This is a genomic window from Microbacterium sp. Z12_35 (assembly GCF_058310475.1).
Genome location: NZ_JBZEGJ010000001.1, coordinates 333,083 through 447,491, shown reverse-complemented (window position 1 = coordinate 447,491; position 114,409 = coordinate 333,083). Strand labels below are relative to the sequence as shown.

100 protein-coding genes, 1 tRNA gene, 1 pseudogene and 2 riboswitches (2 of these 104 cut by a window edge) are annotated in these 114,409 nt (G+C 70.4%); of the genes and pseudogenes, 46 read left to right on the top strand and 56 right to left on the bottom strand.

Features of this window, described 5'->3' with window-relative positions:
- Positions 1-493, bottom strand: the 5' portion of a protein-coding gene (ku, locus tag AC4FS1_RS02225; protein WP_491152268.1) for a non-homologous end joining protein Ku. Its footprint begins 455 nt before the window's first position; the window shows 493 of its 948 coding nt (coding positions 1-493); the start codon lies at positions 491-493; the stop codon falls past the left edge of the window.
- A gap of 68 nt (positions 494-561) precedes the next feature.
- On the opposite strand from ku, the gene AC4FS1_RS02220 reads away from it, so the two are divergent.
- Entirely contained in the window at positions 562-3,096 is a 2,535-nt protein-coding gene (locus tag AC4FS1_RS02220; protein WP_491152266.1) for an ATP-dependent DNA ligase, read from the top strand.
- A gap of 3 nt (positions 3,097-3,099) precedes the next feature.
- Here the strand turns inward: AC4FS1_RS02220 and AC4FS1_RS02215 are convergent, their stop codons facing one another.
- The 4 genes from AC4FS1_RS02215 to murI all read right to left on the bottom strand — a co-directional run bounded on the left by AC4FS1_RS02215 (position 3,100) and on the right by murI (position 6,325).
- A complete protein-coding gene (locus tag AC4FS1_RS02215) occupies positions 3,100-4,014 on the bottom strand; it encodes a cation diffusion facilitator family transporter (protein ID WP_491152264.1) in 915 nt (304 codons plus the stop codon).
- 77 nt (positions 4,015-4,091) lie between these two features.
- Positions 4,092-4,691, bottom strand: a complete 600-nt coding sequence (gene rdgB, locus AC4FS1_RS02210; protein ID WP_491152263.1) for an RdgB/HAM1 family non-canonical purine NTP pyrophosphatase — start codon at positions 4,689-4,691, stop codon at positions 4,092-4,094.
- 3 nt (positions 4,692-4,694) lie between these two features.
- Positions 4,695-5,429: a ribonuclease PH gene (gene rph / locus AC4FS1_RS02205; RefSeq protein WP_491152261.1), complete on the bottom strand. Its 735-nt coding sequence runs from the start codon at positions 5,427-5,429 to the stop codon at positions 4,695-4,697.
- A gap of 77 nt (positions 5,430-5,506) precedes the next feature.
- Entirely contained in the window at positions 5,507-6,325 is an 819-nt protein-coding gene (murI, locus tag AC4FS1_RS02200) for a glutamate racemase (RefSeq protein WP_491152259.1), read from the bottom strand.
- A 57-nt stretch (positions 6,326-6,382) separates the two neighbouring features.
- Between murI and AC4FS1_RS02195 the strand changes: the two genes are divergently transcribed.
- The gene (locus AC4FS1_RS02195; protein WP_491152257.1) at positions 6,383-7,720 is read left to right on the top strand and encodes a nicotinate phosphoribosyltransferase; all 1,338 of its coding nucleotides are present in this window, start codon (positions 6,383-6,385) and stop codon (positions 7,718-7,720) included.
- Here AC4FS1_RS02195 and AC4FS1_RS02190 read toward each other — a convergent pair.
- Genes AC4FS1_RS02190 through AC4FS1_RS02180 form a run of 3 tightly spaced genes read right to left on the bottom strand, consistent with a single transcriptional unit; the run spans position 7,717 to position 10,892 of the window.
- On the bottom strand, positions 7,717-7,983 hold the full coding sequence (locus AC4FS1_RS02190) for a DUF3039 domain-containing protein (protein WP_491152255.1): 267 nt from the start codon (positions 7,981-7,983) through the stop codon (positions 7,717-7,719). The two genes, AC4FS1_RS02195 and AC4FS1_RS02190, sit on opposite strands and share 4 nt — an antisense overlap.
- Before the next feature lie 39 nt (positions 7,984-8,022).
- Positions 8,023-9,582 carry a hypothetical protein gene (locus AC4FS1_RS02185; RefSeq protein WP_491152254.1) on the bottom strand — a complete coding sequence of 520 codons (1,560 nt, stop codon included), beginning with the start codon at positions 9,580-9,582 and terminating at the stop codon, positions 8,023-8,025.
- Complete coding sequence (locus tag AC4FS1_RS02180; RefSeq protein ID WP_491152252.1) at positions 9,558-10,892, bottom strand: ABC transporter ATP-binding protein; 1,335 nt, start codon at positions 10,890-10,892, stop codon at positions 9,558-9,560. Before AC4FS1_RS02180 ends, AC4FS1_RS02185 begins: the two co-directional genes overlap by 25 nt.
- Between AC4FS1_RS02180 and AC4FS1_RS02175 the strand changes: the two genes are divergently transcribed.
- The 4 genes from AC4FS1_RS02175 (at position 10,885) to AC4FS1_RS02160 (ending at position 14,481) form a co-directional block, all read left to right on the top strand.
- Complete coding sequence (locus tag AC4FS1_RS02175; protein ID WP_491152250.1) at positions 10,885-11,256, top strand: hypothetical protein; 372 nt, start codon at positions 10,885-10,887, stop codon at positions 11,254-11,256. The genes AC4FS1_RS02180 and AC4FS1_RS02175 overlap by 8 nt on opposite strands.
- Positions 11,257-11,395: 139 nt before the next feature.
- Positions 11,396-12,088, top strand: a complete 693-nt coding sequence (locus tag AC4FS1_RS02170; protein WP_491152249.1) for a phosphocholine cytidylyltransferase family protein — start codon at positions 11,396-11,398, stop codon at positions 12,086-12,088.
- A gap of 43 nt (positions 12,089-12,131) precedes the next feature.
- Positions 12,132-13,145, top strand: a complete 1,014-nt coding sequence (locus AC4FS1_RS02165; protein WP_491152247.1) for a hypothetical protein — start codon at positions 12,132-12,134, stop codon at positions 13,143-13,145.
- 10 nt (positions 13,146-13,155) lie between these two features.
- Positions 13,156-14,481 carry a maltokinase N-terminal cap-like domain-containing protein gene (locus tag AC4FS1_RS02160; RefSeq protein WP_491152245.1) on the top strand — a complete coding sequence of 442 codons (1,326 nt, stop codon included), beginning with the start codon at positions 13,156-13,158 and terminating at the stop codon, positions 14,479-14,481.
- On the opposite strand, the gene AC4FS1_RS02155 is transcribed toward AC4FS1_RS02160, so the two are convergent.
- Positions 14,482-15,753 carry a CDP-glycerol glycerophosphotransferase family protein gene (locus AC4FS1_RS02155; RefSeq protein ID WP_491152243.1) on the bottom strand — a complete coding sequence of 424 codons (1,272 nt, stop codon included), beginning with the start codon at positions 15,751-15,753 and terminating at the stop codon, positions 14,482-14,484.
- A gap of 41 nt (positions 15,754-15,794) precedes the next feature.
- On the opposite strand from AC4FS1_RS02155, the gene AC4FS1_RS02150 reads away from it, so the two are divergent.
- The gene (locus tag AC4FS1_RS02150) at positions 15,795-16,889 is read left to right on the top strand and encodes a glycosyltransferase family 2 protein (RefSeq protein WP_491152242.1); all 1,095 of its coding nucleotides are present in this window, start codon (positions 15,795-15,797) and stop codon (positions 16,887-16,889) included.
- A 27-nt stretch (positions 16,890-16,916) separates the two neighbouring features.
- On the opposite strand, the gene AC4FS1_RS02145 is transcribed toward AC4FS1_RS02150, so the two are convergent.
- The 3 genes from AC4FS1_RS02145 to AC4FS1_RS02135 are packed head-to-tail and all read right to left on the bottom strand — an operon-like array spanning position 16,917 to position 21,260.
- Positions 16,917-18,380, bottom strand: a complete 1,464-nt coding sequence (locus AC4FS1_RS02145; protein WP_491152240.1) for a CDP-glycerol glycerophosphotransferase family protein — start codon at positions 18,378-18,380, stop codon at positions 16,917-16,919.
- Complete coding sequence (locus tag AC4FS1_RS02140) at positions 18,377-19,621, bottom strand: CDP-glycerol glycerophosphotransferase family protein (protein ID WP_491152239.1); 1,245 nt, start codon at positions 19,619-19,621, stop codon at positions 18,377-18,379. Before AC4FS1_RS02140 ends, AC4FS1_RS02145 begins: the two co-directional genes overlap by 4 nt.
- Positions 19,622-19,661: 40 nt before the next feature.
- Entirely contained in the window at positions 19,662-21,260 is a 1,599-nt protein-coding gene (locus AC4FS1_RS02135) for a S1C family serine protease (protein ID WP_491152237.1), read from the bottom strand.
- A 98-nt stretch (positions 21,261-21,358) separates the two neighbouring features.
- Here AC4FS1_RS02135 and AC4FS1_RS02130 point away from each other — a divergent pair, with 98 nt between their 5' ends.
- Complete coding sequence (locus AC4FS1_RS02130) at positions 21,359-22,561, top strand: aminotransferase class I/II-fold pyridoxal phosphate-dependent enzyme (protein ID WP_491152236.1); 1,203 nt, start codon at positions 21,359-21,361, stop codon at positions 22,559-22,561.
- Positions 22,562-22,576: 15 nt separating this feature from the next.
- Here the strand turns inward: AC4FS1_RS02130 and AC4FS1_RS02125 are convergent, their stop codons facing one another.
- Positions 22,577-23,383, bottom strand: a complete 807-nt coding sequence (locus AC4FS1_RS02125) for a carbon-nitrogen hydrolase family protein (protein ID WP_491152234.1) — start codon at positions 23,381-23,383, stop codon at positions 22,577-22,579.
- Positions 23,380-23,895 (bottom strand): DUF6328 family protein, encoded by a 516-nt coding sequence (locus AC4FS1_RS02120; protein ID WP_491152232.1) that lies wholly within the window; start codon positions 23,893-23,895, stop codon positions 23,380-23,382. Before AC4FS1_RS02120 ends, AC4FS1_RS02125 begins: the two co-directional genes overlap by 4 nt.
- Before the next feature lie 91 nt (positions 23,896-23,986).
- Here AC4FS1_RS02120 and AC4FS1_RS02115 point away from each other — a divergent pair.
- Positions 23,987-24,060 (top strand) — tRNA-Met (locus AC4FS1_RS02115).
- 150 nt (positions 24,061-24,210) lie between these two features.
- The gene (locus AC4FS1_RS02110; protein ID WP_491152230.1) at positions 24,211-25,773 is read left to right on the top strand and encodes an MDR family MFS transporter; all 1,563 of its coding nucleotides are present in this window, start codon (positions 24,211-24,213) and stop codon (positions 25,771-25,773) included.
- 27 nt (positions 25,774-25,800) lie between these two features.
- Here the strand turns inward: AC4FS1_RS02110 and AC4FS1_RS02105 are convergent, their stop codons facing one another.
- Positions 25,801-26,187 (bottom strand): MarR family winged helix-turn-helix transcriptional regulator, encoded by a 387-nt coding sequence (locus AC4FS1_RS02105; protein ID WP_491152228.1) that lies wholly within the window; start codon positions 26,185-26,187, stop codon positions 25,801-25,803.
- Positions 26,188-26,342: 155 nt separating this feature from the next.
- Here AC4FS1_RS02105 and idi point away from each other — a divergent pair, with 155 nt between their 5' ends.
- From idi to AC4FS1_RS02070, 7 genes are read left to right on the top strand one after another with little or no spacing between them, the layout of a single operon-like run.
- Positions 26,343-26,897, top strand: a complete 555-nt coding sequence (gene idi / locus AC4FS1_RS02100; RefSeq protein ID WP_491152227.1) for an isopentenyl-diphosphate Delta-isomerase — start codon at positions 26,343-26,345, stop codon at positions 26,895-26,897.
- Complete coding sequence (locus AC4FS1_RS02095) at positions 26,894-27,961, top strand: polyprenyl synthetase family protein (protein WP_491152226.1); 1,068 nt, start codon at positions 26,894-26,896, stop codon at positions 27,959-27,961. The genes idi and AC4FS1_RS02095 overlap by 4 nt, the downstream gene beginning before the upstream one ends.
- Complete coding sequence (locus AC4FS1_RS02090) at positions 27,958-28,830, top strand: phytoene/squalene synthase family protein (RefSeq protein ID WP_491152225.1); 873 nt, start codon at positions 27,958-27,960, stop codon at positions 28,828-28,830. Before AC4FS1_RS02095 ends, AC4FS1_RS02090 begins: the two co-directional genes overlap by 4 nt.
- Complete coding sequence (gene crtI, locus AC4FS1_RS02085; RefSeq protein WP_491152223.1) at positions 28,827-30,377, top strand: phytoene desaturase family protein; 1,551 nt, start codon at positions 28,827-28,829, stop codon at positions 30,375-30,377. Before AC4FS1_RS02090 ends, crtI begins: the two co-directional genes overlap by 4 nt.
- 1 nt (position 30,378) lies before the next feature.
- Positions 30,379-30,705 (top strand): lycopene cyclase domain-containing protein, encoded by a 327-nt coding sequence (locus AC4FS1_RS02080; RefSeq protein WP_491152221.1) that lies wholly within the window; start codon positions 30,379-30,381, stop codon positions 30,703-30,705.
- The gene (locus tag AC4FS1_RS02075) at positions 30,702-31,010 is read left to right on the top strand and encodes a lycopene cyclase domain-containing protein (RefSeq protein ID WP_491152219.1); all 309 of its coding nucleotides are present in this window, start codon (positions 30,702-30,704) and stop codon (positions 31,008-31,010) included. Before AC4FS1_RS02080 ends, AC4FS1_RS02075 begins: the two co-directional genes overlap by 4 nt.
- The gene (locus tag AC4FS1_RS02070) at positions 31,007-31,900 is read left to right on the top strand and encodes a prenyltransferase (RefSeq protein WP_491152217.1); all 894 of its coding nucleotides are present in this window, start codon (positions 31,007-31,009) and stop codon (positions 31,898-31,900) included. The genes AC4FS1_RS02075 and AC4FS1_RS02070 overlap by 4 nt, the downstream gene beginning before the upstream one ends.
- 94 nt (positions 31,901-31,994) lie before the next feature.
- Here AC4FS1_RS02070 and AC4FS1_RS02065 read toward each other — a convergent pair whose 3' ends face one another.
- Positions 31,995-34,907, bottom strand: a complete 2,913-nt coding sequence (locus AC4FS1_RS02065; RefSeq protein ID WP_491152215.1) for a UPF0182 family membrane protein — start codon at positions 34,905-34,907, stop codon at positions 31,995-31,997.
- Between the two features lie 83 nt (positions 34,908-34,990).
- Positions 34,991-36,112, bottom strand: coding sequence for a YlbL family protein (locus AC4FS1_RS02060; RefSeq protein ID WP_491152213.1), 1,122 nt, complete (start codon positions 36,110-36,112; stop codon positions 34,991-34,993).
- Between the two features lie 126 nt (positions 36,113-36,238).
- Between AC4FS1_RS02060 and AC4FS1_RS02055 the strand changes: the two genes are divergently transcribed.
- The gene (locus AC4FS1_RS02055; protein ID WP_491152211.1) at positions 36,239-37,639 is read left to right on the top strand and encodes a zinc-dependent metalloprotease; all 1,401 of its coding nucleotides are present in this window, start codon (positions 36,239-36,241) and stop codon (positions 37,637-37,639) included.
- 756 nt (positions 37,640-38,395) lie between these two features.
- Here AC4FS1_RS02055 and AC4FS1_RS02050 read toward each other — a convergent pair.
- The gene (locus tag AC4FS1_RS02050) at positions 38,396-40,156 is read right to left on the bottom strand and encodes an ATP-dependent helicase (protein WP_491152209.1); all 1,761 of its coding nucleotides are present in this window, start codon (positions 40,154-40,156) and stop codon (positions 38,396-38,398) included.
- Positions 40,153-41,058: an NAD(+) diphosphatase gene (gene nudC / locus AC4FS1_RS02045; RefSeq protein WP_491152207.1), complete on the bottom strand. Its 906-nt coding sequence runs from the start codon at positions 41,056-41,058 to the stop codon at positions 40,153-40,155. The genes AC4FS1_RS02050 and nudC overlap by 4 nt, the downstream gene beginning before the upstream one ends.
- 63 nt (positions 41,059-41,121) lie before the next feature.
- Here nudC and AC4FS1_RS02040 point away from each other — a divergent pair, with 63 nt between their 5' ends.
- Positions 41,122-42,429: a phosphotransferase gene (locus tag AC4FS1_RS02040; protein WP_491152205.1), complete on the top strand. Its 1,308-nt coding sequence runs from the start codon at positions 41,122-41,124 to the stop codon at positions 42,427-42,429.
- On the opposite strand, the gene AC4FS1_RS02035 is transcribed toward AC4FS1_RS02040, so the two are convergent.
- Positions 42,413-45,685, bottom strand: coding sequence for an ATP-dependent helicase (locus AC4FS1_RS02035; RefSeq protein ID WP_491155627.1), 3,273 nt, complete (start codon positions 45,683-45,685; stop codon positions 42,413-42,415). The genes AC4FS1_RS02040 and AC4FS1_RS02035 overlap by 17 nt on opposite strands.
- A 5-nt stretch (positions 45,686-45,690) precedes the next feature.
- A complete protein-coding gene (locus AC4FS1_RS02030) occupies positions 45,691-48,819 on the bottom strand; it encodes an ATP-dependent helicase (protein WP_491152203.1) in 3,129 nt (1,042 codons plus the stop codon).
- 128 nt (positions 48,820-48,947) lie between these two features.
- Here AC4FS1_RS02030 and AC4FS1_RS02025 point away from each other — a divergent pair, with 128 nt between their 5' ends.
- Both AC4FS1_RS02025 and AC4FS1_RS02020 read left to right on the top strand, forming a co-directional pair.
- Entirely contained in the window at positions 48,948-49,172 is a 225-nt protein-coding gene (locus AC4FS1_RS02025; protein WP_491152201.1) for a DUF3107 domain-containing protein, read from the top strand.
- Positions 49,173-49,176: 4 nt separating this feature from the next.
- Complete coding sequence (locus tag AC4FS1_RS02020; protein WP_491152199.1) at positions 49,177-49,467, top strand: hypothetical protein; 291 nt, start codon at positions 49,177-49,179, stop codon at positions 49,465-49,467.
- 121 nt (positions 49,468-49,588) lie between these two features.
- On the opposite strand, the gene AC4FS1_RS02015 is transcribed toward AC4FS1_RS02020, so the two are convergent.
- Entirely contained in the window at positions 49,589-50,305 is a 717-nt protein-coding gene (locus tag AC4FS1_RS02015) for a ferritin-like fold-containing protein (protein WP_491152197.1), read from the bottom strand.
- 150 nt (positions 50,306-50,455) lie between these two features.
- Here AC4FS1_RS02015 and AC4FS1_RS02010 point away from each other — a divergent pair, with 150 nt between their 5' ends.
- Positions 50,456-51,895, top strand: a complete 1,440-nt coding sequence (locus AC4FS1_RS02010) for a DEAD/DEAH box helicase (protein WP_491152195.1) — start codon at positions 50,456-50,458, stop codon at positions 51,893-51,895.
- 700 nt (positions 51,896-52,595) lie between these two features.
- Here AC4FS1_RS02010 and AC4FS1_RS02005 read toward each other — a convergent pair.
- Positions 52,596-53,456: a PHP domain-containing protein gene (locus AC4FS1_RS02005; protein ID WP_491152193.1), complete on the bottom strand. Its 861-nt coding sequence runs from the start codon at positions 53,454-53,456 to the stop codon at positions 52,596-52,598.
- Between the two features lie 105 nt (positions 53,457-53,561).
- Here AC4FS1_RS02005 and AC4FS1_RS02000 point away from each other — a divergent pair, with 105 nt between their 5' ends.
- Both AC4FS1_RS02000 and AC4FS1_RS01995 read left to right on the top strand, forming a co-directional pair.
- On the top strand, positions 53,562-54,593 hold the full coding sequence (locus AC4FS1_RS02000; RefSeq protein WP_491152191.1) for an endonuclease/exonuclease/phosphatase family protein: 1,032 nt from the start codon (positions 53,562-53,564) through the stop codon (positions 54,591-54,593).
- A 31-nt stretch (positions 54,594-54,624) separates the two neighbouring features.
- On the top strand, positions 54,625-56,055 hold the full coding sequence (locus AC4FS1_RS01995; RefSeq protein ID WP_491152190.1) for an aminopeptidase P family protein: 1,431 nt from the start codon (positions 54,625-54,627) through the stop codon (positions 56,053-56,055).
- A gap of 5 nt (positions 56,056-56,060) precedes the next feature.
- Here AC4FS1_RS01995 and AC4FS1_RS01990 read toward each other — a convergent pair whose 3' ends face one another.
- From AC4FS1_RS01990 to AC4FS1_RS01975, 4 genes are all read right to left on the bottom strand, one after another.
- Entirely contained in the window at positions 56,061-57,023 is a 963-nt protein-coding gene (locus AC4FS1_RS01990) for an ABC transporter permease (protein ID WP_491152188.1), read from the bottom strand.
- A complete protein-coding gene (locus AC4FS1_RS01985) occupies positions 57,020-59,542 on the bottom strand; it encodes an ATP-binding cassette domain-containing protein (protein WP_491152187.1) in 2,523 nt (840 codons plus the stop codon). Before AC4FS1_RS01985 ends, AC4FS1_RS01990 begins: the two co-directional genes overlap by 4 nt.
- A 45-nt stretch (positions 59,543-59,587) precedes the next feature.
- Positions 59,588-60,724 carry a substrate-binding domain-containing protein gene (locus tag AC4FS1_RS01980; RefSeq protein ID WP_491152186.1) on the bottom strand — a complete coding sequence of 379 codons (1,137 nt, stop codon included), beginning with the start codon at positions 60,722-60,724 and terminating at the stop codon, positions 59,588-59,590.
- Positions 60,725-60,903: 179 nt separating this feature from the next.
- The gene (locus AC4FS1_RS01975; RefSeq protein WP_491152185.1) at positions 60,904-62,316 is read right to left on the bottom strand and encodes an amidohydrolase family protein; all 1,413 of its coding nucleotides are present in this window, start codon (positions 62,314-62,316) and stop codon (positions 60,904-60,906) included.
- A gap of 225 nt (positions 62,317-62,541) precedes the next feature.
- On the opposite strand from AC4FS1_RS01975, the gene AC4FS1_RS01970 reads away from it, so the two are divergent.
- Positions 62,542-63,567 carry a LacI family DNA-binding transcriptional regulator gene (locus AC4FS1_RS01970; protein WP_491152183.1) on the top strand — a complete coding sequence of 342 codons (1,026 nt, stop codon included), beginning with the start codon at positions 62,542-62,544 and terminating at the stop codon, positions 63,565-63,567.
- A 39-nt stretch (positions 63,568-63,606) separates the two neighbouring features.
- Here AC4FS1_RS01970 and AC4FS1_RS01965 read toward each other — a convergent pair whose 3' ends face one another.
- Entirely contained in the window at positions 63,607-64,281 is a 675-nt protein-coding gene (locus AC4FS1_RS01965) for an alpha/beta hydrolase family protein (RefSeq protein ID WP_491152181.1), read from the bottom strand.
- Entirely contained in the window at positions 64,278-64,949 is a 672-nt protein-coding gene (locus tag AC4FS1_RS01960; protein ID WP_491152179.1) for a YflT domain-containing protein, read from the bottom strand. Before AC4FS1_RS01960 ends, AC4FS1_RS01965 begins: the two co-directional genes overlap by 4 nt.
- Before the next feature lie 67 nt (positions 64,950-65,016).
- On the opposite strand from AC4FS1_RS01960, the gene AC4FS1_RS01955 reads away from it, so the two are divergent.
- From AC4FS1_RS01955 to AC4FS1_RS01945, 3 genes are read left to right on the top strand one after another with little or no spacing between them, the layout of a single operon-like run.
- On the top strand, positions 65,017-66,330 hold the full coding sequence (locus AC4FS1_RS01955) for a magnesium transporter MgtE N-terminal domain-containing protein (protein WP_491152177.1): 1,314 nt from the start codon (positions 65,017-65,019) through the stop codon (positions 66,328-66,330).
- On the top strand, positions 66,330-66,857 hold the full coding sequence (locus AC4FS1_RS01950; RefSeq protein WP_491152175.1) for a DUF1003 domain-containing protein: 528 nt from the start codon (positions 66,330-66,332) through the stop codon (positions 66,855-66,857). Before AC4FS1_RS01955 ends, AC4FS1_RS01950 begins: the two co-directional genes overlap by 1 nt.
- Positions 66,854-68,026 (top strand): Mrp/NBP35 family ATP-binding protein, encoded by a 1,173-nt coding sequence (locus AC4FS1_RS01945; RefSeq protein ID WP_491152173.1) that lies wholly within the window; start codon positions 66,854-66,856, stop codon positions 68,024-68,026. The genes AC4FS1_RS01950 and AC4FS1_RS01945 overlap by 4 nt, the downstream gene beginning before the upstream one ends.
- A 16-nt stretch (positions 68,027-68,042) precedes the next feature.
- Here the strand turns inward: AC4FS1_RS01945 and AC4FS1_RS01940 are convergent, their stop codons facing one another.
- The gene (locus AC4FS1_RS01940; RefSeq protein ID WP_491152171.1) at positions 68,043-68,423 is read right to left on the bottom strand and encodes a twin-arginine translocase TatA/TatE family subunit; all 381 of its coding nucleotides are present in this window, start codon (positions 68,421-68,423) and stop codon (positions 68,043-68,045) included.
- Between the two features lie 71 nt (positions 68,424-68,494).
- On the opposite strand from AC4FS1_RS01940, the gene AC4FS1_RS01935 reads away from it, so the two are divergent.
- Positions 68,495-69,133: an O-methyltransferase gene (locus AC4FS1_RS01935; protein ID WP_491152169.1), complete on the top strand. Its 639-nt coding sequence runs from the start codon at positions 68,495-68,497 to the stop codon at positions 69,131-69,133.
- A gap of 65 nt (positions 69,134-69,198) precedes the next feature.
- Here AC4FS1_RS01935 and AC4FS1_RS01930 read toward each other — a convergent pair whose 3' ends face one another.
- The 3 genes from AC4FS1_RS01930 to dapE form a co-directional block, all read right to left on the bottom strand.
- A complete protein-coding gene (locus AC4FS1_RS01930) occupies positions 69,199-69,369 on the bottom strand; it encodes a DUF3117 domain-containing protein (protein WP_135067559.1) in 171 nt (56 codons plus the stop codon).
- 134 nt (positions 69,370-69,503) lie between these two features.
- The gene (locus tag AC4FS1_RS01925; RefSeq protein WP_491152167.1) at positions 69,504-70,712 is read right to left on the bottom strand and encodes a hypothetical protein; all 1,209 of its coding nucleotides are present in this window, start codon (positions 70,710-70,712) and stop codon (positions 69,504-69,506) included.
- The gene (dapE, locus tag AC4FS1_RS01920) at positions 70,694-71,770 is read right to left on the bottom strand and encodes a succinyl-diaminopimelate desuccinylase (RefSeq protein WP_491152165.1); all 1,077 of its coding nucleotides are present in this window, start codon (positions 71,768-71,770) and stop codon (positions 70,694-70,696) included. The genes AC4FS1_RS01925 and dapE overlap by 19 nt, the downstream gene beginning before the upstream one ends.
- Before the next feature lie 57 nt (positions 71,771-71,827).
- On the opposite strand from dapE, the gene dapD reads away from it, so the two are divergent.
- On the top strand, positions 71,828-72,775 hold the full coding sequence (gene dapD, locus AC4FS1_RS01915) for a 2,3,4,5-tetrahydropyridine-2,6-dicarboxylate N-succinyltransferase (RefSeq protein ID WP_491152163.1): 948 nt from the start codon (positions 71,828-71,830) through the stop codon (positions 72,773-72,775).
- A gap of 3 nt (positions 72,776-72,778) precedes the next feature.
- On the opposite strand, the gene AC4FS1_RS01910 is transcribed toward dapD, so the two are convergent.
- From AC4FS1_RS01910 to AC4FS1_RS01870, 9 genes and pseudogenes are all read right to left on the bottom strand, one after another.
- A complete protein-coding gene (locus AC4FS1_RS01910; RefSeq protein WP_491152162.1) occupies positions 72,779-74,383 on the bottom strand; it encodes an L-lactate permease in 1,605 nt (534 codons plus the stop codon).
- A 102-nt stretch (positions 74,384-74,485) separates the two neighbouring features.
- A complete protein-coding gene (locus AC4FS1_RS01905) occupies positions 74,486-75,781 on the bottom strand; it encodes a citrate synthase (RefSeq protein WP_491152160.1) in 1,296 nt (431 codons plus the stop codon).
- 189 nt (positions 75,782-75,970) lie between these two features.
- On the bottom strand, positions 75,971-77,077 hold the full coding sequence (gene dapC, locus AC4FS1_RS01900) for a succinyldiaminopimelate transaminase (protein WP_491152158.1): 1,107 nt from the start codon (positions 77,075-77,077) through the stop codon (positions 75,971-75,973).
- A 10-nt stretch (positions 77,078-77,087) separates the two neighbouring features.
- Positions 77,088-77,408: a ferredoxin gene (fdxA, locus tag AC4FS1_RS01895; protein WP_297787423.1), complete on the bottom strand. Its 321-nt coding sequence runs from the start codon at positions 77,406-77,408 to the stop codon at positions 77,088-77,090.
- Between the two features lie 9 nt (positions 77,409-77,417).
- Complete coding sequence (locus AC4FS1_RS01890; protein WP_491152156.1) at positions 77,418-77,834, bottom strand: histidinol dehydrogenase; 417 nt, start codon at positions 77,832-77,834, stop codon at positions 77,418-77,420.
- Between the two features lie 22 nt (positions 77,835-77,856).
- Positions 77,857-78,171: an AzlD domain-containing protein gene (locus tag AC4FS1_RS01885; RefSeq protein WP_491152154.1), complete on the bottom strand. Its 315-nt coding sequence runs from the start codon at positions 78,169-78,171 to the stop codon at positions 77,857-77,859.
- A gap of 53 nt (positions 78,172-78,224) precedes the next feature.
- A pseudogene (locus AC4FS1_RS01880) lies at positions 78,225-78,873 on the bottom strand (AzlC family ABC transporter permease); the annotation flags it as partial.
- 85 nt (positions 78,874-78,958) lie between these two features.
- On the bottom strand, positions 78,959-80,869 hold the full coding sequence (gene typA / locus AC4FS1_RS01875; RefSeq protein WP_491152152.1) for a translational GTPase TypA: 1,911 nt from the start codon (positions 80,867-80,869) through the stop codon (positions 78,959-78,961).
- Between the two features lie 89 nt (positions 80,870-80,958).
- Positions 80,959-82,725, bottom strand: a complete 1,767-nt coding sequence (locus AC4FS1_RS01870; protein WP_491152150.1) for a dipeptide ABC transporter ATP-binding protein — start codon at positions 82,723-82,725, stop codon at positions 80,959-80,961.
- 34 nt (positions 82,726-82,759) lie between these two features.
- Here AC4FS1_RS01870 and AC4FS1_RS01865 point away from each other — a divergent pair, with 34 nt between their 5' ends.
- Positions 82,760-83,368, top strand: coding sequence for a PH domain-containing protein (locus AC4FS1_RS01865; protein ID WP_491152148.1), 609 nt, complete (start codon positions 82,760-82,762; stop codon positions 83,366-83,368).
- Positions 83,369-83,378: 10 nt separating this feature from the next.
- Here AC4FS1_RS01865 and AC4FS1_RS01860 read toward each other — a convergent pair whose 3' ends face one another.
- The 3 genes from AC4FS1_RS01860 to AC4FS1_RS01850 all read right to left on the bottom strand — a co-directional run bounded on the left by AC4FS1_RS01860 (position 83,379) and on the right by AC4FS1_RS01850 (position 88,092).
- Positions 83,379-84,572 carry an ABC transporter permease gene (locus tag AC4FS1_RS01860; RefSeq protein WP_491152147.1) on the bottom strand — a complete coding sequence of 398 codons (1,194 nt, stop codon included), beginning with the start codon at positions 84,570-84,572 and terminating at the stop codon, positions 83,379-83,381.
- Positions 84,572-86,089: an ABC transporter permease gene (locus tag AC4FS1_RS01855; RefSeq protein WP_491152145.1), complete on the bottom strand. Its 1,518-nt coding sequence runs from the start codon at positions 86,087-86,089 to the stop codon at positions 84,572-84,574. The genes AC4FS1_RS01860 and AC4FS1_RS01855 overlap by 1 nt, the downstream gene beginning before the upstream one ends.
- Before the next feature lie 176 nt (positions 86,090-86,265).
- Positions 86,266-88,092, bottom strand: coding sequence for an ABC transporter family substrate-binding protein (locus AC4FS1_RS01850; protein ID WP_491152144.1), 1,827 nt, complete (start codon positions 88,090-88,092; stop codon positions 86,266-86,268).
- Between the two features lie 170 nt (positions 88,093-88,262).
- On the opposite strand from AC4FS1_RS01850, the gene AC4FS1_RS01845 reads away from it, so the two are divergent.
- Both AC4FS1_RS01845 and AC4FS1_RS01840 read left to right on the top strand, forming a co-directional pair.
- Positions 88,263-89,075: a CPBP family intramembrane glutamic endopeptidase gene (locus tag AC4FS1_RS01845; RefSeq protein WP_491152142.1), complete on the top strand. Its 813-nt coding sequence runs from the start codon at positions 88,263-88,265 to the stop codon at positions 89,073-89,075.
- A 185-nt stretch (positions 89,076-89,260) separates the two neighbouring features.
- Positions 89,261-90,235: a hypothetical protein gene (locus AC4FS1_RS01840; RefSeq protein ID WP_491152141.1), complete on the top strand. Its 975-nt coding sequence runs from the start codon at positions 89,261-89,263 to the stop codon at positions 90,233-90,235.
- Positions 90,236-90,331: 96 nt separating this feature from the next.
- On the opposite strand, the gene gcvP is transcribed toward AC4FS1_RS01840, so the two are convergent.
- From gcvP to AC4FS1_RS01820, 4 genes are all read right to left on the bottom strand, one after another.
- Positions 90,332-93,214 (bottom strand): aminomethyl-transferring glycine dehydrogenase, encoded by a 2,883-nt coding sequence (gcvP, locus tag AC4FS1_RS01835; RefSeq protein ID WP_491152139.1) that lies wholly within the window; start codon positions 93,212-93,214, stop codon positions 90,332-90,334.
- Positions 93,211-93,597: a glycine cleavage system protein GcvH gene (gene gcvH / locus AC4FS1_RS01830; protein ID WP_491152138.1), complete on the bottom strand. Its 387-nt coding sequence runs from the start codon at positions 93,595-93,597 to the stop codon at positions 93,211-93,213. Before gcvH ends, gcvP begins: the two co-directional genes overlap by 4 nt.
- Positions 93,594-94,718: a glycine cleavage system aminomethyltransferase GcvT gene (gene gcvT, locus AC4FS1_RS01825; protein ID WP_491152136.1), complete on the bottom strand. Its 1,125-nt coding sequence runs from the start codon at positions 94,716-94,718 to the stop codon at positions 93,594-93,596. Before gcvT ends, gcvH begins: the two co-directional genes overlap by 4 nt.
- A gap of 46 nt (positions 94,719-94,764) precedes the next feature.
- A riboswitch (glycine riboswitch) is annotated at positions 94,765-94,876 on the bottom strand.
- Positions 94,877-94,971: riboswitch (glycine riboswitch) on the bottom strand. It abuts the riboswitch before it with no gap.
- A gap of 72 nt (positions 94,972-95,043) precedes the next feature.
- Positions 95,044-96,216 (bottom strand): MarP family serine protease, encoded by a 1,173-nt coding sequence (locus tag AC4FS1_RS01820; protein WP_491152134.1) that lies wholly within the window; start codon positions 96,214-96,216, stop codon positions 95,044-95,046.
- A gap of 179 nt (positions 96,217-96,395) precedes the next feature.
- On the opposite strand from AC4FS1_RS01820, the gene AC4FS1_RS01815 reads away from it, so the two are divergent.
- Genes AC4FS1_RS01815 through AC4FS1_RS01790 form a run of 6 tightly spaced genes read left to right on the top strand, consistent with a single transcriptional unit; the run spans position 96,396 to position 102,144 of the window.
- Positions 96,396-97,124: an NUDIX hydrolase gene (locus tag AC4FS1_RS01815; RefSeq protein ID WP_491152132.1), complete on the top strand. Its 729-nt coding sequence runs from the start codon at positions 96,396-96,398 to the stop codon at positions 97,122-97,124.
- An 11-nt stretch (positions 97,125-97,135) separates the two neighbouring features.
- A complete protein-coding gene (gene nadA, locus AC4FS1_RS01810) occupies positions 97,136-98,497 on the top strand; it encodes a quinolinate synthase NadA (protein WP_491152131.1) in 1,362 nt (453 codons plus the stop codon).
- The gene (locus AC4FS1_RS01805; RefSeq protein WP_491152129.1) at positions 98,494-99,216 is read left to right on the top strand and encodes an FAD-binding protein; all 723 of its coding nucleotides are present in this window, start codon (positions 98,494-98,496) and stop codon (positions 99,214-99,216) included. The genes nadA and AC4FS1_RS01805 overlap by 4 nt, the downstream gene beginning before the upstream one ends.
- The gene (gene nadC / locus AC4FS1_RS01800) at positions 99,210-100,067 is read left to right on the top strand and encodes a carboxylating nicotinate-nucleotide diphosphorylase (protein ID WP_491152127.1); all 858 of its coding nucleotides are present in this window, start codon (positions 99,210-99,212) and stop codon (positions 100,065-100,067) included. The genes AC4FS1_RS01805 and nadC overlap by 7 nt, the downstream gene beginning before the upstream one ends.
- A 2-nt stretch (positions 100,068-100,069) precedes the next feature.
- Positions 100,070-101,209: a cysteine desulfurase family protein gene (locus tag AC4FS1_RS01795; protein WP_491155626.1), complete on the top strand. Its 1,140-nt coding sequence runs from the start codon at positions 100,070-100,072 to the stop codon at positions 101,207-101,209.
- Positions 101,206-102,144 (top strand): glycosyltransferase family 2 protein, encoded by a 939-nt coding sequence (locus tag AC4FS1_RS01790; RefSeq protein ID WP_491152125.1) that lies wholly within the window; start codon positions 101,206-101,208, stop codon positions 102,142-102,144. Before AC4FS1_RS01795 ends, AC4FS1_RS01790 begins: the two co-directional genes overlap by 4 nt.
- A gap of 15 nt (positions 102,145-102,159) precedes the next feature.
- Here AC4FS1_RS01790 and AC4FS1_RS01785 read toward each other — a convergent pair whose 3' ends face one another.
- The gene (locus AC4FS1_RS01785; RefSeq protein WP_491155624.1) at positions 102,160-104,055 is read right to left on the bottom strand and encodes an ABC transporter ATP-binding protein; all 1,896 of its coding nucleotides are present in this window, start codon (positions 104,053-104,055) and stop codon (positions 102,160-102,162) included.
- A 185-nt stretch (positions 104,056-104,240) separates the two neighbouring features.
- On the opposite strand from AC4FS1_RS01785, the gene AC4FS1_RS01780 reads away from it, so the two are divergent.
- The 3 genes from AC4FS1_RS01780 to AC4FS1_RS01770 all read left to right on the top strand — a co-directional run bounded on the left by AC4FS1_RS01780 (position 104,241) and on the right by AC4FS1_RS01770 (position 108,093).
- On the top strand, positions 104,241-105,749 hold the full coding sequence (locus AC4FS1_RS01780) for a DHA2 family efflux MFS transporter permease subunit (RefSeq protein ID WP_491152123.1): 1,509 nt from the start codon (positions 104,241-104,243) through the stop codon (positions 105,747-105,749).
- Between the two features lie 99 nt (positions 105,750-105,848).
- The gene (locus tag AC4FS1_RS01775) at positions 105,849-106,397 is read left to right on the top strand and encodes a type 1 glutamine amidotransferase domain-containing protein (RefSeq protein WP_491152122.1); all 549 of its coding nucleotides are present in this window, start codon (positions 105,849-105,851) and stop codon (positions 106,395-106,397) included.
- A 46-nt stretch (positions 106,398-106,443) separates the two neighbouring features.
- Positions 106,444-108,093 (top strand): FAD-dependent oxidoreductase, encoded by a 1,650-nt coding sequence (locus AC4FS1_RS01770; protein WP_491152120.1) that lies wholly within the window; start codon positions 106,444-106,446, stop codon positions 108,091-108,093.
- Between the two features lie 6 nt (positions 108,094-108,099).
- On the opposite strand, the gene AC4FS1_RS01765 is transcribed toward AC4FS1_RS01770, so the two are convergent.
- On the bottom strand, positions 108,100-108,936 hold the full coding sequence (locus AC4FS1_RS01765) for a DNA-formamidopyrimidine glycosylase family protein (RefSeq protein ID WP_491152119.1): 837 nt from the start codon (positions 108,934-108,936) through the stop codon (positions 108,100-108,102).
- 151 nt (positions 108,937-109,087) lie between these two features.
- On the opposite strand from AC4FS1_RS01765, the gene AC4FS1_RS01760 reads away from it, so the two are divergent.
- Positions 109,088-109,588: a GNAT family N-acetyltransferase gene (locus tag AC4FS1_RS01760; RefSeq protein ID WP_491152117.1), complete on the top strand. Its 501-nt coding sequence runs from the start codon at positions 109,088-109,090 to the stop codon at positions 109,586-109,588.
- A gap of 19 nt (positions 109,589-109,607) precedes the next feature.
- Here the strand turns inward: AC4FS1_RS01760 and AC4FS1_RS01755 are convergent, their stop codons facing one another.
- Together AC4FS1_RS01755 and AC4FS1_RS01750 are read right to left on the bottom strand one after the other, a co-directional pair.
- Positions 109,608-110,351, bottom strand: coding sequence for a formylglycine-generating enzyme family protein (locus AC4FS1_RS01755; RefSeq protein WP_491152115.1), 744 nt, complete (start codon positions 110,349-110,351; stop codon positions 109,608-109,610).
- A gap of 103 nt (positions 110,352-110,454) precedes the next feature.
- Entirely contained in the window at positions 110,455-110,736 is a 282-nt protein-coding gene (locus tag AC4FS1_RS01750; protein WP_491152114.1) for a GlsB/YeaQ/YmgE family stress response membrane protein, read from the bottom strand.
- Between the two features lie 237 nt (positions 110,737-110,973).
- Here AC4FS1_RS01750 and AC4FS1_RS01745 point away from each other — a divergent pair, with 237 nt between their 5' ends.
- Positions 110,974-111,150 (top strand): hypothetical protein, encoded by a 177-nt coding sequence (locus tag AC4FS1_RS01745; RefSeq protein ID WP_491152113.1) that lies wholly within the window; start codon positions 110,974-110,976, stop codon positions 111,148-111,150.
- 83 nt (positions 111,151-111,233) lie between these two features.
- Positions 111,234-112,328, top strand: a complete 1,095-nt coding sequence (locus tag AC4FS1_RS01740) for a fatty acid desaturase family protein (protein ID WP_491152111.1) — start codon at positions 111,234-111,236, stop codon at positions 112,326-112,328.
- 42 nt (positions 112,329-112,370) lie between these two features.
- On the opposite strand, the gene AC4FS1_RS01735 is transcribed toward AC4FS1_RS01740, so the two are convergent.
- The 3 genes from AC4FS1_RS01735 to AC4FS1_RS01725 all read right to left on the bottom strand — a co-directional run bounded on the left by AC4FS1_RS01735 (position 112,371) and on the right by AC4FS1_RS01725 (position 113,738).
- Complete coding sequence (locus AC4FS1_RS01735; protein ID WP_491152110.1) at positions 112,371-112,766, bottom strand: VOC family protein; 396 nt, start codon at positions 112,764-112,766, stop codon at positions 112,371-112,373.
- A gap of 53 nt (positions 112,767-112,819) precedes the next feature.
- Positions 112,820-113,473, bottom strand: a complete 654-nt coding sequence (locus AC4FS1_RS01730) for a hypothetical protein (protein ID WP_491152109.1) — start codon at positions 113,471-113,473, stop codon at positions 112,820-112,822.
- Positions 113,474-113,591: 118 nt separating this feature from the next.
- Positions 113,592-113,738 carry a hypothetical protein gene (locus AC4FS1_RS01725; RefSeq protein ID WP_491152107.1) on the bottom strand — a complete coding sequence of 49 codons (147 nt, stop codon included), beginning with the start codon at positions 113,736-113,738 and terminating at the stop codon, positions 113,592-113,594.
- Positions 113,739-113,889: 151 nt separating this feature from the next.
- On the opposite strand from AC4FS1_RS01725, the gene AC4FS1_RS01720 reads away from it, so the two are divergent.
- Positions 113,890-114,409 carry the beginning of an APC family permease gene (locus AC4FS1_RS01720; protein WP_491152106.1) on the top strand. It continues 839 nt past the right edge of the window, so the window shows 520 of its 1,359 coding nt (coding positions 1-520); it begins with the start codon at positions 113,890-113,892; its stop codon lies beyond the right edge, outside the window.

Below are 114,409 nucleotides of genomic sequence, written 5' to 3'. Positions count from 1 at the left end.
CCCACAGGAGGGTCTGCAGCACGAGCACGTCGCCGCGGACGCGCAGCGCCGCCAGGCGGGTCTTCTGACGCAGCGAGAACCGGACGATCGCGGTCCGGTCGGTCTCCTCCAGCGTCCGCCGCAGCAGCACGTAGGCCTTCGGCGAAGCGGAGTCGGGCTCGAGGTAGTACGCGCGGTCGAGCGTGAGCAGGTCGACCTGATCGCTCGGGACGAACTCGACCACATCGATCTCGCGGCTGCGCTCGGAGGGCAGGGACGCGAGGTCCTCCTTCGTCAGCACGACCGTCCGGTCACCGTCGTCGTAGGCCCGGTCGATGTCGGAATAGGGCACGACCTCGCCGTCCACCTCGCAGATGCGCTGATAACGGATGCGGCCGCCGTCCGTGCTGTGCACCTGATGCAGCGGCACGTCGTGGTCCTCGGTCGCGGAGTACACCTTGACCGGCACGTTCACGAGACCGAAGGTCAGCGCGCCTTTCCAGATCGCCCTCATCACACCAGTACACACCTGTCACAGCAATCCCCGAAACCCCTTGCGATCCGCGCCGCTACGGTGAACATATGGCCGCGGGAGAGCAGACGGTGCGCATCGACGGCCGTCGGCTGCGCATCACGAACCTCGACAAGGTGCTCTACCCCGAAACCGGCACGACCAAGGGCGAGGTCATCGCCTACTACACGCGCGTGGCGCCGGTTCTCCTGCCCCACGTCGCCGGACGCCCGGTCACACGCAAACGATGGCCCGACGGTGTCGGCACACCGGACGACCCCGGGATGTCGTTCTTCGCCAAAGACCTGGAGGCCGGCGCCCCGTCGTGGGTGCAGCGCCGTCCCATCCCGCACTCCTCCGGCCCGAAGGACTATCCCCTGGTCGCCGACGTGCCGACCCTCGTCTACCTCGCGCAGGTGGCGAGCCTGGAGTTGCACGTTCCGCAGTGGCGATTCGCACCCGACGGTGACCGCGGCAACCCCGACCGTCTCGTCCTGGACCTCGACCCCGGCCCCGGCGTCGGGCTCGCCGAGTGCGCCGAGGTGGCCCGGCAGGCGCGGTCGATCCTCACGGACATGGGGATGGACCCTTACCCCGTCACCAGCGGCAGCAAGGGCATCCACCTGTACGCCGCGCTGCCTGGCGAGCAGTCCAGTGACGCGATCACCGCCTTCGCCAAGGAGCTCGCCCGGGCGATCGAGGCCGACTCCCCCGACCTGGTGGTGAGCCAGATGGCGAAGGCGGCCCGGCCGGGCAAGGTCTTCATCGACTGGAGCCAGAACAACGGATCCAAGACGACGATCGCCCCGTACTCACTGCGGGGGCGGGATCATCCGACGATCGCCGCCCCTCGCACGTGGGAGGAACTCGACGATCCCGGTCTTCGGCACCTCCTCTTCGACGAAGTGCTCGAGCGCGTCGCTGCCGACGGTGACCCGATGGCGGCGCTCGGATTCAGTGCCGGGGCGCGGGCCGCCGACGACGGCCCGCTGAGCATCTACATCGCGAAACGGACGGCGGGGGCGACACCCGAGCCGGTGCCGGCGAATGCGATCGGCGCGACCGCATCCGAAGGGCTGCCGCGCTTCGTCATCCAGGAGCACCACGCGACCCGGCTCCACTGGGATCTCCGGCTCGAGCGCGACGGCGTGCTCGCGAGCTGGGCGGTGCCCAAGGGGATCCCCGCCACGACCGGGCGCAACAACCTCGCTGTGCAGACCGAGGATCACCCGATGGAGTACGCGACGTTCTCCGGCACGATTCCGGCGGGCCAGTACGGCGCCGGGTCGATGACGATCTGGGACGAAGGGCGTTACGAGCTGGAGAAGTGGCGCGACGACGAGGTGATCTTCACCCTCGAGGGCCGCCCGGGCGGTCCGCTCGGGCGGGTGCGGCTCGCCCTCATCCGCACCGACGGCAGCGGAGAGAAGTCGACGTGGCTGCTGCATCGCATGAAGACGGATGCGGCGGGGCATCCGCAGCACGACGGCGCCCCCGTCGTCGCCACCGAGGCCGACTCCCCGGCCTCCCATGCCCCGGCTTCTCGCGCCGGGGCCTCCCGGGCGCCGGCAGCCGACGGCCGCGCACAAGACCAGGCCGGCGACGACGCCGCCGCCATCCCGCCGCCGTCCGAGCTGCGCCCGATGCTCGCCACGTCCGCCAGCCCGGGGATGGCGCGGGAGGCGGCACGGCGGTGGGGCTCCGGCAGCGGGCCATGGGTGGAGGGGAAGTGGGACGGCATCCGCGCCATCGGGGTCTGGGACGGCTCGCGCCTGCATCTCAGGGCGCGAAGCGGGAACGACATCACGGCGAAGTATCCGGAGCTCACGACCGTCGATCTGGGTTTCGGGTCGCAGCCCGCCGTCGTGGACGGGGAGATCGTGGCGCTGGACGCCACGGGGCGACCGAGCTTCCCCCTGTTGCAGACGCGGATGAACCTCGCCAAGCCCCGGGAGATCGCCCGCGAGAGCCCGCGCACCCCGGTGAAGCTCTTCCTCTTCGACATCCTCTCGCGCGGCGGCCGCGACCTCGCCGGCCTGCCGCTCGCCGAGCGCCGTGCCGCGCTGGAGGAGTTCGCCGCGTCCGCCTCGGAGCCCGTGGTGCTGCCGCCGGTGTTCGACGACGTGGATGCGGCGCTGGCGGGAAGTCGCGCGCTCGGGCTGGAGGGGATCGTCGTCAAAGACCCGGGGTCGACCTACCGCCGCGGCGCCCGCTCGGAGCAATGGCTGAAGGTGAAGCTCACCCGCACCCAGGAGGTCGTGATCGGCGGCATCCGCCCCGGCAAGGGCGGGCGCAACGGCACGATCGGTTCACTCCTCCTCGGCATCCCCGACGGCACCGGCCTGCGGTACGCAGGCCGGGTGGGATCGGGCTTCAGCGAAGCGACCATCGCGAAGCTGGAGGCGGAGTTGCGCCCCCGGCGCACCGACGAGAACCCCTTCGTCGAGGTGCCGCGTCCCGACGCGCGCGACGCCCTGTGGGTCCGCCCCGACCTCGTCGGCGAGGTGGAGTTCGCAGAGTTCACCCCCGGCGGCATCCTGCGGCACGCGCGGTGGCGGGGACTCCGCCCGGACAAGGCGCCCGGTGAGGTCGTCCGCGAATCCTGATCGTCAGGCGTGACGGGCGTCGTCGTGCTCGATGTGACCGGCCGGCTCGAGCTGGAACGTCGAATGCTCGACGTCGAAGTGCTGCGAGAGGCATCCCTGCAGCGCGGCGAGAACGCTCCCGGACCGCCCGTCGCTCAGCGCGGCATCCTCGACGACGACGTGCGCGCTGAACACCGGCGCTCCCCGCGTGAGCTGCCACACATGCAGGTCATGCACGTCCACGACACCCGGGGTCCCGAGGATGTGGTCGCGGATCTCCTGCACGTGCATGCCCTTCGGCGCGCCTTCGCCCAGCACGGAGACGACCTCCCGCAGCAGGCCGATCGCCCGTGGCACGATCATCGCGGCGATGAGGAGGGAGGCCACCGCATCCGCCGGCGCCCACCCCGTGGTCACGATCACGATCGCCGCGACGATGACGGCGGCCGAGCCCAGCAGGTCGCCGAGCACTTCGAGGTACGCGCCCCGCACGTTGATGCTGCGCCGCTGGGCGCTCCCCAGGAGCCACATCGCGATCGCGTTGGCGACCAGGCCGATCACGGCGACGCCGAGCATGAGGCCGCCGGCGATCTCGGTGTCGGCGGGGTTCATCAGCCTCATAACCGCCTCGACCGCGACCCACACCGACAGGGCGAGCAGGATGACGCCGTTCGCGAGGGCACCGAACACCTCGGCGCGTTGGTACCCGAAGGTGCGTCGGTCATTCGCCGGCCGCGCAGCGACCGCACTGGCGACCAGGGCGATCACGAGCGCTGCAGCGTCGGTGAACATGTGGGCCGCGTCCGCGAGCAACGCGAGCGACCCGGACAGTGCGGCGCCGACGATCTGCACGAGCATGACGACCGTCGTGATCGCGAGCGAGATCGCCAGCAGGCGGCGATTGCTCGCGCCACGGACCCCGGGCGCATGATCGTGCATATCCCCAGGCTACGACCGACCCCGGGTCGGGGGGTGCCGTGTCGTCATGTCGGGAACGAGAACGATTCTCCCTCGCGTCACATCCGCCCCAGCAGCGGGACGAGGGCCGCGAACGCGCGTGCACGGTGCGACTCGGCGTTCTTCTCGGCAGCCGTCCACTCCCCGACCGTCCGCTCTGCGCCGGGCTCCTGGCCGTCCGGGATGAAGATCGGGTCGTATCCGAATCCCCCCTCGCCGGATGCTGCGGCAGCGAGCCGCCCGTCCCACCGGCCTTCGACGACATCCTCACCGCCGCCGGGCGTGACCAGCGCGATGGTGGAGACGAACTGCGCCGTGCGGTGCGGATCGGCCACATCGGAGAGCTGGTCGAGCAGCAGCGCGAGATTGGCCGCAGCATCCTTGGCGTGTCCCGCCCAGTACGCGGAGAAGACACCCGGGGAGCCGCCGAGGACATCCACACACAGCCCCGAGTCGTCCGCGAGCGCGGGGAGACCGGTGTGCGCGGCGGCAGCGCGGGCTTTGATCAGCGCGTTCTCGGCGAACGTCACGCCGTCCTCGACCGGCTCCGGACCGTCGTAGCCGACGACCTCGAGGTCGGGACGCACGGCAGCGACGATCGCGCGGAACTCGTCCACCTTGTGGGCGTTGTGGGTCGCGAGGACGATCTGCCGCCCCATGGGTCAGCCCGCCAGCGCCGCGGCCTGAGTGTCGCGCAATTCGCCGCACCCGGCGACGCCGAGTTCGAGCAGCCGGTCGAGCTCGCTCTTGTCGAAGGGCGCGCCCTCGGCGGTGCCCTGCACCTCGACGAACAGGCCCCGGCCCGTGACGACCACGTTCATGTCGGTCTCGGCGCGCACGTCTTCGACGTAGGCGAGGTCCAGCATCGGTGTGCCGTCGATGATCCCGACCGAGACGGCCGAGACCGAGTCGATGAGAACCTCGGAGCGCTGGGCGATGAACTTCCGCTCCTTACCCCAGGCGATCGCATCGGCCAGAGCCACGTAGGCGCCCGTGATCGCGGCCGTCCGCGTCCCGCCGTCGGCCTGGAGCACGTCGCAGTCGAGGACGAGGGTGTTCTCCCCGAGCGCCTTCGTATCCACGACGGCGCGCAGCGCGCGGCCGATGAGCCGCGAGATCTCGTGGGTGCGGCCGCCGACGCGCCCCTTGATGCTTTCCCGGTCATTGCGGCTGTTGGTCGCCCGCGGCAGCATCGCGTACTCGGCGGTGACCCAGCCCTTGCCCTTGCCGGCCAGCCACCGGGGCACGCCGTTCGTGAACGACGCCGTGCACAGCACGCGCGTTTCGCCGAAACTGATGAGAGCCGAGCCTTCGGCATGGCTCGACCATCCTCGCTCGATGGTGACGCGTCGCAGCTGGTCGACGGCGCGGCCGTCAGCGCGGGTGATGTCGGTCATGGGATGCCTTTCCTTCGGGTGAGGTCTCGGTCTGCAGATCTCCCGGGGGACGTCTGCAGGGTGAGGGAAGAGGCCGCTCAGCGCGGCAGGTCGATAGCTCCGGTCTGGACGAGCTGCACCTCGCGCACCTCGCGGCCCATGAGCCGGTGGGCGAGCGACAGGAACTCGTCGACGGAGTCGCCGGTGGCTTCGTACACGTGCGAGGCGACCGCGTCCGGGCCGGCGAGCAGATCGCGGCTCACGAGCTGGCGGTAGACGTCCTTGGCCGTCTCGGTGTCGCTGGAGACCAGGCTCACATCCGGGCCCATCACGTAGCTGATGGCCCCCTCGAGGAACGGATAGTGCGTGCACCCGAGCACGAGCGTGTCCACGCCCGCGTGGCGGAGGGGCGAGAGGTACTCCTCGGCGACGGCGAGGACCTCGGGCGAGTCGGTGACACCGGCCTCGACGAACTCCACGAACCGCGGGGAGGCCTGTGCGAACACGGTGAGACGTTCGTTGACCTCGAGCATGTCCTGGTACGCGCCGGACGAGATCGTCCCCTCGGTGCCGATGACGCCGATCCGGCCGTTGCGGGTCGTCGACATCGCCGTGCGGACGGCGGGACCGATCACCTCCACCACCGGGACGTCGTACCGCTCGCGGGCGTCACGGAGCATTGCCGCCGACGCGGTGTTGCAGGCGATCACCAGCATCTTGACGCCCTGATCGACGAGCGAGTCGAGCACTTCGAGCGAGTACCGCCGCACGTCCGCGATCGGCTTCGGCCCGTACGGCGAGTGGGCTGTGTCGCCGACGTAGAGGATCGACTCCCGCGGCAGTTGCGCCGACACGGCCCGGGCGACGGTGAGACCGCCCACGCCCGAGTCGAAGATTCCGATCGGCGCCTCATCCACGACATCCCACCCTACCCGCGCCTGCCGGCACACCCGATCCGTGGATAGGGTGACGGGATGAGCGCGAGCACCGCCTTGAAGACCGACCGGTATGAGCTCACGATGCTGGATGCGGCGCTGCGCGACGGCACCGCGGAGCGTCGATGCGTGTTCGAGGTGTTCGCTCGGCGCCTGCCCGGTGCCCGCCGCTTCGGTGTCGTGGCCGGGACCGGGAGGTTGCTCGGCCTGCTCCGGGACTTCCGTTTCGGCGACGAGGAGCTCCGCTTCCTCCGCGACGAGAAGGTGGTGGATGCGGCGACGCTGGAGTACCTCGCCGACTACCGCTTCGGCGGGTCCATCACCGGCTACCGGGAGGGTGACCTGTACTTCCCCGGATCGCCGCTCCTCACCGTGGAGGGCACGTTCGCCGAGGCCGTCCTCCTCGAGACGCTCGTTCTGTCGGTGCTGAATCACGACTCCGCGATCGCGACGGCCGCCGCCCGGATGAGCGTGGCCGCCGGAGACCGTCCGCTGGCGGAGATGGGGTCGCGGCGCGCGGGCGAAGATTCGGCGATCGCGGCGGCGCGCGCCGCCTACATCGCAGGCTTCAGTGCGACCAGCAACCTCGCTGCCGGCCAGCGCTGGGGCGTTCCGACCATGGGAACCGCCGCCCACGCCTGGACGCTGCTGCACGACACCGAGGAGGCGGCCTTCCGTTCCCAGGTCGACGCCCTAGGCCCGGAAACGACCCTGCTCGTGGACACCTACGACATCCGCAGCGGGGTCGAGACCGCGGTGCGCGTGGCCGGCACGGGTCTCGGCGGGGTACGGATCGACTCCGGCGATCTGCCGACGGTCGCCGCCGACGTGCGCGCACTTCTGGACGAGCTCGGCGCGAGAGATACGCGCATCACGGTCACGAGCGACCTGGACGAATTCGCGATCGCCGCCCTGGCCGCCTCCCCTGTCGACTCCTACGGCGTCGGTACCTCCCTGGTGACCGGGTCGGGAAGCCCCACCGCCGGCATGGTCTTCAAGCTGGTGGCCCGCCAGGGAGGCGACGGGTCGTGGCTGGGCGTGGCGAAGGCATCCACCGACAAGGCGTCGCGAGGCGGGCGGAAGGCGGCCTTCCGGACGCTGCAGGAGGGCGTCGCCACGAGCGAGCTCGTGGTCGTCTCCGACGGCTTCGAGGATCTGGATGCGGCCGCGGCCCACCCCGACGCGCGTGCGTTGCAGGTGCCGCTCGTCGTCGACGGCCGCATCGATGAGGCGGCCGAGGGGCACGACGGCGTCGCCGCAGCCCGGGCCCATCATGCGCGGGTGCGGGAGGAGTTGCCGGTGCGCGCCCTGGCGCTCAGCCGGTCGGACCCCGCTCTGCCGACGGTGTTCGTCGACGCGGACGCTGCAGTCCGCTAGCCCTGCAGGGACTCGTAGATCTCTTTGCACGTGGGGCAGACGGGGAACTTCTCGGGGTCGCGGCCCGGCGTCCACTTCTTCCCGCAGAGCGCCCGAACGGGCTTGCCGGTGATCGCCGACTCGAGGATCTTGTCCTTCTTCACGTAGTGCGAGAAGCGTTCATGATCGCCCGGCTCGACGTTCTCCTCGCGGATGAGCTCTTCGAGCTCGCGGTCGAGGGTCGCGATTCCGCCCGGATCGGGCTGGTCCAGTGGCGTGCTCATGATGTGCCAGTGTAGCCGGGGGCGGGCTCCCCCGGCCCGTCACGACGCTTCCGCGAACTCCATGATGCGGTCGCCACGCCGCTCGAACACGGCGGCGCCGATGGCGACGCCGGCCGTCAGGACGATCACCCCCACGGCCACGCCTCCCCACAGCGCCGCGATCGCGTAGCTCACGTCACGGGTCAGGGCCAGCCATGCCCACCACAGGGCCGGTGCACTGAGAACGATCGCGCCCAGCAGCACCAGCGCCTGCGAGGTCGCGGCGCCCGAGCCGGTGCGCTGCGGCTGTTGGAACGGGCTGTCACCCGGGTGCGAGACCGCATACGGCGCCGCCGCCGAGGCGATGCTCGACAGGCCCAGCCCGGAGAGGAAAAGCGAGGCGCTCACCCCTGCGAGCGCGGGGAGGATCGCCCATCGACCATGCACCGCCGTCGCCACCGACACCGCGATGGCGAGCACCGGGAGGCCGATGAGAAGCATCGGGACGAGCCGTCCCACCCGGTCGGCAACGCCCCGCACGCCGCTGGCGATGTGCATCCAGATGGCCGTGGAGTCGTACGCGACATCGTTGTGCGGCAGCCACCCGAAGAACAGCGCCAGTACCGGCACCGGCACGAGCGCCGCGATCCCCAGCGGCACGCCGGCAACGAGCAGCGGGACGACGGTGAGAAGCGCCGCGATGGGCACGACCAGGTAGTTCACGAGGTAGCGCCGGTCGCGGAGCCAGTAGACGAGGCTCCGTGCGGCCACCGCTCCGCCCGGGGTTCCCGGAGCCACCGCGAACCATCCGAGGCCCCCACGCTCACGCACAGCGGCGGGCCGCTCGATAGTCGTCAGCATCCGCGTCACCAGCGCGAACCAGGCCGCCGCGAGGGCGACCGGGGTGGCGACGGCCACGGCCAGGGCGATGGCCAGGTCGCCCCCTGCCAGAGAGGGGAGCCCCCAGGCCGCCCCGAACGGTGTGACCGCGAGGATCCCGGCGGCCTCCCGCAACTGCACCGGAACGGCGCCGCGCCACTCGAGCGAGGCGAGGAAGACACCGACCGGAACGACGACGACGAGGACCCCCACGAGGAACAACCCGGTGAGTTCGCGCGACCGCCGCTCCCGCACGACCAGCGCGGCGACCGCCTCGCTCACACGCGCGAGGAGGGTGCACGTGAGGACGCTGAGCACCACCGAGGCGGCTCCCAGCCCGGGTGACGCGCCGTGTGCCCGCCACATGACCGCGGCACACACGGCGAGGACGAGGACGACGGCGATCGGCACACTAAGAAGTCCGGTGACCGCCAGCGCTCCCGCCAGGCGCGCCGGCGGGAGCCCGAGGACCGCGAATCGTCGGGGATCGAGCGGATCGACCGCGCCGAGGACGAGCGGGGCGACCGCGAACCCGAGCGTGATGGCCGAGCCACCCAGCACGGTCACGACGTGGGCCGCGGCATCGGAGGCGTCGCGAAGGCTGAGGATGGCGGTGCCGGCCGCCGAAGTCGCCGCGGCCAGGAGAACGAATCCGGTCGTCATCCGCAGCACGTGGCGGCGGTCACCGTGCACCGCGCCCAGGAGCGACGCGAGTCTCAGTCGGAGAAGGCGTGCAACCACTCCAGGCCCTCCACGTCGCCATGGCCACCGGCGAGCTCCAGGAATCGCTCCTGCAGCGTGCCGGCGCCCCGCACCTCTTCGACGGTGCCCTCGGCCAGCACCTGTCCGGCCACCAGCACCGCCACGCGCGTGCAGACCCGCTCGACGAGCTCCATACCGTGGCTGGAGAGGATCACCGTGCCGCCGTGCGCGACATAGGTCGTGAGGATGTCGAGGATCACGGCGCTGGACACCGGATCGAGGGATTCGAACGGTTCGTCGAGAACGAGGAGCCGCGGCGAGTGGATCATCGCCCCGGCGAGCATGACCTTCTTCGTCATGCCGGTGGAGTAGTCCGAGACGGAGCGCCCGAGTGCGTCGACCAGATCGAAGGCGCGCGCGAGGTCGATGATGCGGCGCTCCACGACCGCTGAGGGCAGGCCGCGAAGCACTCCGTAGTAATACAGCAACTGGCGGCCGGTGAGCCGATCGAAGGTGCGGAGCCTGTCGGGGAGGACGCCCATGGCCCGCTTGGCCTGCGTCGACCGCGTCCGAGAGTCGACGCCGTTGATGGCGATGGTCCCCTCGTCGGGGCGGAGAAGACCCGCGATCATCGACAGCGTCGTGGTCTTGCCTGCCCCGTTGGGGCCGACGATTCCGTAGAAGGATCCCACCGGGACGGTGAAGCCGACCGAGTCGACCGCCAGCGTCCCACCGAACGTCTTCGTCACGCCGCGCACCGCGAGAGCGGGCACCGCTTCGTCGACAGCGTCGTCCGCCGCGGCATCGTCCAGGATCGCCGTGATCGCATCCTCCGCGGGATGCTCCGGCGATGCTTCGTGCTCGGGCGGCCCCACCGGCTCCGGCGCGGGGTACGGCGCAGCCGGGGCGACATCCGGGCTCGCCTCGACCGGAAGCACCGGCTCCTCGGTCGGAACCGCCTCGGAGAGGACCGCCGGCTCGGGCTGCTCGGTCGGGACCGCTTGGGAGAGGACCTCCGGCTCAGGCTCAGGCTCAGGCTCAGGCTCGGGCTCGAGCTCGAGTTCAGGCTCGGGCTCGGGCTCCGGCTCCGGCTCTGTCGCGCTGTCGGGAACCGCGATCGGCGGCAGCGGCGGCAGCGGCGGCACCGGGGGCAGCGGTGGCCGCGGTGGGATCACGAGTCCGTCGGGCAGCGGCGGCGGCGGACCAGGGATCGGCACTGCGCTCTGCGGAGCGGCGGCGCCGGCCCCGCTCGTCGGGGTGGCATCCGCCATCGTCGGTGCGCCCGGGGTTTCCGCCCGCGTGGGGGCAGCGTGAGAAGCGGCGGGTGGGTTCGGCGCGGGCTTGTTCACCGCGGACTTCCTCGCCGGCTTACTGACCGTCGCCGCGGTCGGAGCGGCAGCTCGGGCGGCGGCGGGTCGTTTCGCCGCGGGCTTCTTCGTCGCCGGCTTCTTCGTCGCCGGCTTGTTCGCCGCCGGCTTCTTCGCCGCCGGCTTGTTCGCCGGCGTGGGCTTGGCACCCGACACGGTCGTCGAGCGTGCGGGAGAATTCGTCCGCGAAGGCGTCCGGGGCTGGGGCGGCGCGGCCGTCGGAGCCGCCTCCGGGTCGATGTGCCTCTGGACGTCCGGGGGTGAGTCGTCAGGCAGCGGCAGCGAGGCTGTCATCGGTCCAAACTATCAAGCCCCACCGACTCAGCGGCCTGTTGTTCCCCTGTGAGACCGGCAGCCGATGCATCACGAATCGGCAACGGGTGGCCGATATTGTGCACCCTTCCAGGCTGGATCGCTACCATGAGGGGCGCACGAAGGAGTGGCGTTCCGGTGAACCGGAAGTGAACCAACCCCCAGGAGCAACAGTGTCCCCTCAGATCGTCATCCTCGCCGCCGGCCTCGGCTCGCGCCTGGGTCGTAGCCTTCCCAAGCCCCTCACCGAGCTGGGTGACGGTCGCACCATCATGCAGCAGCAGCACGACAACGTCCACGCGGCCTTCGGTCAGGGCGCGCGGATCCTCACCGTCGTCGGCTACCGCGCCGAGACCATCGTCGACGCCTTTCCCAAGGCGGACTACGTGTACAACGAGCGCTACGACCAGACCAACACGTCCAAGAGCCTCCTGCGTGCGCTGGCACAGACGGGTAAGCGCGGCGTCCTGTGGATGAACGGCGACGTCGTGTTCGACCCGCGCATCCTCGGCCGCGCACTGCCCCTCATCGAACGCGACCAGTCCTTCGTCACGGTCAACACCGCGAAGGTCAGCGACGAAGAGGTGAAGTACACCGTCGGCGCGGACGGCGTCATCAAGGAGCTGTCCAAGACCGTCGTCGGTGGCATCGGCGAGGCCGTGGGAATCAACTTCATCTCCGCCCGTGACAAGAAGGCGCTCCAGCGCCAGCTCGCCCGCGTGGGTGACCAGGACTACTTCGAGCGCGGACTCGAGCTCGCCATCGCCGAAGACGGGCTGCGTCTGGAGCCGATGGACATCTCCGACCTGTACGCGGTCGAGGTCGACTTCGCCGAAGACCTCGAGCGCGCGAACCTCTTCGTCTGAACCGTTCGGCACGCGCGCAGACGTTCCGCGTAGGATCGCCTCGATGAGCGACAAGGTCCACCGCATCCATTCGCTCCCCGAAGACGCGCCCTGGTCGGGCGGGCTGCCGCCAGTCGGCTCCGAGGAGCATCCACGATCCATCCGCGCGCTCGATCGCGTGTTGGCGATCCAGCGCCCCGCGGTGCTCGCCCACTTGCGCAGCATCCGGTTGCGCCACCCGGATGCCTCGCCCGCTGAGCTCGTACGGATTCTCGAGCGTCGCTACCTCGCCACCGTCACTGCGGGGGGCGCGGCGGTCGGCGCCACCGCCGTGGTCCCGGGCGTCGGGACGGGCATCACGCTCGCGCTCAGCGGCGTCGAGACCGTGGGATTCGTGGAGGCGACCGCCCTGTTCGCCCAGTCGATCGCCGAGGTCCACGGCATCGCCGTGGACGATCCCGACCGTGCGCGCGCGCTCGTTCTGACCCTCATGCTGGGCAAGGAGGGCGTAGACCTCGTCGCCCAGCTGGCAGGACAAGCCGCCGGTCGGGGGCCGACCCGCGCCGGCTACTGGGGTGAGATGGTCACCAAGACCCTCCCTCGCGCCTCCGTCGGGCCTGTCGTAGACCGCCTGAAGCGCGCCTTCATCCATCAGTTCGCGGTGCGCGGCAGCGCGTCCTGGATCGGCAAGGCCCTCCCCTTCGGAATCGGCGCCGCCGTCGGCGGGGCCGGCAACAACATCCTCGGCCGTCGCGTCCTGGTCGGCTCACGGCGCGCGTTCGGCGTCGCACCGGTGCTTCTTCCCGCCGAGCTCGAGCCGCGGCCCGGCACTCTTCGCATGGAGCACGCCGCGGTCGTCGGCGCGCAGCGCGTCGGTGGCGCGATCGCCGGTGCCGCCGGAACGGCGGCGCGCGGCATCGCCACGGCCGGACGGTCCGTCGGCGGCGCCACCCGGCGCGCCGGCGGGGCCGCACGTCGTGGCCGGACGGGACGACCGGACGCGCACGACACGGCCGGCGATGGCGGCGCGCCGGCCACGGACGCGACGCCTGCTGCCGACACCGTCCCCGAGCGGTAGCGTCGGGAGCATGGACAGCACGCTGGCGTGTCTGCGCGAGTGGATGCCCCGCCAGCGGTGGTACGCCAACAAGGGAGCGGTGCCGCGACTGCGGCTCATCGCCGAATGGGACCTCGGCGGTCGCCCGGACGCTCGTGTCCAGGTGCTCCTCGTCGCCGACACGAGCGGCGACACCCCGGCGCTGTACCAGATCCCCGTCGTGTGGCGATCGGCACCGGCGACCGGTGAGATCGGGCGTCCCCACGGGTCGGTCATGGTCGATGGTGCAGCCGACCCGGCCTTCCAGGACATCTTGTTCGCCTGGGTCACGCGCGGCGGTCGGGTCGGCGGGGTGGATGGCCCGCTCTACGGCGAACCGGCCTCCCGCCACGGTCACTGGCCGCACACCCTCCCCGCCACGGTGCTGGAGGGCGAGCAGTCGAACACGTCCATCATCTTCCGCGGCACCGCGTCGGCGCATCCGGTGATCTGCAAGATCTTCCGCCAGGTGCACGCGGGCCTCAATCCCGACATCGAGTTGCAGTCCGCGCTGTCCGAAGCCGGCGCTCGGTCGGTGCCGCCTCTGGTGGGGACGGTGTCCGGCGTCTGGCGGCAGCCGGGTGACGAGGGACATGTCGTGGCCGGGTCCCTGGCGCTCGCGCAGGAGTTCTTCCCGGGAGTCGAAGACGCATGGCGGGTGGCGCTAGGCGCCGCGGCGGGTGGTGTGGACTTCCAGCAGCAGGCGGCACGGCTCGGCGCCGCCGTGGCCGACACGCATACCGCGCTCGCACGCCTGTTCCCCACGCGCGATGCCACCGACGGCGACCGCGCTCGGACAGCGGAGGGCTGGCAGACCCGCCTGACGGCGGCCGTCGACGCGGTGCCCGCGCTGCGTTCGGTCGTCCCCGCGATCGACGCCGCGTTCGACCGAGCCCTCGGGGCGGACTGGCCGCGGCTGCAGCGCATCCACGGCGACCTTCACCTCGGCCAGGTCCTCGACGTGCCGCGGCGCGGGTGGGTTCTGCTCGACTTCGAGGGTGAGCCGATGCGGCCGATGGCCGAGCGGCATGCACCGGACTTCACTGTTCGTGACGTGGCGGGGATGCTGCGCTCTTTCGCCTACGTCGCGGAATCGGTCGACTCCGCTGCCGTCGACCCGCGCGCGTGGGCGGAGGCGGCACGCGAGGGTTTCCTTCGCGGGTACGCGGCCACCCCGGGCGCGGTCGTTGCCGACGGCGACCTCCTGCGTGCGTTCGAATTGGACAAAGCGCTCTACGAGACGGTGTACGAGGCTCGCAACCGCCCGGACTGGGTGCGGATCCCCCTCGCGGCGGTCGAACGCCTCGCCGGGGTCTGATCAGTCGTCGACGTCGGCTTCGGCACCGTCGCCGACGTCGTCCTCGGCCCCCGGCCGGGTGTGCCACTGCTCCCACCGCTCCATGAGTTCCTCGATGGCTGCAGAAAAGCGCGCTGTCGCCGCTCCCGGCGACGTGTCTCCGAAGTAGTACCGCACCCAGTGCTGCAGGCGCGCCACCGACTCCGGGTCGGCCAGCACCCGCTCGGACTCGGCGACGACCGCCCCCGCGTCGGAGGCATCCAGCCATTCGCACGCCGACAGGTAACCGTGCGTGTCGACGGCGGCCTCCGGGTCGGCCGGGCGCGTGATCATCAGCGGCTTGTCGGCGGCGAGGCGATCGTAGACCATCGCGGAGATGTCCACGATGGCGAGATCAGCGGCGGCGAGCTGCCAGCCGAGCTCGGCGCCGTCGTCGTAGACGTGCTGCGCTCCGGGATCGGCGTCGTTGGCCGCGGCGATGGCGGCGATGATCCGCCGGTTGGCCGCGCCGTACTCGGGATCCACAACGCCCGAACGGGGGTGCGGGCGGTACACCACGCGGTGCTGCCCGGTGGCCAGGAGCGCTGCGACGAGCGCTTCCCCGTGGGTACGGACCGACCCGTAGTGCGCGGACGGGCGATCCCCCTCCCACGTGGGGGCGTAGAGCACGACCGTGCGGTCATCGGGCGTGTACGGCAGCACTCCCGAGTAGTGATCGGCCTGAGGACGGCCGATGGCGAAGGTGCGGGCATCGAGGTCGTAGTCCCACAGGACGCGTGAAAGGCGGTTCCGCGCCGCTTCGCCCGCCACGAAGGCATAGTCGTAGGCCTTGAACTGGTTGGTGGCCATGTACATCTTGTCGGACTCACCGTGGTTGATGAACACGTGCCAGCGGTGGCCGTACCGGAACATCTGGAAGTTGCGGGTGTTCTGGTTGACGTACAGGACGACGCGAATGTCCTGGTCCGCAACGAAGTCCTCCAGGTCGCGGACGGAGGGCACATAGGCCACCGGCAGCGCGTCTTCGGCCAGAAGTGCCCGCGCACCGAACGCGGAGCGCGCCAGCACCACGACAGGCCAGCGCTCGGCCAGCTGCGCGAGGGGCTTGTACCACTGGCGCATCTGGTACATGTTCACGCCGCCATCCGCGAAGTACACCGCGATGCGGTAGTGGTGAGGCGGATGCGGGGCCTCGCCCTGCAGCGCCCGCCGCACGGCCGCCGCCGCGGCCCGGTTGGCCAGGCCTTTGCGGAACAGACCCCACGCGAGCTGGACGTCGCTGAGCAGTCGCATCCTTCCAGCGTACCCAGACAGCGCCGTGACAGAATCGACGGATGCATGTCGCCGCACCCGGACGCAGGGACGCGCCGGTTCCCGCGGAGGAGGCCGGCGTGACCTTCGTCATGCCCGTGCTCAATGAGGAGCGGTACCTGCGCCGGGCGGTGGAGACGGTGCTCGCCCAGGACGTCCCCGGTCCGGTCGAGCTCGTCCTGGCCCTCGGACCCTCGTCCGACCGCACCGACGACATCGCCCGGGCGCTCGCCCAGGAGGACCCGCGGATCCTGCTCGTGGACAACCCGGCGGCCGACATCCCCGTCGGGCTGAACCGCGCCATCCGCGCCGGGCGGTACCCGACCGTCGTGCGCGTGGACGCGCACTCCGAGATCGCCCCCGACTACACCCGGCGAGCCCTTGCCACCCTCGCGCGGGTGCGGGCCGCGAACGTCGGGGGCGTCATGCACGCCGAAGGGCGGACGCCCTTTCAGCGCGCGGTCGCACGCGCCTACAACTCCCCCATCGGCCTCGGCGGCGGTGCGTACCACGGCGGGACGAAAGAGGGCCCCGCCGAGTCGGCGTACCTCGGCGTCATGCGCCGCTCCGTGCTCGAAGAAGTGGGTCTGTTCGACGAGTCCATCCGCCGCGGCGAGGACTGGGAGCTCAACCTGCGGATCCGCCGCGCCGGGTACCGCGTGTGGTTCGACCCCGAGCTTTCGGTGATCTACTGGCCCCGCGAGAGCTGGGTTCGTCTCGCACGGCAGTTCCGCGCCACCGGGGCATGGCGCGGCGAGCTCGTGCGGCGCTACGGCCGCCGCAACTCGCTGCGGTTCTTCGCTCCCCCGGCCCTCGTCGCCGCCGTCGGGCTGAGCGCCACCGTGGGGATGCTGCAGGCCACGCGGGTCACCACCGGGGCGTGCTCGCGGATCGCGTCGGTCGTGCACGTGCCGGTGGCCGCCTACGCCGCGCTGATCGCGGGCGTCGCCGCTGGTCGCGGCGGCGGAAAGGGATGGCGCGACAAGGTCTGGACTCTCGCCGTCCTCCCCACCATGCATCTGTCATGGGGGGCCGGCTTCATCTCGGGGCTGCTCACGGGCGCCCGCGACACCGTGGACACCTCCCGGCTCGACGGGCGCAACACCCCCCTGCCCTGACCGCCGGGCGACAGAGTCTCGCGTTCCCTACTCGGGGCCGGAGACGAAGCCCTGGTCGAGGATGCGCGCGACGACCCGTTCGGCGGCAGCGCCGTCGTCTCGGGCGTTGAAGGTCCGTCGCCAGCGGTCGTACCGGTCGGCGTAGGGAGTCTGGTCGTCGTTCCGCAGCGCCGCGATGAGCTCGTCCTGCGTGCGGACGATCGGACCGGGTGCGGCGTCGGCGAGGTCGAAGTAGAAACCGCGCAGCTCGCCCCGGTAGTGGTCCATGTCGGGCACGAGGAAGTACATCGGCTTGCCCGTGACGCTGAAGTCGAACATCACCGAGGAGTAGTCGGTGATGAGAGCGTCCACGGCCGTCAGCAGACGCGACGTGTCGGGGAATCCGGTGACGTCGATGACCCGCGGTCCCTCGGCGTCCTTCCCGGGGAGCAGGGTGCGGGAGTGCCCACGGACGAGCACGACCGCACCGAGCTCGGAGGCGAGCGTGGCCGGGTCGAGGAAATCCACGATCTCGTCGCGGTCGTCCCGCCACGTCGGGGCGTAGAGCAGCACGCGAGCGTCGGCGGCGATGCCGAGATCGCGCCGGGTCGCCGATCCGTCGTCGGTGACGAGCACGTCGTTCCGCGGGTATCCCTCCACCCAGATGGGGCGGCGGAAGAAGGCGTACGCCTTCCGGAGGATCCGTCCGGCGTACGGGTTCTGCGCCAGCAGCACGTTCCAGCGCCGAGACTCCTTCACCACGGCCGCCGCCCGCCGCGGGTCGAAGCCGGGGCGGTGCAGCGCCAGTCGCTTGAGCGGAGTGCCGTGCCACGTCTGGAGCACGACCTGCCCCGGCCGGCGCGCGAACCGGCGTCGCATCCAATCGTTGATCACCAGCAGACGGGATGCTCCGCGAGCACGCCACCACTGCGGGCTTCCCTCGACCACGGGGATCGCGCCGTCGGGGACCTGGACGGAGAGGTCGACGACGCTCCAGTACCGCGTCACCCCGGGCGCGCGGCGGGCGAGCTCCCGGTCGATCGCGAGGGGATTGCAGCTCGCGTTGCGACCGTAGAAGCTCTCGAAGAACACCGCGTTCTCGAGTTGTTCGCGGGCCGCGGCGTACCGCCGCTCGAGGGCCGCCTGCCCCTCTCCGGAGTCGTACGCGGGGTTGACGGGTGGCCCGATGCGCGCCCGCGTACCGTCCCACGACGCGCGCAGCGTCCCGAGCAACGTGATCGGGACGTGATCCTGCGGCAGACCCGCATCCGTCGCCTCCCCCGGCTCGATCGTCAGCGCGTATTCGCCCCCGGGGAGCGGCAACGGGGGGCCGCCCCAGCGCGAGGCACGCAGCTCGATCACCGCGCGCCACGTCCCGCCGTCTTCGCTCAGGCGCCCCTCGGCGCGCGCGCGCCGACCGACGAGGGTCACCGCGTCCGGCCGTTCGCCGCTGCCGGACACTTCCAGCGTCGCGACGCCATCGTCGCGCACGAGGAAACGGGCGTGGGTCATGAGACTCTCTCTCTCGCGCCGACGGCGGCGCGGATGGCTTCGTAGACGCGCTCGGCATTACGGCCGTCGCGGAAGGCGTGAATGCGTTCGCTCAGAGCGAACGAGCGGTCCAACCGCTCACTCGGATCCTGCAGCACGGCCTCCAGCTGCCCGCACAGGACACTCCAGGAATCCGCCCAGTCCGGGCCCGCGACATCCGCGTACCGCCCGTAAAGCCCCCGTCGGGCGCGGTACGCGTCCAGATCCGGGGCGAGATACACGACGGGGAGGGGCACGAGCGCAGCGTCGAAGGCCAGCGAGGAGTAGTCGGTCACGAGGACGTCCATGCCCGGCAGGAGCGGGGTGACGTCGCGCACGACATCGCTCCCCAGCGCCCGGACGCGATCGGTATCGAACGGCGGACGGTACTCCCCCGCGCCGAGTGGATGCGAGCGGACGAGCAGCACCGCCTGGAATCGCTCCAGCACGTCGATGATGGTCCGCCACTCCGCGGGCGTCGGAACCGCCGGGTCGGGCTCGCCGTCGCGCCACGTGGGCGCATAGAGCACGACGCGGGTGCCCGCACCGATCGGGCCGACCGCGTCACGGAGGGCGACGGCTGCGGCGGCGCGCCGCTGGCCGGCCGTCCCGCGGGAGAGCACGTCCACCCGGGGTTCTCCCGTGACCGGTACGCACGCGCTGGGCAGCCCGAACGCCGATTCGAGCCGGCCGCGCACCAGGTGCGAGGCCGCCGGCAGGATCCGGATGCGGCTCGTCGCGGCCGCATACATGCGTCGGAGGACCCCGCGCACGAGGCGGGAATTCGGCAGGATGCGGCTCCGGAGCGTCTCCGGGGAGTCCAGACCGATGCGCTTGAGCGGGATACCGTGCCAGAGCTGCACGACGAGGGCGCCGGAGACGCCGTACCGGTTGACGTCGCCGAATCCGTGCGTGACGACGACGACGCGCGCCCGCGCGGTGCGCCAGAACCCGCGGAAGCCCGTCTTGCGGACGTGCGGGATCCCCCGCCGGTCGGCCTCCCGCGCTTCGTCGTCGGTCGCGACCAGCCAGACGGCACGCTCCCCGGCGGAAGCGGCCTGCTCCCACAGCGCCAGAGCGCCGTCGGCGATGCCCACGGCGCATCCGAACACCCACTCGTCGCGCGTGCGCGGAATGAGGGCGGTAGCGAGGCGGCCCAGCGCGTAGATCGGGATGCTCAGGAGCTTCCGCGCATTTCCCGCACCGAACGAGAAGGACGCCACCCCGCGAGCCTATCGCGGGGTGGCGTCCGTGCCGGGAGCGCTACGAACCGAGCTCCCCGAGGGTGACATCGGCGGTGCGCGACTCACCATCGCGGACATACGTCAGGGTCGCGTCCGACCCGGCGGCCAGGGCACGAACCTGGGCCGTGAGATCCGTCGAGTTGGTGATCGGCTTGCCATCGAACTCGATGACGACATCACCTTCGCGAAGCCCCGCCTGCTCGGCTGCGCCTCCGGGGACCACCTCGGCGATGTACGCGCCGGCGATCTCGGCGTCCTCGACCGCGGAGGCGGCCTGGACCTGGGCACCGAGGAGACCGTGGGTCGCCGCGCCGTCCTCGATGATCTCGTCCGCCACGCGCTTGGCGACGTCCGAGGGGATCGCGAAACCGACCCCGATGTTACCGGCCTGTCCGCTCGACGAGCCGCCCGCCGAGGCGATGGCGACGTTGATGCCGATCAGTCGTCCCTGAGAGTCGACGAGCGCCCCGCCGGAGTTGCCCGGGTTGATGGCGGCGTCCGTCTGGATGACGGAGATGCTGATGCTCTCCGTCGACCCCGGCTGCTGCTCTCCCTGACCGAAGTCGAAGAAGAACGGCCCCTCCTGGCCCGGTGTCTCCGCATCGCCCCCGTCTTCGCCGTCGTCCGGTGCGGCCGCAGAGGCCACCTGGATCGAGCGGTTGAGGGCGCTGATGATTCCGGTGGTGACGGTGTTCGACAGTCCCAGCGGCGCACCGATCGCGACCGCCTCGTCACCGACGTTCAGGTCGTTCGAGTCGGCGAATTCGATCGGCGTGAGCCCCGACGCATCCTGGAGCTGAATCACCGCGAGGTCGTAGATGGGGTCGGTGCCGATGATCTCGGCGTCGTAGACACGCCCGTCCGAGGTCGTGGCGGTGATCTGCGCGTCAGCGCTCTGGCCGTCCAGCGTCACGACGTGGGTGTTGGTCACGACGTAGCCGTCCTCGCTGAGCACGACGCCTGACCCGGTTCCGCCCCCCTCGCCGGTGCTCGCGCTGATGGTGACGACGCTGGGCACCACCTTGGCGGCGATCGCGGCGGTCTGGTTCACGTCGTCGGTGTCGTTGATGGTGATCGTTCCCGGACCTGCGACCAGCGCAGAGTCCTCGCCGCCCCACAGAGCGAGTCCGGCGTAGCTGCCACCGAGCCCTGCGGCACCGCCGACGAGGGCGGCAGCGACGATCAGACCGACGACTTTGCCGGCACCGGACTTCTTGCGGGACTCCGCCTCATTCTGGGCCGCCGGCACTGCGGCGGGCTGCGCCGCCGGGGCGGGGGCGGAACCATACGCGTACCCGCCGGGCTGACCCGCGTACGCGGGTCGCGCGGGGCCGGCGTACTGTCCGGGTCCGAAGCGGGTGGGGGGTTGTTCGCCGGCCGTACCCCACCCTGCGCCCGTCGACGCGGCGCGCGTCGGGACGGGACCGGGATGCGGTGGCACGGGTGTCGAGCCGGGAGGCGTCGTGGACGTCTCGGTTGCGAGGCTCTGTTCCGGGGTCTCCGGGGTGTGCGGCGCCTCTGTGGCACTGCTGTTGGTCTGTGCGGGCGTGGGAGAGCCGTCCTGCGGCGAGGATGCCGGGACGTTCTCTGAGGGCCGCTCGCCCTGGTTGTCGCTCATGGTTGCTCCTTCTGCCAAGCAATATCCAGCGTGACGTCGGTTGCTGTGCGTTTTCTATGGTCCGACCGGGATCCGTCTATGCGACTAGCGTGAGGGGGATGCGAGACATTCCCGGAGCTTGGCGGCGTGCCGCCGAGGGTGCCGGTCTGAGGGCACCGGACGGCTCGACCGTACCGACCATCTTCGCCGAGATGAGCGCTCTTGCGGCCAGAACCGGTGCCATCAACCTCGGCCAGGGCTTCCCGGATGAGGATGGACCGGGCGTGGTGCTGGAGACGGCCCGGGAAGCGATCGCTCAGGGCGTAAACCAATATCCGCCCGGGCGCGGCACAGCCGACCTCCGGCGGGCGATCGCCGAGCATCAGGAGCGCTTCTACGGCCTGCGGCTCGATGCCGAACGCGATGTCCTGGTCACCGCCGGTGCGACGGAGGCGCTCTCCGCCACGCTCCTGGCTCTCCTTGACGGCCCGGACGACGAGGTGGTGGTGTTCGAGCCCTATTACGACTCGTACGCCGCCTGCGTGGCGTTGGCCGGGGCGCGGCTCGTGCCTGTACCGCTGCGCTGGCCGGACTTCCAGCCCGACCTCGACGAACTCGCGGCTGCCGTCACCGACCGCACCCGCGTCATCCTGGTGAACGACCCGCACAATCCCACCGGTTCGGTGTTCTCCCGGGAGGTTCTGGAGCGCATCGTCCACCTGGCCGAACGCCATGACGCGGTGATCGTCACGGATGAGGTGTACGAGCACCTCGTGTTCGACGCTCCGCACGTGCCGATCGCGACGCTTCCGGGTGCCTGGGAACGAACGATTTCGATCTCCTCGGCCGGCAAGACGTTCTCCGTCACGGGATGGAAGATCGGCTGGGTCACCGGCCCGGCGGAGCTCGTGTCGGCCGTGCTCGCGGTCAAGCAGTTCCTCACCTATGTCAACGGCAGCCCTTTCCAGCCCGCCGTGGCCACCGGTCTGCGTCTCCCGGACGCCTTCTTCACCGGGATCGCCGCCACGCTGCGGGGGAAGCGCGACCTGCTGGGCGCCGGTTTGCGCGCCGCAGGCTTCGCGGTATCGGTGCCCAGCGGCTCCTACTTCACGGTGGCGGATGCCGCGCCCGTCGGTGCCGCCGACGCCGACGAGTTCTGCCGCACCCTTCCCGAGCGAGCGGGCGTCGTGGGGATCCCCCTCACGGCCTTTGCGACATCCGCTCACCGGGACCGCTACCGCACCCTGGTGAGGTTCGCCGCGTGCAAGCGGACCGACGTCCTCGAGGACGCCGCCTCCCGGCTGGCGAGTCTCCGAGCCTGAGCAGACGCGGCTGCGTCAGGCCGGCTCGACCCGGAACCGGCGGAGCTTCAGCGCCGGGTTGACCCGCCGCACGCGCTCCACCGCCTCGCGGTCCAGATGCGCGACCGCCACATCGGTGCTGGTCCCGACCCCTGCGGCGACGACTCCCTGCGGGTCGACGATGAGGGAGTTCCCGACGCCGAGGGGCGGCGGATGGTCGGCTGCCGCCACGAAGAGCGTGTTCTCGATGGCACGTGCCTGAAGCAGCGTCCGCCAGTGGTGCTCCTTCAGGGGCCCCCGCACCCACTCGGCCGCCACGAGCACCACCTCGACGTCGGCATCGGCCAGGACGCGGGCGACCTCGGGAAATCGCAGGTCGTAACAGGTCATCAGCCCGAACCGCATCCCGTCGACCGTGAAGGTCTGCGGCGGAGCGATCTCTCCCGGCTGCACCCAGTCCGACTCGCGCTGGCCGAACGCGTCGTACAGGTGCAGCTTGCGGTAGGTGGCGAGGAGGCCCGTCCGGTCGACCGCGACGACGGCGTTCCGCACGCGGGCGTCGTCGTCCGCACGCTCGAGCAGACCCGCGGCGATCGTGACATCGTGCTCATCGGCCAGACCGATCAGCGCCGAGACGAAGGGACCGTGAACCGTCTGGGCGTTCGCGGAGAGCGACGCGTCGAACGGGTCGAGGAAGTAGCTGGAGTACTCCGGGAAGAGCACCACGCGCGCTCCGCGCGACGCTGCCCGCGCGACCAGGGAGCCGATGACGTCCAGGTTCGCCGCCACGGAAGCCGTGGGCGCGAACTGCGCGACAGCGACCCCGACCGAATCCACGCTCATCCGTCCTCATCTCCCTCGAGCCGGAGGCGGATCGTCACCGGCACCACCACCCACAGTACGAGGATCAGGGCGGCCAGGGCGGCGGACGCGGCGACCGCCGCACACCAGCCGACCACGACATCGAACACGAACGCGACCACTCCCGCCAGCAGAAGCGACACGGTGATCAACGCGAGCAGCAGTGCCCGGTGGCCATACCGGACGACCGAGGCCTTGGCGTGCTGGCGGAACAGGAAGCGATGCAGCGCCACCGGGGCGAGGGCCACGATCGCACTGAGCGCCGACAGCACCACCAGCGCGAGATAGAACACGCGCTGCCCGCGGTCGAGGTCGGCGAAGGCCGGCTGGAAGGCCAGGGCGAGGAGGAATCCGGTCAGGATCTGCGTGCCGGTCTGCAGGACCCGCAGCTCCTGCAGCACGTCGTTCCAGTTGCGATCAGCCCGCTCGGCGGGCGTCTCGTCGCGACCTTGAGAGGTGTCATCCTTCGCTTCGGCCCCGTTGTCCCTGCTCATGTCCGAATCCTTCCGACACCGCGCTCGAACGGCAACCACGACGTCCGCCCGGTGAGGCACTCCGACGGACCGTGCTAGGCTGGTGATGTGCCGCGGGGTGGAGCAGTTCGGTAGCTCGCTGGGCTCATAACCCAGAGGTCGCAGGTTCAAATCCTGTCCCCGCAACAATAAAAGGCCCCGGATCTGATCCGGGGCCTTTCTCTCTGCCTGACCGGGCTCGGCTGCGCACCTGCCGCCCGCCGAGGGCCCCTGCACGTCCCTGCAGTGATGCGCCAGGGGTTACCGCGCGGCGGGACGTCGTGTAGTCACGTCGGTGTGAGCACCTCCCCAGCGACCGATGATGCGCCCGACGTCGGCATGTCCCGCCGCCGCGTCGGTGTGATCTTCGGCGCGCTGCTGGCCGCGATGTTCCTCTCCGCTCTCGATCAGTCGATCGTCGGCACGGCATTGCCCACGATCGTCGGCGATCTGGGTGCGGCCGAAGGCGAGGGCTGGGTCGTCACGGCGTATCTGCTCGCGATCGCGATCGTGATGCCCATCTACGGCAAGACGGGCGATCTGTTCGGTCGCCGCGTGCCGTTTCTGCTGGCGATCTCGCTGTTCCTGGTGGGCTCCACCGGCTCGGCCCTGGCGGGTTCCTTCGCGGAGCTCATCGTCTGGCGCTCCGTGCAGGGCCTGGGCGCCGGCGGGCTCGTCATCCTGTCGCAGGCGACCATCGCCGACATCGTCTCGCCGCGCGACCGCGGTAAGTTCATGGGTCCGATGGGCGCGGTGTTCGGCATCGCCACCGTCGCCGGGCCGCTGCTGGGCGGCTGGTTCACGGATGGCCCCGGGTGGCGGTGGTGCTTCTGGACCAATGTCCCCGTCGCGATCATCGCCCTGGCGATCGCGTGGTTCGCCCTGAAGCTCCCCTCGCGTCGGCCGGCGCGACGCTTCGACGTGCGGGGCGCCCTGCTCCTGGCGACCACGACCGCGGGCATCGTCTTCCTCACCAGCTGGAACTCGCTCACCGGCGGAGCGGGCTACGACTGGCGCGACCCCTGGCTTCTGGCCCTGACCGCGGTGACCCTGGCCGCGCTCGGCAGCTTCCTCTGGATCGAGTCCCGCGCGGCCGACCCGATCGTCCCGCTGCAGCTGTTCCGCAGCCGCACCTTCACGGTGGCCGCGCTCATCGCCCTCGTGCTGGGCATGGCGATGTTCGCTGCGCTGTCGTTCCTGCCGACCTTCCTGCAGATGTCGGAGGGCGTCGGAGCGACGGCATCCGGCCTGCTCATGCTGCCGATGACGGCGGGACTGATGATCAGCTCGCTGGTCTCGGGCCGGCTCATCACCCGCACCGGACGGTACAAGGTGTATCCGATCGCCGGGATGGCGCTCGCCACCGCCGGCCTGGCCTGGCTCACCCAGATCACGGGGGGAATGTCGACGGTGCTGTTCGGCGCCATGATCTTCGTTCTGGGGCTCGGGCTCGGCCTGGTGCTCCAGACGATCGTGATCGCCGCCCAGAACGCCGTCTCCCCCGACCAGGTGGGCGTGGCGACGTCGACGAACAACTTCCTCCGCGAGATCGGCGCCGCCGCGGGAACCAGCATCTTCTCCGCCGCCTTCACCACACGGCTCACGACCACGCTGAGCGAGGCGACCCGCAACGTCCCGCCATCCGACATCCCCTCCGGTTTCGGCGCCTCGTCGCTCACCCCGGCCGCCGTCGAGACGCTGCCGGCAGATCTGCGCGATGCCGTGGTCACGGCGTACGCCGACGCGCTGGCGCCCTCGTTCTGGCTTCTCGTGCCGCTCGGGGTGGTGGGCTTCGTCGTCGCCTTCTTCATGAAGGAGATCCGGTTGTCGGACAAGCCCGCCCTCCGCTCGCGCGCCTGATCGCCGCGCTCACGGATTCTCGGTGGACTAACGGGGGTCGACTGCCTCGGCGATCTCCCCCAGGAAGCGGGCGATGACGGCGAGCTCCTCGTCGCTGTAGTCCGCCGCGACCGCGCGCATCGACTCCAGGTGGGCGCCGAAATGCTGGAAGAACTCGCGTCTCGTGCGCTCGGTCAACACCACGATGCGCGCGCGACGGTCACGGGGGTGGGGCCGCCGCTCGAGATGACCCGTCGCGGTGAGCCGGTCCAGGAGCTTGGTCGTGGATGCCGTGGAGATCCGCAGGTGCCGGGCGACCTCGTGAGGGCTCACCGTCTCCCCCCGCTGCTCACGGACGATGAGCATGCGTAGCGCCGCGAGGTCGGTCGCGTTCATGTCCATGTCGCCCTTCATGCCACTGTGCATGCGGTCCATGGCGTCACTGAAGGCACGCACGGCGAACAGCGTCGCCGTGATCGTCTCGCGTCTTGTACCAGGTGCCTGCGCAGGTTGCGACAAGATGGACACTCCCTCCCTCCGCTTGTATAGTCGTGGCCACTCGCTAGCTAAACTAGCAAAATGGAGGCGCGATGATCGAAACCGAGTATGTCGTTCTTTTGGACGACGACGGCCAGGAGATCGGAACAGCCCCGAAGAGCAGTGTGCACGGTACCGACACCGCTTTGCATCTCGCGTTCTCGTGCCACGTCGTCAACGACGCCGGGCAGGTGCTGGTCACCCGGCGCGCGCTGGGGAAAGCCACGTGGCCCGGCGTGTGGAGCAACTCCTTCTGCGGGCACCCTCGTCCGGCCGAACCCGTGATCTCGGCCGTTCGCCGTCGCGCCTCGCACGAGCTCGGGCTGACGCTGACGGAGATCGACCTCGCCCTGCCGCTCTTCCGGTATCGCGCGATCGACGCCACCGGGATCGTGGAGCACGAGATCTGCCCCGTGTACACCGCGCGGACCTCGGAAGAGCCGGAGCTCAACCCACTCGAAGTCGCGGACGCGGAATGGGTGGACCCGACCGATCTCGCCACCGCCCTCGATGCCACCCCGTGGGCCTTCAGCCCGTGGCTCGTCCTGCAAGCCGAGCAGCTGCGCCTTTTCGGCGCACCTCGGCAACAGCGACGCCGCGCCTCATGATCACGCTGCGCGCCGCGCCGGCCACCCGCGAGGCGATCGACGACGCCATCGATATCGCGCTGCAGCGTCTGGAGGGGCGGATGGCGCAGCTCGACGGTTCCGCCGGTGCCTTGGCCACCGCCATCCGGCGCGCATCGGCCGGCGGCAAGCGCTTCCGTCCCACGCTCGTCGTGTCCGCTTACGAAACCCTCGGCGCGGCGGGCGACGAGCGCGCGGTGTACCAGCTGGCGGCGGCGTTCGAGCTGCTGCACACGGCGTTCGTGGTGCACGATGACGTGATCGACCACGACACGCATCGGCGGGGTGTCCTCAACATCGGCGGCGAGTTCCGCGCACGGGCGCAGGCCCGGGGGGCGGATGCCGCGGGCGCGTCGCTGCTCGGGGATGCCGCGGCCATCCTGGCCGGCGATCTGCTGCTGCACGAGGCCATCCGGCTCGTGGCACTGGCCGACGTCCCTTCCGGGGTCCGCGCCGAGCTGATGGCGCTCGTCGACGAAGCCGTCGTCGTCTCGGCGTCGGGGGAGCTCGCCGACGTCGAGAACGCCGTGATCGCTGACGCGGGGGTGGCATCCGAGGCGATTCTCCTCGCCACGGCGAACAAGACGGCGGTGTACTCCTTCTCGGCACCTCTGAAGGCCGGAGCAGTCCTCGCCGGCGCACCGTCGGCCAGCCGCGCGGTGCTCGGCCGATTCGGATTCCAGCTGGGGCTGGCATTCCAGCTGGTGGACGATCTCATCGGCGCGTTCGGTACCGCCACCGTCGCCGGCAAGTCCGAGGGTGGCGACCTCCGGGAGGCCAAGCGCACTCCGCTCATCGCCCTGGCCCGCGAAAGCGAACGCTGGCCGGAGGTGAGCGACGCACTGGCCCGTGCACACACGGGTCCCGTCGCCGTCCGCGCCGCCCAGACCGCCCTCGCCGCATCCGGTGCGCGGCAGCGCGTGGAGTTGCTCGTCGGCGAGACGCTCGATGACGCGCGCCGCACCGCGAGGGACCCCGCTCTGCCCGGCGACTGCCGCGCGATGCTCCTCGACCTGGTCGAGGGCGTGCGGGAGCGCGTGCCGTGAGCCACTCCCCCACAGGGCTGGCGCTGTACGACCGCACGGCGGAGGATGCGGCGGCCGCAGTCATCGCCCGCTACTCGACCTCGTTCGCTCTCGCATGCCGCCTGCTCGGCCCGCGCGTGCGGCCGCACGTGCGGAACGTCTACGCGCTGGTCCGCGTCGCGGACGAGGTGGTGGACGGCCCGGCCGCCGACGCGGGGCTGAGTCGCACCCGTGAGCGCGAGGTGCTCGACTCCCTCGAGCAGGAGACGCTCGAGGCCATCGAGCGCGGCTTCAGCGCCAATCTCGTCGTCCATGCCTTCGCGCGCACGGCGCGGGCGTGCGGCATCGGGGCCGACCTCACCGCCCCGTTCTTCGCCTCGATGCGCACCGACATCGACACGACAGCCCACGACGCCGGGTCGCACGACGCCTACGTCTACGGGTCGGCCGAGGTGGTGGGCCTGATGTGCCTGCAGGTGTTCCTCAACGCCGGCTCCCCCCATCCGCTCCCCGCTCCCCCCGACCTCGCGGGAGGCGCCCGCCGCCTGGGCGCGGCCTTCCAAGACGTCAACTTCCTCCGCGATCTCGACGACGACGCCGGGCGGCTCGGACGCGACTATCTGTCGGGGGCGACGACCGGCAACGGCCGCACCGAGGTGCTCGACCGTATCGACGCCGATCTGGCCGCCGCCGCAGCGGTGATCCCCCGGCTGCCGCGGGACTGCCGCCGGGCCGTCTCGACCGCGCACGACCTCTTCGCCGAGCTCTCTCGGCGTCTGCGCCGTTCACAGGCGGCGTCAGGACGCCGCCTGCGGGTTCCTGACCCGGTGAAGGCCGCTCTCACGCTGCGCGCAGCGGTCACCGCGCGTCCGCGGGAGCGGCGGCGGTGACGCGGACGGTCGTCGTCGGAGGCGGGATCGCGGGCCTCGCGACCGCTGCGCTGCTCGCCGCCGAGGGGCATGAGGTCACCGTGTGCGAAGCGCGTGCGGAGCTCGGCGGCCGCGCGGGCTCGTGGGCGCGGGACGGATTCCGCTTCGACACCGGCCCGAGCTGGTACCTCATGCCCGAGGTCTTCGACCACTTCTTCGCCCTGCTGGGCACGAGCGCCGCCGAGCAGCTCGACCTCGTGCCGTTGCGCCCGGCCTACCGGGTGTTCGGTGCGGACGGAATCCCGCCCCTGGACGTGGTGTCGGGTCGGGATGCGGCCACCGCGCTGTTCGAATCCGTCGAGCCGGGCGCCGGGCCGCGTTTGGACGCGTACCTGGACTCCGCCGCCGATGCGTACGAGCTGGCGGTGAACCGCTTCCTCTACGACCCCTACACGACCACCGCAGGGCTCCGGGATCCGGCGCTCCTGCGGCGTCTCCCCCGGCTGCTGCCGCTTCTCACCCGCACGCTCGCCCGGCACGTCGAGACGCGCTTCACCTCCCCGCGCCTCCGGCAGATCCTGGAGTATCCCGCCGTGTTCCTGGGCGGCTCGCCGTACGGTGTCCCGAGCCTCTACCACCTGATGAGCCACCTCGACATGAACGACGGCGTCCGGTACCCGCGCGGGGGCTTCACGACCGTCATCGCGGCAATCGATCGCCTCGCCCGCGAGCGGGGCGCCGCGGTACGCACCTCGGCGCCGGTCGAGGAGATCCTGGTTCGCGACGGCGCCACGCACGGCGTGCGCCTGGCAAGCGGCGAGATCATCCCCGCCGATGTCGTCGTCTCCACCGCCGACCTCCACCACACCGAGACGCGGCTGCTGTCGGATGCGGCGGACCGCACCTACCCGGAGAAGTGGTGGCAGGACCGCACCCCGAGCCCCGGCGCGCTGCTCGTGCTCCTCGGAGTGCGTGGCCAGCTCCCCCAGCTCGCCCATCACTCGCTGCTGTTCGCCCCGCAATGGCGGGAGAACTTCGAGGCGATCCTCGGAACGGATCCCCGCATCCCCACGCCGGCATCCCTCTACGTGTGCCGCCCGAGCGCGACCGACGACACCGTCGCCCCGGAGGGGCACGAGAACGTGTTCGTGCTCGTACCGGTGCCCGCCGACCCCGGCCTCGGGCGGGGCGGCGTCGACGGCGGCGGGGATGCCGCGATCGAGGCCGCCGCCGACCGTGTCATCGCGCAGATCGGCCAGTGGTGCGACATCCCCGACCTGGCCGATCGGGTCGTCGTCCGCCGCACGATCGCCCCCGGCGACTTCGAGGCCGACCTCCACTCGTGGCGCGGCAATGCGCTCGGCCTCGCGCACACGCTCCGCCAGAGCGCGGTGTTCCGCCCGCGCAACCAATCCCGCCGGGTGCGCCGGCTGTACTACGCGGGGACGTCGGCGCTGCCCGGCATCGGCCTGCCGATGTGCCTCATCTCCGCCGAGCTCGTCCTCAAGCGTCTCCGCGGCGACCGCTCCCCCGGTCCGGTTCCCGAGCCGGCGCGCAGGGAGGCGTGAGGTGCCCGGGCTCTACCTCCTTGCGATCGTCCTCTCCGCCGCCGGCATCCTCGTCCTCGACGTGCGCCTGCGCCTGATCGGCCCGCGGGCGCCCGGCGCGACGGTGGCAGCCGTGGTGATCGGCACCGCCTTCTTCCTGCTGTGGGATGCCGCGGGCATCCTCACCGGTGTCTTCGTCAAGGGGGGAAGCACCCTGCTTCTCGGCGTCGATCTCGCCCCGCACCTGCCGCTGGAAGAACCCGTGTTCCTGGCGTTCCTGTCCTACCTCGCCCTGGTCGCATGGGCGGGAGCCGAGCGGATGCTTCGCCGCCGGGAGGCCCGCGCATGACCTACCCCCTCCTCGTCCTGCCGTTCCTCCTGGTCACCGCGGCCGTCACGGCCCTCTCCGCACGCCGGCCCGGGTTCGGGGCGCGGCTGCGGGCGTCGGCGGTGGGCGCCGTCGCCCTGCTCGCGCTGACGGCCGTGTTCGACAACGTCATGATCGCGCTCGACCTGTTCAGCTACCCGCCCGAGCACCTTTCCGGGCTCCGCATCGGCCAGGCACCCATCGAGGACTTCGCCTATCCGCTGTGCGCCGCCTTCGGCCTCCCCGCGGTGTTCACCCTCCTGCAGCGCACGCCGAAGCCGTCGTGAGCGGCGCGTCACTGCCTACGGGGCGCGTGGTGCGCGACCTCCTGGTGTCCTCACGTCCGGTGAGCTGGATCAACACGGCCTACCCCTTCGCGGCGGCGTACCTGCTCACGGCCCAGAGCATCGACGTCACGCTGCTCATCGGCACCGTCTTCTTCCTCGTGCCGTACAACCTCGCGATGTACGGCATCAACGACGTGTTCGACTACGAATCCGACCTGCGGAACCCACGGAAGGGCGGCGCGCACGGCGCCGTCCTCGACCGGCGGATGCACCGCATCACCCTGTGGGCCGCGGCGGTCACGTGCGTTCCGTTCGTGGCGGCACTGGTCCTCCTGGGCGACCCGCTGTCGTGGCTCGTCCTGGCGGCCAGTCTCTTCTTCGTCGTGTTCTACTCCGCCCCACCGCTGCGGTTGAAGGAGCGGCCCTTCGCCGACTCCGTCACCAGCAGCATCCACTTCTTCTCCCCCGCCGTGTATGGGCTCGTGCTCGCCGGAGCCACGTGGACGGCACAACTCGTCGCGATCGTCGTGGCGTTCGCCCTCTGGGGGGTCGCGTCGCACGCCTTCGGCGCGGTGCAGGATGTCGCCGCCGACCGCGCCGCGGGAATCTCCTCGATCGCGACGGCCCGCGGAGCGCGCTGGACCGTGCGCTTCGCCCTGACGTGCTACGTGCTGGCGGGGCTCACCATGTTCGGAACGGCGTGGCCCGGCCCGCTCGCGGCGCTGCTGGTCGTGCCGTATCTCGTCGTCGTGTGGCCCTACCGCTCGGTCTCCGACGCCACTGCCGACAGCGCCACGGCGGGATGGCGCCGGTTCCTGTGGGTGAACCAGATCGCCGGTTTCGGCGTGACGCTGCTGCTGATCTGGTGGGCGCTCCTCCGCACCCCCTGACCCCGCCGTGAACCGCGAGAACCCATCCCGCCGGCGAGTGCACTGCGTACTGCGGTGCTTTCGCTGCGGAGATGGGTTCTCGCGGCGCGCGAGGTTACTCGCCCGGCTGCGGCTCCTCGAGGGCGAGGAGGCGCTCGACCGCCGCGGTCAGGCGGGCATCGGCCTCACCGAAGGCGGCGAAGTCACCGGCCTGCAGAGCCGCCTGGCGCTCGGTGAGGGCGACGCGCGCCTCTTCGAGCGCGGCCTGATACTCGTCCGCCGGAACCGTCGGGGTCTCGGGCTCCTCGGTGCCGTCGCCGGGCTCGGTCGGAGCCTGGTCCGGGTCTTCGGGGATCACTTCTCCGTCGCCGGTATCAGCGCCCGAATCACCGCCGAAGAGCACGTCCAGCGCTTCGCTGAGGGTGTCTTCGAACGCGATCTGATCGCCGAAGGCGACGAGCACGCGCCGCAGCTGCGGCAGCTGCGTGCCACCGGAGGACTGCACGAACACCGGCTGCACGTACAACAGGCCGCCGCCGACGGGCAGGGTCAGCAGATTGCCGTTGAGCACTTCGGACTGGCCCTGCTGCAGGATGTTGATCTGCGACGACACGGCCGTGTCGGAGTCGAAGGTGTTCTGCACCTGGCCGGGGCCGGGCACGGTGGTCGCGGAGTCGATCACGAGCATGCGCAGCTTGCCGTAGTCCTCCCCCTTCACCCCGGCTTCGGAACCCGCGTTGGAGTCGACCGCGAGATAACCGGTCAGCACGTTCCGGCTGTTGCCCTGCGACGACGGGATGAACGTGGTGAACATGGAGTACGCGGGCGACTCCTGCCCCGGCATCTGCATCGTCAGGTAGTACGGCGGCTGCAGCCGGGTGTCGTCCTGCGGGTCGTCCGGCGTCGCCCACGCGTTGTCGCGCTGGATGAACGAGCGCGCGTCATCGACGTGGTAGACCCCGAGCATCGACCGCTGCACCTTGAAGAGGTCGGTCGGGTAGCGCACGTGCGCCATGAGCTCGGCCGACATCTCGCTGTACGGCTCGAGCGTGGACGGGTACACGTTCTGCCACGCCTGCAGGACCGGATCCTGGTCGTCCCACGCGTACAGCGTCACGCTGCCGTCGTAGGCGTCGACGGTGGCCTTGACCGAGTTGCGGATGTAGTTGATGTCATCCAGCGCATAACGCGGGGCGGGGTTGTTGGTGTCGGCGATGGCCTGCGACAGGCTCACGCCGGACGAGTACGGGTAGTTCGCGCTCGTGGTGTAGGCGTCGATGACCCACTTGATGCGTCCGTCCACGACCGTCGGGTACGGGTCGCTGTCGAGCGTCAGGTACGGCGCCACCTTCTCCACGCGCTCGCGCGGGTTGCGGTCGTAGAGGATCTGCGAGTCATCGTTCACCGCGTCGGAGAAGAGGATCTGCTCGGACTGGAACTTCAGCGCGTAGATGAGACGGTTGAAGACGTTGCCGACGCTCGGGCCCCCGTTGCCGTTGAAGGTCGTGCGCGTGTCGCTGCCCCCGTCGCTGCCGATCGGGTAATCCAGCTCGATGGGCTCGGTCCCCTCGGGGGCGCCGACGATCGAGTACTCGGGCGAGTATTCGCCGAAGTAGACACGCGGCTCGAAGTCGGTCTCCGACAGGAACCCGGTGGAGGGGATCGCCTGCTCGAGGAAGACGGGATCGCCGTCGCTGGTCCGCTCGTTTCCTGCCGCGGCGACGAGGCCGTACCCGTGGGTGTAGACCAGCGACGTGTTCTGCCAGGTCGCCGCGTCCGAGAGCTGGTCCATGTTCAGTTCACGGACCGCCACGATGGTGTCCTGCGACTCGCCGTTGATCTCGTACCGGTCGACGTCGAGGACGTCGGGGAACTGGTAGTAGGCGCGATACTGCTCGAGCTGCCGCACCGTCGGCCCGATGATCGCGGGATCCATGATGCGGATCTGCGCAGTGGTCGCCGCGTCCGCCCGCAACTGACCGGCAGCGGCCGCGGTCTCGGCGGTGAAGTCCTGCTTCTCGAGGTCGTCGACGCCGTACGCCTGCTTGGTCATGTCGATGTTGCGCTGGAAGTACTCGCTTTCCAGCTGCAGCGTGTTCGGGCGCACCTGGAAGGTGTTCACCACCCACGGGTAGCCGACGCCGAGAACGAGCGAGGAGACGACCAGCAGCGCGGTGGCGATGAGCGGGTAGCGCCAGCGACCGATGACCGCGGTGACGAAGAAGAGGATCGCGACGAGGACGGCGATGATCGCCAGGATCGTCTGCCCGGGGATCGTCGCGTTGACGCCGGTGTACCCGGGTCCGGTGATGCGCTCACCCGCCTCCACCAGCGTGCGGTACCGGTCGAGGAACAGGCTCGCACCCTGGACGAGCAGGTACAGCCCGGCGAGGACGGCGAGCTGGATGCGGGCAGCCTTGGAGATGCGCAGCTCACGCTGTCCCACGCGCACCGACCCGTACAGGTACGACACGGCGGCGGTGAGCAGCAGGCAGATCAGGATGACGGCCGAGGCGAAGCCCAGCGCCGCGCTGTAGAACGGCATCGCGAACAGGTAGAAGCCGGTGTCCAGCCCGAACTGCGGATCGGTGGTGTCGGTGGCGACCCCGTTGAACCACAGCCAGGTGGTCTCCCACTGCGCGGAGGCGGCGAAACCGGCAAAGAAGCCGAAGAAGATCGGGATGCCCCACATGGCCAGGCGCCGCAGCGGCTCGACGACCTCCTGGTAGCGGTCCAGTTGCGAGCTGAGGCGCGCGTACACCGGGCGGAGGCGGTAGGCGAGCTGGATGGCGCCCCACACCGGCACTGCCATGGCGAGGAACCCCACCACGAACATCACCACGCGAGCGATCCACTGGGTCGTCAGCACCTGGGTGAAGCCGAGCTGGTTGAACCACATCCAGTCGGCGTAGAGGCTCGCGAACACGAAGAAACCGACCACCAGCGCGGCGATGACCGCAAGGGTGATGGCGATGACGCGTCGGGAACGGTTGGGCGTGGCCGGCTTCGCAGGACTGGTCGTGGTCACTCTGCCATCCTAGGCGGCGAGTTCTGGGGGAACGCCGTGGATGCCGGAACCGTTATGCGTTGCCCCCGATGACGCGTCGTCCGTCAGGAACCGCAGGTGGGCAGGGCGGCGACGTCCCCGTCGGTGCGGATCGCGTCGAGCACGGCCAGCGCGTCATCCAGCTCGCCGACGGCGAAGACCTGCAGGTCGCCCGGAATGTGCCCGACGACCTCCTCGCAGTTCTCCTCGGGCGCGAGGAAGTAGTCTGCCCCGGCCCGCTCGGCGCCGTAGAGCTTCTGGCGGATGCCGCCGATCGGTCCCACCTCGCCCGCGGCGTCGATGGTTCCCGTCCCGGCGATCTGCTCACCACCGGTGAGGTCGCCGGGGGTGAGCACATCGATGATCCCCAGAGCGAACATCATCCCCGCGCTGGGTCCGCCCACGTCATCCAGCTGGATGGTGACATCCACCGGGAACGAATAGTCGGCGATGAGCTGGACGCCCACGAGCCAGGTGGTCTCGCCCTCGACCTCCGCCTCTCGGGGTGTCACCGACACCTCGTCTTCGCGGCCGTCGCGTTCGATGGTCAGGGTCACCGGGTCGCCGCCTCCGGCCACGACGGCGTCACGCACCTGCTGCGCATCGGTGACGTCTTCCCCGCCGACGGCGAGGACGACGTCGCCGGGCTCGAGGATGCCCTCGGCCGCGGAGTCGTCCGTGAGGGAGTGGATCGCGATGCGCGACGCGACGTCGTAGCCGAGTTCCCGCAGGGCGGCGGCCATCGCCTCCTGCTGCGAGTCGGTCATGAGCGCCGCGTTCTCCTCGAGGCGTTGCTCGGTGCTCTGGCCGGGCGGGAAAACGCGGTCCAGCGGGAGCACGGCCCGCGAGGGGTCGAACCAGGCCACAGCCAGTTCGAACCATGACGGGCGTCGCTCGGGATTGCCGACGACCTGCACGGTGAGGAGGTCCAGCGCGCCGTCGGGCGGGTAGGTCTCCACGTCCTCGACCGCGATGAGCGGCACCTCTTCGCCCTCCGCGTTGGTCACCGTGCCCAGGGTGTTGTACACGGGCCCGGGCTGTTGGATGACGTAGGCGGTGGGGAGGAAGGTGAGGACCAGCAGGACGATGAGAGCGATCGAGATCGACCACAGTCCCACGAGCGATGCCCGGCTCCAGCGGCGCCGCTGCGCGGGCACGATCGTCGTGTTCTCGTCGAACAGCGCCACGGGGACCCTTTCTTCGCCTGGTCGTTCGCGACCGGCGTAAGGGACCAGAGGTCAGCCGGGGAGTGCGAGGAGAGCGTCCGACTAGCGTAGATCGCCAGGACTAGACCCGGCTGAAAGGCGGCTGAAGTGGCGGACGAGGATCGGAGCCCCGAGGAGGAGCTCCAGGAGCTGCTGCGTCGGCTGCTCTCGGGAGAGAGCAGTGCACTCGACGCGGAGCAGCTGTCGCGGCTGTCGGGGATGCCCATCGACCCCGCGACGATGCAGACCATGATGCGGCACCTTCAGGGGGCTTTCACCTCGGGTGACGACGGCATCTCGTGGGACCTCACCGAGCGCCAGGCGCTGCACATCGCCAACCAGGGCGACCGCGGCATCACCAGCGGCCAGCGGACCGACCTGGAGTCGGCCTTCAGCCTCGCCGCACTGTGGCTCGGCGAGGCCACGACCATCGCCGATCTCGCCGCCGCCCCTCGCGCGATCACCCGCGGCGCGTGGGTGGAAGCGACCCTGCCGGTGTGGCAGGAACTGGCCGAGCCCGTGGCCACCAGCATCGCGGACGCTCTGACCAACGCGCTGGGTGCGCAAGCGCCGGAGGAGATGCAAGACCTCATCGCCGGCGCCGGACGCCTCATGCGCACCGTCGGCGGCTCTCTGTTCGCCACGCAGCTCGGACACGTCGTCGGCCGTCTTTCGACAGAGGTCCTCAGCGGCGGTGACGTCGGGATCCCGATCATGCCCGCCGGTGACGCGGCCATCCTCCCGCAGAACTTCGCCGACTTCGGTCGTGACCTGGAGATCCCCGACGACCAGCTCGCGCTGTACCTGGCGACACGCGAGCTCGCGCACGCGCGCCTGTTCCGCCACGCCCGGTGGCTGCGCCTGCACGTCATCGCGCAGGTGCGCGATTTCGCCTCCGGCATCCACGTCGACACCGACGCCCTGGAGGATCTCGCCGCGCGCTTCGACCCGTCCCAGCCGGAAGAGCTGCGCCATGCGCTGGAAAGCGGAGCCCTGCTGCCGGCCCGGTCCGAGGAGCAGACGGCCGCTCTCGGCAGGTTGGAGAACCTGCTCGCGACGATCGAGGGATGGGTCGACGTCGTGACGGCGGACGCCACGACGCGCCTGCCCACCGCGGAGCGGATCGCCGAAGCGGTGCGCCGTCGGCGGGCCGTCGGCGGACCCGCGGAGGAAGCGCTGAGTTCGCTGGTGGGGCTGGAGATCCGGCCCCGGCGGATGCGGGAGGCCGCAGCAATGTGGCGTGCCGTCACCGACGCGGTGGGGATCGCCGGCCGGGATGCGCTGTGGGACTACCCCGACCTCATGCCCACCGCAGAAGACATCGACGACCCGGCACGGCTCGTGGCGCGCCTTTCTGCGCAGGCGCGGGGCGAGGCGCCGGAGAGCGACGCGATGGACGACGCCCTCGCGCAGCTTCTGGCCGAGGAGAGCGGCGAGGCTCCCCCGGCTCCCGACGCGGATCCGGACGACCCTGACGAGCCCACCCCGGAGGGACCCCGACCGGTCTGATCCCCTCCTCCCCAGGCCGCCCACGACCCCCTGCGGTCGGCGGGGTGTGGACAGACGGCGCGGCGCGCCCGGCGCGGGGGCAAACTCGGGCCATGCTGCGCCTGAATCCCGCCCACCCGCCGCTGTGGCGCGACGCCACCACCCTGCAGTTCGGAGTGGATGACGTCGCCCGGCTGGAAGACCCGCAACCCTGGGAGGAGCGCCTCCTGGAGGAACTGGCCCGCGGCGTCCCGGAGAACGCGCTTGCGGGGATGCTGACGTCCCGGCGCATCCGCCGCGCGCAAGCCGACGCGTTCTTCGCCGAGCTCCAGCCTGTGCTGCAGCGCACTCCGGAGCCCCCGCGGATCGCGTTGCAGACCACGGACGGGATCGAGACGGCGATCGTGGACGTCGTCGCTGCGGCACTCCGTCGCGCCGGCGCCGAGGTGGGCGTCCTTCCGTGGGCGCCGTTCTCGCGCGTGGCGATCCCCTCCGGATTCACGGCCGTGGTGCTGGCCGCGCACCTCGTCGATCCGCACCGCGCGGCCGCGCTCGTCTCCGACGACGTCCCCCACCTCCCCCTCGTGTTCGAGGGTGCAGGCGCCACGGTGGGGCCCGTCATCGAGCCGGGTGTCACCGCCTGCCTGGCGTGCCACGCCGCTCATGCGCGCGACGCCGACCCGACATGGCCGGTGGTCGCCAGTCAGCTGGTGGGGCGAGCGTGCTCCGTGGATGCCGACCTGGCGGTGGAGGCCGCGCGCGTCGCGGTGCAGTTGATCACCGGGCCGAGGACGACTCCCGCGCGTTCGGTGCGCCTACGCGTGGACGCGCCGAACCGCGTGTGGCGATCCCATCCCCCGCACGAAGACTGTGCGTGCCGATCTCTTGCAGGAACCGCGACGGAGTCCGCGCTGTCCGTCCTCTCCCCCGCGACCAGCTCAGCGAGAGGGTTCGCCCGGCCCGCGTGATCCCCACGTAGGCCAGCCGGCGCTCCTCGTCGACATCATCGAAGGTGGTGGCGTAGGAGATGGGAAGAAGCCCCTCGCTCACCCCGATGAGATGGACGTGGTCCCATTCCAGCCCTTTCGCGGCGTGGAGGGTCGCCAGGGTGACGGTGCGGGTCGCCGGTTCGTGCTGATCCTTCGCTCGCGCGACGAGGTCGTCGGTGAACGCACGCAGGCTCGTGCCGGCGGGTGCGGTCTCCGCCAGTCGCAGGAGAGCCGCGCGCGCCTCCCAGGCATCGCGCAACGCGCCGCCGGCGGGAGGGGGTTCCTCGGCCAGCCCCAGCGAGCGCAGCACATCGCGCACGGTGGTGACGAAGTCGGTCTCCAGGGGGGCGACGGATGCTGCGCGCAGCGCGAGCACGGCCTGCCTCACCTCGGGCTGATCGAAGAAGCGTCGCCCGCCCAGCACCGTGGTGGGGACGCCTGCGGCCCCCAGTGCCGTCAGGAGGACCGCCGACTGTGCGTGCGAGCGGTAGAGCACCGCGATCGCGGATGGTTCGACGCCCCCGGCGATCGCGTCGGCGATGGAGCGGGCCACGGCCGCAGCCTCCGATTCGTCGTCGTCGAAACCGCGCACCACGGGGACGGGGCTCGCGCCCGCCGGCCGCGCGGGCACGAGCTCCAGCGCCCCGGGGCGGCCGCGCATCAGGGAGTTGGCCACATCGAGGACGGGAGCGGCCGACCGGTAGTTCGTCTCCAGCCGAAACACCTGGGCGTCCTCGTGGGTACGCGGGAACTCGAGCAGGTAGCGCGCGTCCGCACCGGCGAACGAGTAGATCGTCTGGCTGGCATCGCCGACCACGCAGAGATCACGGCGATCGCCCAGCCACAGCTGCAACAGCCGGTACTGCAGGGGCGAGACGTCCTGGAACTCGTCGACGGTGAAGTGACGGTACTGCTCCCTGACCTCCTGGGTGACGCGCGGCTCGGCCTCCAGCATCCCCGCGCACGTGAGGAGGACATCCTCGAAGTCCATCTGGCGACGCTCGTCCTTGAGCTTCTCGTAGGCGCGTTGCAGGTCGGCCACCTTCTGCACGTCCAGCCGTCCCACCGCGTGCGGACGGGCCTGCACGTAGGCGTCGATGCTGCGGAGGGTGATCTTCCGCCACTCGATGGCGCTCGCCACGTCACGGAGCGTCGGAGTGTCGGGCGAAAGCCCGAGGCTGTCGGCGGCGTGGGCGAGGAGCTTGACCTTGTTGCTGACGAGCGCCGGCGCCGAATCCCCGGTGAGCGACGGCCAGAAGTAGTTCAGCTGCGCCAGTGCGGCGGCGTGGAAGGTGCGCGCGGCGACCCCCTCGACTCCGAGCGCACGCAGTCGTCCGCGCATCTCACCGGCGGCCTTGGCGGTGAAGGTCACCGCCATCACCCGTCCGGGCGAGTACGCGCCGGTGTCCACGCCGTGCGCGATGCGGTGCGTGATGACGCGCGTCTTACCGGTGCCCGCACCCGCGAGCACGCAGACCGGTCCGCGCAGCGCCGCCGCGGCCGCGCGCTGCTGGTCATCGAGGGCGTCGAGGGGGCCGCGAGCACTCACGGGGCCGCCTCGTACCAGCCGCGGATGAGCCGCGAGGCGATGGATGCCGTGCCGGGCAGCTGGAGAGCGCTCCGGCCCGCGAGCGCCTCACCGATCTCCGCGCGGGTGAACCATCGCACGGCGACGATCTCCTCACCGTCGGCGAGGGCGACCTCCCCTGCCGGAGCCTCTGCGGTGAAGCCGAGCATGAGGGACCGGGGGTAGGGCCAGCCCTGTGACCCCTGGTACCGGAGGTTCCGCACCGTCACACCGGCCTCTTCGTGCACCTCGCGCACCACGGCGTCTTCCAGCGACTCCCCCGCCTCGGCGAAACCCGCGAAACACGAGTAGCGCTCCGCGCCCCACAGGGCGTTGGAACCCAGCAGCAGCACGTCGGGGTCGTCCTCCCGCGTGACGGCGACGATCACGGCGGGGTCGGTGCGGGGGAAGTGCTCGCGCCCGCAGTTCGGGCAGTGCCGTGCCCATCCCGCGTGGCGCAGCTCGGTGCGCGCGCCGCACGCCGGGCAATGGGGCGCGTCCACCAGCCAGCGCCCGAGCGCCACCGCGGTGACGAGGAGGCCCGCGTCGTCGACGGGCAGGTCGCCGCCGATGACCCGCAGGACGCCCCATCCCCCCGGCGCTGCGACGGGATCGTCTCGGTCGGGAGCGAAGGAGGCTGCGAGCACGGCCGCGCCGTCGGGGCGACGACCGAGGAACGCCCACAGCGCGTCATCGGGCACGTCCGCCACGCGCGCGGGCGCGAGGCCACCGTCGGCGGCGAGCGGCGTGGCATCGCCGCGGACCACCAGGACGACGGTTGCCGCATCGGCGAGGGCTCGGCCGATCAGGTCGTCCGCCATGCGCTCGGTGGGTGATCGGTCCACCGGGCCGATGCGGGCGGGAGTCGTGACGGGAACCGTCATCGAGTACCTCTCTCACAGGCGTGGCGCGGGGGCGGGACGGCGGGCCCGGCCTAGCCTGGGCGCATGGCACGCTCACCTCTCACTCTAGCCGCGTCGGCGACGGCCGCCCTCCCGCGGATCGGCGTGGTCGGGGTGGGCGCTCTCACCGAGGGAGGCGCCGGCAGATTCGATGCGGCCCTGGTGCGTTTGGACGACGGCCGCGAGGCGGTCGTCCGGATGCCCGCGACCGAAGACTCCGCCGCCGACCTCGCCGCCGAGTCGCGGGCGCTGGTCGCGCTCACCCCCGGCGTGCGGGCGCTGCTGCCCTTCCAGGCCCCCGAGGTTCTCGGCGAGTCCGGTTCGGGCGTCGCACGCGTGCTGGTGGTCGACCACCTTCCCGGGTACCGCGTCGACCCCACCCACGTCCCGAAGGGTCGCGGCGTCGCGACCGCCATCGGCGCGGCTCTCGCCGCCGTCCACGCTCTGCCCCCGTCCATCGTGCGCACCGACGGGCTCCCCGTGCGCACCCCTGACCAGGTGCGCGATGACGTCACCCGCCTGCTGGATCGCGTGGAGGCCACCCGCCGCGCGCCCGACATCCTCATCGACCGGTGGCGGCAGGCCGCAGAGACCGACGAGCTCTGGCGGTTCGACTCCGCGGTCATCTTCGGGGGTGCCTCATCCTCGACGTTCCTCCTCACCGACGACGGCGACGACATCCGCGTCGCCGGTGCGCTCGAGTGGGGCGGGCTCAGCGTGGGCGACCCCGCGACCGACCTGCGGTGGCTGGCTTCGGCACCCGAGGCCGCCGAAGACGTCCTCGCCGGCTACGCGGCCGACGCGAGCAGGGCGCCCGACGGCCTGCTGCGGGAACGCGCGCGTCTGTACGCCGAGCTGGAATTCGCCCGCTGGCTGGTCCACGGGTTCGAGAACGGTGACACCGTCGTCGTGGACGACGCCGTGGCGCTCCTGGACGCCCTGGCCGACGGAGTGCGCGGCGACAGGATCGTGCCGGATGCGCCGGTGAATCTGGATGCGGCGCTGGCCTTCGTCGAGCGGATGCCGGAACCCGGTGCCGCCCCCGTGGACACCTCCATGCAGACCGACACGTACGACCCGGAGATGCTGTCGCTGTTCCTCGCGACCGAACGCGACCGCGAGGACGCGAAGGCGGATGCCCCCGACTTCGGACTCGACGGACTCCGGTCGCCCGAAGACACGTCCACGGCCCCCATCGACATCGCCGGCTGGCAGGAACGCGCGCCCGAGCCCGCTTCCGCGGGCGAGGACTCCGACGGGCCCGAACTCGAGGACGAAGCCGAGCGCGCCTCGCGCGCGGCGCTGCGCTGGTGGGGTCGGGGCGACGAGCCCCGCATCAGTTCCGGAGCGTGATTTCGTCGGCGACGTAGAACAACACCACGTCGATCTGCTCGCGCGGCACACCGTGCCGGACGGCGTACGCCTCCCGGTACAGTTCCAGCTGCAGCATCCGCTCGCGGCGCTCGGCCGCGGTGGCGGGCGGGCGTCCCGTCTTCCAGTCGACGATCTCGATGCGCTCGCCCCGGCGGTAGACGGCGTCGAGCTTGCAGATGACGATGTGCGGACGCCCGTCGAGGTCGGTCGCGACATAGTCGATCTCGGTCTCGACCTCCAGCGGCCGAAGGCGCGCCCACTCCGACCGCTCGAAGTTCCCCTGCAGGCGGGAGAGGTCGGCCGCATCCGCCGGTGAGGCGTCGGCATGCTCGTCGTCGTCCCACAGCGCGTCGTCCAGGCCGGTCCCCGCGCCCACGAGTCCTGAGCGCTGCTCGACCCACGCGTGGAACAACGTGCCCAGGCGTGTCTGGCGGTAGGGGCGCTCGGGCAGCGGGCGGTCGAGGGCTTCGACGGCGCCGGCGTAGTCGGCGACGAACTCCTTGTACCGGGAGGCGGGGATCCGCACGGGTGCGGCACGGGTGACGGGCGTCATGCGCGCGGCCCGCTCGGCGAGGAGCAGCTCCGTTTCCGTCTCCGGGGCGGGCAGGGGGGCCGAACGGGCGCGCTCGACCTCGGCGGCGGCGCCGGCCACCGCGGGACGCCGCGCACCGAGGGGATCCATCGGCCAGTGCAGCAGGCGCCGCTCCGCGCCGTACGGGTTCTCGCCGGGGTCTTCCGCGGGGAGCTCGATCCCGAGCGCGGCGGCCGCCTCGGTGAGGAACGTGCTGCGCGTCCGGGGCCGCTTGGTGCCCGCCCAGCTCGATCCGCTGAGGAACAGGTGATCGCGCGCGCGGGTGATGGCGACGTACGCCAGGCGGCGGTCTTCCTCGAGCTGGCGCCCGCGATTGGCGGCCACGTAGGCGTCGATCCGTGCCTTGAGCTCCTGTGAGGTGGCCGCCGATCGCCAGGCCAGGTGCGGGAGCCACGGCGCATCGCCCCGGAACTCCGTCGGGAGCACCCCGAACCCGAGCCACCCCGCCGTGTCGCGGGGAAGGGAGGGGAGCTCGTCGGTGACCAGGCGCACGACGGCCACCGCATCCCACTCCAGGCCCTTCGACCCGTGAATGGTGAGCAGCTGCACGACGTCGTCTTCGGGCGGCTCGGTGCGCGGGGCGAACTCGTCGAGTTTCTCGGCGTGGTCGAGCCACGCAAGCAGGCTCGACACCGACCCCGACTCGTCCGCGGCGAGGAATCCGGAGATCTCGTCCACGAAGGCGCGCAGCTGCGCGGAGGCGATGCGGGCCGGCCCGCGCGACTCGTTCGCCGCCAGTTCGACGTCGAGGCGCAGTTCGAGTTCGATCAGGCGGATGAGCTCGGGGATGGGGGCACCGATCGCGCGGCGGAGACCGGCCAAGACGGCACCCGCCTCGCGGAGACGCTCGCGCGCGGACGGGGTGAAGTCGGCGAGCCACCCATGGGTGTCGCTCTGCCGGGCGACGAAGTCGAGGGCGTCGATCAGCGACGCGCGGTCAGCTCCCGGGATGGCCCGAAGCCGCTCGGTGACCGCCGCATCCAGCGGCTGCAGGGCCGCGTCGTGCGTGGCGAGGCGCCGGGCAAGAAGTGCCAGCCGGCGGAGGTCGGCCAGTCCGATCGCCCACCGCGGCCCGGACAGCAGCCGCAGCAGAGCCGAACCGGCGTCGGGATCGGCGAGAACGCGGAGCGCGGCGACCACGTCGACGACCTCGGGCGTGGTCAGCAGTCCTCCGAGACCGAGGATGCGGTGCGGCACCCCCCGACGCCCGAGCGCGTCGCCGAAGCGCACCATGTGCTTCTTGCTGCGGAAGAGGATGGCCCCCGTCGTCCCCTTCCCGTTCACCGCACGCGCGGCGCGGACACCGACGAACCACTCCGCCACGCGATCGGTCTCCGCATCCAGATCGCGCTCGAACGCGGTCGTGATCTCCCCCACCGGAGCGCCCGGCCGGGCTTGCAAGGCGCCCACCTGCACGGCGCCGCCGGCCGCCAAGGGCTCGAGGACCGCGTTGGCGGCATCCAGAACACGGGCGCTGTTCCGCCAGCTGGTGAGCAGCGCGAAGCGGAGGCACTCCGCATCCGCGGCGAAGGCCGCCGGAAAACCGGCGAGATTGCCTGCGCTGGCCCCGCGCCAGCCGTAGATCGCCTGGTGCGGGTCCCCGACCGCCATCACGCCGGTACCGGCGAACAGGGCGGCGAGCAGATCGGTCTGCACCACCGAGGTGTCTTGATACTCATCCAGCAGCACGACGCGGTAGCGGCCACGCACCTCATCGACGACCGCCGGATGCCCGCGCACGATCTGCAGCGCGCCGGCGACCTGGTCGGCGAAGTCCATGACGCCCAGTCGCTGCTTCTCGCGGGCGTACTCGGCGGCGAGCGCGGCGAGCAGCGAGAGCGCGTTCACCTTGCGTTCGGCCTTGACCACCGGCGCGTAGGGGCCGGTCTGGCGGGAGGTCTCCGACGGCAGCTCGAGGACGTCGGCGAACCGCTCGGGGAAGGCGGCGAGCCGGTCCAGGTCGACGAGGTTGTCGACGCCGTCACGGGCGATGCGCAGCGCCGCGTCGATGATCGTCCGCGGCGCCTCGGTGCGTTCCTCCAGCCGCGGATCGTCGGAGGTGAACACCACTCGGCGCATCAGCAGCCACGCGGCGGACTCGGAGAGGATCGCCGATTCAGCGTCCCGGCCGATCCGCACCCCATGCTCGCGCACGAGGGCGTCGGCGAAGCTGTTGTACGTGGCCACGGTGGGGCGGTGGAGCATCTCGTCGCCGTCGACGTCGGCGGCCGACGCGCCGGATCGGAGGGCGAGTTCGTCGAGAATCGCCCCGCGGTCCGCGTCCGCGCGCGCACCCTCGCCGAGGTCGGCGAGCCGGTCGAGCTCGCCGGCGGCGTGCAAGCCCGGCAGCATCGGCAGAAGGCCCCGCCGCTCGAATTCGCTCAGCCGGGCGAGGCGGCGGGAGATCCGTTCGGCAAGCTCTCCGGCCGCCTTGCGCGTGAAGGTCAACCCCAGCACCTCGTCGCGGCGCACGATCCCGTTGGCCACGAGCCACACGACGCGGCCGGCCATGGTCTCGGTCTTGCCGCTTCCGGCGCCGGCCACGACGAGAGCGGGCTGCAGGGGCGCTTCGATGACGGCAGCCTGCTCGGGCGTGGGTGCGAACTGGCCGAGGGCGGCCGCGATGGTGGCGGCCGAGAGCATCCCGCTCACGACGCGCTCACCGCCGCGATCGTGTGGATGCGGCAGACGCCGTAGGAGTACTCGTCACGGCAGTGCTCCTCGTAGGCGGCCGCGAAGCTCGTCCCCCGCATCACCGTGACCGCTTCCCCGACCCGGGCGACGAACGCGGCCCGCTGCTCCTCGTCGAAGGGCGCCTGGGTGGGCGTGACGTAATCGGCCGATGCCGCCGTGGGCCGGAGGACGAGCAGTTTGGCGCCGCCGGACGGCATTCCCGCGACCGCCTCGATCGCCCCGGACGCGTGGGCGAGCTGATAGGCCGCGAGCTGCGGGTTGTCGGCGACCTTCGCGTCGGTCTGGGGTTCGTTCTTGCCGGTCTTGAGATCGACGATCACCACCGAGCCGTCGGGCGCCACCTCGACCCGGTCGATGTCACCGCTGAGCACGGCGCCGTGTGCGGCGGCGTCCTCGAGCGCAATCGGCACCTCGAAGTGCCGCTCCGCTCCGAGGAGGCTTCCCCCCGAGGCGTCGAACCGCCTGAGGTAGACCGCCAGGCGGCGCACCAGGTCGCGCGCTCTCGTCCGCTCGGCCCGCTCCCGCCACGCCGCCTCGAACTCCAGCTCACCCCAGCGCGATTCGACCGCGGCCCAGAGGGACTCCTCGTCGGCGGATTCCGCCGTCTCCAGCGCGGCATGGAGCACGGTTCCGATCCCCGCCGTCATCCCCTGGCGGTCACCGCCGAGGTCGGTGATGACCCAGTCCAGTTGGCACTCCTCCAGCGCGTGCAGCCGCGACGGCGACACGCGCACGGGCTCCTGGTCGAGGTCGCGCAGCGGGGCGGTCGAGGTGGGCGGCAGCATCCCGTACCAGGTCGCGGGGTCGGCGCCGGCGACACCGGCCGCGGCGAGGACCGCGAGCTGACCGGCGGCCGCCTGGCGCTGGGCGAGCGGCGAGCGGGCGCTCGTGAGCGTGCGGCGGTGCAGCGCAACCATCCCCCGCAGCGACAGCGGGTGCTCGGCCAGCGCTCCGGCGGGTTCGGGGGCGGGCAGCAGCTCGAAGAACACGCTCGGTCCTTGATCGTCGTCATCGACGGCGGTCACCACCAGGCGAGCCTGCGCGCGGGAGACCGCCCGGGCGAACAGCCTCAGCTCGTCGTGCATCGCCTGACGGCGCCGGTCCAGGATGCCCGCGGCCGGCGCATCCGGGTTCCGCACGGCGTCGGCGAGCCGCCAGGTTTCCAGGAGACCGCCGCGCACGCGGGTGTTGGGCCAGACGCCGTCCTGCACCCCGGCGATGATCACGGTGTCGAAGGATCGTGCAGCCGCGGCAGCCGGAGTGAGCACGTGCACCGCGTCGGCGCGCTCGACATCGTCGAGCCGGTCTTCGGCGACGTCGCTGTCGCGGACGGCGCGGACGAAGGTGGCGGCCGGCTCTCCCGGCGATCGCTCACCGAAACGCTTCGCCGCCTGGAAGAGCGCCACCATGGCGTCGAGGTCGCGGGAGGCCTGGTCGGCCACCGGTCCGCTTCCCCGCGCCGCCTCTCGCCAGGAACGCTGCAGGCCGCTGCGCTCCCACACGGTCCACAGCAATTCGTGCGCGGTGGCATGATCGGCAGCTTGGGCGCGCAGTGCCGCGAGCGTGAGTCCGAATCGTGCCGCGCGACGGGCCTCGCGGGTGTCGAGCGCCTCGAGCTCCAGAGGATGCCGAACGCCCGAGGCGAGCAGGTCGGCGGCGGTGCGCTCACCCCCCGCCGCCAGCTCGGCCGAGCGCAGCAGCATCCGGAGCCGGCGAAGTTCGATCGGGTCGAGCCCCCCGAACACGCCGAGAAGCGCGTCGGTGACCTGCGGCGGTGTCCACTCGTCGGGGTGCTGCACGGCGAGTTCCACCAGGGCGAGCAGGTCACGGACGGGACGCTGCATCCCGAGGGGGCGCCCGGGACCGCTCGCCCGGGCCGGCACGTCGCGGGCGGCGAGTTCCGTCTCGATCGTCGCGACCTGGCGCGAGTCATGGGCGATGACGGCGCATTCCCGCCACGCCACGCCGTCCAGCACGTGCCGCTCGCGGAGGATCCGCGCCACGGCGTCCAGCTCTTCCGCCGGTGAGCGCAGGTGATAGGTCCGCACCGACCCGTCGGGCTGCGCGCCTCCGACGGCCCGCCGGTGGGCGACGACGCCGGCCGCACCGATCCGGGCCGTCACCGACCGCACGAGGTCGACCTGCAGGGCGGTGCCGCGGTGCACCGTGGGGAGCACCTCCGTCCGGCCGAGTATCTGCGCCAGCCGCGCGAAGTTCTCCGGCGTGGCACCCCGGAAGGCGCCCGACCCGACGTCGGGATCGCCCCACGCGACGACGCCGATTCCGCGCGCCGCGCACGCCTCCAGCAGCTCCACTCCGCCGGCGGTCAACTCCTGAGCGTCGTCGACGAGGATGCAGCGCAACCCCGCGAAGCGCCCCAGCATCCCCGCCCCGGCCTCGGCCGACCGGACGATGCCGATCGCCTCGCGGACGAGACCCGCCGCGTCGCGGTACGCGCCCCGCATGTCGGAACGCACACGGTGATACTCCCGCGCGAAGGACGCCAGCGCCCGCCACACCGGCACCTCGGCCCGGTCGGACAGCGCCTCGAGGTCGACCGGGCGGACCCCGAGCGTCGTGCATTCGGCCAGGAAGGCGCGCACGTCGCTGCGGAACCCCTTGGTCGCGCGGATGCCGGCGCCGAGGTCTTCCGGCCAGCGCCGGAATCCCCCCGCCTCATCCTCGGCGTCGCCGGAGAGGAGGTCCTGGATGATCTGGTCTTCGTCGCGCCCGGTGAGCAGCTGCGGCGGCTCCCCGCCCGCGTGCACTTCGGCGCCGCGCACGAGGTGGTAGGCGAAGGAGGCGACCGATCGGGCGACGGGTCCGGCGGTCGCGCGACCGATGGCCAGCCCGAGCGGATCACGGAGCGCCGTTGCACTCGGTCGGGTGGGGGTGAGGACGAGGAGGTCGTCGGGGTCGACTCCGGCGGCCACGAGCGCACGCACGCGGGCGACGAGCGACGCGGTCTTGCCGGCACCGGGTGCGCCGACGACGACCGCCGAGGCGTCGGCAGGAAGGGCGGCCACACAACGCTGCGCGTCATCGAGAGCTGCGTCCGCGACGAACGTGTCCCCCGAAACCATGCCGGCTACGCTACCGCCGGTTTCCGACATCGTTCGCCCAGAGCGTTGCGTCCGCGAGCGGGGAGCCGAAGCGGCTGCCGTAGAGTTTTTCGTGGTGCCGGATCAACCCCGGCAGGAAGGCAGTGACCGTGGAGATCCGCATCGGAATTGCGAACACCGGCCGAGAGCTCACGTTCGAGACCTCGGAGTCGTCGGAAACCGTCAAGAAGGCCGTAGCCGACGCACTGGACGCTTCCGCCACGCACGTGACCTTCACCGACAGCAAGGGCAACGCCTACATCGTGCCCACCGCGGGCCTCGCCTTCGTCGAGATCGGCACGGAGGACGCCCGACGCGTCGGCTTCGTGGCCTGATCCCATGCAGCTTCTCCTCGGGATCCTGATCGGGGCCGTGATCGGCGTCGCCGTCCACTTCGGGCTGCCGCAGCGCAACACCCGGGGAGCAGGGCTCGCCCCCCTCCTCGGGGCGGCCGTCGGGGCGGTCTCCTGGACCGCCTTGACCTGGGCGGGCCTCGGCGTGGACAACCCGCTGCTCTGGCTCTCCGCGATCGTGCTTCCCGCCGTCGTCACGATCCCGGTGATCGCCTGGCTGAGTGCGTCACGCTCCCGCGCGGATGCCGCCGCGCGGGAACGGCTGAGCGCGCGCTGACCCGCGGAGGGCGCCTGCCGCGCGAGCTGACCCGGGAAGGGCGCGCGCCTGCCGCGCGAGCCGCGGCGGGCGCCTGCTTGCGGGCGGAGCGGATCACCTGGTGCACCGATGTGCGGGTTTCTCAGGCGGCGAGACCCATCGCGTCCATGCGCCGGGCGTGGCCGCCCATGAGAGCGGTGAACACCGGCTCCACGCGGGCTTGATCGGCTTCGTCGAGCGTCCGGGTGCGCAGGGCGGCGCGAGCCACGAGCAGCGTGTCGCCGACGAGCCGCCGGCCCCAGAGGGCGAGCAGCGAGCCCCACTCCGGGTCGCTGGCGATCGTCTCCACCGTGATCTCGACGATCGCGTGGCGGTCGTCATCGGCCTGCAGGATGCGCGCAACTCGTCGCCCGGTGTCGCCGTAGCTCGCCGACAGGGCCAGGTAGAAGTCATCCAGCATGCCGGCGGTGATGTGCACCGACAGCATCGTCTCCTGCGGGCGCACGCCGTGCGTCGCCCTCCGGAAGGCGTCGAGCTGCTCTCGGAAGGGGAGCATCAGGGCGGTGGGGTCGTCGCCGCGGTCGCGGATGAGCGCGACGAGCTCCTCGTGCTTGCGCAGCGCCGCACCGGCGGCACGCGACAGCGACTCTTTCTGCGCGAGTTCCGGGGTGGAGGCGATCAATTCGCTCAGGGTCTCGAAGAACCCCAGCTGGAGGTAGGCCGCCTGACCCAGGTAGGTATCGACGTCCGGTGCGAGCTCTTCGAAATCCACCCGCGTGGCGTCTCCCGCATCCCCGCGCGAGCGCAGCGTGAGGGCGCGCCCCTCGGGCCTGGCGCGGCGACGGAACCACTCGAACACGGGGTACAGCCTAGGCGCGAGCGGGGGATGGGCGCGGGACCGGTATCCTGGAAGGGCCCCGACATCGGATCGGGGCCCCGCGCCTGTGGCTGAAGAGGGCGTGGACCTTCGACACCAAGGCGGGTCTCCCCCGCCGGACAGGCATTCATCGTGACGACCTTCGCCGAGCTCGGCGTGGACCAGGACATTGTCGACGCTCTCGCGTCGAAGGGCATCGTGGATGCCTTCCCCATCCAGGAGCAGACCATCCCGCTCGGCCTCCCCGGCCAAGACATCATCGGCCAGGCCAAGACCGGTACCGGCAAGACGTTCGGTTTCGGCATCCCCGTCGTCCAGCGTCTGGGCCTCAACCCCGAGCACGGGGTGAAGGCGCTCATCGTCGTCCCCACGCGCGAACTCGCCGTGCAGGTGTACGAAGACATCGACATGCTGACCAAGAACCGCTCGACCAGCGTCGTGGCGATTTACGGCGGCAAGGCCTACGAGGGTCAGATCGAGCAGCTGAAGGCCGGCGCGCAGATCGTGGTCGGCACCCCCGGCCGCCTCATCGACCTGGCCAACCAGCGTCTGCTCGACCTCTCGAACGCGACCGAGGTCGTGCTGGACGAGGCCGACAAGATGCTCGACCTCGGATTCCTCCCCGACATCGAGAAGATCTTCACGAAGCTTCCCGCCGTCCGGCACACGCAGCTGTTCTCGGCGACCATGCCGGGCCTCATCGTCACCCTGGCGCGCCGGTTCATGTCGAACCCGATCCACATCCGGGCGACCGACCCGGATGAGGGCCTCACGCAGGCGAACATCGAGCACCTGGTCTACCGCGCGCACTCGCTGGACAAGGAAGAGGTCATCGCCCGCATCCTGCAGGCCGAGGGTCGTGGCAAGACGGTCATCTTCACGCGGACCAAGCGCGCCGCCCAGAAGCTCGTCGACGAGCTCGGCGACCGCGGGTTCAACGCCGCCGCCGTCCACGGCGACATGAGCCAGGAGGCGCGCGAGCGCTCGATGGCGTCGTTCAAGGCCGGCAAGCGCGACGTCCTGATCGCGACCGACGTCGCCGCGCGCGGCATCGACGTCGACGACGTCACCCATGTCATCAATCACACGATCCCGGACGACGAGAAGGCGTACCTGCACCGCGTCGGCCGTACCGGCCGCGCCGGCAAGACCGGCATCGCCGTGACCTTCGTCGACTGGGATGACCTGCACAAATGGGCGCTGATCAACCGTGCGCTCGAGTTCGGTCAGCCGGACCCCGTCGAGACCTATTCCTCGAGCCCCCACCTGTACTCCGATCTGGGGATCCCGACCGGTACCAAGGGACGGCTCGTCACCGCCCCCAGGGCCAGCGTCGAGAAGAAGCCGGCCGACAAGCCTGCCGCTGACGAGTCCGCGGATGCCACGCGCCGGCGTCGTCGGCGGCGCACCGGCGAAGAGGGCGCTTCCGCGGAGTCGGGCGAGCGTGCGCCGCAGGGCGCAGGCACCCACGACGGCGGCGGCACGGAACACCACGACGGCAACTCGGCGCCGCGCCGGCGTCGCCGTCGCCGGGGCGGCTCACGCGCCGACGGCGCCGCTCCCGCGGCCTGATGCTCGCCGCTCAGGCCGCCTGACGCTCGCCGCTCGGGCCGCCTGACGCTCGCCGCTCGGCCGCCTGACGCTTGCCGCTCGGCCGCCCTGACGCTCGCCGCTCGGCCGCCTGGCGCTCCACCGTTCCGGTGCGGCGTCCGTGCCGCGTGCCGTTCGGGAGGAGATGCGCACTCGGGAGGACGCATCCGCCCCATCGCCCCTCCCCAACGCACATCTCCTCCCCACACGCCCGCGGAACGTCTCCTCCTCCGCCGCCAGGCCGGTATCACCCGCCGTCGCACGTGCGCCTCGGGAGGAGATGCGCACTCGGGAGGACGCATCCCCCCAATCGCCCCTCCCCAACGCACATCCCCTCCCGACACGCCCGCGGAACGTCTCCCCCGCGCCGCCAAGCCCGTAACACCCACCGCCGCACGCGCACTTGGGGAGGGGATGCGCATTCGGGAGGACGCATCCGCCCTAATCGCCCCTCCCCAACGCACATCTCCTCCCCACACGCCCGCGGAACGTCTCCTCCCCCGCCGCCAGGCCGGCCTCACCCGCCGCTCGCACGCGCACTTGGGGAGGAGATGCGCACTCGGGAGGACGCATCCGCCCGAAACGCCCTCCCCAACGCACATCTCCTCCCCATCGGCCCAGCGGAGAGTCTCGGCAACAGGGTTGCCACGCCACAGCCCGGCGCCGCCGGGGCGTCGCGCCGCTAAGGGAAGACGGGCGCGGTGCCGGAGCCGGCAGCCAGGATGCGGGCCACCATGTCGTCGGATGTCGTGTTCTCGCCCGGCACGTTGGGTTTGCCGAGCCCGTGATAGTCGCTGGAGCCGGTGAGGATGAGGTCACGCTCGGCAGCGATGCGGCGCAGCGTCCGCCTCCCCGACTCCAGATTCTCCCGATGGCCGATCTCGAACCCGGCGAGCCCGGCAGCAAGCATCTCCGACAGCAGCGGCATGGGCAGCAGCCCCGCGCGGCCAGCGGGGTGGGCGATGATCGGCACGCCTCCGGCTCCGACGATGAGCTGCACGGCGGTCACCGGATCTGGCGCGTACAGCGCCACGTAGTAGTCGCCGCCCGGGCTCAGGATGCCGTCGAACGCCTCCGCGCGGTCACGCACGACCCCTCGCGCGACGAGCGCGTCCGCAATGTGCGGCCGCCCCACGGTGGCTCCGTCGATGGTCTGCGCGACGATGTCATCCCACCCCAGGTCGTAATCGCGGGAGATGCGGTCGGCCATGACCCGCGCGCGGTCGAGACGCGACGAGCGGATGCGGTCTGTCATGGCACGCAACGCCGCCTCATCGGGATCCACCAGGTAAGCGAGCAGATGGACGCTGCGCCACTGATGGCGCGCGGACAGTTCCATCCCCGGGATGAACGTCATACCGAGCGAGGTCGCCGCATCGGCGGCCTCTGCCCACCCGGACGTCGTGTCGTGGTCGGTCAGCGCGGCCGTGCGCAGGCCGTGCCGGTGCGCCGCGGCCATCACCAGCGCGGGGGCCTCCGTGCCGTCGGAGTGCGTCGAGTGCAGGTGGAGGTCGCTGGGACCACTGAACCGGGGCGTCTGCACCCTCCGAGCGTATCGCGGCCCCGAGACGCCCCCGATGCCGCGAACCTGGCGCTCGGGAGTGTCGCACGCGCGCATCTCCCAGCATGCTGTTCTAGAGTTCCCGACGTGCGTCGCCTCCTCGGACTCCTCGTGGCGGGGCTCTTCCTCCTCGCTGCGGCGGTGCTCACCTGGCCCCCACTGCTCCACGTGGAGCGGGTCTTTCCGATCGCTCAGATGATCGCCTTCCGGGGGCCGATCGCCGTGGCGTTCGCGGTCCTCGGCATCGTGTCGCTTCTGCTCGCGATCGCTCGCCCCCTTCGCGCGCTCGCCCTGTCACTGGCGGTCATCTCCGTGCTCGCTGCCGGAGTCAACGGGGCCGTGCTCTTCAGCCGCGGATTGGGAAGCGACACCCTGCCGGAAAAGACCGCCGGAAGTATCCGCGTGCTCACCTGGAACACGGCGGGCTCGGCCACCACCGCCGACACGATCGCCCAGATCGCCGTCGCCATGAGCGCCGACATCGTCACCCTGCCGGAGACGACGATCCAGACCGGCGAGCAGGTCGCCGTGGCCATGCGCGACCTGGGCGCTCCGATGTGGGCGCATCACGCCGCGTACGGGGAGTACGGCGTGGACGGGTGGGATGCCACGTCCACGACCCTTCTCATCTCTCCCGCGCTCGGCGACTATGCCGTGATCGAGTCGTCGCAGAACGGCTCCAGCAACACCTCCACGGTGCCCAGCGCCGTCGCGATGCCCGTCGATGGCGACGGACCCACCGTCGTCGCCGCCCACGCCGTCGCGCCGCGTGAGAGCTACATGCAAGCCTGGCGCGACGACCTTCAGTGGCTGGCCGACCAGTGCGCGAGCGCGAACGTGATCCTCGCCGGCGACTTCAACGCCACCCTCGACCACATGTGGGGAATGGGAGTGGATGGGGGCACCCTGGGGCGCTGCCATGATGCGGCCGCGGAAACGGGCAACGGTGCCGTCGGCACCTGGTCAACCGCTTTCCCGGCACTTCTGGGCACCCCGATCGATCACGTGCTCGCCTCGCCGGAGTGGACGGCAACGGGGTCGGCCGTGCTGAAATCCCTCGACGGCTCGGGCAGCGACCACCGGCCGCTGGTCGTGCAGCTGGAGCCGGCCGGCGGGTGACGCGCATGCGCCCCGATGAGAGACTGGGGCCATGGAGAACACAGGCCCCGCCGCCACCGGCGAGAGCGACACGATCACCCCGGCCGATGAGTCGGAGTCGTCGAACACCAATCGTCGTCAGCCCTTCCCCCGCGGCTTCCTCGAGACGATCTCGGCCGGATGGGCCGAGCGCCCCGAGACGCTCCCCGTGCGCCGGGAGGCGGCCGCCTGGGCGGGTGCCCGACGCGATGCGGTCTCCCGCGCGTTCCCCGGTCGGCGCCTCGTCATCCCCGCCGGAACGCTGCAGCAGCGCAGCAACGACACCGACTATCCGTTCCGCGCTCACTCCGCTTTCGCGCACCTGACGGGTTGGGGTTCCGACGCCGAGCCCGACTCGGTCCTGGTGTTCGAGCCCACCGGACGCACCGGGCACGAGGTCACGCTCTACTTCCGCGAACGCGCCGACCGCTCGACGCCGGAGTTCTACGGAAACGCCGCGATCGGCGAGTTCTGGATCGGACCGCGCCCAGCCCTTGCCGGCGTCGCCGCCGACCTCGACCTGCCCACCGAGCACATCGACACGTTCGAGTCCCGCGACGGTGACCTGGTCGTCGACGAAGACCCCGAACTCACCCGCTTCGTCTCGGAGCTCCGCCTGGTCAAAGACGAGTTCGAGATCGAGCAGCTCCGCGCGGCGGTGGAGGCCACGGCCCGCGGCTTCGACGACATCGTCGGCGACCTGCCCCGCATCCTCGACCACCCACGCGGCGAGCGCGTGGTCGAGGGCGTCTTCCACACCCGCGCGCGCACCGACGGCAATACCGAGGGCTACGACACGATCGCCGCATCCGGCCCCCACGCGTGCTACCTGCATTGGACCCGCAACGACGGGCCGGTGGTGGCGGGCGACCTCATGCTCGTCGACGCCGGTGTCGAGGTCGACAGCCTGTACACGGCCGACATCACGCGCACGCTCCCGGTGAGCGGCCGGTTCACTCCCATCCAGCGGACGATCTACGAGACCGTGCGCGAGGCCGCGGACGCCGCGTTCCGCGCCGCGCGTCCGGGGGTCAAGTTCCGCAGCGTGCACGAGGCGGCGATGACGGTGATCGCCGAACGCGTCGCCGAATGGGGTCTCCTGCCCGTCTCCGCCGAGGAGGCCTTGGATGCTGACCTCGGCGGTCAGCACCGCCGCTACATGGTGCACGGGACGAGCCACCACCTCGGCCTCGACGTGCACGACTGCGCGCAGGCGCGCCGCGACATGTACTACGACGGCCCCCTGGAGCCTGGCATGGTGTTCACGATCGAGCCGGGCCTGTACTTCCAAGTGGACGACCTCACCGTGCCTGAGGAATACCGGGGCATCGGCGTGCGCATCGAGGATGACATTCTCATGACCGCCGACGGACCGGTGAACCTCTCCGCGGCGATCCCGCGCACGGCCGACGAGGTCGAGGCCTGGATTGCGCGACGCGCGTAGCCCGGTCAGCCGACCGCGACCGCCCGGCGGCGGATCTTCAGGGCGTATCGCAAGGCGATGGCGAGGCCGATCACGCCACCTTGGACGATGAACTGCACCGAGGTCGGTGCGCCGAGCGCGGAGATCACCTGCTGCAGCTGGATTAAGAACAGCGCTCCGAAGGCGCTCGCGACGACGCTGCCTCGACCACCCGACAGGGAGGTCCCTCCCACCACCACCGCGGCGATGGTCGGTAGGAGGTAGGTGTTGCCGGAGAAGAGGCTCGGGGTCCCGAGGAAGCCCGCTAGCATCACCCCAGCGATGGCGTATGACACGTTCGCCGAGACGTATGTCAGGACGGCGTACCGTTTGGTCGGGATGCCGGCGGTGTGTGCCGCGCGGGAGTTCACGCCGTTGGCGATGAAACGCCTGCCGAAGGGTGTCCTCGTCGTCACCACTGCCGCCACAGCCACCACCGCCACAGCGATGAGGACGGTGTTCGGTACGCCGACCGTTCGTCCCAGCGTCAGCGATGAGAGGGATGTCGGCGCCGCGACCGTCGAACTGCCTCCGGTGAGCGCCAGGACAGCACCCAACAGTAGGGCGTTCATCGCGAGGGTGACAACGAGCGCAGATACCCGCAACCACGCGACGACGAGGCCGGTGATGACGCCGGCTGCGGCGAGCGATGCCACAGCCAGGAGCAGACCCAGCAGCATCCGGTCGTCGTCACCGTTGGCGACGTAGGTCACCACGACGGCGCCCAGCGAAATCGCCCCCGGGACCGACAGGTCGATCCCCCCTTGCTGGATCACCAGGGTCTGCCCCACGGCAGCGACGGCGAGGATCGCCGCGAAGGGCAACATCGACAGGAGGGCCGAACCCGAGAGGCTTCCCGGGGCCAAAGCGACGCTGAGGACGAGGAGGAAGACGAGGGCGATACCCGCGGAGCTGTATGGCGAATCGATAGTACGCCGGATACCGTTCATCGGCGGGCCCCCTGGCCGAGTCGGATGGTAGTGAACACGACCGCCGCGACGAGGATCAAGGCGCCCGGCACCCAGTACTGCCACTCGGCCCCGAGGTGGAGGAAGGTCGTGGCCTTTGAGAGGATCTGGATGAGCACGGCCGCGAGCAGTACGCCGATGAAAGACCCGCGGCCCCCGAGCACGCTCACACCACCGAGAACGACGACGGTGACCGACGTGAGGGTGAAGGCCTGCCCCACATTGGCATCGCCGATGCCGACCACGCTGGAGAGCACGACTCCCGCCAGCGCGGCGGTGAGCCCCGCGAGGACGTACGCGGAGTAGTAGCTTCGCTCCACCCGCGCACCGAGCTGTCGGGCGCTGTTCTCGTTGGAGCCGACGGCGCGCAGCTCTCTCCCCCACCGCGTCCGGCGGAGCGCGACCTCCAGCAGAACAGCGAGCGCGACGGCGACAAGAAAAACGTAGGGTATCGGCCCGGAGCCGAGTTTGGACAGGTCCGTGATGGAGGATCCGATCGGGCCACCGGGTTCCGGGCGAATCAACAGCGCGATCCCCTGCAGAACTATCGAGGTGATAAGAGTCGCCAAGACCGGGGATAGCTTCGTACGCCTGATCAGCACCGCATTGATGAAGCCGATGGCGACTCCGACCGCCAAAACCAGCACGATGCCGACAAGCGCGCTACCGGGAGCTTGGTCCGCGCCCGCGAACAGCGACAGCGTGACGACGGTGACGCTCATCGTGGGTCCGACCGACAGATCGATCCCCCGGGTCATGAATACCGCTGCCTGTCCCACACTCACCAGGAGCAGGACGCTCGCGGCGATGAACAGGTCGAACAAACTCCGGGGCGACAGGAAGAACCCGTTGATGGCCTGCGTGCCGAGGCTGAGCGCCACGATCAGCACAGCCAGGATCGATGCCGGCAAGAAATCTCCGCCGAGAAAGCGGCCCGCACCACCGCGCGAGCCTGACGACTCGCGCGTGGTGATCTTCTCGGTCACCGCGGTGACGGCCGTGCCTGTAATGACGCGTTCGGAGACCCGTTCGCCTTCGAGAACCTCGACGACGCGGCCTCTTGAGAAGACGATGACGCGGTCGCACAGTCCGGCCAGCTCCGCGGCGTCGGACGACAGGATGACCACCCCCGAGCCGGAGTCCGAGTAACCTCGCAGCTGCCGATAGATCTCGGCGCGTGCGCCCACATCGACACCGCGCGTCGGCTCCTCTGCAAGAACCACCGCGGGAGACGGCGCAAGTGTGCGGCCGAGCAGCACCTTCTGCTGGTTGCCGCCGGACAGCGTTCCGACCAGCGAGGCGCTGCCCGGGGTCTTCACGTTGAAGCGCTCGATGACAGAGGCGGCCAATGAGCGCTCCGCCGCGTTGCTCACGATGCCGGCGCGGGAGAGCTGGGGAAGCTGCAGCAGCGACACGTTCTCAGCCACGCTCAGGGGCAGGAATACCCCCTCCGCGTGCCGGTCTCCCGGCAGGTAGTAGATTCCGTTTTTCTGGGCCGCCGACACTGACCTCACCGACACCGGCGCCCCTGCCAGGACGACTCGACCCGCCGCGTGTCCGAGCCCGGCCATGCCTCGCAGGGCCTCGCGCTGACCGTTGCCTTCGACACCGGCGAATCCGAGGATCTCGCCGCGGCGGACCTCGAGGTCTACGTCGGCGAATCCGGTGCCAGTCAGCCCCTCGACGGTCATGACCACCGGTGCTGCCGCGTCATCGGTTGCCTTAGGCGGGAAGGTGCTCCCCGCCTCACGACCGATCATGAGCTCGACGATGTCGTGCTCACTGATCTCCCCCGTGTCGAAGGTTCCACGGGTACGACCGTCGCGCAGAATCGTGAATCGATCCGATATCCGCCGCACGTCTGCCAGTCGATGCGAGATGTAGACGACGGCCGCGCCACTGGCCTTAACTTGCGCGATGCGCTCGAACAGCACCTCCGACTCGGCCTGCGTCAACGACTCCGTCGGTTCGTCCAGCAGCAGTACAGAACAATCAAACGCGAGCGCTTTAGCAATCTCGAGCATCTGACGCTGCGCGGTCGACAGGTCGGACACTCGGGTTTGCGGGTGCACACCGAGGCCGGCGCGGTGGAGGCTCGTTTCGACCCACGCACGCGATCCCAGTTTCTGCCCGCTGCGCTCGGATCCCCCCATGCCCGGAGGAACGGAGAGCACTAGGTTCTCGAAGACGGTGAGGTCCTGCAGCGTGGAGGAGTGCTGGTAGACGACGGCGAGCCCGAGGGCCGCCGCCTGGGACGGCGACGGCTCCGTCAGGCGCGTGCCACCGATCTCGACCGTTCCCTCTTCGGCGACGACGACGCCGGCCGCGACCCCGATCAGGGTGCTCTTACCGGCGCCGTTCTCGCCCACCAGCGCGTGCACTTCGCCCGCTCGGACCTCGAGCGACACCCCATCCAGTGCGCGGACTCCTGGATAGGACTTGCTGACGCCCGTGAAGCGCAGCAGGACGTCTGTGCGGGTCTCCGCAGCCACGCCGGGCATGCAATCTCCTTCGTTTGGGACGATCGAGGCGCGGTGCGCCGTGCCTCAGCTGGCCTTGCCGTAGGTGGCGATGTCGTCCGGCGAGAGCTCGTTTGAGAAGAACGTTTCCGGCGAGACCGACGGATCGCACTTCGGGGGGTTGCCAGCCGAAGAGTCCTCGAACAAGGGCAGGTCGAACTGGGTGGGGTCGTCCTGCGGGAGGCCCGACGCGGCGGCCACTGCCTTACGGGCGGCGATGCGGCCTAGCCAGTTACGCGCGGAGATTGTCGCGACCTCCAAGCTCGGGTTACTGGCGGTGGCCTCGGCGTAGGCGCAACCGAGTGCGTTCGACTCTAGGGTCGCCATGACGGGCAGTGCACGACCGGAGCTGGCGAAGGCGCGCAGTGCGCCCTGCCCGGAGCTGCCGTCGTCGGTGATGACAGCGTCGATCTGCGGGTTCTTCGCGATGAGCGAGGCCATGATGTTCTGCGCCTGCGCCGGGTCCCAGTTGGTAGCGGGGAACGTGTCGCTGCCGGTGAGAAGTTCGATGTCAGGGTAATCAGCGAAGACCGCGCCGATCCCCTTCAGGGTCCCCACGGAGACCGGGTTGCCGGCCGGCCCGCCCAGGTAGACGACCTTGCCGGTGCCGTCGAGCTTCTCCGCAACCCACGTGGCCCACCTCTCGCCGGCCTTTTCGGGATCCCAGTCGACAAGAGCCAGGTAGTCTGTTCCGGGCTCTCCGCCCGGGTCGGCACCCCACACCACCACGTCGACGCCCGCCGAGGTCGCGGCCTGCAACGAGGGCAGTTGGCCCTGACCCAGACTCGGAATGCTGACGATCGCATCGACGCCCTGCGAGACCAGTCCGTTGACGTCGCTGATTGCTTTGCTCAGGTCGCCCTGCCCGACGGTCACAAGCTGTGTCACGTTGTCGCACTTGGCGAGTTCCGATCGCACCGCGGCATAGGACGACTGCGACCATCCGTTAACGCCGAACGCGTCGGCGACACCCACCGTGATGGGATCCTCGCCGCACCACGAGGTGTCATCGACGATACCGGCCGACTTCACGAGCGCCTCGGTCTGTTCCTGGGTGGCGTCGGCGCCGGTGTAGTCGTTCTCCGACTGGGTGGCGCCGTCTTCCTGGGCGGCTGACGGCGCGCACGCGGCGAGAAGGAACAGCGCCGAGACGGAAAGCGACACCGCGGCGAGGGATCGGAGCCGGGCACGCGGCCGGGGGGCAGGGGTACGAGTCATCATTGTCTTTCGTCTCCATTGATCGGGCACTGCGATGGTGTTCGCGCTGCGCAATTCGGGTGGCAGTGAACGGGGATGATGCGGCGCTCCCGACGCCTCTCGCTCGTGGCGTCGACGTCGAGGCTTCAGCTCGCGGCGACTGCTCCGGGCATCCACTCGCCACCGATGTGAGCATCCTGAATGAGCGGATTGGTCGACGCCTGCGCGAACAGATAGTCACGCGTCTCGACTGCGAGGGCGCGGATACGCTGCAGGTCGAGATCGACGAGATCCCCGTCGTACTTGACCAGACGGCCGGCGACCATCACGGTGTCTACCAGGCCGGGGTGGCCCGAATACACGAGCGCGCCATACGGGTTGTTCATCGGCGTCATCGACAGGTCGTCTGCCTTCACCAGGATGATGTCGGCCTGCTTGCCGGGCGTGAGAGAGCCCACCACGTCGTCCAATCCGACCGCGCGAGCTCCCTGGACCGTCGCGAACTCCACTACGTCCTTGCAGCTGAGCCGCAGCCCGACTTGCGCGTCCGCGTTCTCGACGGCCGCGTTGTCCAGGGCGCGCTGGGTGCTGATCGTTGTCTTCATGGCGTTGAACATGTTGCCGCCGTTCGACGAGCACGTGTCGATCGACAGACTTGGCCGCACTCCGGCATCCAGAAGGCGACCGGTGGCCGGCCAGCCGTGGCCCATCTGCGTCTCGATGTCCGCAGAGACCGACGCTGTGCCGCCCGTGGCCGCGATGATCGCCATCTCTTCGTCGTCGATCGTGTTGCAGTGCACATATGTGACGTCGGGACCGGTGAGACCGTGCTCGTGCATCCATCGCACGGGGCCGGACTTGCCCCACTCGCCGTCCCCGACGTGCACGGTGATGCGCACGCCGAGCTCGCGGGCGAGAGCCCAGTCTTCGAGGCTGGTCTCAGCCGGTGCGTACTGGGGGCCTCGCGCCGCGAACCCGAGCGTGACGAGGTCTTCGGGGCGGGAATCGGCGAACTGCTCCCGCTGAATACGCAGCACATCGCGCGTGTGCGGCACTTGGCTCGGCACCGCCCACATCGTCGCGCCGCCGCCGTGGGCGAAGATCGCCCGCAGACCAGAATCGCGCAGGCCCTGCAGAGCAGCATCGGCATGCGCCGGCGTCTCGAGATTGTGCGACCAGTCCAGCAGCGTCGTGATGCCTGCGTCGAGCGCTTCGGCGGCCCCCAACAGGTTGCCGATGTACGTATCCTGCGGACGATAGAGCTGGCTGAGCCCGAAATGGATGCCCGTGAAGTACTGCCCCAGCGTCCAGTCCGAGCCGATGTGGCGGACGGGCGACTGCCAGGTATGCCGATGCGTATCAATGAAGCCGGGAAGAACGAAATGGCCCCTTGCGTCGATGATGCGGGCGCCGTCAGCTTCGAGGTCGGTACCGATTCGCACGATCGTCGTGCCTTCGATGAGCACATCACCGACTGCGAAGTCGCCCACGCCGGGGTCCATCGAAAGGACGGTTCCGCCTTGAATGAGGATTCGTTCGTCGGAGGTTGCAGACAGCATCGTCGGAGCAGGCCTTTCTGCTGGTGATCCCATAAGGAGTGGCAACCGATTGCATCACATCCGGTCGCTGCGCACAATACCGGGTCCAACCCACACATGCACACCCGCCTCGCCGTGGGCCGGGTGCCAAGAAGCAATTTGCTCATCGGTCGCTCTGTCAGGTCGCCCGCTCAAGCCGGATAGCATGCAACCGATTGCCACGGAGCAGGCTATTACGATCAAGGCATGGCAAAGCGACCGCTGCTGGAGGACGTCGCCCGATTGGCCGGCGTACACAAAGGCACCGCGTCGCGCGCGCTAAACGACTCCACACGCGCACGAGTCAGCCCGGACACGGTGAGGAAAATCGAAGCCGCGGCGACCCAGCTGGGTTACTCCCCCAACGTGGCCGCACGAGAGCTCCGCCGACAGCGGACCAACACGGTGGGCGTGCTGATCCCCGACCTCACTAACCCTTTTTGGCCACCCATTCTGCGTGGCATCCAGAATGCGCTGGAGGCGGAGGGGTACGCGGCGCTGGTCGCGAGCACCGATTCTGCTGTGGAGCGCGAGCGACGGGGCTTCCACGCCCTGCTTTCCCGCCGTGTGGATGGTCTCATCGTCGGCACCGCTCTGCGGTCGTATCCGATCATCGATCGCGCCCGCGACTTGAACATCCCCACAGTGCTGACGCAGCGGCTCCGAGATGATCGAACCTTCTCGTCGGTGGCCGGCGATGACCGTGATGGCGTCCGGCAGATCGTTGAGCATCTGGTGGCTCTCGGCCATCGGCAGATCGCTCACATCGCCGCGCCGTTAAGCACCTCGATCGGCTACGAACGTGTCGCCGCCTTTCGGGAGGCCGTCGCCCATGCCGGGCTAGACACCCACGAAACCCCCGTCGTCCACAGCGCGGACCTGACGATCGACGGAGGAAAGGAGGCGGCCCAGAAGCTGTTCGCCAAGTGTCCTTCGGTGACCGCCATCTTCGCTTGTAACGACCTCGTAGCCGTGGGAACGATGCGCGCCATGCGGAGCCTCGGGTTGCGCTGCCCGGCAGACGTCTCCCTGGTCGGCTTCAACGACACGCCGCTCTCATCCGATCTCGGGCCACCGCTGACCACCGTGCGCCTGCCGCTGACCGAACTCGGCACCGAGTCCACGAAACTGCTGCTCGACGAATTCGTCGGACCCCGCATCGCCCGGCAGGTGCTGCTGCCAGTGCATCTCATCGTCCGATCCTCGAGCGCACCGCCTCCTCCACGCCAGTGATGCGCCGGAGCTGATGGGACGAGCAGCGACTCCGCCGGCTCAGGAACGCTTGGCGAGGAAGGCCGCGACCAGCGGCGCGAGACCTTCTCCGAGCGCGTCCGGATCCCGCGGGCCTCCTTTTCCCTCGAACGAGTGCGCGGCGCCGTCGATCCATTCCAGCCGTGCGTCCAGGCAGCCGGCGACGGCGTCCTCGAGCTGCGCGTTCGGGTCGACGAACGGGTCGCGGGTCCCCGACACGAACAGCTGCGGCTGGGTGATGGCCGGGAGATGCGCGACGCGCGCCTTTTCGGGGTGACCGGGCGGATGCAGCGGATACCCCAGGTAGACCAGCCCGGCCGGGTCGATCGCCCGCTCGGCGGCGGCCATCGAGGCCATGCGGCCGCCGTAGCTCTTCCCCGCCGCCCAGAGCACCCCGGGCGCCTCGCGCTGCTCGAGCCACCACATCACGCCGCTCCACGTGGCGACCGCGTGCGAGGCGGGCCCGGGCATCCGCCGCCCGGCTTCACGGTAGGGGAAGTCGAACAGGACGGTTGCGATCCCGAGGACGCGCATGCCGCGCGCGAAGCCCGTGAGGAAGGGGTGTTCGCGCCCGGCGCCGGCTCCGTGCGCGATGGCTATCGTGGCCGACGCGCCGGCGGGCTCCGCGTAGTCGGCCGACACATCGACCCGCCCTGACGGCAGCTCGACGGCGATCCGCTCGGGCTCGGCGGTCACCCTTCGGTGCGCTCCCCGTAGCGCGGCGGCTCGGGGTGCTCGGGCGCGGCCCCATCCGGCTGTGGGTCGTTCCCGCCCGCGTCCGGTGCGGCCGGTCCCGGGACGGGCGCCTCGGAACCGGGGTCGGGCAGACGCTCGCCGTACTGCGGCGGCGCAAGCTCGATGGAAGGAGCAACGGGCGGAGGCGCCGCCACGGTGGAGACGGGGCCGAGCGTCTGACGAGCCTTCGGCAGGCTGGTCGGCACGACGCACACCTCGTACCGATCGGCGGTCACCTGCATGACCGACGCGAAGTCGCGACGACGTCGCACGATCGAGTAGGTGATGAGGCTCATGAGCATCCCGATGGCCACCCCCACCAGGAGCACGCCGAGGAATACCGAGATCTGCACCGTCGGCATGCCGAGGACGAAGATGAAGGAGAACAGCAGACCGAGCAGCAGACCGTTGATCGCGCCCGAGCGGGCGGCGGTGGCATACCCCAGTCGCCCGGTGACGCGCTCGATCGACCGCAGACCCTGGCCCACGATGGCGATGTCCCGCGCGGGGATCTCGGCAGAGATGAGGGTCGACACCGCCTTCTGGGCTGCCTCGTACGTGGGAAAGGACGCCACTGTCTCGCCGACCGCCTCGCGGCCGGGAGGGACGCGCCCACCGAGCATGCTCATCTGTCCATCTTGGCACGCGCTCCCGCTGCGGCCCCTGGCCACGGGGGGCGCGGACTACGCTGGAAGCGTGAGCACGCAGAGGGTTTTCGTCGCGCGTCTGGCCGGCTGCGCGGTCTTCGACCCTGCCGGCGACCGCTTGGGCAAGGTGCGGGACGTCGTCGTCATCTACCGCTCCGCCGACCCGCCGCGCGTGGTCGGTCTCGTCGTGGAGATCCCGGGCCGCCGACACGTGTTCCTCTCCATCGGACGGGTGACCTCGATCGCGGGCGGCCAGGTCATCACGACCGGCCTCATCAACGTGCGCCGCTTCCAGCAGCGCGGAGGCGAAGTTCGCGTGCTCGCCGAGCTCGTCGGCCGCCGCGTGTACTTGAATGACGGCTCCGGCGACGCCGTCATCGAAGACGTCGCCATCGAGCGCAGCCGGCTCGGTGAATGGGACATCGGGCAGTTGTTCCTGCGGCGCCCCAAGACCAGCGCGTCGCCCTTCGCCAAGGGGCCGACCACCTTCGCGACCTGGGGAGAGGTGCGCGAGCAGCAGACCGCCGGTGAAGCACAGTCCGCCGAGCAGCTGGTGGCCACCTATGCCGACCTCAAGGCGGCCGACCTCGCCAACACGCTGCTCGACCTCCCGGAGGACCGGCTGCTGGAAGTCGCCGAGGAGCTCTCCGACGAGCGCCTCGCCGACGCCCTCGAGGAGATGCCCGAAGACGAGCAGGTGCACATCCTCGAGCGGCTGGGCGACGAGCGTGCCGCCGACATCCTCGATGCCATGGAACCCGACGACGCCGCCGATCTGCTCGGTCAGCTCCCCGAGGGCCGACTCGAGCAGCTTCTCGAGCTCATGGAACCGGAAGAGGCCGACGACGTCCGCGCGCTGCTGAAGTACGGCCCCGACACCGCCGGCGGCCTGATGACCCCCGAGCCGATCGTGCTCTCCGCCGACGCCACGGTGGCGGAGGCCTTGGCCCTCATCCGCCGGCACGAGCTCCACCCCGCCCTCGCCGCATCCGTCTTCGTCACCCTTCCCCCGTACGAGACGCCCACCGGGCGGCTGCTCGGGACGGTGCATTTCCAGCGGATGCTGCGCTACCCGCCGCACGAACGGCTGGGCGCGATCATCGACGACACGCTCGAGCCCGTGCCGGCGACCGCCTCGGCCGCCGAAGTCGCCCGGCTGCTGGCCAGTTACGACCTCGTCTCCCTGCCGGTGGTCGACTCCGCCCATCGGCTCGTGGGCGCGGTGAGCGTGGACGACATGCTCGACTATCTGCTGCCGGAGGATTGGCGGTCGCACAACGGGGATGATCCGAGACCGCGGACCACGACCCGGCCCCAGCCCGCCACGGCGAGCGTTCCGACCACGAATCCGAGGAGGCGCTGATGGCCCGTGCGAACCGGCAGTCCGTCTCGCTGGATGCGCCCCTCGGCCGGGGCGGCGTCCTGCCTCCCCGCCCCCCGCGCCCGTCGCGGGATCGCTTCGGGCGCTTCTCCGAGGCGTTCGCCCGGGCGATGGGCACTTCCGCCTTCCTCCTCGGCATGACCGCGTTCGTGGTGGTGTGGCTGGTGTGGAACAGCACCGCCCCGCGGGAGTACCAGTTCGACCCGTCGTCGATGAACTTCACGCTGCTGACGCTCATCCTCTCCCTCCAGGCCTCCTACGCGGCCCCGCTGATCCTGCTCGCGCAGAACCGGCAGGATGACCGCGACCGGGTGCAGATCGAGCAGGACCGGCAGCGCGCCGAACGCAATCTCGCCGACACCGAATACCTCGCGCGCGAGATCGTGGCGCTGCGGATGGCGGTGCGTGACATGACCGACGGCGTGCTGACGAAGGACGCGCTGCGCTCCGAGCTCAAGGCTCTCCTCAAGGAGCTCGACGCGCCGGGGCGCGAGACGCGCGCGCAGTGAGCGATGCCGCACTGACGGATACCGCGCGCACAGACGCGGTGCGCGCAGCGGTCTCCGCTGTGAGCGACCCGGAGCTGCGCCGCCCGCTCGGCCAGCTCGACATGATTCGCGCGGTGTCGGTCGCCGGAGACGTGGCGCACGTGGAAGTGGCGCTGACGATCGTGGGATGCCCCGCCGCGGACCGTATCGAGCGGGATGTGCGTGCGGCCGCGGCCTCCGTCCCGGGCGTCGCCGCGGTCGACCTCGCCATCGGGGTCATGACACCCGATCAGCGCCGCGCGCTCACCGAGCGCCTCCGCGGCGGGCGCGCCGCGCGGCAGATGCCGTTCGGCCCCGACTCCCTCACCCGTGTGATCGCGGTGACCAGCGGCAAAGGTGGCGTGGGCAAGTCGACCGTCACCGCGAACCTCGCCGTCGCCCTCGCCCGCCGCGGTCTTCGCGTCGGCCTGGTCGATGCGGACGTGCACGGGTTCTCCATCCCCGCCCTTCTCGGTCTCGTCGACGCGGACGGGCTGCCCCCCTCCCCCACGCGCATCGACGACCTGATGCTCCCTCCGGTGGCCTTCGACGTGAAGGTCATCTCGATCGGCATGTTCCTCCGCCGCCCGGGCGAGTCCGCGACGGGCGCCGTCGCGTGGCGCGGGCCCATGTTGCACCGGACCGTGCAGCAGTTCCTCACCGACGTCTACTTCGGCGACCTCGACATCCTCCTGCTCGACATGCCGCCCGGCACCGGCGACGTCGCCATCTCGGTGGGCCAGCTTCTGCCCAACGCCGAGGTGCTCGTCGTGACGACGCCGCAGGCCGCCGCATCCGACATCGCCGTGCGCAGCGGCCTCGTCGCACGACAGACCGGCCAGCGCATCATCGGGGTGGTGGAGAACATGGCGGCGATGACGCTTCCCGACGGTTCGTCGCTCGATCTGTTCGGCGCCGGTGGGGGTGCGGAGGTCGCCCGAGCACTGTCGACCGAGGCGGATGGCCCGGTGCCGCTCCTCGCGTCCATCCCGCTCAGCCCCGCCCTCCGCACGGGTGGGGACACCGGCATCCCTGTCGTCGCGGGGGAACCGGCGGATGCGGCGGCGCGAGCCGTGGATGACCTCGCGGGCCTCATCGCCCGGGGCGGCCGCGGGCTCGCCGGTCGGCCGTTGCCGATGTCGCTCCCGTAAGCCGGACGCCCGTGCGTCAGGTGGCCTCGGAGTCGAACGGCGGCTCTTCGCCTGCTCGGAAGGTCGGTGGCGCAGGGGGTGTCGTCCCCACAGCCGCGGCGGCCCCGGCGACGGAGGCCGCCCGTACGGTGGCGACGGGCGCATCCTCGAGCAGGGCCTCGCGGATGATGCGACGCGGGTCGTACTGACGGGGATCGAGCTTGCGCCAGTCCACCTCGTCGAACTCCGGACCCATCTCCTCGCGCATGCGGCTGCGCGCGCCCTGCATCATCTCCCGAGCCCGGACGGTCAGACGCGCCAGGCTCTCCGCGTAGCGCGGCAGCCGCTCGGGACCGATCAGCATCGCCGCGATCACGCCGATCAGCAGCAGCTTCTCGATCGTGAGCCCGAAGAACATGACTTCAGGTTACTCGCCGCGCCTCGGCGTTCGGTGGCACGCCGCCGCCTAGTCTGGCGGAGGAGGTTGGGATGAGCGGATCAGAGGCGAATCAGCGGTTCGTGCTCGAGGCGACGGTGGAACCGGAGCACATCGCGCGCGCCCGCGCGCACGCGCTGGAACTGGGCGCAGACCCGATCAGCCCGCCCATCGGAGCTCAGATCGCCGTTCTCGCGGCCGCCTCCCGCGCCCTGAACATCGTCGAGATCGGCACCGGCGGCGGTGTGTCGGGGCTGTGGCTGCTGCACGGTTCGCCGCGTGCGACCCTCACGACCATCGACAGTGAGCCCGAGCACCTCGGGGCGGCGCGTGCCGCGTTCGCCGAGGCGCGGATCCCCGCCGCGCGCGCACGTTTCATCACCGGCCGCGCCGCCGATGTCCTGCCCCGCATGAACGAGGCATCCTACGACATCGTCTTCGTCGACGCGGAGCCCGAGGGCGTCATCGAGTACGTCGAGCACGGTCTGCGCCTGGTGCGCGCGGGCGGAACGGTGCTCGTCCCGCGGGTGCTGGGCGGGGGTGCCGTCGCCGATCCGGTGCGACGCGACCCCGTGACGACGGCCTACCGCTCCCTGATCTCGGAAACGCAGTCCTCCCCCGCCGTGATCGGCGCCCTGTCGACCTCGGCCGAGGGGCTGCTGCAGCTCACGACCATCGCCGACGCGCGCTGACGCGTCGGACACGCGAAACGGCCGGCCCCTCGCGGGACCGGCCGTTTCGGCGTTGCGCAGAAGCGTCAGGCTCCCACCACTCCGCCCAGCACGTCGTAGAGCTCCTTGGCTTCGGCGTCGTTCACGGAAACAACGAGCCGGCCCCCGCCCTCGAGCGGAACGCGGACGATAATGAGACGCCCCTCCTTCACGGCCTCCATCGGTCCGTCACCGGTTCTCGGCTTCATGGCTGCCATCGCGGGCTCCCTTTCGTATAGGTCATTCACAGTTTATCGTGCGCGCCGGCTCACACGGGACCTCTGGGGAGGAGTTCGGCTGCGCGAAGCCGCCCAGGAGCGCCGCGGACCTGCGCGTGCGTCCTGCGTCGTGGTCAGGGGATCTGCCAGTACGTGTTCCCCAGCGCGTACATTGCGAAGATCCATCCCCATTGCCCGGCCAGCCCGGCCAGAAGCACACCCACACGCCAGGCGAGCGAAGGCGGTGCCGCGAGGGCGCCGGCCAGCGGCGCGAGCGGAAAGAGGAGACGGAAGATGCTGGACTGCGGGAAGAAGACCGCGAGGAGGTACACCAGGTACGCCGCGCTCCAGAGCCGGATCTCCACCCCGAGCCGGCGCACGTGCGGTTCCACCAGCAGCGCGGCGGCGACGCCCACCACGAGCAGGCCGAGCGCGATGTAGCCGGCCACCTCCCCCAGCCCCCAGGTGCCGAACCAGAAGGCGGCAGCGGTGACGAAGCCCTCGAAGGGCACGAAGCCCCCCGCGGCGTCGGGAATCCAGTTGCGCCGCCAGGCGAGCTCCGTGGCGAGGTAGGCACCGAGGTCGCCGGTCACGAACCACGCGATCGCCTGCCACGCGAAGCCGACCGCCGTGGCCAGGGCGCCGAGGGCGACGATGTGCAGGGCCTCCCGGGCCGGCAGCGGGTCGGAACGGCGTCGGAACCACCGCCAGATGCCGTAGAGCCCGAGCGTCAGCGCGAAGGCCAGGACGCCAGGACGGGTGAAGCCCATCACCGGGATGAGGAGATACAACCATCCGTATCGCCGACGCAGGATGCAGCGGAGCGCCAGGAGCAGAAGGAAGACGAAGAGCGACTCGGCGTAGGCCACCTGGAACAGGGCTCCGAGGGGGCCCGCGGCGAAGAAGACGACGGCCCACATCGACGTCGCCGCATCCGTGCGCTCGCGCAGCAGCCGGTACAGCGCCACGCACGCGCCGTAGCCGGCGGCGAGGGAGATGAGCACGGCGCCGGCGCCCCACGAGCCGAGGAACGCGCCGAGGGCGGCGGCAAGGTACGGGTACAGCGGCATGAACGCCCACGCGTTCTCGGCGACGGCGCCGGACTCGGTCAGCGGCAGGTCGGTCGGGTATCCGTGAACGGCGGCGAACCAGTACCACTGGCCGTCCCATCCGATGGCGAGGTCGGCGATGGTGGCGTCCGGCCCGAAGCGGGAGCCGGACGTGGAGAGCTCCGCGGCGAGAACGAGGAACGCGGTGGTGATCAGACGCGCCGCGACGTAGACGATGCCGATCGCCGCGGGGACGGGAAGCCTCCGCGCGACCGTCAGGAGGCGCTCAACCACGCCCGCAGGCCGCGCTCGACCTCGAGGATCTGCGCGAGCGGCACGCGCTCCTCATCGTGGTGTGCAAGGGAGGGATCGCCCGGTCCGTAGTTGACCGCCGGGACGCCCATCTCGGAGAAGCGAGCGACGTCGGTCCATCCGTACTTCGGCCGCGGCTCGGCACCCACGGCCGCGACGAACTCCTGCGCGAGCGGGGCGTCGAGCCCGGGCCGCGCGCCGGCGGCGAGATCCACGACCTCGACCTCGAACCCGGCGAAGACGTCGTGGACGATCCGGGTGGCCTCCTCCGCGCTCCGGCTCGGGGCGAACCGGTAGTTCACCTCGACCTCGCACGCGTCGGGGATGACATTGCCCGCGACCCCGCCCGTGATCCGGACGGCGTTGAGACCCTCGCGGTACACCAGGCCCTCGACCTCCACCTCGCGCGGGCGGTACTCGGCCAGGCGGGAGAGGATCGGCGCCGCTTTGTGGATGGCGTTCTCACCGACCCAGGCGCGGGCGCTGTGGGCGCGCACTCCGTCGGTGCGCACCACCGCCCGCAGGTTGCCGTTGCACCCGCCTTCGACCTGACCGTTGGAGGGCTCGCCGAGGATCGCGAAGTCTCCGGCGAACAGGTCGGGGCGCGTACGCGACAGCCGCGTGAGAGCGTTGAGGTCGGCATCCACCTCTTCGTGGTCGTACCACATCCAGGTGATGTCGACGCGGGGCGAGACCAGCTCGGCGGCCAGACGCAGCTGCACCGCGACGCCCGCCTTCATGTCGACGGTGCCGCGGCCCCAGAGGTAGGGCTCGCCATCCACCTCGATGTCCCGTGTGGGGAGGTTCCCGTTGATGGGAACGGTGTCGATGTGCCCGGCGATCACCACGCGCTGCGCGCGGCCGAGGGTGGTGCGGGCGATGATCGTGTCGCCGTCGCGGATCACCTCGAGGTGCCCGAGAGGACGCACCGCTTCCTCGATCGCGTCGGCGATCGAGCGCTCGTCGCCCGACACGCTCGGGATGTCGCAGATGGCACGAGTGAGGTCGACGGATGAGGCGGAGAGGTCAAGGACGGGCACCCCTCGATCCTACCGAGGCCCGTCGGAGCGCCGCGGCGGAGCCGCTACCGTGGAACCATGAGCGACGAGCGATGGGTGTGGGGCCTGGGCCTGGCGACGATGGCCGCGGACGGCACGGTGCTCGACACCTGGTACCCCGAACCCGCCCTCGGCCGCCTGCCCATGGGCTTCAACCCCTCGCTCCCCCCGCCCGCGCTCGAACAGCTCGCGGTCCCCGATCCCCGCCGTAACGTGACGGTCGAGGTCGTCGCGGTGGAGATCGACCTGGATGCTCCGCCCGCATCCACCTCGGACGCCTACCTCCGGCTGCACGCGCTATCGCATCGGCTGGTGCGGCCCAACGAGCTGAACCTCGACGGCATCTTCGGGCACCTCCCCAACGTCGCCTGGACGACGGCCGGTCCGATGCATCCCGACGACGCCACCCGCCTGCGTCCCGTGCTCCTGCGCGAGGGCGTGCAGGTGCAAGGGCTCGATAAGTTCCCGCGGCTTCTGGACTACGTGACGCCTCCGGGCGTCCGGATCGCCGACGCCTCACGGGTGCGCCTGGGCGCCTACCTCTCCTCCGGCACGACCGTGATGCACGAGGGGTTCGTCAACTTCAACGCGGGTACTCTGGGCGCCTCGATGGTCGAAGGGCGCATCTCCCAGGGGGTCGTCGTCGGCAACGGCAGCGACATCGGCGGCGGCGCCTCGGTGATGGGGACCCTCTCCGGTGGGGGCACCCACCGCGTGTCGATCGGCGAACGCACGCTCCTCGGAGCCAACGCCGGGATCGGCATCTCGCTCGGTGACGACTGCGTGGTGGAGGCCGGTCTGTACGTCACCGCCGGAACGAAGATCGTGCTGCGGGGCGGCGACGATTCCACCCCGACGTGGGTCAAGGGCGCGGAGCTCTCCGGCCGGTCCGGCCTGCTCTTCCGCCGCAACTCCCTCACCGGTGCGGTCGAGGTCGTCCGGCGCGAGGGCGTCGGCGTGGTCCTCAACGAGGCGCTGCACGCCTGAGCATCAGAACACCAGGTACAGCGTGAAGCTCCAGATACAGATCAGCGCGAGCATGCCGAGGCTGTAGAGGATCGACGCGCGCAGGATCTCGCTCTCCCTCCCCGACAGCCCGACCGCTCCGGCGGCGATCGCGATGGACTGCGGCGAGATCACCTTTCCGGTGTTCCCGCCCGCCGTGTTGCCCGCCACGGTGAGCGCCGGGTCGGCGCCCATCCCCTCCGCGGTGACCACCTGCAGCGGCGCGAACAGCGTGTTGTTGTTGACCACCGACCCGGTGAGGAACACCCCGATCCAGCCGATGATGGGCGCGAGCAGCGGCACGACGGGCCCGAGCGCGGCGAGGGCGGAACCCATCGACGTGGAGCCGCCCGAGTAGTTGGCGATGTTCGCCAGCGCCAGGATGAGGGCGATGAGCACGAGCGCCTGCCAGAGCGTGCGCAGCGTTTCCCCGAGTTCTCGGAAGAGGACCTTCGCGTCGATGTTCGGCGTCGTGAGGGACGACACGATCACGGCGAGGAGGATCGCGGTGCCGGTGGCGTTCAGCGGCGTGAAGTCCCATGTGGCCGTCACCGTGTCCCCGGCGGCATTGGCGATCTGACCGGTGAGGCCGGGGATCGCGAGGGGGAAGACCGCGCCGGCCAGGGCGCCGCCCGATGCGAACAACCCCTTGAACGCCGGCAGGCTCCACACCAGGACGAAGCCGGTGAGGATGTAGAACGGACTCCAGGCGACGGCGATCTGCCGGATGCTGTGCCGCTCGAGCACGGGCGCCTCGCCCCCGTCCTGGCGGAAGTGACTGCGCGGTTGCCACACCCGACCGAGGGCGAACAGCGCGACCATCGCTGCGAGCCCCGCGCCGATGTCGGCCAATTCCGGCCCGAGGAACCACAGCACCCCGGCCTGGATGCCGCTGAAGACGATCGTCACGGTGAGGGTCGCGGGCAGAGTCTCCTTCAGGCCCCGCCACCCGTCGAGGATCATCACCAGCAGGAACGGGATCAGGAGGGTGAGCGGCTGCAGGATCACGACCAGGGACCGCGACAGGATCATGACGTCGATCCCGGTCACCTGCGCCGCGACGATGACCGGGATGCCGATGGCACCGTACGCGCCGGCGGCGGCGTTGGCGACGAGACAGATCATGGCTGCTTTGACGGGGCGGAAGCCCAGCTGCACCAGGAGGGCGGCACAGATCGCGATCGGCACGCCGAACCCGGCGGCGCCTTCGAGGAACGCGCCGAAGGCGAAGCTGATGAGGAGCACCTGGATGCGGTGATCCGGCGAGATCGCGCCGATCGATGAACGGATCACCTCGAAACGGCCGCTGGCCACCGCGAGACGGTACAGCCACACGGCCATGACGATGATGTAGGCGATCGGCCAGATGGCTGTCAGCACGCCCAGCAGCCCGGCGCCGGCCACCGCGGATCCCGGCATCCCGAACGCCCAGAGGGCGACCACGATCTCCGCCGCCAGCGCGATGACGGCCGCGATGATGCCGGAGAGCTTGAGCACCACGAGGCACAGGAGGAAGAGGAGGATGGGGATGGCCGCCACGAGCGCCGAGAGCCAGAGGCTCCCGAAGGGATCGGTCGTCTGCTCCCACATGGCCGCCTCCGCTCGTGCGGATAGATTCCCGCGGTCCGCAAATTACGCGCGCGAAAGCGTCCGGTCACCCCCTTGCGCGACGGCAAGGATGAGCAGCGGGGATCAGACCCCGGGGTAATCGCGCTCCGCGGCGCCGGTGTACAGCTGCTGCGGGCGGCCGATCTTCGTCTGCGGGTCGCTCTGCATCTCGCGCCAGTGCGCGAGCCAGCCGGGCAGGCGCCCGATCGCGAACAGCACCGTGAACATGCGTGTGGGGAACCCCATCGCCTTGTAGATCACGCCGGTGTAGAAGTCGACGTTGGGGTACAGGCGGCGCTCCTTGAAGTAGTCGTCATTGAGTGCGATCTCTTCGAGGTCCTTCGCCAGATCCAGCAGTGGGTCGCTCACACCGAGGGCTTCGAGAACCTCGTCGGCCGACTCCTTGACGAGCTTGGCGCGCGGGTCGTAGTTCTTGTAGACCCGGTGGCCGAAGCCCATGAGCTTGACGCCCTCTTCCTTGTTCTTCACCCGCTCGACGAAGCGCTCGACGCTCTCGCCGGAGTCCCGGATGCGCCCGAGCATCTCCAGGACCGCCTCGTTCGCGCCGCCGTGCAGCGGTCCGTACAGCGCGTTGATACCGGCGGAGATGGAGGAGAACTGGTTGGCGCCGGTGGAACCCACCAGACGCACCGTGGAGGTGGAGGCGTTCTGCTCGTGGTCTTCGTGGAGGATGAGGAGGCGCTCCAGCGCGCGCGACATGACCGGGTTGACGTCGTAGACCTCGCTGAGCACGCCGAAGTTGAGCTTGAGGAAGTTGTCCACGAAACCGAGGGAGTTGTCGGGGTACAGGAAGGCCTGGCCGACGCTCTTCTTGTGCGCGTACGCGGCGATCACGGGGAGCTTGGCCAGCATCCGCACGGTGTTCAGCTCGACGTGCTCGGGGTTGTGCGGGTCGGACTCGCTCTCGTAATAGGTCGAGAGGGCGGCGGTGGCCGCCGACAGCACCGACATCGGATGCGCCGTGTGCGGGAGGGCGGAGAAGAAGCGCTTGAGGTCCTCGTGGAGGAGGGTGTGGCGGCGGATGCGCTCGTCGAAGGCACCGAGCTCGTCGGCGGAGGGCAGTTCGCCGTAGATGAGCAGCCACGCGACCTCGAGGTACGTGCTGTTCTTCGCCAGCTGCTCGATCGGGTAGCCGCGGTAGCGGAGGATCCCCTGATCGCCGTCGATGAAGGTGATCGCGCTCTTGGTGGACGCGGTGTTGACGAAGCCGTAGTCGAGAGTCGTGTGGCCGGTCTGACGCGTGAACGTCGAGATGTCGATGCTCGGCACCCCGTCGGTGCCCGCAAGCACCGGGAACTCGGCCGTGCGTTCCCCGACGGTGAGAGTGGCCTTCTCGTCCTGCGTTCCCGTGTCGCTCACTGCGCCTCCTTGCGATTCCTGGTCGCGTCCAACCGCTCGTCCCAGAGGCAGGTCCGCACCCGCCGGGTCGGCACGGACAACGTGGATGGTGACCGCATCCCCCGTGCTCGTCCAGCCTAACGGGCCTGCGAGGCCCGTACGGACACGGCCGAAGGGGTCCCCCTCCGAATGGAGGGAGGCGCCCACGCGTCAGGCCGAGCGCAGTCTTTCCGCCGCCGCGGCGATGCGCTCGTCGGTCGCCGTGAGCGACAGACGCACGTGGCGGGGGAAGTGCGGCCCGTAGAAATGGCCCGGGCCGGCGAGGATGCCGAGGTCGGCGAGCCGTCCGAGGCTCTCCCACGCGTCGCGACCCTCGGTGGCCCACAGGTAGAGACCCGCCTCGCTCGCGTCGATGCGGAATCCGGCGCGCTCCGCCGCGGGTTTGAGGACCGCGCGGCGCGCGCGGTAGCGGGCCTTCTGCTCCGCGACGTGGGCATCGTCGCCGAGGGCGGCGGTCATGGCGGCCTGCACCGGGGCAGGGGGCATGAGCCCGAGGTGGCGCCGCGCGGTGAGAAGCGGCGCGATCAGCGCCGGGTCGCCCGCGAGGAAGGCGGCGCGGTACCCCGCGAGGTTCGACTGTTTGCTCAGCGAGTACACCGACACGAGCCCGGTCACGTCGCCGCCGGTGACCCGCGGGTCGAGGATGCTGGGAACCGGCGTATCCGCCCACTCCCCCTCCCAGCCGAGCTCCGCGTAGCACTCGTCCGAGGCGAGGACCGCCCCGATCTCCCGTGCCCGCTCGGCGGCGCGGCGGAGCGCCGCAACGTCGAGCACGCGCCCGTCCGGGTTCCCGGGGGAATTGATCCAGACCAGCCGCGTGTTCTCGGGCCACTCGGCCGGATCGTCCGCGGCGACCGGCGTCGCTCCCACGAGCCGTGCCCCCACCTCGTAGGTCGGGTAGGCCGCGCGGGGGTGGACGACCGCATCCCCGGGGCCGAGATTCAACAGGAGAGGCAGCAGCGCCACGAGCTCCTTGGATCCGACCGTGGGCAGCACGGAGGCAGGAGTGAGGCCGGGAACCCCCCTGCGCCGGGCGTACCACGCGGCGATCGCCTGACGGAGCTCAGCCGTGCCGCTGGTGAGCGGGTAGCCGTGCGCGTCCGTCGCGGCGGACAGGGCGGACGCGACCACGGGGGGCGTCGGATCGACCGGCGAGCCGACCGAGAGGTCGACGATTCCCCCGGGGTGACGCCGAGCCTTCTCCGCATAGGGGGCGACGGCATCCCACGGGTAGTCGGCGAGGTCGGCGACGCCCATCAGGCGCGGGTCACTCGCCCTGCGGCGGAAGAACGGAGATGACCGGGTGATCCTTGTGGATGACCCCCACCTTCGCGGCTCCCCCGGGCGAGCCGATGTCGTCGAAGAACTCGACGTTCGCCTTGTAGTAGTCGCGCCACTCGTCGGGCAGGTCGTCCTCGTAATAGATCGCCTCGACGGGGCACACCGGTTCGCACGCACCGCAGTCGACGCATTCGTCCGGGTGGATGTACAGGGAGCGCTCGCCTTCGTAGATGCAGTCGACGGGGCACTCATCGATGCACGCGCGGTCCTTGACATCCACGCACGGAAGGGCGATCACATACGTCACGAGAAGAGTCTACGTGGGCTCACCGGAGGAGACGGCCGTTCGCGGCAGGCCCGAGAGATCGGGCCATGCCACGACGAGAGCGACGAGGACGGGGACCGCGATCGTCCACGCCACCGGGATCCACTCCGTCGCATCCGACGTCGGCGCCACGATCGCGGAGCCCCCCGGACCGACGTTGCTGAACAGGAACGTGACGAGCACGACACCGAGGCCGCCCGCCAGCGCCGTCCACCGGTCGGCGGTGAGGGCACGGAACCCGACGAGCAGCGCACCGGTCCCGATGATCGCGAGCACCAGCCCGAGCGGGAACACCCCGAGGGTGAACGCGTGACCCACGGTCGCGGCGGTGCCGTACACCGCCCCGATCAGCAGCGACACGACCCACGTGAGGGCGCGCGCCGCGAGGAGTCCGGCCGGAGAGGTCACCGCGACAGTCTAGGCGGCCCGCTCAGACCGCCAAGCCCCACAGGCGGAGGAGCGCGGCGGTGACGGCGGCGGCCAGGACGACGAGGAGGAAGGGGGCGCGGAGGGCGAGGAGTCCCGCGGCGACGAGCACCGCGGGGATGCGGGCATCCACCACGACGGCCTGCCCGGCTCCGAGGGTCTGCACGGCGACGAGGGCGGCCAGGAGCGCCACCGTGAGGAGGTCGGCGATGCGGGCGGGGCGCGGCGCCTCCACCCAGCGGGCCGGCAGAAGGTAGCCGACGGCCTTGAGGGCGACGCAGATCACCGATGCCAGGAGTACCGCGGTCCACATCGTCACGGCAGCCCTCCCCGCTCGGGAGCGTCGAGGGGCTCGGGTGGGGGCTGTTCGGAGCGACCGAGCCAGTTGAACCAACCCGACCACGATCGCCACCACCGCCGCGACGATCACGGGAAGCCCCGGCAGGAGCGCCGGAGTCAGGACGGCGGCGATGACCGCGGCGGCGACCCCGACCGCGATCGCCTGGCGTCCGCGCAGACGCGGCCACAGGAGCGCCAGGAATGCCGCGGCCGCCGCGGCATCGAGCCCGTATTGGCGTGGATCGCCCAGCACGTCGCCCAGGAGAGCGCCGATCAGGGTGGACAGATTCCACCCGATGTAGATTCCGACGCCGGTCACCCAGAAGCCGAGCGTCCGCGCGCGAGCATCGGTCTGTGCGAGGGAGACCGCGGTCGATTCGTCGATCGTGAACTGGGTCGCGCCGGCCCGGCGCCAGAACCCGCGGCCGATCACCGGTGACATCCGCATGGCGTAAGCCGCGTTGCGGACGCCCAGGAGCGCCGAGGAGGCGATCGCGGCCGGTGCCGCGGCAAGCCCTCCTGCCCCGACGACGCCGACGAAGGCGAACTGCGATCCTCCGGTGAACATGAACAGACTCAGCACGCACGTCTGCCAGACGTCGAGGCCGGATGCGACGGCCAGGGCGCCGAACGACACTCCGTACGCGCTGGTGGCCAGGGAGACCGCGACTCCCTGCCGGATCGCCCGGCGCCGCTCCTCGGCCGGTTCGAGCGGAGGCGGAGCAGTCACTCGCCCGAGCCTACCCACGCCCCGGCGACGCGGGGGGTCAGACGTTGGCGTCCTGCCGCTTCAGGCGCGACGCGTTGCGGCCGCGCTCGGTCGCGTCGAGAACGACCTTGCGGATGCGCACCTTCTCCGGAGTGACCTCGACGCACTCGTCCTCGCGGGCGAACTCCAGGCTCTCCTCCAGCGACAGCTGGCGCGGCGGGGTCATCGACTCGAACGTGTCGGAGGTGGACTGACGCATGTTCGTCAGCTTCTTCTCCTTCGTGATGTTCACGTCCATGTCGTCGTTGCGCGAGTTCTCCCCGATGACCATGCCCTCGTAGACCTCTTCGGTCGGCTGCACGAAGAACGACATGCGCTCCTGCAGCGCGATGATCGCGAAGGGAGTGACGACCCCCGAGCGGTCGGCGACGATCGACCCGTTCTGACGCGTGACGATCTGACCCGCCCAGGGCTCGTAGCCGTGGGAGATGGCGTTGGCGATACCGGTGCCGCGGGTCGTGGTGAGGAACTCCGTGCGGAAGCCGATGAGGCCGCGTGAGGGGACGACGAATTCCATCCGGACCCAGCCCGTGCCGTGGTTCGTCATCGACTCCATGCGCCCCTTGCGGGTCGCGAGCAGCTGCGTGATGGCGCCGAGGTACTCCTCGGGGGCGTCGATGGTCAGGTGCTCGAACGGCTCGTACGTCTTGCCGTCGATCTTCTTGGTGACCACCTGGGGCTTGCCCACGGTCAGTTCGAACCCTTCGCGACGCATGTTCTCCACGAGGATGGCGAGGGCGAGCTCACCACGGCCCTGCACCTCCCACGCATCCGGGCGACCGATGTCCACGACCTTGAGCGAGACGTTGCCGATCAGCTCGCGGTCGAGGCGATCCTTGACCAGACGCGCCGTGAGCTTGTGCCCCTTGACCTTGCCGGCCAGGGGCGAGGTGTTGGTGCCCACCGTCATGGAGATGGCCGGCTCGTCGACGTGGATCTGCGGCAGGGGGCGCACATCTTCCGGGTCGGCGATCGTCTCACCGATCGTGATGTCGGGGAACCCGGCGATGGCGACGATGTCACCCGGGCCGGCGCTCTCGGCGGGGTAGCGCTCGAGGGCACGGGTCTTGAGCAGCTCGGTGATGCGGGCGCTGCTGACGGTCCCGTCCGCGCGGACCCACGCGACGGTCTGACCCTTCTTCAACGTGCCGTTGAACACGCGCAGGAGCGCGAGGCGGCCGAGGAACGGGCTGGAGTCGAGGTTGGTGACCCACGCCTGCAGCGGCGCCTCGTCATCGTAGGCGGGTGCGGGAACGTGCTCGAGGATCGCCTCGAACAACGGCTCCAGGTCGTCGTTGTCGGGAAGGCTGCCGTTTTCGGGACGGTTGCGCGACGCCGCGCCGGCACGGCCGGACGCGTATACGACGGGCACGTCGAGAAGAGCGTCGACATCGAGGTCGGGCACGTCGTCGACCAGGTCGGAGGCGAGTCCGAGGAGCAGGTCATGGCTTTCCGCCTCGACCTCGGCGATGCGCGCGTCGGGGCGGTCGGTCTTGTTGACCAGCAGGATGACGGGAAGCTTGGCCTCCAGGGCCTTGCGCAGCACGAAGCGGGTTTGCGGGAGGGGACCCTCCGAGGCATCCACCAGCAGCACGACGCCGTCGACCATCGACAGCCCGCGCTCGACCTCGCCACCGAAGTCGGCGTGACCGGGGGTGTCGATGACGTTGATCGTCACCGGGGTTTCGCTGTGCTTGCCGGAGTAGGTGATCGCCGTGTTCTTGGCGAGGATTGTGATGCCCTTTTCGCGCTCCAGGTCGTTGGAGTCCATGGCGCGCTCCTCCATGTGCTCGTGAGAGCCGAAAGAGCCGGTCTGGCGCAACATGGCGTCCACGAGCGTCGTCTTGCCGTGGTCGACGTGCGCGACGATCGCGACGTTGCGCAGATCGGAACGGAGGGCATGCGCCATGAAGGTGTCCTTGAAAGTTTCGGGGTGCGCCCGGAATCGGGCGACCTCATTCTACCGGCGCAGGGCTGTGCGGCGGCTGCACCCGGATTTCAGGATGCTTCGCCGTCGCTCAGCACGAGCTTTCGCGCCGCCCGCCGAGCAGCCTGCTCCTCCGGATCGGGCACCGGAACCGCCGCGATGAGCCGGCGCGTGTACGCCTCGCGGGGACTCCGCAGGATCTGCTCGCGGGTTCCCTGCTCGACGATGCGACCCCGGTGCATGACCGAGATGCGGTGGGCGAGGATGTCCACGACCGCGAGGTCGTGGCTGACGAAGAGGCACGCGAACTGCAGCTGCTCCTGCAGTTCCTGCAGCAGGTCGAGGAACCGCGCCTGGACGGAGACATCCAGCGCGGAGGTCGGCTCGTCGGCGACGAGCAGTTCCGGCGCGAGCGCGAGCGCCCGGGCGATACCGACACGCTGGCGCTGACCGCCGGAGAGCTCGTGCGGGAAGCGGTTGCGATACGACGCCGGCAGCTCGACCTGCGTGAGCAGCTCCTCCACGCGCTTGTCGAGAGCTTTGCCCTTGGCCTCTCCTGCCAGCAGGATCGGCTCCCCGATGGACTGCCCGATGGGCATGCGGGGGTTCAGCGACGACGCCGGGTCCTGGAAGACGATGCCGGTGCGCCGCCGGATGGCGAACAGGTCCTTCTGGGTGGCGTGGGAGATGTCGGTGCCCACCGTGGTGAGCGTTCCCTCCGCGATGGGCAGCAGTCCGATCGCGGCGCGGCCGAGCGTGGTCTTGCCCGAGCCCGATTCGCCGACCAGACCCATGATCTCGCCGGGGTAGATGTCGAGGGTGATGTCCTCCGCCGCGCGGAAGGCGGGGATGCGCCCGCGCTTGGGGTACTCGATGGCCACGTCGCGGAAGCTCAGCACCGGGGTGCGCCCGGCAGCGATCTGCGGCGAGCGGTCGACGGCCACCGTTCCGTGTCCCTCGACCGCGGCGACGAGGTCATCGACGTCCGCGACGCCCTGCCCGAGGTGCGGGACGGCGGCCAGCAGCGACTGCGTGTAGGGATGCTGCGGGGCGTGGAAGATCTCGTCGACCGTGCCGGACTCGACCACGATGCCGTTCTTCATCACCATGATGCGGTCGGCGAGGTCGGCCACGACCCCCATGTCGTGGGTGATCAGGATGATCGCCGAGTCCAGCCGCTTGTGGAGGTTCCGCAGCAGATCCAGGATCTCGGCCTGCACCGTGACGTCGAGAGCCGTGGTGGGCTCGTCTGCGATCAGCAGCAGCGGGTCGCACGAGATGGACTGCGCGATCATGGCACGCTGACGCTGACCACCGGAGAGCTGGTGCGGGTACTTGTTGTAGCTCTGCTCGGGGTTCGGCATCTCCACCAGACGGAGCAGCTCGATCGCCTTTTCCTTCGCGTCCGACGGCGGCAGCATCCGATCGTGGGAGCGCAGCGCCTCGCTGATCTGGAACCCCACCGTGTAGACGGGGTTCAGCGCGGTCATGGGCTCCTGGAAGATCGCGGCGATCTCGTTGCCGCGAAGGCTCCGCATCACCGCGTCCTCGACCCCGCGCAGTTCCCGGCCGAGCAGTTTGATGGATCCCGTGACACGTGCGTTGTCGGGGAGCAGGCCGAGCAGCGCCATCGAGCTGGTGCTCTTGCCCGACCCGGACTCGCCGACGATGGCGAGCACCTCGCCGCGGCGGACGACGTAGCTCATGTCCACTGCCGCGGGGTAGAACTGCCCCTCGACCCAGAAGTCCACTCCCAGGCGGTCGACCTCGAGGATCGTCTCGGGAAGCGCGGCGTGCACGGCAGCGATCGTCGGGTCGATGTTGGTGGTGTCAGTCATGTGAGGTGTTCCCATCCCTGAGAAGCTTGAAGTCATGTCGTTCCAACAGGTGACCTACCGGTCCGTCCCCGCCCGCGTGCTGGCCGCGCTCACCATTGCCGTATGTGCGGGCGGGATCGTGGCGATCGCGTGGCAGGACCCGCTGGCGGCGCTCCGCTATGGCTGGGCGCTGGTGCTGATCGCCGTGGCCGCGTGGGCGCTGTTCTGGCGCCCCTCGCTCTCGGTCGAAGAGCACGGGATCACCGTCGTGAACGTGCTGCGCACGTTCTTCGTGCCGTGGCCGGCGATCGAGCGCGTCGAGACGCGGTTCTCCCTGACGTTGCACACGGCCGAAGGAAAGGTGCCGGTGTGGGTGAGCCCCGCGCCCGGTCGCCACCGCGCACTCGGCTTGGCGCGGTCGGACTTCGACGGGGTCACCGAGTCGGCGCGGGGGCTGCGAGGAAGTCTCCGCCCGAGCGACGCCCTGACCACGACCTCCGGGGGCCTCGCGCACGTCATCCGTCGGCATTGGGAAGACCTCCGCGATGCCGGCATGTTCGCGGCCGGTCGCGAGCCCGATGCCGCGCGCGTCACGTGGCACACGGGCACGATCGCCGCCCTGGCGGTATCCGCCGCCGCCACCGCCGCGGGTCTGCTTCTGTAGCAGGGGCACGTCACCGCTCCGGATCGAAGGGTTCGCGTCGCCCGTCGCCCGGCTCTTCCGGCCGGGGGTCGTGGTAGTTCGTCACGTCGCCGGTGAACACCGCCTCACCGCCGACGGTGACGGTCGCGACGTGATCTTCGGCCGGAGCCACCGGGGCAGGACCGGCCGCGCGAGCGGCGCGGGCCATCGCCCGTTCGCTCGGCATCTTCTTCTGGCGCGGGTCGAACGCGTCCCGCAGGCCGTCGCCGATGAAGTTGACGCACAGGGCGATCGCGATGATGAAGATGCCCGGCCACCAGAACAGCCACGGCCGCGTGGAGAAGGCCGCCTGGTTCTCCGAGACGATCTTCCCGAGCGAGGTGTCGGGGTTCACGACGCCGAAGCCCAGGTAGCTCAGTGCCGACTCGAGCAGGATCGCGCCGGCCATGAGCAGCGTCGCGTTCACGACGATGACGCCCACCGCGTTGGGGAGGATGTGCCGGAAGATGATGCGCCGGTCGCGCGCGCCGGACACGCGCGCAGCATCCACGAATTCCCGCTCGCGCAGCGACAGGAACTCGCCCCGCACGAGTCGCGCCATGGACGTCCACGCGAACAGGCCGATCACGATGCCGAGAACCGCGGCGCCGAGGTTCCCGAACGCGTGGCCCAGCACGGCGCCGATCACGATCAGCGGGATGGTGATGATGACGTCGGTGAAGCGCATCAGGGCCGAGTCCACGCCGCGGCGGTAGTAGCCCGCGAGAGCTCCGATGACGACGCCGATGACGGTCGCAACGACACCGGCGAGCACCATCACCATGAGTGACTGCTGTGCGCCGCGCATGACGACCGCGAAGATGTCGCGGCCGACCTCATCCTGGCCGAAGGGGTGGTTGCCGACCTGGATCCCGGGACCCCCGAGGAACTCGGGGATGATGCTGAGCGTCGGCCGCCCGCCGTTCTCCTGGCCGGGGATCTGATCCCAGCTGTAGGGCCACCATCCATGGATGCGAATGCCCCACAGGTTCACGCCCACCGACGTGAACGACAGCAGGACGATGAAGGCCAGCACGATGATCGCGGCCACCGCGGCACGGTGACGGAAGAAGCGCCGACGGACGATCTGCCCTTGGCTGAGGCCTTCGGTCTCCTTCTGCTCGATGGAGATCTCGGCCTTGGCCTGCGCGTCGCGGTCGTCGATGGGGGGTGTTGTGGTGGTCATCAGGACACCTTGATCCGGGGGTCGAGCGCCGCGTAGAGAAGGTCGGCGACCAGGTTGAAGAACACCGCAAGGGCACCGGTCACGACGAAGAACGCCATCACCGGATTCAGGTCCGAGTGCGCCAGCCCGTCGACGAAGAGCCGGCCCATGCCGGTCCATCCGAAGACGGTCTCGGTCACGACCGCGCCGCCCACGATGGCACCCACGTCGAACGCGATGATCGTCGTGATCGGGATGAGCGCGTTGCGGAACGCGTGCCGCACGATCACCGTGCGCTGCGTGAGGCCCTTCGACCGTGCGGTGCGGATGTAGTCCTGGTTCATCACCTCCAGCAGGCTCGCGCGGGAGTACCGCGTGTAGCTGGCGAAGGAGATGAGGATGATGGCGATCGTCGGCAGCAGGAGATGGGTATAGAGGTCGATGCCCTGCACCCAGAAGTTGCCGCCGAGGCTCGGCGTCTGCGAACCGACCGTGGCGATCGGGCGCCCGCGCACGCGCGACGAGGCCGAGTACGCGGCCCAGTAGGACATGAACTTGTCCAGCGCGACGAGACCCGCGATCAGCACACCCGACAGGATCGCGGCGCGGATGACCGGAGGACGGTCCGCTCCTCCGAGCGCCCAGCCGATGACGCCGCACACGACCACGGTCAGGAGCGCGTACCCCAGGAACAGCCACAGCGTCATGCCGTTGAGGAGGAAGTTCACCATCGGGAAGTACATCGCGAGGCCGATCGCGGCCGTCGCGAGTGAGGCGTACAGGGCGCGCCGGTTACGCAGACCCGTGGTGACGGCGGTGACACCGACGGCGATGCCGAGAGCGAGGATCGCGAACACCACGATCCCGATGCTCGGCTGGGCGAACCACTGCGTCGCGGAAAGGTAGGCGAGGACTCCCCCGGTGGCGACCGCCGAGACAGCGAAGACGATCACGCGCCGCTTCCATCGGCCGCCGATGACCGACATCCACAGCAGGCCCGCGACGAGCGCGATGAGGATGATCGCCGGTACGGCGATCGTGGGCTCTGCGAGCCAGTTGTTGATCTGGATGGCGCCGTACTGCTTGAGCAGCACCGCCACCCAGAAGACCGGGAGGGAGAAGAAGAGGAAGGAGGTCAGGGTGACCGTGTAGTCGAAGCCGGTGTACTGGCGGAGCGCCGAGATGATGCCGACGATGATGCCCAGGACGATGGCCACGACGGTGGCGATCGTGACCAACGTCAGCGTTGACGTGATCGCGTTGGACAGCAGGGCATTGACCTGTTGGTTCTGGACGCTGACGCCCAGGTCGCCGCGGAACAGTCCCCCGAGCCACAGGAAGTACCGCAGGGGCGGGGGAACGTCGAGGTTGAGCAGCTTGATGCGGGACTCGATCAGCTGCTCTTTGTTGGGTGCGTTGCTCTCCCTCAGGTCCTGCAGGGGGTCACCCGAGTAGGCCGTGAGGATGTACATCAAGAAGGTGGCGGCGAACAGGACGAAGATCGATGCGATCAGCCGCCGAACGATGAATGAAGCCATGGTGTGGCTGCCTGCCTATCGGTCCGGATCAGCGTCATACGCTGCCGCAGGTTGTTCCCGCGGCAGCGTATTCGACGGGGAAAGTGTACGCGGTCGGGGTGGGGACCCCTGCGGACCCCCACCCCGCTGACGTTTCGGCCTGGTTGGTGCTCAGCCGATGCTGTCAGTGTTCGCGATCACTCGCTGTCTGCGACGCTCCAGTCCCAGGCGTTCCAGAAGATGGTCGGCGCCAGGATCGAGGGGTCGATGCCCTCGACGCGGTCGCTGATCGCCGTCACGCTCGGGAACTGGAAGATGGTGACTCCGTAGAAGTCCTCCCACAGCAGCCGGTCGGCCTCGATCATGAGCTCCTGCTGCGCGTCCGCGTCGAACTCGCTCGAAATCTCCGCGCCGATCTCGTCCATGCGGGGGTTCGAGTAGAAGTTCAGGTTGTTGATGCCGCCGGTCTCGAAGTTGGCGACCCAGTCGGTCACGCCCAGGCTCGTGGACTGCCAGCCGAACAGCGAGGCGTCATAGGCGCCCGGCGTGCCCAGGAGGCCACCCCACTCGGTCGAACCGCAGTCCGTCACGTTGAAGCCGGCGGAGTTGGCCGACTGCTGGATGAGCGCGAACTCGTTCACGCGGCGCGGGTTGTTGCTCGCGTACAGGATGCAGACCGACGTGTCGGTCACACCGGAGGAGGCCAGCAGCTGCGTGGCGCCTTCGATGTCGACCTCGGCGTAGGCTTCGGACCCGTTGTCGGCGACGGCCTCGTCGTAGCCCTCGGCGCCCGGGACGAAGATCTGCGAGCCACGGAGGGTGGCGTCGTCACCGATGATCGGCTTGATCAGGGTGTCGAGGATCTCCTGACGCGGGATCGTCTTCATGAACGCCTCACGCACCTGCGGGTTCGAGAAGATGTTCTCCGGGTTCTTGCCCTGGTCGAACTGCAGATCGACGTGCTCGTACGTGCCTTCGAGGCCGGTCTGCACCGTGATGCCGTCGATGCCCTCGAGCGCGGTCGTCAGGTCGGCGGTCGCCTGCGGCGAGATCACGTCGACCTCCCCGTTCTCCAGCGCCTGGACAGCGGCGAGCGGGTCCGGGATGAACCGGATGGTGATCTCCTCGACGTTCGGCGCGTTGTCGCCGTTGTACTCCGGGTTGGCCGTGAGCGTCACGAACTGATCGGCTTCGAAGTCGCTGATCATGTACGGGCCGCTGGCGGTCACCAGGTCGGTGTCCTCCGGCATCTCGGTGAAGTTGAAGCCGGCGTTCCAGAATGCGGAGATCGAAGCCAGGGCCTCGGCATCCTCGTTCTCGATCGCGTCGAGGACGGCCTGCTTGGCTTCCTCGGCGTCGTCGATGCCGAGGGCCTTCTCCGCCACGATGTGCGCGGGAAGCGGCGCGGTGAAGGCGAGCTCCCAGTCGACGTACGGGGCGTCGTAGGTCATCGTGATCGAGCGGCCGTCTTCGCTGACCTCCGGCGTCTGGCTGACCAGACCGAAGCGCGAGCCCGGCTGCGCACCGGAGTCGAAGTACACGACGTCGGTCGGGAACGCGTCGGTGAACTCGCCCGTCTCCGGGTCGGTGAACTCCGCCGGGTCGAACTCGGGCGTGTCGAGCCCCCGGGACAGGGCGGCCCAGTTGAGCAGAAGGTCAGCCGCGTCGACCGGCGTGCCGTCGGACCAGTTCACGTCCTCATTGATCGTGTACGTGACGGTCAGCGGGTCTTCGCTGACGAGCTCGTAGCTGCCGAAGGACGTGTTCTCCACGAGCTCCGGGGTGTTGTTGTAGTAGTTGAAGCCGTCCAACACCAGGTAGTTGATGTTGTTGTTGGCCGTGGCGTTACCGAACGACGTGTTGCCGTTCATCGAGTAGAACGCCTGGTTCCACGCGGCGGTGATCGAGGAGCCCTCGACGAGGCCCGAGTCGTCGTTGCTGCTACCAGCAGCCGAACAGCCCGAGATCGCCAGAGCTCCTACCGCGGTCAGAGCGACCGCAGCCGAGAGGCGCGTTGCTTTCACTGATTCCTCCTGTGCAAGGGGTGATGCGCCCGCCCAGGAGACAGAGCTATCCGGGGGGCGCGGATAGGGAAACTGTAGGGATGGGTGGAGGGTTGGTCAAAACCTCTGTGGAAAACGTTACATACCCTTAACTCGCGGGGAACGGCGTGTGGCAATCTGACAAGGTGCGAGTGTCGAGCGCAGTGGTCGGGTCGGGCTTCCCCGCAGCCCTCGATCCCGCGGACCGCGATGCCCGCGTTCGCCTGCGCTGGGAGGTCGGGCTGGTGCTCGCCGTCAGCGTCGGCCAGTCCGCGCTGTATGCGGTGCTCTCCCTTGTCCGCGCCTCGCTGCGAACCACCCCTCTGGGGCAGCAGCAGACCCAGCTCAACCCGGCGCGCGACGCCGAGGCCGCGTGGGACGCGCTCTACCGGTTCCTCGACATCGCCTTCTCGCTCGCCATCGTCGCGCTGGTCGTTTACCTGCTCTGGGAGCCGGGAGGTAACGCACTCCGCCGTATCGGACTGGATTTCCGGCGCTTCGGCGGAGATCTCGGCCGCGCAGCGCTCGTGGGCGTGGTCATCGGCATCCCGGGGCTCGGGCTTTATGCCGTTGCGCGCATGCTCGGGTTGAACGTCGCGGTCGTCGCATCCCCGCTGGATACGGCGTGGTGGGTGGTTCCCCTGCTCGTCCTCGCCGCGGTGCGGGCCGGGCTGACGGAGGAGGTCATCCTCCTCGGGTACCTCTTCGATCGGCTGCGGCGCCTGGGCTGGTCGTGGTGGGGCATCATCCTGGCCACCGCCGCGCTGCGCGGCGCCTATCACGCGTACCAGGGCTACGGCGCGATCCTCGGGAACTTCCTCATGGGCGTGGTGTTCGGCTGGTGCTACCGCCGGTGGGGCCGCGTGATGCCGCTCGTGATCGCGCACACCCTGATCGACATCGTCGCCTTCGTCGGTTATCCCCTCGCCGCCTCCCTCTGGCCCACCGTCTTCGCCCCCGCCTAACCCGCCCCAGGGCCGCGAGACTGCATCTCCGCCACGAGACAGCCGCCGTCGTACGCGGTCTCGTGGCGGAGGTGCAGTTTCGCGGCTGGCGCCCACCTCTCCTCCCCAGGGCGGCGGACGCGAGACCGATCCACAGGATGCGATTCCCCCCGCGGGGGGCGGGCGCGGCGGCGGATGCTGGGGCCATGATCCCCGTTCTTCCGCTCTCCCAGCGGCTCGTTCCCGCCCCCGTGCCGCTCCTGCGGGCCGGCGACCGGCCAGGTATGCGGCTCGACCGCGAGGCCGCAGCCGGCCGGCTCGTGCTCGTCCGCCCGGGCGTGTACGCGCCGGCCGACCCGTGGCGGTCCCTGCCGCCGTGGGACCGCTATCTTGCGCGCGTCCACGCGGCGGCGCTGACGCACCCGGATGGGATCTTCTGCCTCGAGTCGGCCGCCGCCCTGCTCGGTCTGCCGGTCTTCGGCGAGCCGCCGTTCGTCCATCTCCTCAGCTCGACCGCCACGTCCCGCGAATCGGCGGGCATCCGCACGCACTCCACCTCCGACTCGCGGGAGATCGTGGATATCGGCGGCATCCTCGTGACCGCACCGACCGAGGTGGCCGTGGATGTGGCTCGCGCTCGGCATGCGGGCCTCGCCCTCGCCGTGGCCGACGCGGTGCTGCGCGCCGAACCGACCGCCAGCGTCGAGCAGCTCGTCGCCCGCAACGAGGCGCGCTCCAGCAGCCGTGGCCGCCACCGCGCCCGATGGGCGCTGCACCGCGCCGACGCGCGGGCGGAGAGCCCGCTGGAATCGGTGAGCCGTGCGGTCATCGAGTGGCTCGGCTTCCCGCCGCCCGACCTGCAAGCCGTGGTCACGACGGCCCACGGGGAGTACGCGCTCGACATGCTGTGGAGGCACGTGCGGCTCGGCGGCGAAACGGACGGGCGCGCGAAGTACGGCGGACGCTACGGCGACCCCGCGGAGGTCGTGTGGAAGGAGAAGCGGCGGGAGGACGAGCTGCGACGTCACCTCGCGAGTCTGGCCCGGTGGGGCTGGCCGGAGCTGCAAGAGCCGATGACCCTGCGCCGCATCCTCATCGTCGGCGGGCTACAACCCATCGCGCCGATGCGCACGGACGAGCTCTTCTCGCTGCGGGCAGCCCTCTTCGCCGTCCCCCGGTGAGACCGCACCACCGCCACGAGACCGCATCCATCGCACGCGGTCTCGTGGCGGAGATGCAGTCTCGCGGTCCGCCGGGGCCCGGGGGGACAGGCGGGGCTAGGCGAAGGCCTCGACCGGCGGGCAGGCGCACACGAGGTTGCGATCGCCGTAGGCCTGGTCGATCCGCCGCACCGGGGGCCAGTACTTCGTCCGCACGAGGGAGCGCACGGGGTACACCGCGACCTCCCGCGAGTACGGGTGCGTCCACTCGCCCGCCACGACCGACTCGGCCGTGTGCGGAGCATTCGTCAGCGGATTGTCCTCGGCAGGCCACGCCCCCTCCGCCACGGCGTGCGCCTCGGCGTGGATGGCGATCATCGCCTCCACGAATCGGTCGAGCTCGCCGATGTCTTCCGACTCGGTCGGCTCCACCATGAGCGTCCCGGCGACCGGGAACGACATCGTCGGCGAGTGGAATCCGTAGTCGATCAGCCGCTTGGCCACGTCGTCGACGGTGATCCCGGTCTCCTCCCGCAACGGACGAAGATCGAGGATGCACTCGTGCGCGACGAGGCCTCCCTCCCCCGCGTACAGCACGGGGAAGTGGTCGCGCAGGCGCGCGGCGATGTAGTTCGCGCTGAGAACAGCGGATGCGGTGGCATCCCGAAGCCCCTCGGTGCCCATCATCCGCACATAGGCCCAGGAGATCGGCAGGATGCCGGCCGATCCGTGCGGCGCGGCGGAGATCGGACCGCCGTCGAAGACGCCGCCCGCATGATCGGCGCGCTGCGAGAACGGATGCGACGGAAGATGGGGCACGAGGTGCGCCTTCGCCGCGACCGGCCCGACACCCGGGCCGCCCCCGCCGTGCGGGATCGCGAACGTCTTGTGCAGGTTCAGGTGCGACACGTCGCCGCCGAGCTCACCGAATCGCGCGTATCCGAGCAGCGCGTTGAGGTTGGCTCCGTCGACATACACCTGCCCGCCGGCGTCGTGCACGGCCTGCGTGATCTCCAGGACGTCATGCTCGTACACGCCGTGGGTCGACGGGTACGTGATCATGAGCGCCGCGAGCTGCTCCTCATGCGCGGCGATCTTCGCGCGCAGGTCGTCCAGGTCGACGTTCCCCGCCTCGTCGCACGCCACCACGACCACGCGCATGCCGGCGAGCACCGCGGATGCGGCGTTGGTGCCGTGCGCGGAGGACGGGATGAGGCACACCACCCGGTCGAGATCGCCGTTCGCCCGGTGGTATCCGCGGATGGCGAGGAGCCCGGCGAGTTCGCCCTGCGAGCCGGCGTTGGGCTGCAGCGACACCGCGTCGTAACCGGTCACCTCGGCCAGCCACCGCTCGAGCTGCTCGATCATGGCGAGGTAGCCGAGGACGTCGTCTTCGGGGGCGAACGGGTGAACGCGGGCGAACTCGGGCCACGACACGGCGGCCATCTCGGTGGCGGCATTGAGCTTCATCGTGCACGAGCCGAGCGGGATCATCCCGCGGTCCAAGGCGTAATCGCGGTCGGCGAGGAGCTTGAGGTATCGCATCATCGCCGTCTCGCTCCGGTGTGCGGAGAACACCGGATGCGTCAGGTATTCGTCCGCGCGACGAAGCGACGACGGCACGGCGCGCACGGGCTCGGCCTCGCCGTATGCCAGGCTCCGGTCGTCCGTTTCGGGCAACCCGAAAGCCGCCGCGACCGCCGCGAGATCCTCGGCCGTGGTGGTCTCGTCGACCGACACGCCCACCGTCGCGTCATCCACCCACAGCAGCTGGTATCCGCGGTCGCGCGCACGGCGCACGACGTCTTCCGCACGTCCGGGCACCGAGACGCGGATGGTGTCGAAGAACGCGTCCGCGGCGAGAGTCAGGTCGTAGCCCCGGAGCGTCTCGGCGAGCGCTTCGGCCTTGCGCGCGACGCCGGTCGCGATCGCCTTCAGCCCGTCGGGCCCGTGGTAGACGGCGTACATGGCCGCCATCACGGCCAGTAGCACCTGCGCGGTGCAGATGTTCGACGTGGCCTTCTCGCGGCGGATGTGCTGCTCCCGCGTCTGCAGCGACAGGCGATAGGCGGGATGCCCCGCCGCATCCTGCGACACCCCCACCAGTCGTCCGGGCAGCTGCCGCTCGAGCCCGGCCCGTACGGCCATGTATCCCGCGTGCGGCCCGCCGAACCCGAGGGGCACGCCGAAGCGCTGGGTCGTCCCCACCGCGACGTCGGCGCCGAACGTGCCCGGCGAACGCAGCAGGGTGAGGGCGAGGAGGTCCGCGGCGACGACGACCAGTCCCCCCTGCCCGTGGACGGCCTCCACGACCGCCGCCGGATCCCAGACCCGCCCGGAGGCGCCGGGGTATTGGATGAGCGCGCCGAACGCGTCCTCGTCCACCGGGTGAACCGACAGATCGCTCTCGCGCAGCTCGATCCCGACCGCCTCGGCCCGGTGCCGGAGGAGCGCCTTGGTCTGCGGCAGCGCGTCGGCATCGACGAGGAAGACGTTCGAGCGTGATTTCGCCGCGCGGCGGGCCAGCAGCATCCCCTCGACCACCGCGGTGGACTCGTCCAGCATCGACGCGTTCGCCGTCGCGAGCCCGGTGAGGTCGCTGACCATCGTCTGGAAGTTGATGAGCGCTTCGAGGCGCCCCTGCGAGATCTCCGGCTGGTACGGCGTGTAGGCGGTGTACCAGGACGGGTTCTCCAGCACGTTCCGCGCGATGACCGACGGCGTGAACGTGTCGTAGTAGCCCAGCCCGATCATGGGCCGCGCCGTGCGGTTCTGTGAGGCCAGGACGCGCAGCTCAGCGAGGGCTTCGGCCTCGGTGGCGGCGGGCGGGATGTCGCTGGTGGGCCGGTCGGCCGTGTGGATGGAGGCGGGTACGGCGGTCCGCACGAGGTCGTCGACGCTGTCGTAGCCGAGGACATCCAGCATGCGGCGCTGCGCTGCGGCATCGATCCCGATGTGCCGATCGGCGAAGACGGGAATGCGGGCGGCGGATGCGGTCATGCGTCGTCGCCGCCCGTCAGCTTCGTGTACGCGTCGCGATCGAGGAACCCGGATTCCTCGACCGATCCGACTCGGATTCTCACGAGCCACCCCTCGCCGTACGGGTCGGAATTGACCAGCGACGGGTCGGCCACCACGGCGTCGTTGACCGCGACGACCTCCCCCGCCAGCGGCGCGTACAACTCGCCCACCGACTTGGTGGACTCGATCTCGCCGCACACTTCACCGGCGGCCACGCTCGCCTCGGGCGCGGGGAGGTCGACGAACACGACATCGCCGAGCTGGTCGGCGGCGAAGGCCGTGATTCCGACCGTGGCCACGTCGCCCTCGAGGGCGATCCACTCGTGTTCGGCGGTGTATTTGAGCGAGTCCAGGTCGGTCATTTCTTCCTCCGGTAAAAGGGCAGGGCGGTCACGGTCGCGGGGATGCGGGTCCCCCGCACGTCGAGAAGAAGGTCGGTGCCGGTCGCGCTGACGCCCGGCTCGACGAAGGCGAGAGCGATGGGATGCCCCAGCGTCGGGCTGAGCGCACCGCTGGTGATCTCGCCCACGAGCCGGTCACCGTCGTACACGGCGTATCCCGCCCGCCCGGCCCGGCGGCCCTCCGAGACGAGTCCGACGAGCACGCGGGCGTCGGCGGATGCTGCGGCCTCCAGGCCTGCCTTGCCGACGAAGTCGTCCTTGTCGGCGGCGACGACCCGACCGAGCCCGGCCTGTGCCGGCAGGATGTCGCGGGTCAGCTCGTGCCCGTACAGCGGCATCCCGGCCTCCAGGCGCAGCGTGTCGCGGGCGGCAAGACCGGCAGGCACCAGGCCGAAGGGCTCACCGGTGGTGAGCAGCGCGTCCCACAGCGCGCCGGCCGCCTCGACGGGGGCGACGACTTCGAACCCGTCTTCCCCGGTGTAACCGGTGCGGGCGAGGTGCACGGTCACGGGGTCCGCCCCGGGCGCGGTGAAGACGGCGTGCGCCATGCGGTAGTACTTCTGCTCCGCGAGAGGGAGCGAGAGGTCGGTGAGTCCCGGAACGGCGGCGAGGATCTCCGCGGCCCGCGGACCCTGCACGGCGATCAGCGCGGTCTGATCGGTCTCGTCGGTGACGGCGACATCGAACCCCGCGGCGCGTTCGATGAAGGCCTGGGCCACCGCATCCCGGTTGCCGGCGTTGGCGATGACGAGGAAGTGCTCGGCGCCGTGACGGTAGACGATCACGTCGTCGACGATGCCGCCGGAGGGGGTGAGGACGAGCGAGTACTTCGCCTGGTCGTCGGCGAGCGCCGACATCCTGCCCGCCAGCGCGTAGTCCAGGAAGGCTGCGGCGTCGGTGCCGCGCACGTCGACCTCGGCCATGTGCGAGATGTCGAACAGGCCGGCGGCCGAGCGGACCGCGTGGTGCTCGGCGAGGTCGGAGCTGTAGCGCACGGGCATGAGCCATCCACCGAAGTCGGTGAAGGAGGCACCGAGGGCGTCATGTCGGTCGTGGAGCACGGTCCTGCGGGGGTCTGGCATGAGTTCTCCCGTTCGCGGATCGGGCAGACACCGGACGGTGTCTGTGAACTCCCCCTCTGTCATCGGCCTGAGAGTTTCGCCGGCGCATCCGATCGGATGCGGGGGCTTTCACCGTCGGCGGACCGGGGCGGTGCATCCCGATCGCTTTCCAGAGTGGCCGAACCCGCGCGGTACGCGGACCTGAGAGATTGGCGGGGAGGCTTGCTCCTTCGGTGCCCGGCAGCGTGCGCCGGGGCTCTCCCGCGGGGGTCGAGGCCGATATTCGGTTGTCGGCCGGAGCCGGCGGCCGCCCGAGGGCGCCCTGCGCGGCCAGCTTAGCGCGCGGTCATCGCCGGCAGGAGCCCGAGGGCACTGCTTCCTCGAAAGTGCCGAGTTGCGCGATCACCGGATTCAGTTCGGTCGGGGTCATCGCGTAGCCGACCTCCTCTCCGGCGTCGGAGCGGGCGAAGACCACCCCCGCCACCTGCCCGTCGGGCGTGAGAACCGGCCCGCCGGAGTTTCCCGGCTGCACGGTTGCGGCGAGGGCGTAGATCTCGCGCAGTGCGGTGGACGAGTCGGAGATGTCGGGCACCGCGACGGTTCCGATCGACACGACGTGCGCGGGGCCCGATGTGAACGGTCCTCCGTGGGGGTATCCCTGCACGACGGCGGCCGCGCCGACGGGCAGCGCCGGAGAAATGCTCAGCGGCTCGGCGCCGAGATCGTCGACGGCGACCACCGCCAGATCGTCGACGGGGTCGAAGTAGACCACGCGCCCGTCGCGCGCGGGCTCGCCGGGAAGTTCCACCACGGGCTGTTCGACGCCGGCCACTACATGGGCGTTCGTGACGAGCAGGTGCGGCGCCACGGCGAATCCGGTGCCGCTCGCGGTGATGCCGCACGCGTACGCGACTCCGGTGATCTTCGCGACCGACTGCGCCGCACGCGCCAGGTCCGGGTCATCCAGCGCGATATCGGGCGCGCTGGGCGTCACCGCGGGTTCGAGCAGGCGACCGAGGGTCGGCAGGCCCTCTTCGAACATCGACCCGCGCAGCTGGGCGAGCGCCGCCTGCACGGGCGCGGGGGTCATCGCGTCGATCGTCTGCAGGAGCCTCGAGGAGGCCAGGGCGCTGGAGACCACGGGGGTGCCCGTCGAGATCAGTGCGCCGCCCACGAAGGAGATCGCCAGCACGGCGGCCAGACCGCTGACGACGCCGCCGAGGATCCGCTCGGGGATCCGCAGACGGATGCGGTCCACCCCGCGGCGCAACGAGCGGCCGATCGCAGAACCCACCGCCGCGCCCAGGAGAAGGAGGAAGATTCCGCTCGCGGCGACTGCGAGCGTGCGCCACGCCGCGACGGGAACCCACCCACCGACGAGCGGCATGACCCAGTAGGCGGCGACGGCACCGGCGGCGAGCCCGAGGAACATCCCGACGCTGGCGAGGAAGCCACGCCGGACGCCGATGAGGACCGCGATCGCCAGCAGCACGATCAGCAAGACGTCCACGAGCAGCACGCCATCACGCTAGGCGGGAATCCTGGGAACCTCCCCCGTCGAGTCGCCACGTTCCGTCGTTTATCGGGCGGATTCCCGACGTTTGTTGGCGAGTCGACGGGCCAACGGGGGCGAGGCGGGCGGACGCGATTGCGCTTCGAGTCACGATGACACTAAGATCGCCCCGAGTAAAGGTCACTATGACACAAACCAGCGCATCCCGTCCCGGCGTCGCCGACGCCCGCGTCGCCGTGTCCACTGTGATCTTCAGCCTCCGGCGCCGGACCGAAGACGACGTCGCCGCACTCGTCCTCCCGCTCGTGCGCCGCACCCGTGAACCGTACGACGGCGCGTGGGCGCTTCCCGGTGGATGGCTGGACCCGGCGGAGAGCCTGGATGCAGCGGCCTCGCGCACGCTCGCCGAGACCACGGGCCTCACCCCCAGCTACCTCGAGCAGCTGTACGCGTTCGGGGCGGTGGACCGCTCGCCGACGCGTGTGGTGTCGATCGTGTACTGGGCGCTCCTTCGTGCCGACGAGGTCGATGCACAGGTGGGCGCGCACGCCGAGGCCGGCGACGCGCCCGAGAACGTCGAGTGGTTCGAAGCGGCGAGCCTCCCGCGGCTCGCGTTCGATCACAACGACATCGTCGAGTACGCCCTGTGGCGCCTGCGCAACAAGGTGGGCTACAGCCGCATCGCCCACGGGCTCCTCCCCGCCGAGTTCACCCTGGCAGAGCTGCGCGAGGTCAACGAGTCCATCCTCGAGCGGCGCCTCGACCCGGCCAACTTCCGCCGCCAGGTGGAAAGCTCCGGCACCCTCATCCCGACCGAGCGCTTCCGCACCGGGAGCCACCGCCCCGCCCGCCTGTACCGCTACAACCGGGACGTCGAGCTCGCCGACCGCGGGACTCTGACGATCCGCAACTGATCGGACCCGACATGCCCGCCACGCGGCTGACCCCCCGCCCGCTCGATCCGTCGGTCGATCACGAGATCCAGGCGATCGTCACCGGCGCCTCGACCGCCTCCACGTGTACCACCGACCTCGCCGCGGGCCCCTGGGCCTTCGACGTACGGCCCGGCTACGGCCCCGGCGCATCGATGGGCGACGTGATCCCGACCGGAGCGCCGCGTCAGGGCGAGCTTCCCGCGGAGTACCGCGACGCGTCCGCCGACGACCTGGACCACCGCATCCGCGTCGCCAAGGCCACCCTCGGCGACCGCGTGATGGTCCTCGGCCACTTCTACCAGCGGGAAGAGGTCATCCGGCACGCCGACTACGTGGGCGACTCGTTCCAGCTGGCGAACGCCGCACAGGCGCATCCGCACGCGGAGGCCATCGTCTTCTGCGGCGTGCACTTCATGGCCGAGACCGCCGACCTCCTCTCCCGGCCCGACCAGGCCGTCATCCTGCCGAACCTCGCGGCCGGCTGCTCGATGGCCGACATGGCCGACATCGACCAGGTCGAGGAGTGCTGGGAGCAGCTCGAGGAGATCCTGGGCGACCTCGACTCCCCCGGGCCCGACGGTCTCGTGCCCATCGTCCCCGTGACGTACATGAACTCCTCGGCCGCGATCAAGGGATTCGTCGGCCGCCACGGCGGCATCGTGTGCACGTCGTCCAACGCCCGCACGGTTCTCGAGTGGGCGTTCGCACGCGGCCGCCGCGTGCTGTTCTTCCCCGACCAGCACCTGGGACGGAACACGGCGAAGGCCATGGGCGTACCGCTCGAGCAGATGCCGATGTGGAACCCGCGCCGTCCCCTCGGCGGCAACGACGCGGCCGCGCTCGAGGACAGCCGGGTCATCCTGTGGCACGGCTTCTGCTCGGTGCACCGTCGCTTCACGGTCGATCAGATCACCCAGGCCCGCACCGAGCACCCCGGCGTGCGCGTGATCGTGCACCCCGAGTGCCCGATGGACGTCGTGGGTGCGGCGGACGAGGCCGGCTCGACCGACTACATCCGCAAGGCCATCGCGGCGGCGACCGAGCCCACCACCTTTGCGATCGGCACCGAGGTCAACCTCGTGCAGCGCCTGGCTGCGGAGCATCCTCAGCACGAGATCTTCTGCCTCGACCCGGTCGTGTGCCCGTGCTCGACGATGTACCGCATCCATCCCGGTTACCTGGCTTGGGTGCTGGAGTCCCTCGTCCGCGGCGAGGTGCGCAACCGCATCACGGTGCCGTTCTCGGTGTCGGAGCCCGCGACCGTCGCCCTCGAGCGGATGTTGGCGGCCAAGCCTCCGGCCGCTGCCACGGACGCCGCGCCGTCCCTGAGCCTGTCGGACGGCGCGTCATGACGACGGCACCGCACGTCATCGTCGCCGGCACCGGCATCGCCGGACTCGTCGCGGCGCTGCACGCGCACGAGACGGGATGCCGCGTGGTGCGGGCGAGGGGTCTGGACTGGGCGACGACCCCCATTCCGGTGACCCCCGCCGCGCACTACCTCATGGGCGGCGTCGTGACCGACCTGCACGGGCGTACCACGGTTCCGGGCCTCTATGCGGTCGGCGAGGTCGCCCGCACCGGCGTGCACGGCGCCAACCGGCTCGCCTCCAATTCGCTGCTGGAGGGCGCGGTGTTCGGCGCGCGCGCGGGCGACGTGCTCGCCGCCGACGCCGCATCCGGGGGCTGGCCTGTGCCCGCATCAGGAGATGCGGCGGACACAGGCGGTTCTGTCGCGGAACGTCCTGCGTACGCGAAAACGCCTGATCTCGCCGCGCCGGAGGAGCCGTTCTCCCGGGCTGCCTTGCAGCGGCTCATGTGGGGCGACGCCGGACTCGTCCGAACCGGCGTCGGGCTCGCGCACGCGGCATCCGTGCTGGCGGGATGGCGTGCCGCCCTGCCGTCCGACGCCGGGACAGTGCACGCGCTCGAAGACCGCAACCTCCTTCTCGTGGCCGAGCACCTGATCGCGGCCGGCCGCGCGCGCCGGGGATCGGTCGGCGCCCACTTCCGCGCGGATGACCGCGCCGGTGTCCAGAACGAACTCGCAGGGGCAGGTGCCGCATGCTGACGCGCACGATCATCGAACGCACCGTCGCCGCCGCGCTCGAGGAGGACGCGCCGTGGGGCGACGTCACGAGCGCGACCCTCATCGTGGACACGGCGGTCGCACGCGCCGAACTGATCGCGCGCGAGCCGGGCGTCTTCAGCGGCGGGGACGTCTTCACGGCCGCGTTCACGCTGACCGACCCCCGCATCCGCGTCGATCTCCTCGTGGAAGACGGCGAGTACTTCGACGCCGGCGCGACGCTCGCCCTCGTCTCCGGTCCTGCCCGCGGCGTCCTCACCGCTGAGCGCATCGGGCTGAATTTTGTGCAGCGGATGGCGGGGATCTCCACGCTCACCGCCCAGTACGTCGCCGAGGTCGCTCACACCGGCGCGCGCATCGCGGACACCCGCAAGACCACCCCGGGCCTCCGGGCCTTCGAGCGTCACGCCGTGCGGATGGGCGGCGGCCACAACCACCGATACTCGCTCTCGGACGCCGTCATGGTGAAGGACAACCACCTCGCCGTCCTCGCCCAGAAGGGCGTATCGGTGACGGCCGCACTGCAGGGGGCGATCGCCCAGCTGCCGCACACCACCCACGTGGAGGTCGAGGTCGACCGGCTCGATCAGGTGGAAGCCGTCCTCGCGGCCGGCATCGGCACGATCATGCTCGATAACTTCTCGCTCGCCGATCTCCGGACCGGCGTCGCGCAGGTGGGCGGCCGGGCGATCGTGGAGGCATCCGGCGGCGTCGACCTCTCCACCGTCCGTGCGATCGCCGAGACGGGCGTCGACGTCATCTCCGTGGGGGCGCTCACCCACTCCGCTCGAGCGCTCGACCTCGGCCTGGACGTCTTCGTCGACGCGGGATGAGCATGCTGTACCTCGACTCGGCCGCCACGACGCCGGTGCGTCCGGAGGTGCTCCAGGCGATGATGCCCTACCTCACGCGCGAGTTCGGCAACCCCTCCAGCGTGCACACCGTCGGGGAGACCGCCGCATCCGCCCTCGCCGACGCCCGCACGCGCGTCGCCGCCGCCCTGGGGATGCGGCGCGGCGACATCGTCTTCACCTCGGGCGGCACCGAGGCGAACAACCTCGCGGTGAAGGGCATCGCGATCGCGGCGCACCTGTATCGCGGAGCGAGGCGCGTGATCACCACCGCGATCGAGCACGAGTCGATCCTGGCTTCCGCGGACTACCTCCGCCGCGTCCACGGATTCGCCGTCGACCTCGCCCCCGTCGACCACGGAGGACGCGTCGACCTGGCGGCACTGCGCGGGATGCTCCGCGACGACACCGCGCTTCTCAGCGTCGGATACGCCAACAACGAGGTCGGAACGGTGCAGGATGCCGCGGGCCTCGCCGCGATCGCGGCATCCGCACGGGTGCCCCTGCACCTCGACGCCGTGCAGGCCGCGGGGTGGCTGCCCCTTCGCGGCCTCGGCGCCGACGCCCTCTCGATCGCCGGGCACAAGATCGGTGCGCCGAAGGGTACGGGCGTGCTCGCGGTGCGCGGACGGATCCCGCTCGAGCCGCTGCTGCACGGCGGCGGGCAGGAGCGCGGGCGACGCTCGGGCACCGAGGACGTCGCGGGAGCCGTGGGGTTCGCCCGGGCACTGGAGCTCGCCGAAGCGGAGCGGGACGAGGCCGCCACCCGGGTGGCGGCGCTGCGGGATGAGTTCGTCGCGCGGGTGGCGGTCCTCCTTCCCGAGGCGCGCCTCACCGGCGATCCGCTCTCACGGCTCCCCGGCACGGCGAGTTATGCCTTCCCCGGAACCAGCGGCGAGGCGATCCTGCTCGAATTGGAGCGCCGCGGCGTGGTGTCCTCCAGCGGATCGGCGTGCGCCGCCGGCAGCGACGAGGCATCCCACGTGCTCGTCGCGCTCGGCGTCGATGTCGACACGGCGCGGACCGCCGTGCGCTTCACGTTCCCGCGATCGCTGTCGGAGTCGCTGCTCCCGGTCGCCGATGTGCTGGCGGCCTCGGTCGCGGCGGTACGATCGGGCGCGTGAGCGCCGTCACCGTCATCGTGCCCGGGCACGATGTCGAGGAGTACGCGCAGGACGCGCTCGACTCGCTCCGCGCCCAGACCCGGTCCGATTGGACCGCCCTCCTCATCGATGACGCCTCGACGGATGCGACGGGCGAGCTGTTCGCCGCAGCCGCCGCCGACGACACCCGGTTCCGCCTCGTGCGACACGAGAGTCGCCGCGGGCTCGCCGCCGCGCGCAACACGGGGCTGGACCTGGTCGACACGCCCCTGCTGGGTTTCCTCGACGCCGACGACCGGCTCCGCCCCGGCGCGCTCGCCCGGCTGATCGATGCGCTGGACGCCTCCGGCAGCGACTTCGCGGTCGGCGCCTACGTGCGCCTCCGGCCCGACGGGGTGGGCGCGTACTCGGCGGGCACCGTGCAGCCCTGGGTGGCTGCGGCAACGCATCCGGCGCGGACGGCCACGACCCTCGCGGAGCACCCGGATGCCTCCGGCAACGTCGTCGCGTGGTCGAAGGTGAGCCGCACCGAGTTCTGGCACCGCGCGGGCCTGCGATTCCCCGAGGGCCGCCTGTACGAAGACCAGGTGGTCGCGCAGCGCATGTACGCCCGAGCGCGGGCCTTCGACGTGGTGCCCGATGTCGTCGTGGAGTGGCGCGAGCGCGCCGACGGCACCTCGATCACGCAGGGCCGTGGCACCCTTCCCGTGCTCCAGGAGTACCTGGAGGCGATGCGCGGCGGAATCGAGGTGCTCGAGGATGCCGGGCTGCACGCGGCCGTGCAGTCCCGGGTGCGTCTCATCCTGGCGATGGACGTTCCTCCGCTGGTCGAGATCGCCCGCACCCACCCCGATGATGCGTACCGGAGGGCGCTCGGCGCCTTCGTCCGCGACATCTACGGCCTCTCCGCCGTGCCGGCCGTCACGCCCCCGGTGTCCGCCGCCCTGCTGTGGTAGCCCGCCGTCGGCCGCTCAGGACTCGGCGGCGGCTTCCTCGGTGAGGATGCGGGTGGCAGCGAGTTGCTCGGCGGCCAGGCTCGCGTAGAGACCCTCGCGGGCCAGCAGCTCGGCGTGTGTGCCGGATTCGACGATGCGTCCCGCGTCCACGACGTGGATGACGTCGGCACCGATGACCGTCGACAGCCGGTGCGCGATCGAGAGCGTCGTGCGTCCGCGGGCCGCCGCATCCAGCGCCTCCTGGACGATCCGCTCCGACACGGTGTCCAGCGCGCTCGTCGCCTCGTCCAGCAGCAGCACGGGAGGGTCTTTCAGGAGCACCCGCGCGATGGCGATGCGCTGCTTCTCCCCACCGGACAGGCGGTAGCCGCGCTCCCCCACGATGGTGTCGTAGCCGCGCTCGAAGCCGGCGATCACGTGGTGGATGTTCGCCGCTCGGCACGCCTGCTCGAGCTCGCCGTCCGTCGCATCCGGCTTGGCGTAGCGGAGGTTCTCCCGGATGGTCGCGTGGAAGAGGTACGTCTCCTGCGAGACGATCCCGATCTCGTCGATGATGGATGCCTGCTGCAGCTGCCGCACGTCGGCACCGGCGAACAGGACTGCTCCCTCCGATGCCTCGTACATGCGCGGTGTGAGGTAGAGGATCGTCGTCTTCCCCGCGCCCGACGGCCCCACGAACGCGACGTGGGAGCCGGGCTCGGCGACGAACGACACACCGTCGAGCGTGGCGCGGCTCTGCGCCGACGCATCCGGATACCGGAAGACCACGTCGCGGAACTCGATCCGCCCGAGCGGCCCGGGAGCCTCCGCCACCGGGATGGCGTCGGGCGCCTGCTGGATCGCCGGAACGAGGTCGACGTACTCGAAGATGCGCGCGAACAGCGCCGCGGAGGTCTGCAGGTCCAGCGCGACGCGCATCAGGCCCATGAGCGGCATCAGCAATCGCGCCTGCACCGTGGTGAAGGCGACGATCGTGCCGGCCGTGATGGTGTCGAACCCGCCGGTGACGAGATAGCCCGCGACGAGGTAGATGAGAGCCGGAACGCTCGACATGATCACCTGCACGACGGCGAAGAAGCCCTGCCCGCTCATCGCACGGCGCACCTGGAGACGCACCTGGTTGACGTTCTCCGCCGCGAACCGCTCCGACTCGGTGCGCTGGCGGTTGAACGACTTCGACAGGAGGATGCCCGAGACGCTCAGCGTCTCCTGGGTGATCGAGGTGAGCTCGCTCAGCGACTCCTGCGTCTCTCCGGCGATGCGCGCGCGAACCTGCCCGACGCGCCGCTGCACGAGGATCAGCACCGGCATGATCACCACGGCGATGATCGTCAGCCGCCAGTCGATGAGGATCATCGCGACGAGCGACGCGACGACCGTCACGGCGTTGCCGAGGATGCTGGTGACGGTGTTCGTCAGGACGCCCGCGACCCCGCCCACGTCGTTCTGCAGACGGGACTGGATGACCCCGGTCTTCGTACGCGTGAAAAAGCCCAGCTCCATCGCCTGCAGGTGGTCGAACAGCCGCACCCGAAGATCGCCGGTGACCTGATTGCCCACCGTGGAGGTCAACCAGGTCTGCACCACGCCGAGGACGGCGGACAGCAGGAACAGCCCGATCATGATGAGCACCAGCCGCAGAAGCAGCGGAAGGTCAGGTGACCCGCCGCGGAGGGGGAACAGTGCGTCATCGAAGATCCGCTGGACCAGGAGGGGCGGGATGACCGCCACCGCCGCCGCGACGACCACGAGCACCGCGGTGACCAGGATCCGTCCTCGGTAGGGACGGAACAGTTCGATGACGCGGTGCCCGAGATTGCGCACGCGCGGCGCCTGCGCGTTCTGGCGGCGCTGGGCTTCGGCGTCGACGCCACGGAACGGCCCTCCGCCGCCCATGCCCCGGCCGCCCATGCTCATGCGGGCCAGCCTACGTCGGCACAGGGATGCCGCGGACTAGGGTAGAAGCGGGGCTTGCGCAGGTGCGGTCGCGTATTTCACCCGAATCGGGAATACGCCGCCGGACCCGACCGTTGCGGTCTCAGCTTGCCACTGGCCGAAGTGGCGACCTGGCATCCCCCGAGCATCGAGGAGCACCCGTGGCCGCCGCCCAAACCGACAGCATCCGTCGTCCCGCATCCGCGACGGAGATCACCCCGCAGCAGAGCCGCGTCATCTGGCTCCTGCTCATCGCCGCGTTCGTCGCCATCCTCAACGAGACCACGATGGGCGTCGCGATCCCGCGCCTCATCGTCGACCTCGACATCACCGCGGTTGCCGCGCAGTGGCTCACGACCGCGTTCATGCTCACCATGGCGGTGGTCATCCCGATCACCGGTTTCCTGCTGCAGAAGTTCACGACTCGGCAGGTGTTCATCGCCGCGATGACGCTCTTCTCGCTCGGGACGCTCGTGGCATTCCTGTCCCCCGGGTTCACGGTGCTGGTCATCGCCCGCGTGATCCAGGCATCCGGCACGGCGATCATGATGCCGCTCCTCATGACCACGCTCATGACCATCGTCCCGCCGCACCAGCGCGGTCGGATGATGGGGCGCGTCAGCATCGTCATGGCGCTCGCCCCCGCGATCGGTCCGACGATGTCGGGGCTCATCCTCGACTCGCTCGGCTGGCACTGGACCTTCGGGATCGTCCTTCCGATCGCCCTGGTCGCCCTGTTCGTCGGCGCCCGGTGGATCACCAACCTCGGCGAGACCCGCAAGGACGCGCCCATCGACGTCCTCTCCGTCATCCTCTCGGCGTTGGGTTTCGGCGGCGTCGTGTTCGGCCTCAGCCAGATCGGCGGAGGCGGCCACACGGGGCCGGATGCCGCCGCGGCGGACGCCATGTCGACGATGACCTTCGTGGTCTCCCTCACCGTGGGAGTGGCCGGTCTTGCCCTGTTCGTGTGGCGGCAACTGGTGAAGCAGCGCTCGGACTCGGCCCTGCTCGATCTCCGCGTCTTCCGATCTGCGAACTTCTCCCTGTCGGTCGCTCAGCTCGGCATCATGGCGATGGCCTTCTTCGGCGCCATCACCTTGCTCCCCCTGTACCTCCAGGACGTCCGCGGCGTGTCGCCCCTCGACACCGGCCTCATCGTTCTGCCGGGGTCGCTGGCGATGGGCTTCGCCGGGCCCTTCATCGGCCGCGTCTACGACCGCTGGGGCACACGCGTGCTGCTGATCCCGGGCGCGTTCCTCACGAGCGGGATGCTGTGGGTCTACACGACCGTGGATGCCACCACCCCCATCTGGTTCATCGTCGCGGTGCAGACGGTTCTGTCCCTCGGTTTGGCGCTGTCCTTCACGCCGCTGTTCACGGCATCGCTGGCGTCGCTGGAGCCGAGGTTCTACTCCTACGGCTCGGCGATCGTGGGCACGGTGCAGCAGGTGGCCGGCGCCGCCGGCATCGCCCTGCTCATCACGATCATGTCTTCGGCGAGCGCGGCGACCGGCGCCGGCGCGACCGTGAACGCTCATGGCACCCAGACGGCCTACCTCGTCGCGGCCTTGCTGTCGCTGCCGACCATCGTCGGCGCGTTCCTCATTCGAAAGCCCGCGGACACGCCGGACGAGGTCCGGGCACAGGCCGGGGACATCGCCGCCCACTGATCCTCCCCGAGGTAGCGCGGTCTGGGAGCCCTCGCAACCCCCGGGCGTGCTCCCTCGGTGCTTTCTAGCGTGGGAGCACCGACATGTAAGGAGTGCATCATGACCGATCTGAACGGCAAGCGCGTCGCCTTCCTGCTGACCGACGGGTTCGAAGACAGCGAGCTGACGAGCCCGTGGGAGGCCGTGACCACCGCCGGCGCCGCGGCGGTCCTCGTCTCCCCCGCGGAGGGAAGCGTCAGCGGCAAGAACGGGCACGAGCAGGCTGTCGACCTTCCCGCCGAGGGCGCGGATGCGGGAGAGTTCGACGCGCTCGTCCTCCCGGGCGGCGTCGTGAACGCCGACCACCTCCGGATGGATTCCGCCTCGGTCGCATTCGCGCGCGACTTCTTCGCGCAGCACAAGCCGGTCGGCGTCATCTGCCACGGCGCGTGGATCCTCACAGAGGCCGACCTCGTGCGCGATCGCACGCTCACCAGTTACCCGAGTCTCCAGACGGATCTTCGCAACGCCGGAGCGACCTGGGTGGACGAGGAAGTCGTCGTGGACGCGGGTCTCGTCTCCAGCCGCACGCCCGACGACCTCCCCGCCTTCAACGACAAGCTCGTCGAGGAGATCGCCGAGGGCGAACACTCGGGCCAGACTCCCTGACCCATTCCCGCCCCTGGTAGGCGCATCAGGGCATACCCTTTTGCCCGTGGGAACCACAGAAGCCTTCGAACAGGCGCAGCAACGGGCGATCTCGACACCGCTGACCGATGACCAGTGGGAACGGATTCTGCCCTTCAGCACGGCCGAAGATGTCGAGGTGGGCGACTACCTCTTCCGCTCCGGGGACCGCGAGTACGACCTCATCCTCGTCGACACCGCCGAAGTGCAGGTGGTCCGCGACTCGCTGTGGTGGCTCGAGGAGACGGTCATCACGACGATGACCCCGCGTACCTTCGCCGGCGAGCTGGGGCTGCTCAACGGACAGGGCGCATTCCTCTCGGCGCGAGTGACCCGCCCCGGACGCATCCACCGCGTGACGCGCGCCTCCCTCCGCAAGATCATGAGCGAAGACGACGAGCTGTGCGATCTGCTCCTCCGGACGCTGTGGCTGCGCCGGGAGTCGCTGCGCAAGGGACCGGCCGCGCTCACTCTGAAATTGGTCGGGCCTGCCTCGTCCAAGGACTTCCAGTCCCTGCGCCGGTTCGCCGAGCGCTTGGATCTGGTGCACAGCTCCCACGAGGTGCAGCCCGATGACCCGTACGTCTTGGAACACCACGACGTGGCACCGGAGGACCTCCCGATCGCCTTCATCCAGGGCGAGCCGATTCTGCGCGCCACACCGGGTATCGTCGCCGAGCGGCTGGGGCTCAGTTACCAGGGCGACGCCGACGAGGTCGTCGACCTGGTCGTCATCGGCGGCGGCCCCGCCGGTCTCGCCGCGGCGATCTACGGGGCGTCCGAAGGGCTGAGCACGGTTCTGCTGGATGCGGTGGCGCCCGGCGGCCAGGCCGCGGCGACATCGCGCATCGAGAACTTCCTCGGGTTCCCCTTCGGGGTGAGCGGCGGAGACCTCATCGGGCAGGCTTCGCTCCAGGCGTTGAAGTTCGGGGTGCGGGTCTACGCCCCGTGCGAGGCCGCGCAGCTGCGCTCGACGGACAGCGGCCTGGAGGTCACCCTCTCCGACGGCCGCATCATCCACACCCGGACCGCCATTGTGACCTCCGGCGCCTCGTACCGACGGCTGCCGCTGGACCGGTGGGCAGATTTCGAGGGCGCCGGCATCTACTACGCCGCGACGCAGTTCGAGCTGCGCCACGTCGTCGACTCGCCCGTGGTCGTCGTCGGTGGAGCCAACTCGGCCGGGCAGGCGGCGCTGTACCTCTCTTCGCACGGATCGCCCGTGCGTCTGGTGGTCCGCGGCAACGACCTGGGGAGCCGCATGTCGGCCTATCTGATCGACCGGCTCCATGAAGATTCGTCTGTCGAGGTGCTCACGGGCGCCAACGTGACCGCGCTGGAGGGCGACGGCTCGCTCCAGCGGGTGCGGATCGACGCGGTCGGCGATGTGGATGCGCGTGGCCTGTTCTGCTTCATCGGCGCCGACCCCGCGACCGGCTGGCTCTCGGACCTCGACCGTGACACCGACGGCTTCCTCCGCACCGGCACGGACATTCCCCCCGACCGGCTCGACGGGCTGTGGCAGCGCCTCGGTCGCGAGCCCCTCCCCTTCGAGACCTCGATTCCGGGAGTGTTCGCCGCGGGTGACGTGCGGCGCGGATCCATGAAGCGTGTGGCGGCGGCGGTCGGGGAGGGCTCGAGCGCGGTGGCATCGGTCCACCGCGCGCTCGCCGGCTGATCTCCGTCAGCCCGGCAGCACCACACCCCCGGTCTGGCAGGTGGGGCAGTACTGGGCCCCGCCCTTGCTCCCGGGAAGATCCACGACCGTCCCCCCGCAGACCGGACAGGTTTCGCCGGTGCGCCCATGCACGCGCATCGCCGCGACCTTCTCGGCCTTCTGCCGATCGAGCGGCACTCCGCGTCGAGAGGCGAACGCCTCACCGAGAACCGATCGGATGGCCGCGTACAGGCGGCTGCGTTCTTCGGGAGTCAGGTCCGCGGCATGGACGACGGGCGAAAGCCGGGCGACATGGAGAATCTCGTCGGAATAGGCGTTGCCGATCCCGGCCAGCGACTCCTGCTCCTGCAGCAGCGCCTTGAGCTGTTTTCGCCGCTTCCCCAGTGCCCGGTCGAGGTCGCCGGGGGACCACCCGTCGTCCGTGGGGTCGGGGCCGAGTTTGGCGATTGCCGGCAGGACGGCGGGATCATCCACGATGGACACGCCGAGCGAGAGCCAGTCACCGGCATCCGTCAGCGCCAGGACGCCCCGGCCCGGGAAGGCGATCGTGACGATCACGGGTGGCGCGTCCTCGGCGGGCGGTTCCTGGTCGCCTTTCGCGCGCCATGTGGCCCAGCCCGCTCGACCGAAACTGATGACCAGGTCGGGGCCGTCCGTGTACACCGCGACATGCTTGCCGAATCGCCGCACGTCCTCGACCGTGTGGCCGGTCAGTGCATCGAGCGGCCGTGCGGGGGTCTTCAGCGCGCGGAACTCCGCGACGTCGGTGTCACCGATCGATGCCCCGATGAGCTCGCCTCGGAGGAACCCGGTGAGCGCATCGACCTCAGGGGACTCAGGCACGTCTTCCTCCCTCCCCGCGGCGATGCTCCGATCGTAGGGAGTCCGCCCGCCGCCCCGCCAGCAGGGGGCGCGGATCGTTCGCATTCCCGAGCGGCGCTGCGTCATCCCGGGCCGGCGCGGGCAGCGTGCCGGTGCTCGATAGGCTGACGACATGAACCCCCGACGCCTGAACGACGGAGCGGTCCTGCGTCCGGCAGCCCCGGGCGACGAGGCGGGGATCCTCGCGTGCATCGTCGCGCTGGCGGTGTACGAGCGTGAGCCCGATGCGGTGCAGAACACGGTCGGGGCGTTGCGCGACGCGCTCTTCGGGTCTGACCCCCGCGTCTTCGCGCACGTCGTCGAACGCAGCGGCGACATCGTGGGTATTGCGGTGTGGTTCCTCACCTACTCCACCTGGACCGGCCGGCACGGGATCTGGCTGGAGGACCTCTACGTCGACAGCGACCAGCGGGGCCGCGGGTACGGCAAGGCGCTGCTCAGCTCCCTCGCCGCCGTCTGCGTCGAGCGCGGCTACTCGCGCCTGGAGTGGACCGTGCTGGATTGGAATGCCCCGGCGGTGGCGTTCTACCGCGCGCTGGGCGCGACCCCTCAGCAGGAGTGGACCACCCAGCGGGTGGATGGCGACACCCTCGCCGCGCTCGCCGCGCACTGAACGGTCGCCGACGCCGGCTTCAGCGCTGCGGGGTCCAGCCGGGCGGGAGCGGACCGTCGGCCTCGGCGCGCTCGCGATCGGCTCGCGCAGACCATCCCTGCGCTTCATCCACCGTGTCGAAGCCGCCCCGGGCCACCCGGAAACCGAGGTCGTCGTGCGTGGCGCGCGGCGGTCCCCCGCGTCGTGTTCCGGCCCGGACGCTCCAGGCATCGTCGGCGTATCCCCCGCCGCGGAACACGCGGTAGTCGTCATAGCGGGCAGGGTCGAGGAAATCCCAGCACCACTCCCACACGTTCCCGAGCATGTCGAAGAGGCCGTTCAGGTTGGGCAGCTTCAGCCCCACATCCTGGGGAGTCGTCGTGCCGTCCGCAGCCGTCCAGGCGACCTCGGCGAGCGGGCCGTACTGTGCGGTGGTGGAGCCGGCGCGGCAGGCGAACTCCCACTCCGCCTCGGTGGGCAAGCGGTATCCGTCGGCGTCCACGTGCCACGCGACCTGCTCGCCGTCGAACGAGTACGCCGGGTCGAGGCCCTCCCACTCGGAAGCGGCATTGCAGAAGCGGATGGCGCGAAGCCAGCTCACTTCCACCGCCGGGCGGCGCGGATGCGGCGCCGGCTCGCCGATCACCTCAGCCAGTTGCTCCTGCGTGACGGGAAAAACCCCGATCTCGAAAGGCTCCAGATCGGCGGTGCGTCGGGTGCGCCGCCGCGCGTCGTGCAGGTGCACGCGTCCGCCGGGGATGCGCGCCATCTCGAGATCGGCCACCGACGAATTTTCCCATGCCGGGAGCGGACGTGGCCGCTCCCCCGGACACGCCGGAGCCCGACCGTCTGATGACGATCGGGCTCCGGGTGGTCGTGTCGGTCTGTCAGCGGGTGCTGGCGCCCCGACGACGGCTGACCGCGACGTAGATGCCGAGCACGATGATCGCGCCGAGGATCGAGCCGATGATGCCCGAGGCCTGCAGGAAGCCCGCGGCCGGGTCGCTGCCGAAGATGAGGAAGCCCAGGAATCCACCGACGAAAGAGCCGATGATTCCGAGCACGATCGTCATGACAATCCCCATGCTCTGCTTGCCGGGGATGACAGCGCGAGCGATGAAGCCGGCGATCAAGCCGATGACGATGAGGCCGAGGATAGTCCAGAGCATGTTTCTCTCCAATGTCGGGTGAACGCCAGGCGGGGGTGCGCGGCGCTCCGAGTGAGCCGCGGATCAGGCTAACAACCCTGAATTCCGCCTGCTAATCCAATTCTATCCCTGGACCTCCGGATTCCGTGAAGCGTACACTCTACGGCCGCGTTCGCGCCGCGATGTCCTCCTGCAGTCGGATGCGGACGAGACTTCTGGCCGACGACTCGCCCTCCGGGCCTGCGTAGCGTCGTGCGCATGGCCACTGCATCCATCCCGGTCCCGGTCACCCGCCGCGCCCTGTCCCCCGCCGCCGCCGGACTCCTCGCGATCGCCGGTAACGTCGTAGTGATCGCCGTTGTCGCGGTCGCGGGCCTGGCCATTCTGGCCGCAGCCGTCCTCATCTTCGGATCGGCGCTGATGCACCTCGTGTAGCACCGCGCGGATCTCACGTAGCACAGTGCTCGCGGGGCCGCGACCCCGCGAGCCGCCTGACCCGGGAGCGTAGCGTCCGCGTCGTGACCCCCACCTTCCGCTCGACCGTGCCGCGGGCAGATCGACCCGCCCGGGGCCCGAGCGACTTCACTCCGCTGGCCCAGATGATCCGTGAGAGCGGGTTGATGCGCCGCCGTTACGGCTACTACTGGGCGAAGCTCATCGCCCTGCCCCTCGTGCTGGTGGCGACCCTTGTCGCGTTCGTCATGATCGGCGACACCTGGTGGCAACTGTTCACGGCCGCCGCTCTGGCCGTGGTGTTCACGCAGATCGCCTTTCTCGGCCACGATGCGGCGCACCGACAGATCTTCGTCTCCGGCAAGTGGAACGACTGGATCTGTCTCATCCTCGGCGACCTCCTGGTCGGGATGAGCTACGGATGGTGGCAGCACAAGCACACCCGCCACCACGCGAACCCCAACAAGCTGGGAGCGGATCCCGACATCGAGCTGCCCGTCATCGTGGTGACCGCCGAGGCCTCGAATGCACCCCGTAACCGCGTGGTCGGATGGTTGCGGGCGCATCAGGGGTTGTTCTTCTTCCCCATCCTGCTGCTGGAAGGCGTCTCCCTCCACGCATCGGGCGTGCGGCGCGTCGCCACCCGCGAGCGCCTGGACCGCCGGTGGATCGAGATCACCTTCCTGACCGTCCGCGTCGTCGGCTTCACGATCCTCGTCTTCCTGGTCCTCTCCCCCTGGATCGCCTTCGTCTTCCTGGCCGTACAGCTTGGGCTCTTCGGCGTCTACATGGGCATCGCTTTTGCGCCGAACCACAAGGGGATGCCGGTGGTGCCGCGCGATGTGACCTTCGACTTCCTGCGCCGGCAGGTGATGATGAGCCGCAACGTGCGCGGTAACCGCATCCTCGACGTCTTCCTCGGAGGGCTGAACTACCAGATCGAGCACCACCTGTTCCCCTCCATGCCCCGCCCGCACCTGCGCAAGGCCGCCCCCATCATCGCCGCGTACTGCCGCGAACGCGGGGTGCCGTACACCCAGACGGGGCTGTTCGCTTCGTACGCGATCGTCGTCCGCTACATCAACCGCGTCGGGCTCGGCGAGCGCGACGTGTTCAGCTGCCCACTGGTGGAGCAGCGCGCCCAGATCGCATCCGCCTGATCGCGATCCGGCTTCGTAAAGACGACCGGTGCGAGTTTCCGGTCAGTCCTCGTAGCCGATCAGCCAGGTGACGCCGAAGCGGTCGCAGACGCTGCCGTCCGTCGCTCCCCACGAACGCCGCTGGAGCGGGTCGATCACCCGTCCCCCCGCCCCGAGAGCGTCGAACCATCGATGGAGCACGTCAGGAGGAGCGGCGCCCAGCAGCGACAGCATCAGCCCCTGGACGGCCAGGGGGCGCTCATCGCCGGCCGCATCCGCGCCGGACAGGTCGACCGGCCCGGCGAGGACCCCGTGCGCGATCGCGTCGCCCGGCCCGTCCGTCCGACCGAACTCCGCGAAGGTGTTCCGGGTGAGCTCGCCCCCGAATGTGGACTGATAGAAGCGCAGCGCGTCCGCGGCATTGCCGTCGAAGAGCAGATAGGGAGTCGGGGCGGCCATACCGTCACAGTAGTGCGGCCGCCGCCGGTCACGCCGGTCGGTCGGCGAGCTAGCTAGCGACCCAGGCCGACCCGGTCGACCTTGCGGTGGTAGCGCATGCCCGCCATTCCGCCGAGGATGGCGCCGACCAGGGTGACGATCGCTGCCCCGACGGCGGTGAGGATGCCGGTCGTCGTCGCCGCCTCGGGGGTCACCGGGATGCGGGGGAAGCTGTCGAGGTTGCCGAGGATGTCCCACTGGCTTCCGGCGATCGCGGTGATGACGGCGACGATGACGGCGATCACGATGGCCCAGATCCAGACGGCGAGCCCCTGTTTGACCCCATCGAACCGCGCCATGCGCCCGGCGACGTAACCGCCGGCGAAGTACGCGATCAGCAGCACGAGGCCGAGGACGATCGCGCTCACCACCGTCACGGCACCGGTGTTCTCCGTGACGGCGTCGGCCGCGTCTTCCATCGCCGCCTCGGAGCTCAGGCCGACGGCCGCGCCGATGGCGGCGACCAGAGCCGTCAGGATCACGGCCGTGCCGGTGGCGGTGAGCCAGCCGAAGAACGCCGACCCGAACTTGAAGCCGCCGAACCTGTCCTTCTCGCGCTCCAAGACCTCGTGGTGCAGCGTGCCTCGGTCCGCTGAACCGGTCTCCGGGGCGGTGCCGCCGTAGGCCGGCTGATCAGGATCGCGGCGGTCGGGATCGTGTGCGCTCATGTCCAGAACGTACGTGGGGTGCACATCCGCCCGAACCCCGTTGTCTCCAGAAGCGAAGCGGCGTAGCCTGCCTCGACCCGTCGCCCGGTGACTCTCCGCGCGGCCCGGCGCGACCGACTCAGCGCTTCTTGATGTTCGTGATCGCGTCGTTGTCCGCAGCGCGGCTGTTGGCCGCCCTCTTGTCGGCCTTGGCGACGCGCTTTTCCTTCAGCGTCTTCGCCGGTGCGGTCTTGCCGCCTTCTTTACGCGTGGACTTCTCACCCATGAGGTCTCGCTCCTTCGAGAGTCGCGATGACCCTGTAGGCCTGAGGCTACACGCACGCGCGTGGGGTGGGAGACGGTCGGACAGGATAAGGCCAGAGGGTCGGCCACGGCAGGGGTTGCGCTCGCGGCACGCGACACACTGAAGTGGTGCGGTGACCAAGGACACCACAGACACCGCGCCCGAGGCCAAGCACGGCCTGAAGCGCGCAATCGGCACACCGCTGCTCTTCGCGTTCATCGTCGGCGACACGCTCGGGGCCGGCATCTACACCCTCGTCGGCACGATGGCGTCCGACGTGGGCGGAGTCATCTGGTTGCCGCTGCTCATCGCCCTGGTCGTTGCCCTGCTCACGGCCGGAACGTACGCGGAACTCATCACGAAGTACCCGCACGCGGGCGGCGCCGCCCGTTACGCCGACCGGGCCTTCAACATCCCGTACCTGTCGTTCCTCGTGGGGTTCCTCATGATGGCCTCGGGGATCACCACCGCCGCGGCCCTGGCGAATGCCTTCGCCGGTGACTACCTCGGGGCCCTCATCGATGTGCCGCAGGTTCCCGCCGCCATGGTGTTCATCATCCTGCTGACGCTGATCAACCTGCGCGGCGTCCGCGAATCCCTGGCCGCCAATCTCGTCGCTTCGGTCATCGAGGTGACCGGCCTTGTGATCGTCA

What these genes read in the sequence shown, in the direction of transcription:
- AC4FS1_RS02220 (WP_491152266.1), top strand. Translation starts at nt 562, where the DNA reads ATGGCCGCGGGAGAGCAGACGGTGCGCATCGACGGCCGTCGGCTGCGC.
- AC4FS1_RS02215 (WP_491152264.1), bottom strand. Translation starts at nt 4,014, where the DNA reads ATGCACGATCATGCGCCCGGGGTCCGTGGCGCGAGCAATCGCCGCCTG.
- rdgB (WP_491152263.1), bottom strand. Translation starts at nt 4,691, where the DNA reads ATGGGGCGGCAGATCGTCCTCGCGACCCACAACGCCCACAAGGTGGAC.
- rph (WP_491152261.1), bottom strand. Translation starts at nt 5,429, where the DNA reads ATGACCGACATCACCCGCGCTGACGGCCGCGCCGTCGACCAGCTGCGA.
- AC4FS1_RS02195 (WP_491152257.1), top strand. Translation starts at nt 6,383, where the DNA reads ATGAGCGCGAGCACCGCCTTGAAGACCGACCGGTATGAGCTCACGATG.
- AC4FS1_RS02190 (WP_491152255.1), bottom strand. Translation starts at nt 7,983, where the DNA reads ATGAGCACGCCACTGGACCAGCCCGATCCGGGCGGAATCGCGACCCTC.
- AC4FS1_RS02165 (WP_491152247.1), top strand. Translation starts at nt 12,132, where the DNA reads ATGAGCGACAAGGTCCACCGCATCCATTCGCTCCCCGAAGACGCGCCC.
- AC4FS1_RS02160 (WP_491152245.1), top strand. Translation starts at nt 13,156, where the DNA reads ATGGACAGCACGCTGGCGTGTCTGCGCGAGTGGATGCCCCGCCAGCGG.
- AC4FS1_RS02155 (WP_491152243.1), bottom strand. Translation starts at nt 15,753, where the DNA reads ATGCGACTGCTCAGCGACGTCCAGCTCGCGTGGGGTCTGTTCCGCAAA.
- AC4FS1_RS02150 (WP_491152242.1), top strand. Translation starts at nt 15,795, where the DNA reads ATGCATGTCGCCGCACCCGGACGCAGGGACGCGCCGGTTCCCGCGGAG.
- AC4FS1_RS02145 (WP_491152240.1), bottom strand. Translation starts at nt 18,380, where the DNA reads ATGACCCACGCCCGTTTCCTCGTGCGCGACGATGGCGTCGCGACGCTG.
- AC4FS1_RS02135 (WP_491152237.1), bottom strand. Translation starts at nt 21,260, where the DNA reads ATGAGCGACAACCAGGGCGAGCGGCCCTCAGAGAACGTCCCGGCATCC.
- AC4FS1_RS02130 (WP_491152236.1), top strand. Translation starts at nt 21,359, where the DNA reads ATGCGAGACATTCCCGGAGCTTGGCGGCGTGCCGCCGAGGGTGCCGGT.
- AC4FS1_RS02125 (WP_491152234.1), bottom strand. Translation starts at nt 23,383, where the DNA reads ATGAGCGTGGATTCGGTCGGGGTCGCTGTCGCGCAGTTCGCGCCCACG.
- AC4FS1_RS02120 (WP_491152232.1), bottom strand. Translation starts at nt 23,895, where the DNA reads ATGAGCAGGGACAACGGGGCCGAAGCGAAGGATGACACCTCTCAAGGT.
- AC4FS1_RS02105 (WP_491152228.1), bottom strand. Translation starts at nt 26,187, where the DNA reads ATGGACCGCATGCACAGTGGCATGAAGGGCGACATGGACATGAACGCG.
- idi (WP_491152227.1), top strand. Translation starts at nt 26,343, where the DNA reads ATGATCGAAACCGAGTATGTCGTTCTTTTGGACGACGACGGCCAGGAG.
- AC4FS1_RS02095 (WP_491152226.1), top strand. Translation starts at nt 26,894, where the DNA reads ATGATCACGCTGCGCGCCGCGCCGGCCACCCGCGAGGCGATCGACGAC.
- AC4FS1_RS02075 (WP_491152219.1), top strand. Translation starts at nt 30,702, where the DNA reads ATGACCTACCCCCTCCTCGTCCTGCCGTTCCTCCTGGTCACCGCGGCC.
- nudC (WP_491152207.1), bottom strand. Translation starts at nt 41,058, where the DNA reads ATGACGGTTCCCGTCACGACTCCCGCCCGCATCGGCCCGGTGGACCGA.
- AC4FS1_RS02040 (WP_491152205.1), top strand. Translation starts at nt 41,122, where the DNA reads ATGGCACGCTCACCTCTCACTCTAGCCGCGTCGGCGACGGCCGCCCTC.
- AC4FS1_RS02035 (WP_491155627.1), bottom strand. Translation starts at nt 45,685, where the DNA reads ATGCTCTCGGCCGCCACCATCGCGGCCGCCCTCGGCCAGTTCGCACCC.
- AC4FS1_RS02030 (WP_491152203.1), bottom strand. Translation starts at nt 48,819, where the DNA reads ATGGTTTCGGGGGACACGTTCGTCGCGGACGCAGCTCTCGATGACGCG.
- AC4FS1_RS02020 (WP_491152199.1), top strand. Translation starts at nt 49,177, where the DNA reads ATGCAGCTTCTCCTCGGGATCCTGATCGGGGCCGTGATCGGCGTCGCC.
- AC4FS1_RS01995 (WP_491152190.1), top strand. Translation starts at nt 54,625, where the DNA reads ATGGAGAACACAGGCCCCGCCGCCACCGGCGAGAGCGACACGATCACC.
- AC4FS1_RS01990 (WP_491152188.1), bottom strand. Translation starts at nt 57,023, where the DNA reads ATGAACGGTATCCGGCGTACTATCGATTCGCCATACAGCTCCGCGGGT.
- AC4FS1_RS01985 (WP_491152187.1), bottom strand. Translation starts at nt 59,542, where the DNA reads ATGCCCGGCGTGGCTGCGGAGACCCGCACAGACGTCCTGCTGCGCTTC.
- AC4FS1_RS01975 (WP_491152185.1), bottom strand. Translation starts at nt 62,316, where the DNA reads ATGCTGTCTGCAACCTCCGACGAACGAATCCTCATTCAAGGCGGAACC.
- AC4FS1_RS01970 (WP_491152183.1), top strand. Translation starts at nt 62,542, where the DNA reads ATGGCAAAGCGACCGCTGCTGGAGGACGTCGCCCGATTGGCCGGCGTA.
- AC4FS1_RS01960 (WP_491152179.1), bottom strand. Translation starts at nt 64,949, where the DNA reads ATGAGCATGCTCGGTGGGCGCGTCCCTCCCGGCCGCGAGGCGGTCGGC.
- AC4FS1_RS01950 (WP_491152175.1), top strand. Translation starts at nt 66,330, where the DNA reads ATGGCCCGTGCGAACCGGCAGTCCGTCTCGCTGGATGCGCCCCTCGGC.
- AC4FS1_RS01940 (WP_491152171.1), bottom strand. Translation starts at nt 68,423, where the DNA reads ATGTTCTTCGGGCTCACGATCGAGAAGCTGCTGCTGATCGGCGTGATC.
- AC4FS1_RS01935 (WP_491152169.1), top strand. Translation starts at nt 68,495, where the DNA reads ATGAGCGGATCAGAGGCGAATCAGCGGTTCGTGCTCGAGGCGACGGTG.
- AC4FS1_RS01930 (WP_135067559.1), bottom strand. Translation starts at nt 69,369, where the DNA reads ATGGCAGCCATGAAGCCGAGAACCGGTGACGGACCGATGGAGGCCGTG.
- dapD (WP_491152163.1), top strand. Translation starts at nt 71,828, where the DNA reads ATGAGCGACGAGCGATGGGTGTGGGGCCTGGGCCTGGCGACGATGGCC.
- AC4FS1_RS01910 (WP_491152162.1), bottom strand. Translation starts at nt 74,383, where the DNA reads ATGTGGGAGCAGACGACCGATCCCTTCGGGAGCCTCTGGCTCTCGGCG.
- dapC (WP_491152158.1), bottom strand. Translation starts at nt 77,077, where the DNA reads ATGGGCGTCGCCGACCTCGCCGACTACCCGTGGGATGCCGTCGCCCCC.
- typA (WP_491152152.1), bottom strand. Translation starts at nt 80,869, where the DNA reads ATGGCGCATGCCCTCCGTTCCGATCTGCGCAACGTCGCGATCGTCGCG.
- AC4FS1_RS01870 (WP_491152150.1), bottom strand. Translation starts at nt 82,725, where the DNA reads ATGACTGACACCACCAACATCGACCCGACGATCGCTGCCGTGCACGCC.
- AC4FS1_RS01865 (WP_491152148.1), top strand. Translation starts at nt 82,760, where the DNA reads ATGTCGTTCCAACAGGTGACCTACCGGTCCGTCCCCGCCCGCGTGCTG.
- AC4FS1_RS01860 (WP_491152147.1), bottom strand. Translation starts at nt 84,572, where the DNA reads ATGACCACCACAACACCCCCCATCGACGACCGCGACGCGCAGGCCAAG.
- AC4FS1_RS01855 (WP_491152145.1), bottom strand. Translation starts at nt 86,089, where the DNA reads ATGGCTTCATTCATCGTTCGGCGGCTGATCGCATCGATCTTCGTCCTG.
- AC4FS1_RS01840 (WP_491152141.1), top strand. Translation starts at nt 89,261, where the DNA reads ATGATCCCCGTTCTTCCGCTCTCCCAGCGGCTCGTTCCCGCCCCCGTG.
- gcvP (WP_491152139.1), bottom strand. Translation starts at nt 93,214, where the DNA reads ATGACCGCATCCGCCGCCCGCATTCCCGTCTTCGCCGATCGGCACATC.
- gcvH (WP_491152138.1), bottom strand. Translation starts at nt 93,597, where the DNA reads ATGACCGACCTGGACTCGCTCAAATACACCGCCGAACACGAGTGGATC.
- gcvT (WP_491152136.1), bottom strand. Translation starts at nt 94,718, where the DNA reads ATGCCAGACCCCCGCAGGACCGTGCTCCACGACCGACATGACGCCCTC.
- AC4FS1_RS01815 (WP_491152132.1), top strand. Translation starts at nt 96,396, where the DNA reads ATGACACAAACCAGCGCATCCCGTCCCGGCGTCGCCGACGCCCGCGTC.
- nadA (WP_491152131.1), top strand. Translation starts at nt 97,136, where the DNA reads ATGCCCGCCACGCGGCTGACCCCCCGCCCGCTCGATCCGTCGGTCGAT.
- AC4FS1_RS01805 (WP_491152129.1), top strand. Translation starts at nt 98,494, where the DNA reads ATGACGACGGCACCGCACGTCATCGTCGCCGGCACCGGCATCGCCGGA.
- nadC (WP_491152127.1), top strand. Translation starts at nt 99,210, where the DNA reads ATGCTGACGCGCACGATCATCGAACGCACCGTCGCCGCCGCGCTCGAG.
- AC4FS1_RS01795 (WP_491155626.1), top strand. Translation starts at nt 100,070, where the DNA reads ATGCTGTACCTCGACTCGGCCGCCACGACGCCGGTGCGTCCGGAGGTG.
- AC4FS1_RS01785 (WP_491155624.1), bottom strand. Translation starts at nt 104,055, where the DNA reads ATGGGCGGCCGGGGCATGGGCGGCGGAGGGCCGTTCCGTGGCGTCGAC.
- AC4FS1_RS01775 (WP_491152122.1), top strand. Translation starts at nt 105,849, where the DNA reads ATGACCGATCTGAACGGCAAGCGCGTCGCCTTCCTGCTGACCGACGGG.
- AC4FS1_RS01760 (WP_491152117.1), top strand. Translation starts at nt 109,088, where the DNA reads ATGAACCCCCGACGCCTGAACGACGGAGCGGTCCTGCGTCCGGCAGCC.
- AC4FS1_RS01750 (WP_491152114.1), bottom strand. Translation starts at nt 110,736, where the DNA reads ATGCTCTGGACTATCCTCGGCCTCATCGTCATCGGCTTGATCGCCGGC.
- AC4FS1_RS01745 (WP_491152113.1), top strand. Translation starts at nt 110,974, where the DNA reads ATGGCCACTGCATCCATCCCGGTCCCGGTCACCCGCCGCGCCCTGTCC.
- AC4FS1_RS01735 (WP_491152110.1), bottom strand. Translation starts at nt 112,766, where the DNA reads ATGGCCGCCCCGACTCCCTATCTGCTCTTCGACGGCAATGCCGCGGAC.
- AC4FS1_RS01730 (WP_491152109.1), bottom strand. Translation starts at nt 113,473, where the DNA reads ATGAGCGCACACGATCCCGACCGCCGCGATCCTGATCAGCCGGCCTAC.
- AC4FS1_RS01725 (WP_491152107.1), bottom strand. Translation starts at nt 113,738, where the DNA reads ATGGGTGAGAAGTCCACGCGTAAAGAAGGCGGCAAGACCGCACCGGCG.